The 114,557-nt window shown below is 71.2% G+C and carries 99 protein-coding genes, 1 tRNA gene and 3 pseudogenes (1 of these 103 running past the window's edge); 61 read left to right on the top strand and 42 right to left on the bottom strand.

The features are described 5' to 3' along the window. The 6 genes and pseudogenes from EG812_RS25755 to EG812_RS29780 form a co-directional block, all read left to right on the top strand. On the top strand, window positions 1–858 hold the 3' portion of the coding sequence (locus tag EG812_RS25755) for an acetyl-CoA C-acetyltransferase (protein ID WP_013735603.1). The gene continues 342 nt to the left of window position 1, outside the view; only the last 858 of its 1,200 coding nucleotides appear in the window; its start codon lies beyond the left edge, outside the window; its stop codon occupies window positions 856–858. 62 nt (window positions 859–920) lie between these two features. Next, a complete protein-coding gene (gene meaB / locus EG812_RS25750) occupies window positions 921–1,856 on the top strand; it encodes a methylmalonyl Co-A mutase-associated GTPase MeaB (RefSeq protein WP_013735602.1) in 936 nt (311 codons plus the stop codon). Window positions 1,857–2,116: 260 nt separating this feature from the next. Next, window positions 2,117–2,521 carry an Asp23/Gls24 family envelope stress response protein gene (locus tag EG812_RS25740; RefSeq protein ID WP_126713061.1) on the top strand — a complete coding sequence of 135 codons (405 nt, stop codon included), beginning with the start codon at window positions 2,117–2,119 and terminating at the stop codon, window positions 2,519–2,521. A 99-nt stretch (window positions 2,522–2,620) separates the two neighbouring features. Then, window positions 2,621–4,309: a coenzyme B12-dependent isobutyryl-CoA mutase large subunit gene (gene icmA / locus EG812_RS25735; protein WP_013735600.1), complete on the top strand. Its 1,689-nt coding sequence runs from the start codon at window positions 2,621–2,623 to the stop codon at window positions 4,307–4,309. 100 nt (window positions 4,310–4,409) lie between these two features. Continuing rightward, window positions 4,410–5,315 carry a tetratricopeptide repeat protein gene (locus EG812_RS25730; protein WP_013735599.1) on the top strand — a complete coding sequence of 302 codons (906 nt, stop codon included), beginning with the start codon at window positions 4,410–4,412 and terminating at the stop codon, window positions 5,313–5,315. A gap of 181 nt (window positions 5,316–5,496) precedes the next feature. After that, window positions 5,497–6,487 (top strand): annotated as a pseudogene (locus EG812_RS29780) (arginase family protein); the annotation flags it as partial. 893 nt (window positions 6,488–7,380) lie between these two features. Here the strand turns inward: EG812_RS29780 and EG812_RS25720 are convergent. Continuing rightward, window positions 7,381–9,330 (bottom strand): penicillin-binding transpeptidase domain-containing protein, encoded by a 1,950-nt coding sequence (locus tag EG812_RS25720; protein ID WP_013735597.1) that lies wholly within the window; start codon window positions 9,328–9,330, stop codon window positions 7,381–7,383. Window positions 9,331–9,620: 290 nt separating this feature from the next. Here EG812_RS25720 and EG812_RS25715 point away from each other — a divergent pair, with 290 nt between their 5' ends. Further along, the gene (locus EG812_RS25715; protein ID WP_013735596.1) at window positions 9,621–14,675 is read left to right on the top strand and encodes an NAD-glutamate dehydrogenase; all 5,055 of its coding nucleotides are present in this window, start codon (window positions 9,621–9,623) and stop codon (window positions 14,673–14,675) included. An 86-nt stretch (window positions 14,676–14,761) separates the two neighbouring features. Here the strand turns inward: EG812_RS25715 and EG812_RS25710 are convergent, their stop codons facing one another. Together EG812_RS25710 and EG812_RS25705 are read right to left on the bottom strand one after the other, a co-directional pair. Further along, entirely contained in the window at window positions 14,762–15,445 is a 684-nt protein-coding gene (locus EG812_RS25710; protein WP_126713074.1) for a class F sortase, read from the bottom strand. Window position 15,446: 1 nt separating this feature from the next. Further along, the gene (locus EG812_RS25705) at window positions 15,447–16,490 is read right to left on the bottom strand and encodes a GVDTG sorting domain-containing protein (protein WP_126713059.1); all 1,044 of its coding nucleotides are present in this window, start codon (window positions 16,488–16,490) and stop codon (window positions 15,447–15,449) included. 529 nt (window positions 16,491–17,019) lie between these two features. Here EG812_RS25705 and EG812_RS25700 point away from each other — a divergent pair. After that, window positions 17,020–18,831 carry a glycoside hydrolase family 6 protein gene (locus tag EG812_RS25700; RefSeq protein ID WP_126713058.1) on the top strand — a complete coding sequence of 604 codons (1,812 nt, stop codon included), beginning with the start codon at window positions 17,020–17,022 and terminating at the stop codon, window positions 18,829–18,831. A gap of 135 nt (window positions 18,832–18,966) precedes the next feature. Here EG812_RS25700 and EG812_RS25695 read toward each other — a convergent pair whose 3' ends face one another. From EG812_RS25695 to EG812_RS25685, 3 genes are all read right to left on the bottom strand, one after another. Then, window positions 18,967–19,350, bottom strand: coding sequence for a hypothetical protein (locus EG812_RS25695; protein WP_013735591.1), 384 nt, complete (start codon window positions 19,348–19,350; stop codon window positions 18,967–18,969). A 193-nt stretch (window positions 19,351–19,543) separates the two neighbouring features. Beyond that, window positions 19,544–20,461, bottom strand: coding sequence for a hypothetical protein (locus tag EG812_RS30335; RefSeq protein WP_126713057.1), 918 nt, complete (start codon window positions 20,459–20,461; stop codon window positions 19,544–19,546). Between the two features lie 10 nt (window positions 20,462–20,471). Beyond that, entirely contained in the window at window positions 20,472–21,062 is a 591-nt protein-coding gene (locus EG812_RS25685) for a hypothetical protein (RefSeq protein ID WP_126713056.1), read from the bottom strand. A gap of 347 nt (window positions 21,063–21,409) precedes the next feature. On the opposite strand from EG812_RS25685, the gene EG812_RS25680 reads away from it, so the two are divergent. The 7 genes from EG812_RS25680 (at window position 21,410) to EG812_RS25650 (ending at window position 30,320) form a co-directional block, all read left to right on the top strand. Beyond that, entirely contained in the window at window positions 21,410–24,205 is a 2,796-nt protein-coding gene (locus EG812_RS25680; RefSeq protein ID WP_126713055.1) for a sensor histidine kinase, read from the top strand. Then, window positions 24,205–24,624 (top strand): roadblock/LC7 domain-containing protein, encoded by a 420-nt coding sequence (locus EG812_RS25675; RefSeq protein ID WP_013735587.1) that lies wholly within the window; start codon window positions 24,205–24,207, stop codon window positions 24,622–24,624. The genes EG812_RS25680 and EG812_RS25675 overlap by 1 nt, the downstream gene beginning before the upstream one ends. Further along, a complete protein-coding gene (locus tag EG812_RS25670) occupies window positions 24,614–25,003 on the top strand; it encodes a DUF742 domain-containing protein (protein WP_043725610.1) in 390 nt (129 codons plus the stop codon). Before EG812_RS25675 ends, EG812_RS25670 begins: the two co-directional genes overlap by 11 nt. Further along, window positions 24,984–25,586, top strand: a complete 603-nt coding sequence (locus EG812_RS25665; protein ID WP_013735585.1) for a GTP-binding protein — start codon at window positions 24,984–24,986, stop codon at window positions 25,584–25,586. The genes EG812_RS25670 and EG812_RS25665 overlap by 20 nt, the downstream gene beginning before the upstream one ends. 92 nt (window positions 25,587–25,678) lie before the next feature. Further along, a complete protein-coding gene (locus tag EG812_RS25660; RefSeq protein WP_126713054.1) occupies window positions 25,679–26,716 on the top strand; it encodes a lactonase family protein in 1,038 nt (345 codons plus the stop codon). A 144-nt stretch (window positions 26,717–26,860) separates the two neighbouring features. Beyond that, complete coding sequence (locus EG812_RS25655) at window positions 26,861–28,624, top strand: substrate-binding domain-containing protein (protein WP_043725606.1); 1,764 nt, start codon at window positions 26,861–26,863, stop codon at window positions 28,622–28,624. A gap of 208 nt (window positions 28,625–28,832) precedes the next feature. Next, on the top strand, window positions 28,833–30,320 hold the full coding sequence (locus EG812_RS25650; RefSeq protein ID WP_126713053.1) for a sugar transferase: 1,488 nt from the start codon (window positions 28,833–28,835) through the stop codon (window positions 30,318–30,320). Between the two features lie 9 nt (window positions 30,321–30,329). Here EG812_RS25650 and EG812_RS25645 read toward each other — a convergent pair whose 3' ends face one another. Next, the gene (locus tag EG812_RS25645; protein ID WP_126713052.1) at window positions 30,330–31,457 is read right to left on the bottom strand and encodes a PP2C family protein-serine/threonine phosphatase; all 1,128 of its coding nucleotides are present in this window, start codon (window positions 31,455–31,457) and stop codon (window positions 30,330–30,332) included. A 93-nt stretch (window positions 31,458–31,550) separates the two neighbouring features. Between EG812_RS25645 and EG812_RS25640 the strand changes: the two genes are divergently transcribed. Then, complete coding sequence (locus EG812_RS25640; protein WP_232510855.1) at window positions 31,551–32,102, top strand: MarR family winged helix-turn-helix transcriptional regulator; 552 nt, start codon at window positions 31,551–31,553, stop codon at window positions 32,100–32,102. 3 nt (window positions 32,103–32,105) lie between these two features. Here the strand turns inward: EG812_RS25640 and EG812_RS25635 are convergent, their stop codons facing one another. Further along, on the bottom strand, window positions 32,106–33,749 hold the full coding sequence (locus EG812_RS25635) for a PP2C family protein-serine/threonine phosphatase (RefSeq protein WP_199743953.1): 1,644 nt from the start codon (window positions 33,747–33,749) through the stop codon (window positions 32,106–32,108). A 136-nt stretch (window positions 33,750–33,885) separates the two neighbouring features. Then, the gene (locus EG812_RS25630) at window positions 33,886–35,145 is read right to left on the bottom strand and encodes an ROK family transcriptional regulator (RefSeq protein ID WP_126713051.1); all 1,260 of its coding nucleotides are present in this window, start codon (window positions 35,143–35,145) and stop codon (window positions 33,886–33,888) included. Between the two features lie 49 nt (window positions 35,146–35,194). Here EG812_RS25630 and xylA point away from each other — a divergent pair, with 49 nt between their 5' ends. The 3 genes from xylA to EG812_RS25615 all read left to right on the top strand — a co-directional run bounded on the left by xylA (window position 35,195) and on the right by EG812_RS25615 (window position 39,371). Then, the gene (gene xylA / locus EG812_RS25625; protein WP_013735577.1) at window positions 35,195–36,382 is read left to right on the top strand and encodes a xylose isomerase; all 1,188 of its coding nucleotides are present in this window, start codon (window positions 35,195–35,197) and stop codon (window positions 36,380–36,382) included. 10 nt (window positions 36,383–36,392) lie between these two features. Next, window positions 36,393–37,820 (top strand): xylulokinase, encoded by a 1,428-nt coding sequence (gene xylB, locus EG812_RS25620; RefSeq protein ID WP_013735576.1) that lies wholly within the window; start codon window positions 36,393–36,395, stop codon window positions 37,818–37,820. A gap of 126 nt (window positions 37,821–37,946) precedes the next feature. Next, window positions 37,947–39,371 carry an MFS transporter gene (locus tag EG812_RS25615; protein WP_126713050.1) on the top strand — a complete coding sequence of 475 codons (1,425 nt, stop codon included), beginning with the start codon at window positions 37,947–37,949 and terminating at the stop codon, window positions 39,369–39,371. A gap of 148 nt (window positions 39,372–39,519) precedes the next feature. Here the strand turns inward: EG812_RS25615 and EG812_RS25610 are convergent, their stop codons facing one another. The 5 genes from EG812_RS25610 to EG812_RS25590 all read right to left on the bottom strand — a co-directional run bounded on the left by EG812_RS25610 (window position 39,520) and on the right by EG812_RS25590 (window position 45,764). Beyond that, the gene (locus EG812_RS25610; protein WP_126713049.1) at window positions 39,520–41,148 is read right to left on the bottom strand and encodes a glycoside hydrolase family 13 protein; all 1,629 of its coding nucleotides are present in this window, start codon (window positions 41,146–41,148) and stop codon (window positions 39,520–39,522) included. An 83-nt stretch (window positions 41,149–41,231) separates the two neighbouring features. Next, window positions 41,232–42,266: a LacI family DNA-binding transcriptional regulator gene (locus tag EG812_RS25605; RefSeq protein ID WP_013735573.1), complete on the bottom strand. Its 1,035-nt coding sequence runs from the start codon at window positions 42,264–42,266 to the stop codon at window positions 41,232–41,234. Window positions 42,267–42,323: 57 nt separating this feature from the next. Further along, the gene (locus tag EG812_RS25600) at window positions 42,324–43,286 is read right to left on the bottom strand and encodes a carbohydrate ABC transporter permease (RefSeq protein ID WP_013735572.1); all 963 of its coding nucleotides are present in this window, start codon (window positions 43,284–43,286) and stop codon (window positions 42,324–42,326) included. A gap of 1 nt (window position 43,287) precedes the next feature. Further along, the gene (locus EG812_RS25595; protein ID WP_013735571.1) at window positions 43,288–44,340 is read right to left on the bottom strand and encodes a carbohydrate ABC transporter permease; all 1,053 of its coding nucleotides are present in this window, start codon (window positions 44,338–44,340) and stop codon (window positions 43,288–43,290) included. Window positions 44,341–44,411: 71 nt separating this feature from the next. Next, complete coding sequence (locus tag EG812_RS25590) at window positions 44,412–45,764, bottom strand: ABC transporter substrate-binding protein (RefSeq protein ID WP_013735570.1); 1,353 nt, start codon at window positions 45,762–45,764, stop codon at window positions 44,412–44,414. Window positions 45,765–46,018: 254 nt separating this feature from the next. Here EG812_RS25590 and EG812_RS25585 point away from each other — a divergent pair, with 254 nt between their 5' ends. Further along, on the top strand, window positions 46,019–46,816 hold the full coding sequence (locus EG812_RS25585) for a M23 family metallopeptidase (protein WP_013735569.1): 798 nt from the start codon (window positions 46,019–46,021) through the stop codon (window positions 46,814–46,816). Between the two features lie 54 nt (window positions 46,817–46,870). Here the strand turns inward: EG812_RS25585 and EG812_RS25580 are convergent, their stop codons facing one another. The 5 genes from EG812_RS25580 to EG812_RS25565 all read right to left on the bottom strand — a co-directional run bounded on the left by EG812_RS25580 (window position 46,871) and on the right by EG812_RS25565 (window position 49,383). Continuing rightward, window positions 46,871–47,371 carry a TspO/MBR family protein gene (locus tag EG812_RS25580; RefSeq protein ID WP_013735568.1) on the bottom strand — a complete coding sequence of 167 codons (501 nt, stop codon included), beginning with the start codon at window positions 47,369–47,371 and terminating at the stop codon, window positions 46,871–46,873. Window positions 47,372–47,545: 174 nt separating this feature from the next. Beyond that, window positions 47,546–47,689 carry a GPGG-motif small membrane protein gene (locus tag EG812_RS29365; RefSeq protein WP_007464364.1) on the bottom strand — a complete coding sequence of 48 codons (144 nt, stop codon included), beginning with the start codon at window positions 47,687–47,689 and terminating at the stop codon, window positions 47,546–47,548. Continuing rightward, entirely contained in the window at window positions 47,680–48,456 is a 777-nt protein-coding gene (locus EG812_RS25575) for a metallophosphoesterase family protein (RefSeq protein ID WP_013735567.1), read from the bottom strand. Before EG812_RS25575 ends, EG812_RS29365 begins: the two co-directional genes overlap by 10 nt. A 10-nt stretch (window positions 48,457–48,466) precedes the next feature. Further along, entirely contained in the window at window positions 48,467–48,739 is a 273-nt protein-coding gene (locus tag EG812_RS25570; protein ID WP_013735566.1) for a hypothetical protein, read from the bottom strand. Next, entirely contained in the window at window positions 48,736–49,383 is a 648-nt protein-coding gene (locus EG812_RS25565; protein ID WP_269764269.1) for a nucleotidyltransferase family protein, read from the bottom strand. Before EG812_RS25565 ends, EG812_RS25570 begins: the two co-directional genes overlap by 4 nt. A 101-nt stretch (window positions 49,384–49,484) precedes the next feature. Here EG812_RS25565 and EG812_RS25560 point away from each other — a divergent pair, with 101 nt between their 5' ends. Beyond that, complete coding sequence (locus EG812_RS25560) at window positions 49,485–50,240, top strand: dTMP kinase (RefSeq protein WP_415878006.1); 756 nt, start codon at window positions 49,485–49,487, stop codon at window positions 50,238–50,240. Here the strand turns inward: EG812_RS25560 and EG812_RS25555 are convergent. Beyond that, window positions 50,225–50,920 (bottom strand): SDR family NAD(P)-dependent oxidoreductase, encoded by a 696-nt coding sequence (locus EG812_RS25555; protein WP_013735563.1) that lies wholly within the window; start codon window positions 50,918–50,920, stop codon window positions 50,225–50,227. The two genes, EG812_RS25560 and EG812_RS25555, sit on opposite strands and share 16 nt — an antisense overlap. A gap of 197 nt (window positions 50,921–51,117) precedes the next feature. On the opposite strand from EG812_RS25555, the gene EG812_RS25550 reads away from it, so the two are divergent. Both EG812_RS25550 and EG812_RS25545 read left to right on the top strand, forming a co-directional pair. Continuing rightward, entirely contained in the window at window positions 51,118–52,032 is a 915-nt protein-coding gene (locus EG812_RS25550; protein WP_050814651.1) for a MurR/RpiR family transcriptional regulator, read from the top strand. A 446-nt stretch (window positions 52,033–52,478) separates the two neighbouring features. Beyond that, entirely contained in the window at window positions 52,479–53,468 is a 990-nt protein-coding gene (locus EG812_RS25545) for a sigma-70 family RNA polymerase sigma factor (RefSeq protein ID WP_086011300.1), read from the top strand. Between the two features lie 102 nt (window positions 53,469–53,570). Here EG812_RS25545 and EG812_RS25540 read toward each other — a convergent pair whose 3' ends face one another. Beyond that, a complete protein-coding gene (locus tag EG812_RS25540) occupies window positions 53,571–54,542 on the bottom strand; it encodes a C40 family peptidase (protein ID WP_013735560.1) in 972 nt (323 codons plus the stop codon). Window positions 54,543–54,995: 453 nt separating this feature from the next. Between EG812_RS25540 and EG812_RS25535 the strand changes: the two genes are divergently transcribed. Then, window positions 54,996–55,526: a DUF6232 family protein gene (locus tag EG812_RS25535; RefSeq protein WP_013735559.1), complete on the top strand. Its 531-nt coding sequence runs from the start codon at window positions 54,996–54,998 to the stop codon at window positions 55,524–55,526. A 24-nt stretch (window positions 55,527–55,550) separates the two neighbouring features. On the opposite strand, the gene EG812_RS25530 is transcribed toward EG812_RS25535, so the two are convergent. Then, the gene (locus tag EG812_RS25530) at window positions 55,551–55,880 is read right to left on the bottom strand and encodes a DUF3817 domain-containing protein (RefSeq protein ID WP_013735558.1); all 330 of its coding nucleotides are present in this window, start codon (window positions 55,878–55,880) and stop codon (window positions 55,551–55,553) included. 23 nt (window positions 55,881–55,903) lie between these two features. After that, on the bottom strand, window positions 55,904–56,356 hold the full coding sequence (locus tag EG812_RS25525) for a hypothetical protein (protein WP_199743952.1): 453 nt from the start codon (window positions 56,354–56,356) through the stop codon (window positions 55,904–55,906). A 126-nt stretch (window positions 56,357–56,482) separates the two neighbouring features. Here EG812_RS25525 and EG812_RS25520 point away from each other — a divergent pair, with 126 nt between their 5' ends. Genes EG812_RS25520 through EG812_RS25510 form a run of 3 tightly spaced genes read left to right on the top strand, consistent with a single transcriptional unit; the run spans window position 56,483 to window position 57,685 of the window. Then, entirely contained in the window at window positions 56,483–56,797 is a 315-nt protein-coding gene (locus EG812_RS25520) for a DUF6158 family protein (protein WP_050814650.1), read from the top strand. Further along, entirely contained in the window at window positions 56,797–57,111 is a 315-nt protein-coding gene (locus EG812_RS25515) for an SRPBCC family protein (protein ID WP_013735555.1), read from the top strand. The genes EG812_RS25520 and EG812_RS25515 overlap by 1 nt, the downstream gene beginning before the upstream one ends. Before the next feature lie 37 nt (window positions 57,112–57,148). Then, window positions 57,149–57,685 (top strand): DUF1360 domain-containing protein, encoded by a 537-nt coding sequence (locus EG812_RS25510; RefSeq protein WP_013735554.1) that lies wholly within the window; start codon window positions 57,149–57,151, stop codon window positions 57,683–57,685. Between the two features lie 71 nt (window positions 57,686–57,756). On the opposite strand, the gene EG812_RS25505 is transcribed toward EG812_RS25510, so the two are convergent. The 3 genes from EG812_RS25505 to EG812_RS25495 form a co-directional block, all read right to left on the bottom strand. After that, complete coding sequence (locus tag EG812_RS25505) at window positions 57,757–57,951, bottom strand: hypothetical protein (RefSeq protein WP_013735553.1); 195 nt, start codon at window positions 57,949–57,951, stop codon at window positions 57,757–57,759. 43 nt (window positions 57,952–57,994) lie between these two features. Continuing rightward, window positions 57,995–58,246 carry a hypothetical protein gene (locus tag EG812_RS25500; protein WP_050814790.1) on the bottom strand — a complete coding sequence of 84 codons (252 nt, stop codon included), beginning with the start codon at window positions 58,244–58,246 and terminating at the stop codon, window positions 57,995–57,997. A 247-nt stretch (window positions 58,247–58,493) separates the two neighbouring features. Continuing rightward, window positions 58,494–59,612 (bottom strand): 3-deoxy-7-phosphoheptulonate synthase, encoded by a 1,119-nt coding sequence (locus EG812_RS25495; RefSeq protein WP_050814649.1) that lies wholly within the window; start codon window positions 59,610–59,612, stop codon window positions 58,494–58,496. 304 nt (window positions 59,613–59,916) lie between these two features. Between EG812_RS25495 and EG812_RS25490 the strand changes: the two genes are divergently transcribed. From EG812_RS25490 to EG812_RS25450, 9 genes are all read left to right on the top strand, one after another. Further along, window positions 59,917–61,071 carry an alkaline phosphatase PhoX gene (locus EG812_RS25490; RefSeq protein WP_013735550.1) on the top strand — a complete coding sequence of 385 codons (1,155 nt, stop codon included), beginning with the start codon at window positions 59,917–59,919 and terminating at the stop codon, window positions 61,069–61,071. 112 nt (window positions 61,072–61,183) lie between these two features. Continuing rightward, window positions 61,184–61,399, top strand: a complete 216-nt coding sequence (locus EG812_RS25485; protein WP_013735549.1) for a hypothetical protein — start codon at window positions 61,184–61,186, stop codon at window positions 61,397–61,399. Window positions 61,400–61,497: 98 nt separating this feature from the next. Further along, window positions 61,498–62,790, top strand: a complete 1,293-nt coding sequence (locus EG812_RS25480) for a M16 family metallopeptidase (protein ID WP_013735548.1) — start codon at window positions 61,498–61,500, stop codon at window positions 62,788–62,790. Between the two features lie 174 nt (window positions 62,791–62,964). Then, window positions 62,965–64,323: a M16 family metallopeptidase gene (locus tag EG812_RS25475; protein ID WP_126713047.1), complete on the top strand. Its 1,359-nt coding sequence runs from the start codon at window positions 62,965–62,967 to the stop codon at window positions 64,321–64,323. Window positions 64,324–64,388: 65 nt separating this feature from the next. Continuing rightward, window positions 64,389–65,411, top strand: coding sequence for an aspartate-semialdehyde dehydrogenase (locus EG812_RS25470; protein WP_126713046.1), 1,023 nt, complete (start codon window positions 64,389–64,391; stop codon window positions 65,409–65,411). 79 nt (window positions 65,412–65,490) lie between these two features. Further along, window positions 65,491–65,907, top strand: a complete 417-nt coding sequence (locus EG812_RS25465; protein WP_013735545.1) for a CBS domain-containing protein — start codon at window positions 65,491–65,493, stop codon at window positions 65,905–65,907. 222 nt (window positions 65,908–66,129) lie between these two features. Next, window positions 66,130–66,498, top strand: a complete 369-nt coding sequence (locus EG812_RS25460; RefSeq protein WP_126713045.1) for an SCP2 sterol-binding domain-containing protein — start codon at window positions 66,130–66,132, stop codon at window positions 66,496–66,498. Next, a complete protein-coding gene (locus EG812_RS25455) occupies window positions 66,498–68,558 on the top strand; it encodes an amylo-alpha-1,6-glucosidase (RefSeq protein WP_126713044.1) in 2,061 nt (686 codons plus the stop codon). The genes EG812_RS25460 and EG812_RS25455 overlap by 1 nt, the downstream gene beginning before the upstream one ends. 94 nt (window positions 68,559–68,652) lie before the next feature. Then, window positions 68,653–69,402, top strand: coding sequence for a lysophospholipid acyltransferase family protein (locus EG812_RS25450; RefSeq protein WP_126713043.1), 750 nt, complete (start codon window positions 68,653–68,655; stop codon window positions 69,400–69,402). A gap of 9 nt (window positions 69,403–69,411) precedes the next feature. On the opposite strand, the gene EG812_RS25445 is transcribed toward EG812_RS25450, so the two are convergent. The 4 genes from EG812_RS25445 to EG812_RS25430 form a co-directional block, all read right to left on the bottom strand. Then, on the bottom strand, window positions 69,412–70,104 hold the full coding sequence (locus tag EG812_RS25445; protein WP_126713042.1) for a hypothetical protein: 693 nt from the start codon (window positions 70,102–70,104) through the stop codon (window positions 69,412–69,414). Window positions 70,105–70,179: 75 nt separating this feature from the next. Continuing rightward, the gene (locus EG812_RS25440; RefSeq protein ID WP_013735540.1) at window positions 70,180–70,893 is read right to left on the bottom strand and encodes a response regulator transcription factor; all 714 of its coding nucleotides are present in this window, start codon (window positions 70,891–70,893) and stop codon (window positions 70,180–70,182) included. Further along, a complete protein-coding gene (locus EG812_RS25435; protein ID WP_126713041.1) occupies window positions 70,866–72,074 on the bottom strand; it encodes a hypothetical protein in 1,209 nt (402 codons plus the stop codon). Before EG812_RS25435 ends, EG812_RS25440 begins: the two co-directional genes overlap by 28 nt. Further along, on the bottom strand, window positions 72,064–73,242 hold the full coding sequence (locus tag EG812_RS25430; protein WP_126713040.1) for a sensor histidine kinase: 1,179 nt from the start codon (window positions 73,240–73,242) through the stop codon (window positions 72,064–72,066). The genes EG812_RS25435 and EG812_RS25430 overlap by 11 nt, the downstream gene beginning before the upstream one ends. A 255-nt stretch (window positions 73,243–73,497) precedes the next feature. On the opposite strand from EG812_RS25430, the pseudogene EG812_RS25425 reads away from it, so the two are divergent. The 5 genes and pseudogenes from EG812_RS25425 to EG812_RS25410 all read left to right on the top strand — a co-directional run. Next, window positions 73,498–74,601, top strand: a pseudogene (locus EG812_RS25425) (PQQ-dependent sugar dehydrogenase); the annotation flags it as partial. Window positions 74,602–74,724: 123 nt separating this feature from the next. Beyond that, window positions 74,725–75,027 carry a cellulose binding domain-containing protein gene (locus EG812_RS30330; protein ID WP_415878020.1) on the top strand — a complete coding sequence of 101 codons (303 nt, stop codon included), beginning with the start codon at window positions 74,725–74,727 and terminating at the stop codon, window positions 75,025–75,027. A 230-nt stretch (window positions 75,028–75,257) separates the two neighbouring features. Then, window positions 75,258–76,172: a glycosyltransferase gene (locus EG812_RS25420; protein WP_013735536.1), complete on the top strand. Its 915-nt coding sequence runs from the start codon at window positions 75,258–75,260 to the stop codon at window positions 76,170–76,172. Next, the gene (locus tag EG812_RS25415; RefSeq protein WP_013735535.1) at window positions 76,169–78,019 is read left to right on the top strand and encodes an ABC transporter ATP-binding protein; all 1,851 of its coding nucleotides are present in this window, start codon (window positions 76,169–76,171) and stop codon (window positions 78,017–78,019) included. Before EG812_RS25420 ends, EG812_RS25415 begins: the two co-directional genes overlap by 4 nt. Next, window positions 78,016–79,800, top strand: coding sequence for an ABC transporter ATP-binding protein (locus EG812_RS25410; protein ID WP_126713039.1), 1,785 nt, complete (start codon window positions 78,016–78,018; stop codon window positions 79,798–79,800). Before EG812_RS25415 ends, EG812_RS25410 begins: the two co-directional genes overlap by 4 nt. A gap of 52 nt (window positions 79,801–79,852) precedes the next feature. Here the strand turns inward: EG812_RS25410 and EG812_RS25405 are convergent, their stop codons facing one another. Then, window positions 79,853–81,097, bottom strand: coding sequence for a glycosyltransferase (locus tag EG812_RS25405; RefSeq protein WP_158632538.1), 1,245 nt, complete (start codon window positions 81,095–81,097; stop codon window positions 79,853–79,855). 285 nt (window positions 81,098–81,382) lie between these two features. Between EG812_RS25405 and EG812_RS25400 the strand changes: the two genes are divergently transcribed. Together EG812_RS25400 and EG812_RS25395 are read left to right on the top strand one after the other, a co-directional pair. Next, window positions 81,383–81,766 (top strand): YciI family protein, encoded by a 384-nt coding sequence (locus EG812_RS25400; RefSeq protein ID WP_013735532.1) that lies wholly within the window; start codon window positions 81,383–81,385, stop codon window positions 81,764–81,766. A 200-nt stretch (window positions 81,767–81,966) separates the two neighbouring features. After that, on the top strand, window positions 81,967–83,127 hold the full coding sequence (locus tag EG812_RS25395; RefSeq protein WP_126713037.1) for an epoxide hydrolase family protein: 1,161 nt from the start codon (window positions 81,967–81,969) through the stop codon (window positions 83,125–83,127). Window positions 83,128–83,227: 100 nt separating this feature from the next. On the opposite strand, the gene EG812_RS25390 is transcribed toward EG812_RS25395, so the two are convergent. Continuing rightward, window positions 83,228–84,409: an acyl-CoA dehydrogenase family protein gene (locus EG812_RS25390; RefSeq protein WP_013735530.1), complete on the bottom strand. Its 1,182-nt coding sequence runs from the start codon at window positions 84,407–84,409 to the stop codon at window positions 83,228–83,230. A 254-nt stretch (window positions 84,410–84,663) separates the two neighbouring features. On the opposite strand from EG812_RS25390, the gene EG812_RS25385 reads away from it, so the two are divergent. The 3 genes from EG812_RS25385 to EG812_RS25375 all read left to right on the top strand — a co-directional run bounded on the left by EG812_RS25385 (window position 84,664) and on the right by EG812_RS25375 (window position 88,825). Continuing rightward, window positions 84,664–85,989, top strand: a complete 1,326-nt coding sequence (locus EG812_RS25385; protein ID WP_126713036.1) for an FAD-dependent oxidoreductase — start codon at window positions 84,664–84,666, stop codon at window positions 85,987–85,989. 45 nt (window positions 85,990–86,034) lie between these two features. Continuing rightward, on the top strand, window positions 86,035–87,276 hold the full coding sequence (locus EG812_RS25380) for a cytochrome P450 family protein (RefSeq protein WP_043721757.1): 1,242 nt from the start codon (window positions 86,035–86,037) through the stop codon (window positions 87,274–87,276). A 94-nt stretch (window positions 87,277–87,370) separates the two neighbouring features. Then, window positions 87,371–88,825: an MFS transporter gene (locus EG812_RS25375; RefSeq protein ID WP_126713035.1), complete on the top strand. Its 1,455-nt coding sequence runs from the start codon at window positions 87,371–87,373 to the stop codon at window positions 88,823–88,825. A gap of 74 nt (window positions 88,826–88,899) precedes the next feature. On the opposite strand, the gene EG812_RS25370 is transcribed toward EG812_RS25375, so the two are convergent. Both EG812_RS25370 and EG812_RS25365 read right to left on the bottom strand, forming a co-directional pair. Next, window positions 88,900–90,123 carry an RNA polymerase sigma factor gene (locus EG812_RS25370; protein WP_126713034.1) on the bottom strand — a complete coding sequence of 408 codons (1,224 nt, stop codon included), beginning with the start codon at window positions 90,121–90,123 and terminating at the stop codon, window positions 88,900–88,902. Window positions 90,124–90,125: 2 nt separating this feature from the next. Then, window positions 90,126–90,515, bottom strand: a complete 390-nt coding sequence (locus EG812_RS25365; RefSeq protein WP_013735525.1) for a YciI family protein — start codon at window positions 90,513–90,515, stop codon at window positions 90,126–90,128. A 255-nt stretch (window positions 90,516–90,770) separates the two neighbouring features. On the opposite strand from EG812_RS25365, the gene EG812_RS25360 reads away from it, so the two are divergent. After that, a complete protein-coding gene (locus EG812_RS25360) occupies window positions 90,771–91,484 on the top strand; it encodes a DUF899 domain-containing protein (protein WP_126713033.1) in 714 nt (237 codons plus the stop codon). 59 nt (window positions 91,485–91,543) lie between these two features. Here EG812_RS25360 and EG812_RS25355 read toward each other — a convergent pair whose 3' ends face one another. Next, a complete protein-coding gene (locus tag EG812_RS25355) occupies window positions 91,544–92,437 on the bottom strand; it encodes an NAD-dependent epimerase/dehydratase family protein (RefSeq protein ID WP_126713032.1) in 894 nt (297 codons plus the stop codon). Window positions 92,438–92,736: 299 nt separating this feature from the next. Here EG812_RS25355 and EG812_RS25350 point away from each other — a divergent pair, with 299 nt between their 5' ends. The 3 genes from EG812_RS25350 to EG812_RS25340 all read left to right on the top strand — a co-directional run bounded on the left by EG812_RS25350 (window position 92,737) and on the right by EG812_RS25340 (window position 95,162). Continuing rightward, entirely contained in the window at window positions 92,737–93,897 is a 1,161-nt protein-coding gene (locus EG812_RS25350) for an epoxide hydrolase family protein (RefSeq protein WP_126713031.1), read from the top strand. A gap of 220 nt (window positions 93,898–94,117) precedes the next feature. After that, window positions 94,118–94,558, top strand: a complete 441-nt coding sequence (locus EG812_RS25345) for a hypothetical protein (RefSeq protein WP_126713030.1) — start codon at window positions 94,118–94,120, stop codon at window positions 94,556–94,558. Between the two features lie 22 nt (window positions 94,559–94,580). After that, window positions 94,581–95,162, top strand: coding sequence for a hypothetical protein (locus EG812_RS25340; protein ID WP_126713029.1), 582 nt, complete (start codon window positions 94,581–94,583; stop codon window positions 95,160–95,162). A gap of 217 nt (window positions 95,163–95,379) precedes the next feature. Here EG812_RS25340 and EG812_RS25335 read toward each other — a convergent pair. The 3 genes from EG812_RS25335 to EG812_RS25325 all read right to left on the bottom strand — a co-directional run bounded on the left by EG812_RS25335 (window position 95,380) and on the right by EG812_RS25325 (window position 97,138). Continuing rightward, a tRNA-Arg gene (locus EG812_RS25335) sits at window positions 95,380–95,452 on the bottom strand. A 122-nt stretch (window positions 95,453–95,574) separates the two neighbouring features. Continuing rightward, complete coding sequence (locus EG812_RS25330; protein ID WP_199743951.1) at window positions 95,575–96,618, bottom strand: alpha/beta hydrolase; 1,044 nt, start codon at window positions 96,616–96,618, stop codon at window positions 95,575–95,577. 106 nt (window positions 96,619–96,724) lie between these two features. Then, entirely contained in the window at window positions 96,725–97,138 is a 414-nt protein-coding gene (locus EG812_RS25325; protein ID WP_013735504.1) for an HPF/RaiA family ribosome-associated protein, read from the bottom strand. 324 nt (window positions 97,139–97,462) lie between these two features. On the opposite strand from EG812_RS25325, the gene EG812_RS25320 reads away from it, so the two are divergent. The 3 genes from EG812_RS25320 to EG812_RS25310 all read left to right on the top strand — a co-directional run bounded on the left by EG812_RS25320 (window position 97,463) and on the right by EG812_RS25310 (window position 101,074). Further along, complete coding sequence (locus EG812_RS25320; RefSeq protein WP_126713028.1) at window positions 97,463–98,305, top strand: single-stranded DNA-binding protein; 843 nt, start codon at window positions 97,463–97,465, stop codon at window positions 98,303–98,305. A 124-nt stretch (window positions 98,306–98,429) separates the two neighbouring features. Beyond that, a complete protein-coding gene (locus tag EG812_RS25315) occupies window positions 98,430–99,539 on the top strand; it encodes a cobalamin biosynthesis protein (RefSeq protein WP_233579630.1) in 1,110 nt (369 codons plus the stop codon). Continuing rightward, window positions 99,536–101,074 (top strand): cobyric acid synthase, encoded by a 1,539-nt coding sequence (locus EG812_RS25310; protein WP_126713026.1) that lies wholly within the window; start codon window positions 99,536–99,538, stop codon window positions 101,072–101,074. The genes EG812_RS25315 and EG812_RS25310 overlap by 4 nt, the downstream gene beginning before the upstream one ends. 78 nt (window positions 101,075–101,152) lie before the next feature. Here EG812_RS25310 and EG812_RS25305 read toward each other — a convergent pair whose 3' ends face one another. Further along, window positions 101,153–101,554, bottom strand: a complete 402-nt coding sequence (locus EG812_RS25305; RefSeq protein ID WP_043721742.1) for a rhodanese-like domain-containing protein — start codon at window positions 101,552–101,554, stop codon at window positions 101,153–101,155. Window positions 101,555–101,560: 6 nt separating this feature from the next. Between EG812_RS25305 and EG812_RS25300 the strand changes: the two are divergent. The 4 genes and pseudogenes from EG812_RS25300 to EG812_RS25285 form a co-directional block, all read left to right on the top strand. Then, a pseudogene (locus EG812_RS25300) lies at window positions 101,561–102,367 on the top strand (uridine kinase family protein); the annotation flags it as partial. Beyond that, the gene (locus EG812_RS25295; RefSeq protein WP_169804629.1) at window positions 102,366–103,712 is read left to right on the top strand and encodes a dipeptidase; all 1,347 of its coding nucleotides are present in this window, start codon (window positions 102,366–102,368) and stop codon (window positions 103,710–103,712) included. The pseudogene EG812_RS25300 and the gene EG812_RS25295, both read left to right, overlap by 2 nt. A 70-nt stretch (window positions 103,713–103,782) precedes the next feature. Next, window positions 103,783–103,989: a hypothetical protein gene (locus tag EG812_RS25290; protein WP_043721739.1), complete on the top strand. Its 207-nt coding sequence runs from the start codon at window positions 103,783–103,785 to the stop codon at window positions 103,987–103,989. 50 nt (window positions 103,990–104,039) lie between these two features. Beyond that, window positions 104,040–105,656 (top strand): ATP-dependent DNA ligase, encoded by a 1,617-nt coding sequence (locus EG812_RS25285; protein WP_013735496.1) that lies wholly within the window; start codon window positions 104,040–104,042, stop codon window positions 105,654–105,656. A gap of 25 nt (window positions 105,657–105,681) precedes the next feature. Here the strand turns inward: EG812_RS25285 and EG812_RS25280 are convergent, their stop codons facing one another. After that, complete coding sequence (locus EG812_RS25280) at window positions 105,682–106,491, bottom strand: SURF1 family cytochrome oxidase biogenesis protein (protein WP_013735495.1); 810 nt, start codon at window positions 106,489–106,491, stop codon at window positions 105,682–105,684. A gap of 214 nt (window positions 106,492–106,705) precedes the next feature. Between EG812_RS25280 and EG812_RS25275 the strand changes: the two genes are divergently transcribed. Further along, window positions 106,706–108,220 carry a cobyrinic acid a,c-diamide synthase CobB gene (locus EG812_RS25275; protein WP_013735494.1) on the top strand — a complete coding sequence of 505 codons (1,515 nt, stop codon included), beginning with the start codon at window positions 106,706–106,708 and terminating at the stop codon, window positions 108,218–108,220. Here EG812_RS25275 and EG812_RS25270 read toward each other — a convergent pair. Beyond that, entirely contained in the window at window positions 108,189–110,321 is a 2,133-nt protein-coding gene (locus tag EG812_RS25270; RefSeq protein WP_126713024.1) for a transglycosylase domain-containing protein, read from the bottom strand. The genes EG812_RS25275 and EG812_RS25270 overlap by 32 nt on opposite strands. A gap of 121 nt (window positions 110,322–110,442) precedes the next feature. Here EG812_RS25270 and cobC point away from each other — a divergent pair, with 121 nt between their 5' ends. From cobC to cobA, 3 genes are read left to right on the top strand one after another with little or no spacing between them, the layout of a single operon-like run. Further along, window positions 110,443–111,525 (top strand): Rv2231c family histidinol phosphate aminotransferase CobC, encoded by a 1,083-nt coding sequence (gene cobC, locus EG812_RS25265; protein ID WP_126713023.1) that lies wholly within the window; start codon window positions 110,443–110,445, stop codon window positions 111,523–111,525. Beyond that, on the top strand, window positions 111,525–112,649 hold the full coding sequence (gene cobT, locus EG812_RS25260) for a nicotinate-nucleotide--dimethylbenzimidazole phosphoribosyltransferase (protein ID WP_199743954.1): 1,125 nt from the start codon (window positions 111,525–111,527) through the stop codon (window positions 112,647–112,649). The genes cobC and cobT overlap by 1 nt, the downstream gene beginning before the upstream one ends. Continuing rightward, window positions 112,646–113,887 carry a uroporphyrinogen-III C-methyltransferase gene (gene cobA / locus EG812_RS25255; RefSeq protein ID WP_126713021.1) on the top strand — a complete coding sequence of 414 codons (1,242 nt, stop codon included), beginning with the start codon at window positions 112,646–112,648 and terminating at the stop codon, window positions 113,885–113,887. Before cobT ends, cobA begins: the two co-directional genes overlap by 4 nt. Before the next feature lie 248 nt (window positions 113,888–114,135). Here the strand turns inward: cobA and EG812_RS25250 are convergent. Beyond that, window positions 114,136–114,557 (bottom strand): hypothetical protein (locus tag EG812_RS25250; protein WP_126713020.1); only part of this gene is annotated, 422 nt, incomplete at its 5' end.

Below are 114,557 nucleotides of genomic sequence, written 5' to 3'. Positions count from 1 at the left end.
GAGTCGATGACCAACGCCCCGCACCTGCTGCTCGGCCAGCGCGGTGGTTACAAGTACGGCGACGTGACGCTCAAGGACCACATGGCGCTCGACGGGCTGACCGACGCCTGGGACTGCTGCGCCATGGGGGAGTCCACCGAGCGGCACGGCAGCACGCGCGGCATCACCCGGCAGGAGCAGGACGAGTTCGCTGCGGCCAGCCACCAGCGCGCCGCCGCCGCCCAGAAGAACGGCCACTTCGCCGACGAGATCACTCCGGTGGTCATTCCGCAGCGCAAGGGTGACCCGCTGGTGATCAGCGAGGACGAGGGCATCCGCCCGGACACCACCGCCGAGTCCCTGGCGAAGCTGCGCCCGGCGTTCGCGAAGGACGGCACCATCACCGCGGGCAGCTCGTCGCCGATCTCCGACGGCGCCGCCGCGGTGGTCGTGATGAGCAAGGCGAAGGCCAAGGAACTGGGCCTGACCTGGCTGGCGGAGATCGGGGCGCACGGCAACGTCGCCGGCCCCGACAACTCCCTGCACTCGCAGCCGTCCAACGCGATCCAGCACGCCCTGCGCAAGGGCGGGCTGACCGTCTCCGATCTCGACCTGATCGAGATCAACGAGGCGTTCGCGCAGGTCGGCATCCAGTCCATCCGTGACCTCGGCGTCAGCGCGGACAAGGTCAACGTCAACGGCGGCGCGATCGCGCTGGGCCACCCGATCGGCATGTCCGGCGCCCGCCTGGTGCTCACCCTCGCGCTGGAGCTCAAGCGGCGCGGCGGCGGTACGGGCGCGGCAGCGCTCTGCGGTGGTGGCGGCCAGGGCGACGCGTTGATCATCCACGTCCCCAACCCGGCCGAGACCTCTTCGTGAGTGACGTGAACGGCAATGTTCCTGCTGCGGCCACGCCGGTGCGCCGTAGTCGGGACGTACCGATGCTTGTCGATCGGGCTCGGGCGGGTGACCATCGCGCGGTGGCCCGGTTGATCACGCTTGTCGAGTCGGGCGACGAGACGCTGCCGGCGATCGCGGCGGCGCTTGCGCCGTACGCCGGTCAGGCCCAGGTCGTGGGCCTGACCGGTTCGCCCGGAGTGGGCAAGTCGACCACCACCAACGAGCTGGTACGCGCCCTGCGGGCCCGGGGTCGCCGGGTCGGTGTGCTCGCCATCGACCCGTCCAGCCCGTTCACCGGTGGGGCGATTCTCGGTGACCGGGTACGGATGCAGGATCACGCCACCGACCCGGGCGTCTACATCCGCTCGATGTCCAGCCGTGGGCATCTCGGCGGCCTGTCGGCGGCGACCCCCCAGGCGGTACGCGTGCTGGAGGGCGCCGGCTGCGACGTGGTGCTGGTGGAGACCGTCGGGGTCGGGCAGGCCGAGGTCGAGGTGGCCTCGCTTGCCGACACCACGTTGGTGCTGCTCGCGCCGGGGATGGGTGACGCGATCCAGGCGGTGAAGGCCGGCATCCTGGAGATCGCCGACGTCTTCGTGGTCAACAAGGCCGATCGGGACGGTGCCGACGCGACGGTCCGCGACATCCAGGGCATGATCGCTCTCGGTGAGCGCGGGCCGGGCGAGTGGCGTCCGCAGGTGGTACGTGCGGTGGCCGTCCGGGGCGAGGGCGTCGACGACATCGCCGCGGCGATCGACAAGCACCGGGGCTGGCTGGTCGAGCACGACGAGCTGCGCCGCCGCCGGGAGGCGCGGGCCGCCGCCGAGATCGAGGCCATCGCGCTGGGCGTGCTCCGCGCCCGGATCGGCTCCCTGCGTGACGGTACGCAACTGCCGGCGCTGGCCGCCGAGGTGGCCGCCGGCGCCACCGACCCCTACGCCGCCGCCAACACCCTCCTCACCCAACTCACCCGCTAGCCCTCCACAACCCCACCCCACCCCGCCCCTGGCACCTGGCGCCGTCGATCATGCACTTGTTGTCTCGGCATATGGCGCAAAGGGGACCTTTCGGCGACCAGAAGTGCAAGATCGCGGGTGCGGGTGCGGGTGCGGGTGCGGGTGCGGGTGCGGGTGCGGGTGCGGGGTGTGGGGTGAGGTGTCCAGTGCGGAGGGAGGGGGGCGGTTAGGCTCGCAGCGGCTCGCGGTGGGCGGGTGGTGGATGCGTGCGGGGAGTGAGCGTGGATCACGAGATGACGCAGGAGTTGCCGATGACGCCGGATGCGGTGGCTGGTGGTCGTACGGACATCTCGGACGAGGTGGTGGAGAAGATCGCGGTGGCCGCCGCGAAGGCGGTGCCGGGTGTGGTCGAGTTGGGTGGGGACATCGCCCGGTTCTTCAACGCGGTGCTCGACCGGGTGGGGCTCGACCAGGTGGGTGACGCCCGCCGGGGCTGCTCGGCCCACGTCACAAATGGTGCGGCCGTGGTCAACCTGGTCATCGTGACCGACGCGGGGCATCCGGTGCCCGAGGTGACCACGGCGGTGCGGGCCGCGGTGACCCAGGCGATCGAGGCGTACGGGCTGCGGGTCGACGAGATCAACATCCGGGTGGACGACGTGGCCATCGGGGGTCCGGCGAGCTGAGGGCACCGTTACCGTCCGGTACGAACTTCCTTATCGATCGTTCAGGAAGAGTTCTACACTCGACGTGCAGTCTTCAAGGACTCGAGGAGGAGCCCGGAGATGAACGCCGACGAGATCGCTGCCGGACGGGCCCGCTGGCAGGCCCGCTACGACGCCGCGCGCAAGCGGGACGCGGACTTCACCACACTCTCCGGGATTCCCGTCGAGCCGGTCTACGGCCCGCCGGAGGGTGTCGCGTACCCGGGGTTCGACCGGATCGGTTGGCCGGGCGAGTTCCCGTACACCCGGGGGTTGTATCCGACCGGCTATCGGGGTCGGACCTGGACCATCCGGCAGTTCGCCGGGTTCGGTAACGCCCGGCAGACCAACGAGCGTTACAAGATGATCCTCGGCGCCGGCGGCGGTGGTCTGTCGGTCGCCTTCGACATGCCCACCCTGATGGGCCGCGACTCCGACGACCCGCAGTCGCTCGGCGAGGTCGGCCACTGCGGGGTGGCGGTGGACAGCGCCACCGACATGGAGGTGCTCTTCGACGGCATCGACCTGGCCGCGGTCACCACCAGCATGACGATCTCCGGGCCGGCGGTGCCGGTGTTCTGCATGTACCTGGTCGCCGCCGAGCGGCAGGGCGCCGATCTGTCCACACTCGACGGCACGTTGCAGACCGACATCTTCAAGGAGTACATCGCGCAGAAGGAGTGGCTGTTCGACCCCGAGCCGCACCTGCGCCTGATCGGCGACCTGATGGAGTACTGCGCGACCGAGATCCCGCGCTACAAGCCGCTGTCGGTCTCCGGCTACCACATCCGCGAGGCCGGCTCGACCGCCGCGCAGGAGTTGGCGTACACCCTCGCCGACGGTTTCGGCTACGTCGAACTGGGCCTCTCGCGCGGGCTGGACGTCAACGTCTTCGCCCCCGGGCTGAGCTTCTTCTTCGACTCACACGTCGACTTCTTCGAGGAGATCGCCAAGTTCCGCGCCGCCCGCCGGATCTGGGCCCGCTGGCTGCGCGACGTGTACGGCGCGACCAGCGAGAAGGCCCTCTGGCTGCGATTCCACACGCAGACCGCCGGGGTGTCACTGACCGCCCAACAACCGGTCAACAACGTGGTACGCACTGCCGTGGAAGCCCTTGCCGCGGTGCTCGGCGGCACCAACTCGCTGCACACCAACGCGCTGGACGAGACGCTTGCCCTGCCCACCGACGAATCCGCCGAGATCGCCCTGCGTACCCAGCAGGTGCTGATGGAGGAGACCGGCGTGACGAACGTGGCCGACCCGCTCGGCGGATCGTGGTACGTCGAGGCGCTCACCGACCGGATCGAGGCCGAGGCGGAGGAGATCTTCGCCCGGATCAAGCAGCTCGGTGGCGAGGGTCCGCACGCCATCGGCCCGATGACCTCCGGCATCCTGCGCGGCATCGAGGACGGCTGGTTCACCGGGCACATCGCCGAGTCGGCGTTCGTCTACCAGCAGGCGCTGGAGAAGGGCGACAAGAAGATCGTCGGCGTCAACTGCCACACCGGCACGATCGCCAAGGACCTGGAGATCCTACGCATTTCGCACGAGGTGGAGGTGGAGCAGCGCCGGGCGCTGGCCGAACGCAAGACCGGCCGGGACGACGCGGCGGTGCGCGCCGCGGTGGACAAGATGGTGGCGGTCAGCCGTACCGGGGAGAACATGATCCCCGCGATGCTCGACGCCGTACGCGCCGAAGCCACGCTGGGCGAGATCTGTGACGCGCTGCGGGCGGAATGGGGCGTTTACCGCGAGCCTGCCCGGTTCTGACCCGGGCTCGAAAAGAGCGGCTGGGCAGGGGTGACAGTGGCAACTGTCTCCGGCCACGGTTGATCTGAGTTCCGCGCCTCGCGTGCGAGACTAGGTAACCATGAGCGACCCACGGATCACCTCGTCGATCTTTACCCGCGGCGCGGTCGACCTCAGCGCGCTGCGCACCCCCGCCCCCAGTCCCGCCCCGGCCCAGGCCGGTCCCCCCGCCGCCGCACCCGGCGGTTCCGTCGGTGGGGCCGCCGTCATCGACGTGACCGAGGCGAACATCCAGTCCGCAGTGCTCGAACGTTCGCTCACCACACCCGTCGTGGTCTTCTTCGGGGCCGCCGGCTATCCGGAGAGCGACCAGTTCGCGCCGGTGCTGGAGCGGCTGGCCGCCGAGGGGGGCGGCACGTGGCTCCTGGCCCGGGTCGACGTGCAGCAGCAGCCCCGGCTCGCGCAGATGTTCCAGCTCCAGGCGCTGCCGACCACGTACGCGATCGTCGGTGGCCGGCCGGTCGACGCCTTCCCGGGCGTGGTGCCCGAGCCGCAGCTGCGCCAGTGGCTCCAGGCGGTCCTGAAGGCCGGCGGCGTCTCCGTGGCCGAGCCGGAGGACCCCCGACTCGACGCGGCCGACGACGCCCTGATGGACGGCGACCTGGACGCCGCCGAGCAGGCGTACCGCAAGATCCTGGCCGAGACCCCGAACGACGCTGCGGCGGAGGCGGGCCTGGCCCAGGTCGGTCTCGCCCGCCGGGTGTCCGGCGCCGACCCGCAGACCGCGCTGGCCGCCGCCACGGCCAACCCCGACGACGTCGACGCCCAACTGCTGGCCGCCGACATCGAGGTGCTCAGCGGCCAGGCCGAGCAGGCGTACCAGCGCCTCGTCGGGCTGGTCCGGCGCACCGCCGGTGAAGATCGGGAAAAGGTACGCCAACACCTCGTCGGCCTGTTCACCATCGCCGGCCCGGAAGACCCGACGGTCGCCTCGGCCCGTCGCGCCCTGGCCAGCGCCCTGTTCTGACCCTCCAGCCACCGCCAGCGCGGGCCGGCGTACCGCCGGCCCGCCCCGACACCCACAAGGACGGGAGCCCAGGTGAGCGCGAGGAGTGAGCTTGCGAGCCCCGCAGTCGCGAGCGGGAGGTGGGTTCGGTGAGCGCGAGGAGTGAGCTTGCGAGCCCCGCAGTCGCGGACGACAGCGGCCCATGATGCGCCGGATCGCCGTCCTCGATGCGCCGAGCAACCTCGGCCTGCGCCCACCCACGCTCACCTCGGTCCCGGGCTGCGGCAAGGCACCCGGCGCGCTACGTGACCAGGGTCTGCTGCCCCGGCTGCGGGCCCGCGACGCCGGCTGCCTGACCTCGCCGCGCTACGACGCCGGTGACTGGCGACCGGGCGACGGGGTGTGCCACGCGCGAGAGATCGCCGACTACTCGGCGGCGTTGGCCGATCGGGTCGGCGCGATCATCGATCGGGGCGAGTTCCCACTGGTCCTCGGCGGCGACTGTTCGATCCTGCTCGGTTCGGCACTGGCCATGCACCGCCTCGGCGAGGAGGTCGGCGGCCGGATCGGCCTGATTTACGTGGACGGCCACTCCGACTTCCGGCACCCCGGCAACGCCTCCTATGTCGGGGCGGCGGCCGGTGAGAGCCTCGCCCTGGTCACCGGGCGGGGGCAGGCCGACCTGGCGGCCATCGAAGGGCGACGCCCCTATTTTCGCGACATCGACGTGGTGGTGCTCGGCATCCGGGCTCAGGACGAGTATCGGCTCGACCTGCAGGCCGCGGGGATCGTCACCCGTCCGGTGCCGGCGCTACGTGCCGAGGGGGCGGCGCGGACCGCCCAGTGGGCGCACGAGCAACTGGCCGACTGCGCCGGCTACTGGGTGCACGTCGACGTGGACGTACTCGACCCGGCCGTGATGCCGGCGGTCGACGCCCCCGACGCGGGCGGCATCGCCTTCGCCGAGTTGGAGATCCTGCTCGCCGGTCTGGTCGACACACCGCACTGCCTCGGCGTCGAGCTGACCGTCTTCGACCCGGACTACGACCGGGACGGCGCGTACGCCGCCGAGATCGTCAACACCGTGGTGGCGGGCCTGCGCCCGGTCACCGCGCCCGCGCCGCCGCTGACCCGGCCAGGCATCGGCCGGACGGACCGGACGGCACCCGCTCCCCGTCGGACCACCGAGCGCACGCCGGGCCGTGCCGACCGTGCGGACCTGAGCGCCGTCCCGGACCAGGCTGCTCGTGGCGACCTGAGCACTCGCCCGGACCAGGCCGCTCGTGGGGATCTGGTCGAACACGCGGATCCGAACGACCGTGCGGATCCGGACGATCGCGGGGATCTGGTCGCCCTTGGGGACCTGGATGGGCGCGCCCATCTCGCCGACGGTGCGGATCTGGCCGACGGTGGGGACCTGGGTGACCGTGCGGAGCAGGCCGTACGTGCGGCGGGCACTGTCGCTGTGCCGGATCCACGCGACACCGACTTCTCCGCCGGCCCGGGGTCCCTGCGTCGGCCGGCGGCGGAGGAGGGGTCGGCTGGCCCGGGCTCCTTGCGCCGGTCAGCGGTGGACGACCAGGCCGGGCCGGGTGCGGACGGTCTGCGCCCGGTGGCCGCCGAACCGACTGATGATCCGCGTGGGGCCGGTGGTCTGCGCCTGGTGCCCGCCGATTCGATAGGTGATCTGCGTGCGGCCGGTGGTCTACGCCCGGTCGTCGCTGAGCCGCCTGCCGCCCTCGCCAGCCCGACCGACTCGGATGCCCCGGCCGACGGACCCGCGTGACCCGGTTGCCTGGCCGACTCGGATGCCCCGGCCGACAGGCCCGGCTGACCCGGTTGTCTTGGCTGATCGGGATGCCTCGGCGGATGGGCCCGGCTGACCCGGTCGTCTTGGCTGATCGTCCCGGCCGACGGCCGGGGTGACCCGGCCGAGCCGGATGAGATCGGTGGCGGGGTCGGTCGGGGCGGTGACCCCGATGATCGACTCCGTTACGGCGGAATGGCGGTGATCCGGGTGCTTTGATCACGCCTCTCCGCCGAAACGGAGTCGATCATGGATGCCCGCGCGGAAGGCGGGTGGGGGTCAGGGTAGGGCGCGTAGGAAGCGTTCGGCGATGGGGGCGGCGGTGCCGCTGCCGGAGCCGCCCTTCTCGACGAAGACGGCGAAGGCGATGTCGCCCTGCCAGCCGACGAACCAGGCGTGCGTGTTCTTCGGGTTGTTGTCGTACTCGGCGGTGCCGGTCTTGCCGTGCACCGGCTCGCCCGGTACGTCCTTCAGGGCCGTGCCGGTGCCGTCGGTGATCACTGCCCGCATCATCTCGCGGACGGCCGTGACCGCCTCGGGCTTCAGCTCCGGGCCGGGCTCACCGGCCGGCTCCGGTGCCGGGTCGAGGACCAGCTTCGGTGCAGTGAAGGCCCCCTTGGCCACCGCCGCGGTCGCCGCCGCCATGGCCAGCGGGCTGACCACCGTGGTGCCCTGCCCGATCGCGGCGGCGGCCTGCTCGGTGGCACCCCCGCCGGCCGACACCTTTCCGGTGAACGCGTCGAGGCCCACCTGCCACTGACCTTCCAGGCCGAGACTCCGGCCGGTGGCGGCGAGCCCGTCGGCACCGAGTTGCGGGGCCAGGGCGGCGAAGGCGGTGTTGCAGGACTTGGCGAAGTTGGTGCGGAACGGCACCTCGCCGAGCTCGAAGTTGTTGGAGTTCTTGAACGAGCGGCCGTCGACGACGAGGGTCTTCGGGCAGTCCACGTCGGTGTCCGGGGTGACCGCGTCGCGTTCCACCAGGCCGAGTGCGCTGACCATCTTGAACGTGGAGCCCGGCGGCACCTGCGCGGTGAAGGCCAGGTTCTCCCCGGCGGCGCCGGGGCCGTTGGCGGCGGCGAGGACCGCGCCGTCGCTGATGCGTACGGCGACCAGGGCGGAGCGGCGTCGCTCACCCCGTAGCGCCTGGTCGGCTGCCTTCTGGGTGGCGACGTCGAGGGTCGTCTTGACGGGCTTGCCGGGCTGCGGCTCGCGCTGGAACACCTCGGTGCCGGTCGGCTCCAGCGTCCCGTCCTGCTTCGGCCGCTTGATGATCACGGTGAACCCGGGTGCGCCGCGGAGATGGTCGTCCCAACGGCCCTGCAACCCGCCGTGGCCGACCAGGTCGCCGGGGGCGTACCGGTCGGGGTGCTTGGCCAGGTCCTCGGCGTGCGCGGGGTCGACGGTGCCGAGCACCGCCCGGGCGAATTCCCGGGTCGGCGCGAGGTCGAGCTTGTCGCTCTGGAACTTCGTCCCGGGCAGGTCGTAGATCCGCGACCGGATCTGCCGGTACGCCTCGTCGCGCAGGGTGACCACCTCGACGAACGCGTCCGGTTTCGCCTCGTCCAGGCGTTTGGGCAGATCCGACAGGTCCACCGGTGGGGTGATCGCCGGGCGGATCGCGCGGAAGGCGGCGTCCAGCTCGCGGGTCATGGCCTTGACGTCGGTGACCTCGCTGGGTTGCAGCCCGACCCGGACCACGTCGCGCGGGGCCACGATCGGCTCGCCGGCGGCGTCGAGCACGGTGGCCCGGGGGGCCCGCACCCGTTGGAGTCCCAGCCGGTCACCCCGGGTGAGCTTCTCCTGGACGATCTGCGGCTCCCAGATCACCTGCCAATGGTCGTCGCGGCCCTGGGTGAGTCGCACCGGACGGTCGTACGCCCAGCTCGTCTCGTCCGGCAGGGTCCATTCCAACCGCACCGTCGCGGTGGCGGTGCTCTGCACCACCGTCGGGTCGCCCTGCCGGGTCAGCGTGAGCGGGGCGTCGACCAACTCGCCGGAGAGCTCCCGGATCTCCTGGGCGACGGTGGCGGCGGGCACCTTCGCCCCGGTCGGGTCGACGAAGCCGATCGTGTTCAGCTCACCGGTACGCCACCCCTTGAGGAAGGCGTCGACGGTGCGTTCCGGGCCGTCCTCGCCGGAGCAGGCGACCAGGCCTGCCGAGGCGACGAGACCGGCGACCACGGCGGCGAGACGTGACCAATTGTGGCGATGTCGGTGCGAGCGGTGCATCAGCGCTGGTTCCTCCTGGTCAGGCTGCCCTGCACGGTAGTACGTCCGGGCCGCCCGCACTGACCCGGTCGGCCGGGGTTTGGCGAAAAGACAGGCCGGTGACGATGTGATGAACAACATGAGCTGGGGTACTCCTGACCCGGCCGAACCTCGTACCGCAACGGGTGAAAGGACGACCGTCCGAGATCCGGAAGGCCGGTCATAGGTCCGCCGACGGATGAACCGGTCGGTCGGCCTAGGCTTGGCGGAAGAGTGACCCACAACGCGGTGGGTCGAGGGGAGTGGCACCGATGGACCGGCGTCCGGCGATCAAACCGGGACCCGACCTCCGGCAGGCTGACACCAGCCGGGACGACAGCTTCGACACGGTAACCGACGGAGACGGCTACGGCCGGCTCGATTCAGGAGCGACCGGCATGACCGGTTCGAGCATCGACACCCTCTACGATCTGGGTCTGCCACCAGAGGCGTTGGCAGGCGACGTGGAGGACAACGAGCTCGACGAGCCGGTACCCAACGCCGAGCGACTGGTGGCGCAGGCGGTCGCACTGGCCGGCGACGACCATGACGCGGCGACCCTGGTGGGGCGTTTCTGGCGGTTCGCGCCGGACGAGGAGCTGATCGGCTTCACCGCCGAGGAGATGCTCGAAGCCGCCCGAGACCACCGGGAGTTGGCCGAGCAGCGGGTACCTGGCGAGTTGAAGCTGCGGATCCACTCACCCGACGCAGAGCAGCATCACAGCGTCATCGAGATCGTCACCGACGACATGCCGTTCCTGGTCGACTCGGTGACCGCGCTGCTCAACAGCCATCACCTGGACGTGCACCTGCTGGTGCACCCGCTTGTCGTGGTGCGCCGCGAGCCGCTGGGCCGGCTGATCGAGGTGGCCGCCGACGTGGAACCGGACGACGCGATCGCCGGTGACCTGGTCGAGAGCTGGATGCACATCGAGATCGACCCGGTCCGCGACCCGGCGGAACGGGACAAGCTGCGCCGCGAGTTGCAGCGGGTGCTGACCGATGTGCGGGAGGCCGTCGAGGACTGGCCGAAGATGCGCCAGCAGGCCCTCTCCCTCGCCGACGACCTGGCCGCCGCGCGGACCAGCGACAACCGGCCACCGGTGCCGGAGAAGGACATCACCGACTCGGTGGAGTTGCTGCGCTGGCTGGCGCACGACCACTTCACCTTCCTGGGTTACCGGGAGTACCGGCTGGTGTCGGACTCGGACAAGGGCGGGCCGGCTCTGGAGGCGGTGCTCGGCACCGGGCTGGGCATTCTGCGACAGGATTCGCCGGAGGCGCGGGCGCTGTCGTCGATGACCCCGGAGGCGCACGAGAAGGTCGCCGAGAAGCGCCTGCTGATCATCACGAAGGCGAACTCGCGAGCCACGGTGCACCGCTCGGCGTACCTGGACTACATCGGTTTCAAGGTCTTCGACGACAACGGCGAGGTGGTGGGCGAGCGGCGGTTCCTGGGCCTGTTCTCCACCGCCGCGTACCGGACCAGCGTGCAGGAGCTGCCGGTGGTCCGCCGTAAGGTCGCCGAGGTGCTGGACCGCTCCGGCCTGAGCCAGCGCAGCCACTCCGGCAAGGATCTGCTCCAGATCCTGGAGACGTACCCGCGCGACGAGCTGTTCCAGATCAAGACCGACGACCTGTACCACGCGGTGATCGGCGTGCTGCGGATGGCCGGTCGCCGGCAGCTGCGGGTGTTCCTGCGCCGGGACGCGTACGGGCGGTTCATCTCCTGCCTGATCTACCTGCCCCGGGACCGGTTCACCACGCAGAACCGGCTGCGCATGCAGGACATCCTGCTGCGCGAGCTCAACGGTGTCGGGGTGGACTACACCACCCGGGTCACCGAGTCGATGCTGGCTCGGGTGCACTTCATCGTGCGTACCGATCCGGGCAACCCGCCCGGGGAGATCGACGCCGACCTGCTCGCCGAGGAGTTGGCCGACGCCACCCGGCTGTGGGACGACGACTACCGGCTGGTGCTGGAGCGCAAGCTCGGCGACGAGCAGGCCAAGCAGTTGTTCGTCAGGTACGCCGACGCGTTCCCGGAGGGCTACAAGGACGGGCACACGCCGTACGAGGCGATGAAGGATCTGGCGAAGCTGGAGCTGCTGGAGGAGCCCGGCCAGCTGGAGATGCACCTGTTCCGCAAGCAGCCGTTGCCGCGTGCGGTCGCCCGGGGAGCGGACGTCGACGAGTCGATGGACGTGCGGTTCAAGGTCTACCGGTACGGCGAGCCGATGATGCTCTCGGCGGTGCTGCCGGTGCTGCACTCCCTCGGCGTACGGGTGGTCGACGAGCACCCGTACGAGGTGGAACGCGTCGACGGGCGGATCTGGCTGTACGACTTCGGGCTGCGACTGCCCGAGGGGCACCAGGACCTGGCCGAGGTACGCCCGCACGTGGAGAACGCCTTCGCGGCGGCGTGGCGGGGCGAGGCCGAGGTGGACGGCTTCAACGAGCTGGTGCTGCACGCCGGGCTCACCTGGCGGCAGGTCGTGGTGCTGCGCGCGTACGCGAAGTACCTGCGGCAGACCGGCACCGTCTTCTCCCAGGACTACATGGAGTCGACGTTCATCGCGTACCCGCACCTGGCTCGGCTGCTGGTGCAGCTGTTCGAGACGCGGTTCGAGCCGGGCACGCTCACCACCGAGCAGCGTGAGCAGCGCAGCGCGGAGCTGGTCGCCGAGCTGGGCACCGCCCTGGACGACGTGGCAAGCCTCGACCAGGACCGGATCCTGCGGGCCTATCTGACGCTGATCCAGGCCACCCTGCGGACCAGCTTCTACCAGAAGCCGGGCAGCGGACGCCCGAAGGCGTACGTGGCGTTCAAGCTGGACCCGCAGGCGATCCCGGACCTGCCCGCGCCTCGGCCGAAGTTCGAGGTCTTCGTGTACTCGCCGCGCTTCGAGGGCGTGCACCTGCGGTACGGCCCGGTGGCCCGTGGTGGTCTGCGCTGGTCGGACCGGCGGGAGGACTTCCGTACCGAGGTGCTCGGCCTGGTCAAGGCGCAGATGGTGAAGAACGCCGTGATCGTGCCGGTGGGTGCCAAGGGCGGCTTCGTGCTCAAGCAGAAGCCGGGCGACCGGGACGAGGCGGTGGCCTGTTACAAGGAGTTCGTCGGCGCGCTGCTCGACGTCACCGACAACATCGTGGCCGGTGAGATCGTGCCGCCCGACGACGTGGTCCGGCACGACGGCGACGACCCGTACATGGTGGTGGCGGCCGACAAGGGCACGGCGACCTTCTCCGACATCGCCAACGAGGTCTCCGTCGCGCACAAGTTCTGGCTGGGTGACGCCTTCGCCTCCGGTGGCTCGGCCGGGTACGACCACAAGAAGATGGGCATCACCGCCCGGGGCGCCTGGGAGTCGGTCAAGCGGCACTTCCGCGAGATGGGCCACGACACCCAGAGCCAGGACTTCACAGTGGTCGGTGTCGGCGACATGTCCGGTGACGTGTTCGGCAACGGCATGCTGCTGTCGGAGCACATCCGGCTGGTGGCCGCCTTCGACCACCGGCACATCTTCCTGGACCCGGATCCGGACGCGGCGTCGTCGTACGTCGAGCGCAGGCGGCTGTTCGAGCTGTCCCGTTCGACCTGGGAGGACTACAACGCCGAGCTGATCTCGGCCGGCGGTGGGGTCTACTCGCGTACGGCGAAGTCGGTGCCGATCACGCCGCAGGTGCGCGCGGTGCTCGGGCTGGACGACGACGTCGAGCAGATGAGCCCGCAGGAGCTGATGAAGGCGATCCTCACCGCACCGGTGGATCTGTTCTGGAACGGCGGCATCGGCACCTACGTCAAGGCGTCCACGCAGAGCAACGCCGAGGTGGGCGACAAGTCCAACGACGCCATCCGGGTCAACGGCAAGGACCTGCGCTGCCGGGTGGTCGGCGAGGGCGGCAACCTGGGCTTCACCCAGCACGGCCGGATCGAGTACGCCCAGACGGGCGGTCGGATCTACACCGACTTCATCGACAACGCGGCCGGGGTGGACTGCTCCGACCACGAGGTGAACATCAAGATCCTGCTGAACACCGCGGTCGCCGACGGCGAACTGACCGTCCCCGAGCGGGACGAACTGCTCGCCGCGATGACCGACGAGGTCGCCGAGTTGGTGTTGCGGGACAACTACGACCAGGCCCGGGCGATCAACAACTCGCAGGCGCAGGCTGCCTCGCTGTTGCCGGTGCACCGCCGGATGATCACCGAGCTGGAGCGGTCCGGCACGTTGAACCGGGCCCTGGAGGCGCTGCCGTCGGACGAGGAACTGGCGGTACGCACCGAGTCGGGGTTGACCGCTCCGGAGTTCGCGGTGCTGCTCGCGTACGTGAAGATCGCCTTGGAGAAGGAGACCCTCACCGACGGGTTGGCCGACGAGGAGTGGACCAACGAGGTGTTGGTCAACTACTTCCCGACACCGATGCGTGAGCGGTTCGCCGAGCGGATGGGCCGGCACCGGCTGCGCCGCGACATCGTGACCACCGTACTGGTCAACGAGGCGGTCAACCGGGGTGGCATCTCGTTCATCTTCCGGGTGGTCGAGGAGACCGCGGCCCCGGCCGCGGACGTGATCCGGGCGTACGTGGTGGTCCGTGAGGTCTTCGGGCTGCGTGCGCTCTGGGACGCGGTGGAGGCGCTGGACAACAAGGTCGACCCGGAGTTGCAGACCGACGTCTACCTGGACACCCGACGGCTGCTCGACCGGGCGGTGCGGTGGCTGGTGACCAACCGCCGGTCGCCGATCGACGTACGCGCCGAGATCGATCGGCTGCGTGGCGGTGTGGCCCGGTTGCTGCCGCAGCTGGAGACGCTGTTCTACGGCACCGAGCGGGAGGCGATCGCGGCGCACATCGACGCGATGACCGAGCGAGGCCTGCCACGTGAGCTGGCCGAGCAGAGCACCCGTCTGATGTACAGCTTCGGTCTGCTCGACGTGGTGGAGACCGCCGCCGCCTCCGGGCGCGACGTGGGCGAGGTCGCCTCGGTCTACTTCGTGCTCTCCGACCGGTTCCGGGTCGATTCGCTGTTGTCGAAGATCTCGTTGCTGCCCCGCGAGGACCGGTGGCAGACGTTGGCCCGGATGGCGCTGCGCTACGACCTGTACGCCGCGTTGGCCGCGTTGACCGGCGAGGTGCTCGACTCCACTCCGGCCGACCTGCCGCCGTTGGAGCGGGTGCAGCAGTGGGAGCAGTCGAACGCGACCTCGATCCATCGGGCGGAGCGGGCGATGGGCGAGTTCGACGAGTCCCGGGCCGACCTGGCGGCCCTGTCGGTCCTGCTGCGGCAGATCCGGACGCTCGTCCGTACCTCGGCTGCCACCTGATCCGATCGCGACGGACGAACCGTGGCCCGGCGGGAGAACCGCCGGGCCACGGGCCGTTTCGGGGGTGGGTCAAGGGGGTGGGTCGGTCAGGGGGTCAGGGAGGCGAAGACGATCACGTTGTCGGGGTAGTCGCCGGTGACCTCGTCGAACTGGCCGCCGCAGGTGATCACCCGTAGACCGGGCCGGTCGTTGGGGCCGTACACCTGCTCGGTGGGGAAGGCGTCCTTCGGGTGGGAGACAACCGAGTCCACCTGGAAGCTGGCGGGCTTGCCGTCCGCGCGGGCGACGGTGATGGTGTCGCCGGGTTGCAGCGCGCCGAGGGAGAAGAAGACGGCGGGTCCGATGGCGGCCGAGTCGACGTGGCCGACGATCACCGCGTTGCCCACCTCGCCGGGGCTCGGACCGGGTTCGTACCACCCGGCCAGCAGCGCCTGATCCAGCGGGGGAACCTGCACCGTGCCGTCGGGATTGGTGCCCAGCGACATGATCTCCGCCTGGACCCCGATGCGGGGAATGCTGATCGTGGTGGGCGCGGAGCGGGGCAACGCGGCCGCCACATGTTCGCTGCCGAGGTCGGCGTCGTCGAACCGGGCGTCGGCCGGCGGGGTGGCTCCCGCCCGTGCCACCGGTTGGGGCGGGCGGACGGTCTCGGCACCCTTCAGTGAGGCGCCGATCAGCCCGGACCCCACCATCGCGAGCGCCACGACGACGGCGGCGCCGACGGCGCGCCACGGGTTACCGTGACGGCCGTCGGCCCGCCTCGTCGTCACGTCAGGCCGCGAACTCATCGGTCCGACGGCGACGCAACAGCACCAGGCCACCGAGGGCCGCAGCGCCGACCAGGCCCGCACCGGCGGTGGCCATGCTGCGGTCGGTGCCGGCGGTCAGGCCACCGTCACCACCGTCGACCCCACCGTGCGGCAGGACGACCAGCTCGCCCTCGCCGCAGGAACCCTCCAGCTTGTACGTGCCGGGCTTGGCGTCCTTGGCGATCCGGGCCTCGCCGTAGTAGACGAAGTCCTTCTCGTGCTCCCAGCCGTCACCCTTGCCGTGCTCGCCGCGGTCCTTCCAGTCCGACTCGGACTTCTCGCCGTGCTTGTCGTCCTCGCGGCCCTTCCAGTCGCGTTCGCCCTCCGCGTCCTGGCCGTGCTCGTCGCTCTTCCAGTCGCGCTCTTCGTCGCTGGCCGCGCCTCCGCCGGCACCGGCCTGGGGAGCGTCCTCGCGGCCCTGCCACTCGCCGCCCTCCTCGCCGGACTTCCAGTCGCCGCCGCGGTCTTCGCCGCCCTGCCAGTCCTTGCCGTCCTGGTCGGGCTTCCACTCGCCGCCGTCCTTGCCGCCCTGCCAGTCGCCGCTCTCGTCGCCGGGCTTCCAGTCGCCGCCGCGGTCTTCGCCGCCCTTCCAGTCCTTGCCCTCTTCGCCGCCGTGCCAGTCCTTGCCGTCCTTGTCGGACTTCCAGTCCTTGCCGTCCTTCTCGTGCTCGCGGCCCGGCCAGTCCTTGCCGTCCTTGCCGTGTTCGTAGGAGCCGTCCTCGCCGTTCCAGCCGCCGCGGTCCCATTTGCCGCCGTCGCGGGCCGGTTCGAGCTTGACCTTGCCGGTGACCTTGGACCAGACAAAGGCGTTCTCCTGCGGCTTTTCGCAGATCTCCACCAGCTTGATCTCTTCGCCGGGCTTTGCCGCGTGCGGCTTGGCGAAGACCTTGCCCTCGTTCTCGTGCGGCTGGCCGTCGGCGAACGCGGCCCCCGGCGCGAACACCAGCAGGGAGGCGCCGCCGAGGGCAGCCCCCGCCACGACCTTCCCGAGCATCTTCTTAGCCATGACCTGTGTCACTCCATCCCTGATTTGTCCTGCGGCCGGTTGCAACCGAGCCAGAACCGACGTTAGACCGTTTCATGACTTATGCAGGGAAAGATTCGTGTTTTGGCATTAGTTCCGGTAGTGGGTCCACGCGGATGGTTGATCCCGGCATGCCGGGCCGGCCCGAACTCGTCCCCGGTGTCCCTGTCGACGAGCGGCGTTCGCGCATGCAGGGGAGGTGGGCCGGTCGTCCGCTAGGCTCCGGAAGTATCGAGCCATTGCCATGGAAGCGCTCCCATGCAAGAATCGCTCCACGCGGTCAGCGGAGCCACACCGCGCAGGCAGGGAGTCGAGGGCAACCGGTCACACCGGACGACCACCCGCTGAGGCGACCGGGTCAGCCCCCGGTTGCCGCACCACCACCAACGCCCGTCCGGGTCGGGCGCTTTTACAAGAATCCCGTTGGCACCGGCGGCCGTCCATGCAGGGCGCCCTGGGGCCACGTGCCGGGCCGTACGCGGATCCGGTCTCGCCCAAGGAGATCAGTGGCATGAATCTGTGGAGAAAACTGTCCGGCCCACGCCGGGCCGTCGCGCTGGCCGGCGCGAGCGCGCTGGTCGCGGGCGGTTTGGTGACGCTGCCGGTCTCGGCTGCGTACGCGGCGACGCAGTGCGACGTGGCCTACACGACCAACGACTGGCCGGGCGGATTCACCGCCAACATCACGATCAGGAACATCGGCGACCCGATCAACGGGTGGACGCTGGGCTTCACCTTCCCCGACGGCAACCAGCGGGTGCAGAACGGCTGGTCGGCCCGGTGGTCCCAGTCGGGCCGGAACGTGACCGCGCAGAACGAGTCCTACAACGGGAACCTTTCCACCGGCGGCACCGCCAGCATCGGCTTCAACGGTGCGTGGAGCGGTAGCAACCCGCGTCCGACCTCGTTCACGATCAACGGCGTGGCCTGCAACGGCGGCAACCCGCCGCCGACGAGCCCGCCGCCCACCAGCCCGCCGCCGACCAGCCCGCCGCCGACGAGCCCGCCCCCCACCAGCCCGCCCCCCACGAGCCCGCCGCCCACCAGCCCGCCGCCCCCCGGCACCAAGGTGGACAACCCGTACCTGAACGCCAAGGGCTACGTGAACCCGGAGTGGAAGGCCAGGGCCGAGTCGGTTCCCGGCGGCAACCGGGTGTCCAACATCTCGACCGCCGTCTGGATCGACCGGATCGCGGCCATCGAGGGCACCGAGGACAGCCAGTCCAACGGCCCGATGGGCGTTCGGGACCACCTGGACGAGGCCGTGCGCCAGGGTGCCGACTACATCCAGTTCGTGATCTACAACCTCCCCGGCCGTGACTGCGCGGCGCTCGCCTCCAACGGTGAGCTGGGGCCGAACGAGCTGCCCAAGTACAAGGCCGAGTACATCGACCCGATCGCGGCGATCATGCGCGACACCAAGTACCGCAACCTCCGGATCATCAACGTCATCGAGGTCGACTCGCTGCCGAACCTGGTGACGAACACCTCGAACAACCCGGGTGGCACGGTCATGTGCGACACGGTGAAGGCCAACGGCGCCTACGTGAACGGTGTCGGCTACGCCCTGGCCACCCTGGGCTCGATCCCGAACGTCTACAACTACGTCGACGCCGGACACCACGGCTGGCTGGGCTGGGACAGCAACTTCACCCCGAGCGCCCAGGTCCTGAAGCAGGCCGCCACCGCCTCCGGCAGCACCGTCAACCACGTGCACGGGTTCATCACCAACACCGCGAACTACTCCGCGCTGATCGAGCCGTACGCGAAGGTCGACGCCACGGTGAACGGGCAGACGGTCCGGCAGGCCAAGTGGATCGACTGGAACTGGTACAACGACGAGCAGAGCTTCGCTCAGGCCTTCCGGCAGGAGCTGATCCGCCAGGGCTTCCCGAGCAACATCGGCATGCTGATCGACACCTCCCGCAACGGCTGGGGCGGCCCGAACCGGCCCACCGCCGCGGGTCCGACGACCAGCGTGGACGCCTTCATCGACGGTGGCCGGGTCGACCGTCGTATCCACAAGGGCAACTGGTGCAACCAGGCCGGTGCCGGTATGGGCGAGCGCCCGAAGGCCGCCCCGGCGACCGGTATCGACGCGTACGTCTGGGCCAAGCCCCCGGGCGAGTCGGACGGCTCCAGCCGCGAGATCCCGAACAACGACGGCAAGGGCTTCGACCGGATGTGCGACCCGACCTACACCGGTAACGACCGCAACGGCAACAGCCGCAGCGGCGCCCTGCCGGACGCCCCGATCTCGGGCGCCTGGTTCTCGGCGCAGTTCGCCGAGCTGATGGCGAACGCCTACCCGCCGCTGTCCTGACAGTCAGGCACACCCGCCGCCAGCGGTAGGTGAGGCACTGCGGCGGCAGGTTACCCGGGCCCCTGGTCCGACCGCACCGGTCGGACCAGGGGCCCACCCCTGTGCACGGCGAGGAATCCCCGCCGGGGGGTGAGGTCAGGGCACGGTCTTCTCGACCGCCGCCCGACCGGTCTCGGCCAGCTCCCGCCGCGCCCGCTCGATGTTCTCCGCGGTGGGATCCTGGCCTCGGGCCACCACCAGATCCTCGGGATCCCAGGGCTGTTCCGCGCCGGTGCGGATGTTGTCCGGAGCGGCGCCGGTGCCGGTGCCGGTGGCACCCGTTCCGGCGGCGTACGGATCACCGATGATCTCGTCGGTCGATTCGCCCCGGTCGGCCCGCTCGCCCGGTTCGGTGAACACCGGGGTGTCCGAATCGGGACCGCCCCCGGTCATCAGCTGGGGCACCCCGGAGTCGTCGTCGACCGCCGCGGCCACCTCGGGGCGCTCCTCCAGCGGCCGTTCCCGCCCACGCTCGGTCATCGTTGCCGCCCTCCTGTCCGCAGCCACATCAACCTGGCCCCCATCGGGGTACCCGCCAGGTGGGACGACATGCCTCACCGCCGAGCCGGCTCGGCGCACGGGAATCCCGTGGGCGGCACGAACAGCGTGCCGCTGGGACGGCACAGCAAACGGCGGACGCCTGCTTCCGCAGGACGCCCGCCGCTCGTGGTGGTCAACGACCGAGGACTCGGTCCAGGAAGTCGCGGTACTCGCGTACGGCGACCCGCAACTGCTCGGTGTCGGTGGCACCGGCCTCCTGCCAGCTGCCGAGCTTCTCCTTGTGCTGGGTCAACGCGGTCGACAGCGCCTGCATGGCCTCGTCGACCAGGGTCTGGGCCTCACCGGCCGCGGCCCGGGGATCGTCGACGAACCGCAGCTGTACGTCGCGCCAGCGGTCCCGGAAGCCCTGGGCCGTCGTGTCGTCGAAGAGCGTCGCCGCCCCGGCCGGTACGGCGGCGGTGGACCCGTTGGCGGCGACACCGGTCGCGGACTGCGTGTCCGGGTCGACCATCGCCGGCGTGGCGCTGCCGTAGCCGGCCCCACCGGCCGCCGCGGCCGCGGTGTCGGTTCCCGGCGACCGGTCCTCGTCGACCTCGTCGGAGCGGTCGGCCCGATGCGTCCCCGCGTCACGGGCGACATCGTCGGCCTCCGTCACCTCGGCCGGGTCGATCTCGTCGTGCCGTCCGCCGAACTCGGCCGTGGGGTCGGCGCGCAGCCCTTCACGCTCGCCGTCGACGGCACCGTCGCCGGGCCGGGCGGTGCGCTCCGCACGCGGGTCGGGCTCGTTCTCCGGACGGGGGTTCGCCAGCGCGGAAGCGGCCACCGCACCGCCGACCGAGGTGGCGCCGAAGGCCGTCGGCACCGGCCCCGGGTCGTGGAACTCGGCCCGCTCGTCGTCGTCGCCCGGTCGGCCGTCCCACGGCCGGTTCCGGTCCGCACCGGCCTCCGCGCGGGCGCCCCGCTCGTCGGTGCCGTCGAACTCGTCGGTGCTGTCGAACTCGTCCGTCGCGTGATCGTTGTCGGTGACCGGCACGGGGGTCGACCGTACGGTCTCGGGGTGGTCGTTGTTGAGCTGCTCTTGCTGCCGCATGGTGGTCTCCTCAGCGGTTGGTGGCGTCGTGGGCGGCGTCGGGCTGGCGCTGTTCCGGGGTTCGTGCCGCAGGCTCGGACCCGAGCAGGTCGGCGAAGAGGGCGCGGTAGTGGACGACGGCCTGGCGAAGGTCCTCCGTGCTGGCCTCGCCACGGCTGTTGCGCAGATGGATCTCGTGCGCGTCCCGGTAGTGGCTGAGCGTGCGGGCATGCTCGACGGACAGGTGTGCGATCTGGTCGGAGAAGTCACCGGTGGGGTAGCCACGTTCGGCGATCAGCCGGGTGACCAGTTCGTCGGCCTGCCCGACGGTTTCGGCGGGGGAGTCGACGAAACGGACCTGAAGTTCCTCCCAGGCCTCCGCGTACCGGGCCCGGGCGGCCGGGTCGAGGGGGATCAGTTCGAGTTCGGCGTGCCGGCGCTCGCGTTCGCGCAACTCCCGCTCGGCGGCGCTACGGCTGTCCTGTTCGGCGATGACGTGGTCGTACTCCGGCCCGAAGCGCTGTCGGAGCGCCCGGCGGCGGCCGGCCACCACCAGGGCCGCGGCGACGGCGGCGACGATCAGGATGATGAGGACGGTGACGACTATCTGCGTGGGCGACATGGCTCCTCCTTCGCCTGCAGGTATTCCCTCCGTCCACTGATCGCCAATCCCGTTCCGGAGCACTTTCCTCGCCCGCGTCGCCCCCTGGCGGCCACGGAGCCGCCGCGGTGTCCGCCGATTGCGGCGGCAACGGCCGGTTCGGGGTGGATTCGGGCGGTCTGCGCGTCAACCGAACGTTCGTCAACGTACCGGTAGTCTCGACGGACGGTAGTGCGGCGAGCGCGGATTACGTATCCTGCCCAAGGCGCCCGAGCCGGCGCCCCGGCGGACAACTGGGGCGTTTCCCGGCAACGGTGCTGCCCGGCCGTGCCGGAGCCCCTCCAGCCACCCTTCCGGGCGAGGTCCGATTGAACACCCGCGACTGGCCGATCCGCTCCAAGCTGACCGCCCTGGTCGTCGTGCCGGTGACCGCGCTGCTGGCGCTCTGGATATTCGCGACCACGCTCACCTTCGGCCCGGCGCTCGATCTGCTGGCCGCCCGGACTCTCCTGTACGACCTGGGCCGGCCCGGCGAGACGGTGGTGGCCGAGTTGCAGCGCGAGCGGCGGCTCTCGGTGGTGCAGCTCGCCTCGTCCCGTACCAACCTCCCGGCGCTGCGTGAGCAGCGGGAGCGCACCGACGCGGCAGTGACGCAGCTGCGCCTGCGGGTCTCGGGTGAGAAGTTCCGGGACGCCGCCGGTGAGCTGCTCGAAGCACGGCTGGACCGGCTGCTCGGCAAGCTGGAGGCGTTGCCGACGGGACGGGCGGCGATCGACCGCCGGGATCTGGATCGGATCGGCGCCGTCAATCTCTACAGCGACCTGGTCTCGGCGGCGTTCCACACCTTCGAGGCCCTGGCGAACCTGCCCGACCACGATCTCAACCGGGAGGCGCGGGCGCTGACCGACCTCGGTCGCTCCCGGGAACTTCTCGGGCAGACCGATGCGCTGCTGGCCGGGGCGCTGGCCGCCGGCGGATTCGCCAAGGGCGAGCACACGCTGCTCGTGCAGAGCATCGGTAACCAGCGGTTCCTCCTCGCCTCGGCGGTGGCCGACCTGCCCGCCCCCGAGCAGGCCGCGTACCAGCGCCTGGCCGAGCAGGACGGATTCGCGCGGCTGCGCGCGATGCAGGACGAGTTGATCGCCGCCGGGCCGTCGGGACGGGTCACCGTCGACGCGCGCGCCTGGCAGTCCGGGTACGACACCGTCCAGCAGTCGTTGCGCGACTTCGAGCTGACCCAGGCGGACGGACTGGCCGACCGGTCGGTGCCGATGGCGGTCAGCATCCTGGCCCGGCTGGCCGGCGCCGGGCTGCTCGGCCTGATCGCCGTGGTGGCGTCGTTGGTGGTGGCGTTGCGGATCGGCCGGTCCCTGGCACAGCGGCTCACGCTGATGCGCGGGCGGCTGAAGGAGACCGCGGAGCAGCGCCTGCCCGACGTGGTGGAGCGGCTGCGCCGGGGTGAACAGGTGGACGTCGCCCGGGAGACGCCGGTGGCCGACCAGGGCACCGACGAGATCGGCCAGGTGGCCCAGGCCTTCACCGAGGTGCAGAAGGTCGCCATCCGCGCGGCCCAGGTCGAGGTCACCCTGCGCCGTGGGCTCAACGAGGTCTTCCTGAACATCGCGCGTCGCAGCCAGGGACTGGTGCACCGCCAGCTCGCCCTGCTCGACCGGCTGGAACGCGACGCGGAGGATCCGGACCACCTGGCCGAGCTGTTCCGGGTCGACCACCTCGCGACCCGGCTGCGCCGGCACGCGGAGGACCTGGTCATCCTGGCCGGGGCCACGCCAGGGCGCGGCTGGCGCGAACCGGTCGCCATGGTGGACCTGATCCGGGGGGCGATCTCCGAGGTCGAGTCGTACGACCGGGTCGACATCACGGACCTGCAGCCCGCCGGCACGGTCGGTCGGGCGGTCGGCGACATCATCCACCTGCTCGCCGAGCTGATCGAGAACGCGACCGCCTTCTCACCGCCCGAGTCCCGGGTGCAGGTCTCCGGTGCGCACGTCGCCCACGGGTACGCGCTCTCCGTCTCCGACCACGGCCTGGGCATGACCGCGGAGGCCATCGAGGAGGCCAACCGCAAGCTGGCCCGGGCGCCGGAGTTCGATCCGGCGGAGACCGCCCGGCTCGGACTGTTCGTGGTGGCGCGACTCGCCGGCCGGCACGGCATCCGGGTGCGACTGCGCCGGTCGGACGGGGCGGGGCTGACCGCGGTGGTGCTGATTCCCACCGAGTTGATCACCGCCGAGCCGTCGGCGCTGCCCCCACTCGACGCGATGGAGGGTGGCGACGACGCCAGCATGGAGCAGCGGCGGCTGGTCCGGGCCACCCGACTCACGACCGTCCCCCGACCACGTACCCGTGGCGGGACGTCCGAGCGCCCGCAGTCGTCCCGCCCATCCACGAAGCTGGGCGGCCCGAGCCAGGCCTCGACCGTCGGTGCGGCCGAATCCGACGGTCTGCCCCGACGCATCCGACGGCGTCCGGTCGGCTCCACCGCCGAGCCGACCGCCTCCAGTTCCACCACCGAGGCGGCGGAACCAACCGCTGAGGCCGCCCCCGGACCCACCCCCGCCGAGCCCGCGGGGGCCAGCGCCGCGTCGGCCGGGTCGAGCGCCGAGTCGGCCGGGTCGGGCGTGGGGCCGGGCGGGACGGAGGCTGAGTCGGCCGCCGGGTCGCCGGGGGAGGCCGTGTCTGCGGGCGGCGACGGGGCCTCGGGGCGGACGGTGCCGACCGCGACGGACCGCGGTGCCGTGGTGGACGCCCCGACCATCCCACTGCCCGCGTTGACCCGCCGGTCGCCCGGATCGGGGGCACTCGACGGGCCGACCCTGCGTCAGCCCCTGACGATCCCCGCAGGCAGCGCCGGGCGGCTGGCCGAGCCGACGCCGCGCAGCCCGGAGGAGGCACGTCGGTTCATGTCGGCGCTGCAGTCCGGCACCGCGCAGGGCCGGCTGGCCGCCGCGCGTACGCAGTCGGCCGACGGTCGCCCCGCGGAGGTCGGCTCCACCGGCCGGGAGGGGCAGGGCGACCCGCCCGCCGGGCGTCCGTCGGACGAGACCGCCGCAGCGAACCGGGAAACGAGCACCGACGAGGCTGGACCGCCACCCGGCGGACCGGTCACCGTGGAATCCCTGACCGTTACTGAGAGGGACGCCTGATGCAATCGACGAGGCAGAGTGCCAATCTCGACTGGTTGCTCGACGATCTGGTGGAGCGCCTGCCCGCCGCGCGGCGGGCGGTGGTGCTGTCGGCGGACGGCCTGCTGCTCGGTTCCTCCGCCGAACTGGACCAGGCCGACGCCGAACACCTGTGTGCCCTGGCCTCCGGTCTCGCCAGCCTGGCCCGAGGCGCCAGCCGGCACCTGGCCGGCGGACCGGTCCGGCAGACGGTGGTGGAGATGGAGTCCGCGTACCTGTTCGTGACGGCGGCTGGGCAGGGCGCCTGCCTGGCCGTGGCGAGCGACACGGACGCCGACATCGGGCTGGTCGCGTACGAGATGGCCATGCTGGTGACCCGGGTCGGTGAGAACCTGCAGGCACCGGTCCGGGCGTCGCTGGGTGCCGCCGATGCGGACTGACTTACCGGGGCACCGACACGAGTGGCTTGACGACGACGCCGGGCCGGTGGTGCGGCCGTACACCCTGACCGGTGGCCGGGTGCGCTCCTGCGCGGACGGATTCGACCTGGTCGCGTACGTGTTGGCCAGCCCGAACCCGGATCTCGGCGCGTACCCGGAACTGCATCCCGAGCACCGGCTGCTCGTGGAACTGGCGGGCCGGGGCACGCCTGTGGTGGAACTCGCCGCCGATCTGGATCTGGCGGTGGGTGTGGTCCGGGTGCTACTTGGTGATCTGCTCACCCGGGGACTGGTCGCCGTGCAACAACCGCCGCGCGCCACGTACCTGCCCGACAACGACATCCTCAAGGCGGTGGTGGATGGACTCCGTGCGTTATGACGCCGAGCGTCAGGGTTCTCGGATCCCGATCGCGCTGAAGATCCTCATCGCCGGTGGCTTCGGCGCCGGCAAGACGACTCTGGTGAGCGCGTTGAGTGAGGTGCGGCCGCTGCAGACCGAGGAGATCCTCACCGGGGCAGGCGTCGACACCGACGACATCTCCGGCGTCGAGGGCAAGTCGACGACCACGGTGGCGATGGACTTCGGACGAATCACCATCAACGACGATCTCCAGCTGTACCTGTTCGGTACGCCGGGACAGGACCGTTTCTGGTTCCTCTGGGACGAGTTGGCCTTCGGGGCACTGGGTGCCGTGGTGCTCGCCGACACCCGCCGGCTGGCCGACTGCTTCCCGTCGATCGACTACTTCGAGCAGCGGGGCGTGCCGTTCGTGGTCGGGGTCAACTGCTTCGACGGCTCGCAACGGTTCAGTCTGGAGGCCGTACGCCGGGCCCTGGACCTCGACCCGGACGTGCCGATGGTGCTCTGTGACGCCCGGGACCGGCAGTCCGGCAAGGCGGTGCTGATCTCCCTGGTCGAGCACGTGGCCCGGCAGCGGGGCGAGCCGGTGCCGGCGGCGTGACCACCGCCGGCACCGGGCGGCAGGTCTAACCCGGCGGTGTCGGGGGAAGGTTTCTGATGGCGAGGCAGTGTCCAGCGGAGAGGTGACACCTGGTGGCAGGTCGAGGCGAGATCGTTTACATCGGCGGATACACCGCGCACAGCGGCGGCCGGGGCGCGGGGATCGTCGCCGTCCGACGTGACCGGGACTCCGGCGAGTTGACCTCGCTGGGCACCGTCGCGGTCGCCGCCTCGCCGTCGTTCCTCGCCCGTCATCCCCGCCGGCCCGTGCTCTACGCGGTGAACGAGCTGCCCGACGGGCAGGTAAGTGCCTGGCAGGTGGGGCCCGAGGGCGAACTGACCGAGATCGGCTCGTGGGCGACCGGCGGGGCCGAGCCCTGCCACCTGGCCGTCGCGCCGGACGGCCGGTTCCTGTTCGTGGCCAACTACGGTGGCGGGAGCGTGACCGTCTTCCCGCTCGACGCCGACGGGGTGCCGGGCGAGCGCAGCGACGTGGTGGAGCATTCCGGTCACGGGCCGGATCCGGAGCGTCAGGAGCGGGCCCACGCGCACATGGTCTCGCCCGGGGTCGGTGGTAAGCCGCTGCTCGCGGTCGATCTCGGCACCGACTCGATCTACCGGTACGACCTCGACGACGCCTCCGGACGGCTGGTGCCTCGGCCACCCCGGGTGCGTACGCCCGCGGGGGCCGGCCCCCGCCACCTGGCTTGGCATCCGGACGGACGCCGCTGCTACGTCTCCGGGGAGTTGGACCGGTCGGTGCTGGTCTACGAGGCGGACGAGGACAGCGTGCTGCACCAGCGCGGGCGGGTCGACGCCAGCGACCGGGCCGGGCACGTCCAGCCGTCGGAGATCGCCGTTGACGCGGACGGTCGCCATCTCTACCTGGCCAATCGGGGGGTCGGCACGATCTCCGTCTTCGCGCTCGGGGCGGGTCTACCGGAACTGGTCGATGAAGTGGAGACCGGCGGTGAATGGCCCCGCCATTTCGTGTTGATCGGAGCGCATCTCTACGTCGCGGATGAGCGGGCGGACATGGTGCGCACCTTCCGGGTCGATCGGGAGACCGGGGTGCCGGTGGCGATCGGTGAGCCGTTGCCGATTCCCAGCCCTACTTGCGTTCTGCCCTGATCGTGGTGGTGGACAGCGATCCATCCACATTGCGCCGCTGAGTCGTCACTCAGAGTTACTAAATCGCGGTAAACTGTTTCTCCTCTGTAACTTTCGTCCGAACGGCCATGGCAGTCCCATGGCCGGGTCCGCAAGATGGTCAGCGTGTCAGCAGGCCGCCATCGCATGCGTTCAGGTATTCACGGTGCCGCCGCCGCAGCAGCGGTCGGCGTGCTCGTCGTCACCGCCGGTGGGTGGGTGGGCTATCGCCAGCTCGCCGGCCCGGACTGCTCTGGCAAGATCGAGTTGTCGGTCGCGGTCGCGACCGAACTCGCGCCGGCGGTCGACGCGGCGGCCTCCGAGTGGGAGCAGAAGGGTGCCGCAGTCGACGGCACCTGCATCGATGTGACCGTAGCGGCCGCCGACGCGGTCGAGGTGGCGGCGGTGGTGGCGGCCAAGCACGGTGCCACCCTGGCCGGCGTCGGTCAGGCCAGCGGCACGGCGGTGAGCCCCGACGTCTGGATCCCGGACTCCTCGACCTGGTTGCTGCGGTTGCAGACCGGTGGCGCGGCGGCCTTCGCGCCGGGCAACGGCGCCTCCATCGCCAGCAGCCCGGTGGTGGTCGCCATGCCGGAACCGAGGGCCGAGGTGCTGGGCTGGCCGCAGCAGGAAATCGGCTGGACCGAGCTACTGGCCCGGGTCAACAGCGACCGGCCGCTGAAGACCGGCATCGTCGAGCCGACCCGCGACGCCGCCGGACTGTCCGGACTGCTGTCGCTGATGACGGCGGCCTCCTCCGCCGGCGGTGCCACCGCCGAGCAGGACCGCATCGGCGCGCTGCGGGCGCTGGCCTCGGGCGCCTCGGCGCTGCGCCAGGACCTGCTCGCCAAGTTCCCCACCGCGTCGGACGGCACCACGTTGGCCAGCTCGCTGGGCGCGGCGGCGCTGTCCGAAGAGGACGTCATCCAGTACAACGCGAAGAAGCCGCCGGTACCGCTGGCAGCGCTCTACCTGAAGCCGTCGCCGCTGCCGCTGGACTACCCGTACGCGGTGCTGCCGGGCATCGAGCCGGCCAAGGACTCTGCCGCCCGGGTGCTGTTCGAGGTGCTCACCACACCTTCGTTCAAGGACAAGCTGGCGGCCCAGGCGCTACGCGGGCCGGACGGCAACTGGGGCAGCGGCTTCGAGCCGCCGAAGGGCGCACCGAGCCCGGCCGGTGGTGACCCCTCCGCGGCGCCACCTCCCCAGGGCGGCATCGCCGCCGGTGGCCTGGCGCCGGACGCGGTGGAGCGGGCCGTCTCCAGTTGGTCCATCGCCACCCTCTCCGGTCGGATGCTCTGCATCATCGACGTGTCCGGCTCGATGAAGAAGGCGGTGCCGACCGCCAACGGGGCGACCCGGCAGCAGGTCACCGCGGAAGCGGCCCGGCGGGGTCTGAACCTGTTCGACGATTCCTGGTCGATCGGCCTGTGGGTCTTCTCCACCCGGTTGGACGGCTCGCGTGACTACCGTCAGGTGGTGCCGACCGGCCCGCTGTCGCGGCAGCGCAGCACCCTGGAGCGGAGCCTGGACACGATCACCTCGTCGAGCGGCGACACCGGTCTGTACGACACGCTGCTGGCCGCGTACAAGGACGTGCAGCAGAACTGGGAGCCGGGCAAGGTCAACTCGATCGTGCTCTTCACCGACGGCAAGAACGAGGACGCCGACGGCATCTCGCAGCGGCAGCTGCTCGCCGAGCTGAAGCGGATCAAGGACCCGGATCAGCCGATCCAGGTGATCATCATCGGCATCGGCACCGAGGTCAGCAAGGCGGAGCTGGACACCATCGCACAGAGCGCCGGTGGGGGTGCGTTCGTCGCCGCGGACCCGACTAAGATCGGTGACATCTTCCTGCGAGCGATCGCCCTGCGGAAGGCGCCAGCCTGATCAGCGCCTCAAGAGCGAGCCCTGCGGTATCGGGGAAACCCTTACCACAGGCCAGCTTCCGGCTGGTTACCCGGCACGGAAAGTGACGGCAATACGTCGGAAGCAATTGGCCGTCATTGTTTTCAGGGGAGGATGTCGACGTGCATCGGCAGCTCCGGCTCTCAGTCGAGCCGGACCCGTGCCGTCGGCGAGCGAAGTGGGAGGGCTGGTGACCTCGGCGACGCTGTTGACCCCCGCCAGATCTTCAACAAGACCCGACGGCACGGCGTCATCGAGCAACTCGATACGCGGTGCCCAGCGGGCCTACGTGCGAACCCTGGTGGTGCTGGACGCCACCGTCCTGACCCTGGCGGTGCTCGCCGGCTACGCGGCCCGCTTCGGTGAGGCCGCTCCGCGCGGCACCCACGTGCCGTACGTCCTGGTCGCTCCCGGGCTGGTGCTGGCCTGGCTGCTGTCGCTCAAGGCGATGCGCTGCTACGACGACCGGGTGATCGGCTACGGTGCGGACGAGTACCGGCGGGTCAGCATGGCCAGTCTCCGGCTGGCCGGTGCGGTGGCCATCGCCGGTTACATCGCCGACGTCGGCGTGTCCCGGGGATTCCTGGCGATCTCGTTCGCCGTCGGCCTGGTCGGCCTCGAACTCGCCCGGTTCGCCGCGCGTAAGCGCCTGCACCGGGCCCGCTCGGCGGGGACCGGCTGGTCCCGGCGGGTGCTGGTGGTCGGCGACACCGCGCACGTGCTGGAGCTGGTGCACACCCTGCGCCGCGAGCCGTACGCGGGCTACCAGGTGGTGGGCGCGTGCATCCCGGACGCCCTGCTGGCCCCGGTGGCCCAGCGGCTCGGCGACGTGCCGGTGGTCGGCTCGTTCCGAGGCATCCCGGAGGCCGCCGCCGCCATCGGCGCGGACACCGTCGCCGTCACCGCCAGCGGTGAACTCACCGCCGCCCGTCTGCGCCGGCTCGGTTGGCAACTGGAGGGCACCGGGATCGATCTGGTGCTCGCCCCGGCGCTGACGGATGTCGCCGGCCCGCGCATCCACACCCGCCCGGTGGCCGGCCTGCCGTTGATCCACGTGGAGGCGCCCGAGTTCCGGGGCATCCGCAAGCTGGTGAAGGGCTTCGTCGACCGGTCGATCTCGCTCGTGGCGTTGGCGCTGCTGCTGCCGTTGCTCGTGGTCATCGCGTTGGCCATCAAACTGAACAGCCGCGGCCCGGTGCTGTTCCGGCAGATCCGGGTCGGGCAGGGCGGTCGGGAGTTCGGCGTCTTCAAGTTCCGCACCATGGTGGTCAACGCCGATGCTCTGCTGGCCGAGTTGGCCGCGCGCAACGAGACCGACGGTCTGATGTTCAAGATGCGTGACGATCCGCGGGTGACCCGGGTCGGGCGGCTGCTGCGCAAGTGGTCGCTGGACGAGCTGCCGCAGCTGGCCAACGTGCTGCTGGGGCAGATGAGCCTGGTCGGCCCCCGCCCGCCGCTGCCGTCCGAGGTGGCCCGCTACGACGGCGACGTGGCCCGCCGGCTGCTGGTCAAGCCGGGCATGACCGGCCTCTGGCAGGTCAGCGGCCGGTCGGATCTGAGCTGGGAGGACGGCATCCGGCTGGATCTCTACTACGTGGAGAACTGGTCACTGGCGGCCGACCTGACGATCCTCTGGAAGACCTTCGGCGCGGTGGTCAACAGCCGGGGCGCGTACTGACCCGACCGGTCACGGCTGCGGTCCGTACCAGTCCAGGCAGACCACCACCGCGTCGTCGGTGAGATCGCCGGCGACGAACGCCCGCAGGTCGCCCAGCAGGGAGCGGACCGCGTCCAGGGGGCTCATCGGCGCGGTGCGGCGCAGCATCCGGTCCAACGCGCTCTCTCCGTAGCGAACCTCCTGCCCGGTCGCGTCGAGCACCCCGTCGCTGATCATGAAGAGTCGGTCGGCGGGCCGGAGTTGGATGTGCTGCTCGCGATAGTGCGACCCCTCGAACATGCCGAGGGGGAACTGCGCCTCCAGCGGTTGCACGCTGACCTCGCCGTCGCGAAGCAGGACGAGCCGGGGCGAGCCCGCGTCGACGGCGGTGAGCAGCCCACTGTGCAGGTCGACCTCGACCAGCAGCGTGGCGAGGTGCTGCTCGCCCCGGTGCAGGGCGTAGATCGCCTGGTCGGCCAGGGCGGCCTGGTCGGCCAGCGAGATCCCGGCCCGGCGGGCGTTGCGCAGGGCGCTGGTGGCCAGCGTGGTGAGCATCGACGCGGCGACACCCGTACCCATCCCGTTGATCGTGGCGGTCCATACCCGGTCACCGTCGTCGGACCAGTCGAAGCTGTCACCGCGTACCGCGTACGCCGGTTCCAGCTGCCCGGCCAGGCTGAAGGAGGGCCGGATCCGGCTGCGCCCCGGCAGCAGCTCCCACTGCATCTCGGCGGCGAGCGTGAGCCGCCGGGCCCGCCGAGCGGTGCGGTAGACGTCCGTTCCGGGGTCGACAGCGGTCAGTTCGTGGGCCAGGGCGGTGCCGATCTCGGCGAGGTCGGCCAGCAGGCCCTCGTCCGTGACCGGGTGCACCCGGAGCACCCCGCGTCGTTCGCCGCGCATGCTGACCGGCAGGTAGGCCGTGCTGTCGACGTACACCGGGCTCTGGTGGTCGAAGCACCGCCAGGCCGGGTGTCCCGGTTCGCTCACCGCCTCCCCGGGGGTGAGCGGAAGCAGCGCGGCCAGCCGGTAGTCGACCTGGAGGAGTTCGACGTCCGCGATGCCGTACTCCTGGTCGAGCAGCGCTCTGATCCGGCTCAGCAGGAGATCCGCAGGGGCCGTGGTGAGCACGGTGCGGGCTTGCTCGACCGGCTCGCTCATGGCTATCTCCTTGATCACAAGCCCATTGACCGACAGAATCGGAGTACGCTCAGGCGCACGATGGCGGAACAGCATGGTTTTCCAGGACCCGAGATGAGTATGGCTGCCGAGGTGGATGTCGCGGCGGGTGCCCTGCTGACTGTCTGGGACGGTGCCCGGGAGCGCACAGCGAACCGGATCTCCACCGCCCAGCTTCGTGCCGTCATGCTCGTGGAACGGCAGGACGGGATCAACCTGCGCAGGCTGGCCGCCGGGCTGGACATGCTGCTCTCCTCGGCCAGCCGGCTCTGCGACCGGCTCGTCGCCGCCGGCATGCTCGAGCGTGAACCCGGCCGGGCGGACCGGCGGGAGATCTCCCTGCACCTGACCGCCGAGGCCCGCAGCCTCCTCGACGAGTTGCGCGAGGATCGTCGCCAGCACCTGGCCGCGATCCTGGCCGACATGACGCCGGAGGGCCGTGAGGCACTGCTGCGTGGTCTGCGGGAGTTCGACGAGGCGGCCCGAGCCCGCGTGGTCCGGCCGGTGTCGCCGCTGGTGCCCCAGCCCGACGAACCGGACACCGGTCATCTGTCGGAGGTCCGCGACGTCGTCGACGCCCCGCTGAGCTGGTCGAACGGGGAAACTGCGGTCTTCCGGACGGCCTGACGGTTAGCCGGCCGGGGTCACCGTCAGCATCGCGATGTCGTCGTGCCGCTGCCCGGCGGACCATTCGTCGACCAGGCGCAACACCCGGTCGACCAGAGCTGCGGGAGGCAGACCGGCACCGGAGGAAAGCGCCTGACGGAGCCGTCGCTCGCCGAACATCTCCGCACCGTGTGGGCCGCCCCGAGCCTCGGTGACCCCGTCGGTGTGGGCGAACAGCACCGAACCGGGCGGCAGCCGCAGGTCGACGTCGGTGAACCGGGCGTCGGGCAGGGCACCGACGGGCATCCCGCCCACCCGTACCGAGGTGACCGTGCCGTCGGCGTCGACCACCAGGGGTGCCGGATGCCCGCCGCCGGCGACCCGGATCCGCAGGCCGCCCTCGGGCTCGCGGCGCAGCGTACCGAGCAGCAGGGTGGTGAACTGGCTGCGCCGGGCCGCGTCGGACATGTCGAGCAGCGCCTGGTTGAGCAGCCGCAGCAGCGCCAGCGGTCGCTGTTCGACCAGCCGCAGCGTCTGCAACGACTGCCGTACCCGGCCGGTGAGTACGGCCGCGCCGACCCCCTTGCCGCAGACGTCGCCGAGGGCGAACAACGCGCCGCCGTCGGTGGGCAGGACATCGTAGAAATCGCCACCGATCCGCAGGCTGTCCCCGGCGGCGCGATAGCCCCCGGCGACGTCCATCCCGACGATCCCGGGCAGCTCCGGCGGCAACAGGCTGTTCTGCAGCACCCGCGCCAGGTGGGCCTGTTCGTCGTACAACTCGGCCATGGTGAGGGCGGCGCCGGCGCGGGCGGCGAACTCGCGGGCCAGGTCGATGCCACGCGGGTCGAACCCGCCTTGTCGGGCGTGCCGCAGCAGCACCAGCGCCCCGGCCGTCCGACCGGCCCCGGGCATCGGGCTGACCAGCAGGGTGGCGCCGGGTTCGACGTCGGCCGCGACGATCGGGTCCAGCTGACCGGCCGACCACACCCGGGGTGGCGGGAACCCGCCGTCGAGCGCTTCCTCGATCTCCGGCAGGGCGGTGGTGAGGCTCCAGTCGGCCGTCCCGGCCACCGGACCGGACTGGTGCTCGGCGTGCCGGACCCAGTGCGGCCGTTGCTCGGCGGGCACCGCCGGCAGGTGTACGACCAGGGCCAGGTCGGCCAGGTAGGGCACGGGCAGGGTGGCGGCGGCCCGCAGGGCCTGGTCGCGGTGCAGTGCCAACCCGAGTCGGCGGCCCGCGTCGGCCAGGAAGGCGGTACGGCCGCGTTCGCTCAGCAGGGCCTCGCTGCGGGCCCGCTCCTCGGTGACGTCGCGGACGTACCAGACGGACCGGCCCCCGGCCAGTGCCCGCCGTACGCCGTGCAGCTGCCGGTGGTGGTGCTCGTCCTCGAAGCGGGTGTGCCCGGCGACGGTCGCCGCCGCCAGGGCGGGCACCGCGCAGGTGGCCAGGTCGGCGCCGGGGCGCAGTTCGGGAAGCAGCCGGGCGGCGGCCGCGTTGATCAGCTCGATCGACCCGTGGTCGTCGGTGCTCAGCACCGCGTCGGTGAGTCCGTCGAGGAGCTCACCGGCCAGATCGACGCGCGCGGCCACCCCCGGTCGGGCGGACCTGCCGGGGCCCTTGCTGCGTCCGGGGCCGGCGACCCGGCCCTCGCGGGTGCTGGTCATCGATGCCCGCCGCGCGTCCTGCGCTGTCGAGAGGTGCGCATGCCGGTGGTGTCGCTCCTGCGGTCACGGTGATCGTTGCTGTGGAGCAAGGGTACCGAGTACCCCCGACACGCCGAGACGCGCGGCGCGCTGCCCGCTACAGCCGAGCCAACCAGGCGACGGGTCGGGCGATGATCCGGCGTACCACCGATCCGGCCGCGCCGACGGCGGCGGCGGTCGCCCCGAGGGCCGCCGGGCGGACGGTCACCGGCGACCAGGCCGCGGTCAGCACCCGGCGGTCGATCTCCGCGAGCATCGGTGGCCGCAGCCAGGGCTCCAGTGGCGCGTAGCCGCCGCCGAGCACCACCGTGTCGAGATCCAGCAGGTTGATCACGCTGGAGACGGTCACCCCGAGCGCCACGCCGGCCTCGTGCAGGGCGTGCAGCACGGTCGCGTCGCCGGCCCCGGCAAGCTCGGCCAACCGGTTCGGCGCGGTGTCGGCGGGCAGATCCGCCCCGGCCAGGCCGGCCGCCGAGAGGATCGACTCCTGCCCGGCGTAGCGCTCCAGGCAGCCCCGGCCGCCGCATCGGCAGGGCGGGCCGTCCGGTCGTACCGGGATATGGCCGATCTCCCCGCTCCAGCCTCGGGCGCCCCGGTACAGGGCGCCGTCGAGCACGATGCCGGCACCGATGCCGACCTCGCCGGAGATGTGCAGGAAGCTGCCCGGACCGGCGCCCGCGTGCAACTCGCTCAGCGCGGCGAGGTTGGCCTCGTTGTCCACCACCAGCGCCGGCACGCCGTCGATCACCTCGGTCAGTGGCGGATGTGCGGCCAGCAACTCGGGGACCGGCACGTCGCGCCAGCCGAGGTTCGGCGCGAGCCGGACCTGCCCGACGTCGTCGACCAGGCCGGGCACCCCCAGGGCGGCACCGGCCAGGATGAGGCCCTGCGCGTCGGCGGCGGCGCGGGCCTCGGCGGCCAGCCGCACCAGCCGGCCCAGCGCGTCGGCGGGGGAGACCGGCCGCAGATCGGCACGGTGCACGCAGTGGTGTCGGACCTCACCGGCGAGATCGACGACGCAGGCCGCCAGGTAGTCGACGTTGACCTCCAGGCCCAGCCCGGCCGGGCCGTCACCGGCGAGCACCAGACCACGGGCCGGTCGACCGGCACCGGAGCGTGGTTGCGGCTCCGCCTCGGTGACCAGCCGGCCGGCGACGAGGTCTTCCACCACGGCGGAGACCGTGGCCCGGGTCAGGCCGGTCTCGGCCGCCAGCGCGGCCCGCGACGGTGGGCGGGGCGCGGCGGCGATCCGGCCGAGCACGAGGGCGAGGTTCAGTTCGCGGAGGCTGCCCTGGCGCACCGCGCCGGCCGGGGCTGCGGTTGGGATCACCTCTTGACACTGCCACATCACCGCCATTTAATTCAACCACTGAACAAATAGCGGACGACATCACCGGAGGTCTGCCATGGCACCCCGTCCCACCCCCGCCGACAAGTTCTCCTTCGGGCTCTGGACGGTCGGCTGGCAGGGTCGAGACCCGTTCGGCCACGCCACCCGTACCGCCATCGACCCGGTGGAGTCGGTGCACCGACTCGCCGAACTGGGCGCGTACGGGGTGACCTTCCACGACGACGACCTCATCCCCTTCGGGTCGGACGCCGCCACCCGTGACGCCCAGATCGCCCGGTTCCGCAAGGCGCTCGACGAGACCGGCCTGGTGGTGCCGATGGTCACCACCGACCTGTTCCAGCAGCCCGTCTTCAAGGACGGCGGCTTCACCAGCAACGACCGCGACGTGCGGCGCTTCGCGCTGCGCAAGGTGCTGCGCAACGTCGACCTCGCCGCCGAACTGGGTGCCAAGACGTTCGTCATGTGGGGTGGCCGGGAAGGCGCCGAGTACGACGTCGCCAAGGACGTCCAGGCGGCGCTGGAGCGCTACCGGGAGGCCGTCGACCTGCTCTGCCAGTACGTCATCGACCGCGGCTACGACCTGCGGTTCGCCCTGGAGCCCAAGCCGAACGAGCCGCGCGGCGACATCCTGCTGCCCACCGTCGGGCACGCCCTGGCATTCATCTCCACCCTGGCCCACCCGGAGCGGGTCGGCCTGAACCCGGAGGTCGGCCACGAGCAGATGGCCGGGCTCAACTTCGCCCACGGCATCGCCCAGGCGCTCTGGCAGGGCAAGCTGTTCCACATCGACCTCAACGGCCAGCGCGGCGTCAAGTACGACCAGGACCTGGTCTTCGGTCACGGCGACCTGCTCAACTCCTTCGCCCTGGTCGACCTGCTGGAGCACGGCGGCCCGGCCGGCGCGCCCGCCTACGAGGGGCCGCGGCACTTCGACTACAAGCCCTCCCGCACCGAGGACCTCGACGGCGTGTGGGCCTCCGCTGAGGCGAACATGCGCACGTACCTGCTGCTCAAGGAGCGGGCCGCGGCGTTCCGGGCCGACCCGGAGGTGGCCGAGGCGCTCGCCGCCAGCAAGGTCGCCGAGCTGGGCGTGCCGACGCTGGGCGAGGGCGAGGGCTACGCCGAACTGCTCGCCGACACCAGCGCGTTCGAGGAGTTCGACGTCGACGCCGTCGCCGCCCGTGGCTTCGGCTTCGTCCGGCTCAACCAGCTCGCCGTCGAGCACCTGCTCGGCGCACGCTGAGGCGGACGGCATGCCGCTCGTCGCGGGGGTGGACTCCTCCACCCAGTCCTGCAAGGTGGTCGTCCGGGATGCGGAGACCGGCACCCTGGTACGCGAGGGCCGGGCGCCGCACCCCGACGGCACCGAGGTCGACCCGGAGGCCTGGTGGTCGGCCCTCCAGACGGCGATCGAGGCCGCCGGCGGACTGGCCGACGTCGCCGCGGTCTCCGTCGCCGGTCAGCAGCACGGCATGGTCTGCCTGGACGACGCGGGGCAGGTGATCCGGCCGGCCCTGCTGTGGAACGACACCCGCTCGGCCGACGCCGCCGCCGAACTGGTGGCGGAGGCCGGCGGTGGGCGCTTCTGGGCCGACGCCGTGGGCAGCGTGCCGGTGGCCAGCTTCACCGTCACCAAGCTGCGCTGGTTGGCCCGACACGAGCCGGCCAACGCCGAGCGGGTGGCTGCCGTCTGCCTGCCCCACGACTGGCTGACCTGGCGGCTGGCCGGTGCGCCCGGGCTGGAGGCGTTGCGGACCGACCGCAGCGACGCCAGCGGCACCGGCTACTGGTCGCCGGCGACCGGGGAGTACCGCCCCGACCTGCTGGAACGCGCACTCGGCCGGGAGGTACGGGTGCCTACCGTGCTCGGCCCGGCCGAGTCCGCCGGCCACCTCGACCCGGCAGCCGTGTCCGGTGCCGCGCCGGCGCTGCTCGCTCCCGGTGCCGGCGACAACGCCGCTGCCGGCTTCGGGGTGGGGGCCGGTTCCGGTGACGTGCTGGTCTCGATCGGCACGTCCGGCACCGTCTTCAGCATCGCGGAGACCCCGGCCGCCGACGCCAGCGGCACCGTCGCCGGGTTCGCCGACGTGACCGGCCGGTTCCTGCCCCTGGTCGCCACGCTCAACGCGGCCCGGGTGCTGGACGCCGCCGCCGGGATGCTCCGGGTCGGGCTGGACGAGTTGGCCGACCTCGCGCTCTCCGCCCCGCCCGGGGCGGACGGGCTGGTGCTGGTGCCGTACCTGGAGGGTGAGCGCACCCCGAACCGGCCACTGGCCACCGGGGCGGTGCACGGATTGACCCTGCGGACCTCGACCCCGGCGCACCTGGCGCGGGCGGCCGTGGAGGGCATGCTCTGCGCGCTCGCCGACGGTCTCGACGCGCTGGCCGCCCAGGGCGCGCAGCCCCGCCGGGTGCTCCTGGTCGGTGGTGGGGCCCGTTCCGCCGCCGTACGCCGAATCGCCGCGCAGGTCTTCGGCTGCCCGGTGGTCGTCCCGCCGCCCGGTGAGTACGTCGCCGACGGCGCCGCCCGCCAGGCCGCCTGGTTGGCGCTCGGCACGACGGAGGCGCCCTCCTGGACGCCCGCCGGCACCCGGGAGTACGCCGCCGAACCGGTCCCGGCCATTCGGGAGCGCTACGCGCAGGCCCGCGATCACCACCTGGACCGCCTGGCCCAGGGGTGATCCATCCCTCGACCCCCGGATCGAGTGGCTCCCGACGGGGGTGAAGCCACTCGATCCGGGGATTCGTCCCGCACGACGGGGTGGGCCGGTGATCGGTCCGTCGTCGCGTCCTGGTTGGCTGCCCGCATGACGTCGACCACGGGCCGCGCCCCACGGGTGTGGGGTGGCAACGCGGCGCACCGCTTCTACAGCGTCGTCGTGTTCGTGCTGCTCGCCTCGCTGGACAACGTGGCGATCGGGCTGGTGCCACCGCTGTACGGCGCGATCGCGGAGTCCTTCGCGGTACCGCAGCGCCTGCTCGGCCTGGTCACCGCGGTCAGCTTCCTGGTCAGCGCGGTGGCGGCGGTCGGCTGGGCCTATTTCGGCGACCGCACCAACCGCAAACCGCTGCTGATGATCGGCACCCTGATCTGGGCCGTCGGGACCGGTGGCAGTGGTCTGGCCGGGAGCTATCCGACCTTTCTGGCCGCGCAGCTGCTCGCCGCGGTAGGGCTGGGTGCGGTCGGCTCGGTCGGCTTCTCGGTGGTCACCGACCTGATCTCGCCGCGTCGACGGGGTTTGGTGATGAGCTTCTGGGGGCTGTCCCAGGGGGCCGGCACGCTGGCCGGCACGTTGGTCGGTGGGCTGCTCGGTGCGGCCGACTGGCGTCGCCCGTTCCTGCTGCTCACCGTCGTCGGCCTGGTCGCCACGGTGGCCTACCTGCTCACGTACGACATCCGGCGCGGCCAGAGCGAACCGGAACTGGCCGACGCGCTGGCCGGCGGCGCGGACTACGACTACCGGATCAGCCGCCGCGACCTGCCCGTCATCCTCCACCGCCGGACCAACCGCTGGCTCATCCTGCAGGGCCTCACCGCACAGGCCGCCTTCGGTTCGCTCGTCTGGTTGCCGGTGCTGTTCGCCGAACGGGCCCAGGACCAGGGCTACTCGATGGCGACCGCGATCGTGGTGGGCAGCGTCTTCGCCACCCTGTTCCAACTCGGTGGGGTGCTCTCCATCGTCGGTGGTCTGGTCGGCGACGCGCTGCAACGGCGTACGCCCTCCGGTCGGGCCATGGTCGCCGCGGTCGGCGTGCTCGCCGCGGTGCCGTTCTACCTGGTGCTCTTCTTCGTGCCGATCCGTATCGACGTGCCCGACGGCGCCGGCACCGGCACGGTGGTACGGGCCGTGCTGGCCAGCGTCGTCACCGAGCCCACCGTCGGGCTGAGCCTGCTCACCGCGCTGCTCGCGCTGGCGCTGACCTCGGCGAACTCGCCGAACTGGTTCGCCCTGATCGCCGACGCGAACCCGCCGGAGCACCGGGGCACTGTCTACAGCCTGGGCAACCTGGTCAACGGGGTGGGACGGGCGGCCGGGAACGGGCTGGTCGGGGTGGCCTTCCACGCCCTGCGGGCGGCGTTCCCGCCGCCGTTGAACTACGCGGTCGGGCTGGCCGCCTTCCAGCTCTTCTTCATCCCCACCGGCATCATGTACTGGCTCGCCGCCCGCACCTCACCCAAGGACATCGCCGACGTGGCAGACCTGCTGCACACCCGCGCGGAGAAGCTGTAAGGAAGGGCACCTTCTTAACGTCTGGTGTAGAGGAAGGGCCCCTTTTTAACACGATCCGTCGTGCTGGCCGTACATCCCGCCAGGCTTGCCAGGACAGCGTTAATAAGGTGCCCTTCCTCTACCGGAGGCGTTAATAAGGTGCCCTTCCTTACACCTGCACCCAGACGGTGACGTCGGTGGGGACCGAGCCGTCCTCGTCCAGTGGCGCGCTGCTGTGCAGCAGTTCGCCGGCGGGCAGCGGTACGCCGGTGGCGCCGAAGTTGGTGAGCACCACCACGTCGCCGTTGCGGAAGGTCAGCACCTCGTCGCCGGAGGAGAGCCACTGCACGGTGCCCCGACCCAAGGCGTGGCTACGCCGCAGGCGCAGCGCCGTGCGGTACATCTCGTAGGTCGAGCCGGGCACGTCACGCTGGCGGTCCAGCGCGTACTCGGCCCAGACGCCCGGCTGGGGCAGCCAACTCGCATCCGTCGGCCCGAAGCCGTACGACGGCGCGTCCGCTTCCCACGGGATCGGCACCCGGCAGCCGTCCCGACCGCGCTGGGTGTGCCCGCTGCGTTCCCAGGTCGGGTCCTGGCGGGCCTCGTCGGGCATCAGGGTGTGTTCCGGCAGGCCCAGTTCCTCACCCTGGTAGAGGTAGGCCGAGCCGGGCAGGGCGAGCATCAGCAGGGTGGCCGCGCGGGCCCGGCGCAGACCGACCGCGGTGTCCGGCTGCGGGTCGCCGATGCCGATGCCGTTGGGGCGCGGGGTGCCGATCGGCAGGCCGAGCCGGGAGGCGTGGCGCACCACGTCGTGGTTGGACAGCACCCAGGTGGTGGGGGCGCCGACCGCGTCGGTGGCCTCCAGCGAGCGGGTGATGACCGCGTACTGGGCCGGGGCGGTCCAGGAGGCGAGCAGGTACTCGAAGTTGAACGCCTGGTGCATCTCGTCGGGGCGGACGTAGCGGGCCAGTCGCTCGGCCGGCTCCACCCACGCCTCGGCCACCAGGACCCGTTCGCCGGGGTAGCTGTCCAGCAGCCGCCGCCAGTCGCGGTAGATCTCGTGTACGCCGTCCTGGTCCCACATCGGTGGGCGCGGCTTGTCCACCTCCTGCCCGGAGAGGATCTCCTGCGGCTCGTGCCAGTCGGCCAGGTCGGCCTGCTTGATCAGGCCGTGCGCCACGTCCACCCGGAAGCCGTCCACGCCACGGTCCAGCCAGAACCGCAGCACGTCCAGGAACTCCGCGCGTACCTGCGGGTCGTCCCAGTTCAGGTCGGGCTGGGCGGTGTCGAACAGGTGCAGGTACCACTGGCCGTCGGCGACGCGGGTCCAGGCCGGTCCGCCGAAGACGCTCTGCCAGTCGTTCGGCGGTTCGGCGCCGTCCGGTCCCCGCCCGTCGCGGAAGATGTAGCGCTGCCGCTCGGGGCTGCCCGGCCCGGCGGCCAGGGCCTGCCGGAACCACTCGTGGGCCGACGAGGTGTGGTTGGGCACCAGGTCGACGATGACCCGCAGCCCGCGGGCGTGTGCCTGGGCGATCAGGTCGTCGGCGTCGGCCAGCGTGCCGAACAGCGGCTCGACGTCCCGGTAGTCGGCCACGTCGTACCCGGCGTCGGCCTGCGGCGACGGGTAGAACGGGGAGAGCCAGATCGCGTCGACCCCCAACTGACGCAGGTGATCCAGACGGGCGGTGATACCGGGCAGGTCGCCGATACCGTCGCCGTCGGAGTCACTGAACGAGCGCGGGTAGATCTGGTAGATCACCGCCTCGGTCCACCATCCGGTGGTCGTCACGGCGGGCATGGGCTGGGGGATCGGGTTGTCGTTCAGGGCGTACTCCCATGGTCCGAGCGGGTTGCGGCGGTGGGCGACGGTGACCCGTCGAATCAGTTTGCCCGTGGTGGGGCGGTCGAGTCCCGTACGACCAGCCGAGTGGGCAGGATCACCGGCAGATCGTTCGCGCCGCAGTCGGCGGCACGGGTTCGCCCGCGAAGCGGGTCGATCAACATCTCGGCGGCCAGCCGACCCTGCTCGGCCGCCGGTTGGGCGATGGTGCTCAGGCCGAGCACGCCGGAGAGCGCGTGGTCGTCGATGCCGATCAGGCTGACGTCCTGCGGTACGCGCAGGCCGGCGTCGCGCAGCGCGGTCAACGCGCCCATCGCCATCTCGTCGCAGGCGGCGAAGATGGCGGTCGGGGGGTCACCTCGGCGCAGCAGTTCCTCGGTGGCCCGGGTGCCGCCGGCGATGTCGAACCCGGACTCCACGTCGAGGGTCGGGTCGGGCCGCAGCCCGGCCGCGCGCAGTGCCTCCTGGTAGCCACGCCGCCGGTCCAGGTGCGCGGTGAAGGCCAACTCGTCGTCGGGGTCGCCGGAGATGTGCGCGATCCGCCGGTGACCGAGGTCCAGCAGATGCCGGGTGGCGAGCCGCGCGGCGGCCACGTCGTCGATGCGTACGCAGGGCCAGCCGGGCACGTCGGTGCCGGAGCTGACGGTCACCCCGGGCAGGTCCAGCCTGGTCAGGGCGGTCAGGTCGGCGGGCCGCAACGGGGTGGCGACCAGCATCACGCCGTCGACCCGCTTGTGCAGGTTGGCGGGGTGCAGCAGGCGCTGACGGTTCTGTTCCCGCCCGCCCAGGTTGTGCAGCAACAGGTCGTAGCCGCACTGGTGGAGGAAGTCCTCGACCGCCTCGACGACCACCCCGAAGAACCAGCGGGTGATCCGGGGGACCACCACGGCGATGGCACCGGTACGGCCACCGGCCAGGCGCGATGCGCTCGGCGAGACGGCGTACTGCAACTGCTCGGCGGCGGCCAGCACCCGTCGGCGGGTCGCCGCCGACACGGTGGGCAGTCCCCGCAGGGCCCGGGAGACGGTGGCGGTGGAGACTCCGGCCAACCGGGCGACATCGTCGATCCTCGTCACGGTAACCCCGCTCACGACCTGCGGTGGTGCCGCCGTGGTGGCGGCACCACCGGTGGGTCAGCCCTTGACGCTGCCGGCGAGCAGCCCTCGAACGAAGTAGCGCTGCAACGACAGGAACACGATCAGCGGTACGACGATCGAGACGAACGCCCCGGCGGTCAGCCGTTGCCATTCGTTGCCCCGGGTACCGGCCAGTTCGGCCAGCCGCACGGTCAGCGGTGCGGTGACCTCGCTGCCACCGGCGAAGATCAGCGCGACCAGCAGGTCGTTCCAGACCCAGAGGAACTGGAAGATGGCGAACGCGGCCAGGGCGGGTGCGACCAACGGCAGCACGATGGTGCGGAAGATCTTGGGGTGGGTGGCCCCGTCGACCCGGGCCGCCTCCATCAGATCCTTGGGCAGCTGTGAGATGAAGTTGTGCAGCAGGAACACGGCGAACGGCAGCGCGAAGCAGGTGTGCGCGAACCACACCTGGGCGAAGTTCTGTGCGCCGTCGAGGTTCCAGGCGGGCATCAGGGTGACCCCGCCCAGGCTGACTCCGCGCGAGAAGAAGCTGAGCAGCGGCACCAGGGCCATCTGCAACGGCACGATCTGGAGCGCGAAGATGCCGATGTAGAGCCAGTCCCGGCCGCGGAAGTTGATCCAGGCCAGCGCGTACGCGGCCAGGGCCGCGAAGGCCAGCGGGAACAACACCGACGGCAGGGTGATCACCAGCGAGTTGACGAAGTAGTTGGCGAGCTGCCCCGACGAGGCGGTCTGCCCGAACAACACGTCCTGGTAGTTCTTGAGGGTGAACTGCGGATCGGTGAAGGCCGTCCACCAGCCGGTGGTCTTCAGTTCCGCCTCGGGCCGGAACGAGGAGATGAACAGGCCGAAGGTGGGGATCGTCCAGACCACCGCGATGACGATCGCGACCACTGTCGCCGTACGGCTGTTGAGCCGCTTGCGCACCCGTGAGGCCCGGGTGGAACCGTCGCTCTGCTGGGCGCCGACCGCGGCCGGGGGAGTGGTGGTGGTCATCTCAGCCCTCCCGTCGCTGCTGACGCAGGTTCCGGATCTGGAAGATCACGATCGGCACCACCAGGATGAACAGGAACACCGCGAGCGCGGAGCCCTGCCCGTTCTGGCCGTACCGGAACGCCTGGTTGTACATCTCGTTGGCGATCACGCTGGTGTCGTAGTTGCCGTTGGTCGTGGTCCGCACGATGTCGAAGACCTTCAGCGTGGCGATCGAGATGGTGACGACCACGACGATCAGCGCGGGCCGGATGCTCGGCATGGTGATCTGCCAGAACATCTGCCACGGGTTGACGCCGTCGAGGCGGGCCGCCTCCACGATGTCCGCCGGGATGGACTTGATCGCCGCGGAGAGCACCACCATGGCGAAACCGGCCTGGATCCACACCATGATCACGATGAGCAGCAGGGTGTTCAGCGGCGAGTCGAGCAGCCACTGCCGGGGTTCGCCGCCGAGGCTGACCACGATCTGGTTGAGCAGACCGATCTGGTCCTGGTCCTCGCCCCGGTAGGCGTACACGAACCGCCAGATGATGCTGGCGCCGACGAACGAGATCGCCATCGGCATGAAGATCAGTGACTTGGCGACGGATTCCAGCCGGGCCTTGTCCACCAGCACGGCGTAGATCAGGCCGATGGCGGTGGCGGCCAGCGGCACCAACGTCACCCAGACCAGGGTGTTGAGCAGTACCCGGACGATCGCGTCCTCGGCGAACATCCAGCGGTAGTTGTCCAGGCCGACCCAGTTCTCGCTGCCGCCGTCCATGAACGACAGCAGGGTGGTCCGGATCGCGGGGACCACCAGACCGATCAGCAGTAGCAACACCGTCGGCAGCAGGAAGAACAGCGCGAAGAACCCCTCGCGGGGCTTGGTCCGCCGGGGCAGCGGAGCCCCGCTGGCGGAGGCGGCGACGAGTTGCGCCTCGCGACGCCTGGCGAAGTAGGACGGCACCGCGTCGAGCACGAAGAGCAGGCCGCCGACCACCACTGCGAAGGCGACGAGCCCCCACAGCAACATCATCATCTTCGGCGCCTGGTCGGCGAAGTCGAAGTTCATCAACCCTCCCAGGGGTTACTCCACGGAGCCGGTGGGCCGGCCCGCGAACGCGGACCGGCCCACCACCGGAATTACTTCCAGCTGCTCTCGATGCCCTGGAGGACGCTGGCGGTGTCCTTACCGTTGATCCAGTCGACCATGCCCTTCCAGAAGGTCCCGGCGCCGACGGCGGCGGGCATCAGGTCGGAACCGTCGAACCGGAAGACCGAGCTGTCGTCCTGGAGGATCTCCACGGAGAGCTTGTCGATCGGGTTGCTCACGTTGGCCAGGTCGAGCTTGTTGTTCGCCGACACCCAGTCGCCGATCTTCGCGCGGCTGTTGGCGTGCTCACCGGAGGCCAGGTAGGTCTGCACCGCCTGCACCTCGGGACGGTCGGCGAAGGCGACCACGAACTCGCCGCCACCCAGCACCGGCTTGCCCCGCGACGGGTCGATGGCCGGGAAGTAGAACGCGAACACGTCGCCGTCCTCGGCCACCTTGGTGTTCTCCGGCCACTGGTTGGCGTAGAACGACGCCTGCCGGTGCAGGGCGCACTTGCCGGCCGTGATCGGGATGCCACCCTCCTGGAACGCGGTGGTGGCGATGCTGCGCACCCCGCCGAAGCCGCCGTTGACGTACTTCTCGTTCTTCAGGATGGTGCCGGCGCGGTCGACCGCCTCGACGACCCGCGGGTCGTTGAACGGGATCTCGTGCGTCGTCCACTGGTCGTAGACCTCGGGGGTCTGCGTACGCAGCATGACGTCTTCGATCCAGTCGGTGGCCGGCCAGCCGGTGGCGTCACCGGACTCGATGCCCGCGCACCACGGCTTCGTGCCGCTGTCAGCGATGGTGTCGCTGAGCTTGATCATTTCTTCCCAGGTGGTCGGAACGGTCCAACCCTTCTCCTGGAACATCTTCGGCGAGTACCAGACGAACGACTTGACGTTCGAGCCGAGCGGCGCGCCGTAGAAGGTGCCGCCGACGGTGCTGTACTTCAGCCAGTCGGCCGGGTAGTTCTGCTCGGCCATCGCCTTGGTGTCGGCGCTGGCGGCCTTGATCTGGCCCCGCTCGGCGAACCGCTGGAGCAGACCGGGCTGCGGGATGAACGCGATGTCGGGGGCGTTGCCGCCGTCGGCGCGTACCGGCAGTTGGGCCTCGAAGTCACCGCTGCCCTCGTGGCTGATGTCGATGCCGGTGCAGTCCTCGAATTCCTTCCACGACTGGTCGAGACGGTCGGCCTCGATATCGCGGATGGAGGAGTAGATGTTCACCTTCTTGCCGCTGTGACCCTGGTACTTCTCGTACGGGGCGCACTCGGCGGAATCGGCGTTGTTGTTGCCGCCGCTGTTGTCGCTGCTTCCGGTGCCGCACGCGGTGACGCCGAGCGTCAGCCCGAGCACGCCAGCGATCGCGAGGGCCTGGCGTGGCCTGGCAAAGACCGCCATGCCGTCCTCCTTTCTAGCCGGCGCTGGCCGGGTCGCATCCGGTCATCCTGGCGCCGGTCCGATGGGGCGTTTTCACATGTAAGCGCTTGCATCCGACGGGGTCCACCCCTGGGACGACACGGACGAGTAACAATCCCGAAATCGACTCACCGCTGCTGGGTGCGCTCCCAGCGGTTGTGGCATCTATCGACACTGAAGGATTCCTGTCACGCTGGTTGGCACCCATTGAGCAGTTTCAACGTCGGAGGTGCTAGATGCGTGATCGGTGGCTGAATCCTGTCGCGGCCCGGCTGGTCGCCGCGGGAGCCCTGGTGCTGTTCGTCGTCGGTGTGCTGGTGCCGGCGGCGCCTGCGATGGCCGCGCCGACCTTCAAGGTGCCGTTCCCCTGCGGCCAGTCGTGGTCCGGGCAGACCCGCAGCGGCCACAGCCCGGCCAACGCCATCGATTTCAACCGCACCAACGACGCCGGCGACCCGGTGGTGGCCAGCGCGCCCGGCACCGTCGACCGGGTGACCGACCTGGGCGGCAGCAGCTACGGAAAGTACGTCCGGATCAACCACGGCAACGGCTACCACACCTACTACGCCCACCTGAGCGGCTTCAACGTCTCCGTCGGTCAGTCGGTGGGCTACGGCAAGGTGATCGGCTGGGTCGGCAGCACCGGCAATTCGAGCGGCGCCCACCTGCACTACGAGCAGCGGCTCAACGGGGCCGACATCAAGATCCGGTTCAGCGGCACGCTCGCGTTGTACTGGGGCACCAAGACCTACACCAGCGGCAACGGCTGCTCGTCGAACACCGGCTCCGGCACCGTGCGCACCGCCGGTGCCAACCTGACCGTACGCTCCGGCCCGGGCACCGGCTACTCGGCCGTCGGCTCGCTCGCCAACGGCGCCTCAGTCACGATCCACTGCCAGACCAGGGGCACCACGGTCACCGGCACGTACGGCACCAGCTCGATCTGGAACCGGATCGGCGCGGGCCGGTTCATCGCGGACGCGTACGTCTACACCGGTCACGACGGGTTCATTCCGAACGTCCCGCGCTGCTGACGGCACCTCGACGGCACCCGGGCGCGGCGCCACAAGCGCCGTGTCCGGGGCAGGTCACCCGTTCAGCTGCCAGATCGAGTAGTTGAGCGCAGCGGCGAAGGTGACCCAGGCCCAGTAGGGCAGCAGCAACGCCGTCGCCAGGGTGCTGACCCGCCGGAACAGCAGCACGGTGACGCCGATCGCCAGCCACATCACCACGATCTCGGCGAACGCCAGACCGTACTGGCCGGCGCCGAAGAACAACGGCGTCCAGGCGGCGTTGAGCACGAGCTGCACCACCCAGGCGATCAGGGCCGGGCCGAAGCCCACCCGACGCCAGACCAGCCAGCCGGCCACCGCGATCATCGCGTAGAGCACGGTCCAGACCGGCCCGAACAGCCACGACGGCGGTGCCCAGCCGGGTTGCTCGAGGCTCGCGTACTCGGCCGAGGTGCCGGTGACGGCCAGGCTGCCGAGGGCCGCCGCAGCGAACACGGCCACCGCGAAGCCGGCCAGCGCCCACCACTGTCGGGTGCCGCGGGTGGGCTGTCGGGTACGTGCCGTAGTCATCCGCATGATGGCAGCTTCTCCGCGTCAGGGGGTCGGCAAACCTGCCGCCCCGGTGGACATATCGGACGGTGCAGACAGCACGCCGGGGTCGCCGTACCCGGTGGCTCCGGTCGGGAGGACGGAGTTCCGGTCACGACGACCCCGGCGGGTCCTTCTGTGGGCGACGCCTTCGTCGCCACGTCAATTGAAGATGCTGACACCACCCGGGCCGACCAGCAGCCCGACCACGATGAGGACGATGCCCCAGAGGATCTGCCGGCGGAACAGCGCGAGGATGCCGGCGACGACCAGTACAACTGCGAGAATCCAGAGAATCAGCTCCATGACTGCTGAATACCCCCGGTGCCGACTGAGGAAACCTCTGCCTGATCCAGGTGATCACCCAGATAGAAGATGCTGTACGCCTGCTTGATCACCGGATGGGCGACGTTGCGCACCCGGACCCCACCGGGGGTGACACCCCGCTCCGAGCCGTGGTGCGCGTGGCCGTGCAGGGCCAGCGCGGTCGGCGCGGAGTCGATCGCCTGGCCCAACTGGTAGCAGCCGAGGAAGGGGTAGATCTCCAACGGCTCACCGGCGAGGGTGTCCGGCACCGGCGAGTAGTGGGTCAGCGCCACCAGCACGTCGCAGTCCAGCGACTTCAGTGCCGCTGCCAGCCGGTCGGCGCTCTCGGTCGTGGTGCGTACGAAGGCCTTCATCTCCGGCTCGCCGAAGTCGCTGGCGCAGCGGCCGGCGAATCCGCCACCGAAGCCCTTGACCCCGGCCACGCCCAGTCGCCCGTCCGCACAGTCGAGCACCACCCCGTCGCCCTCCAGCACGGTGATCCCCGCCTCCGTCAGCGCCCCGATCACCTGCGGTACCTGGTCGCACTGGTGGTCGTGGTTGCCGAGCACGGCGATCACCGGTACGCCCAGACCGCCGAACTCCTGGGCCACACAGCGCGCCTCCGCCTCGGTGCCGTGCCGGGTCAGGTCACCGGCGAGCAGCAGGACGTCGGCCCGGTCGGGCAGTTCCTCCAGCGCCGGCCGGAACCGGCCGACCACGTCCTCGTCCAGATGCACGTCACCCACGGCGGCGATCCGGATAACCATCGAACCTCCCTCAGGGCAGTTGCTCGATCTCCGTGGGCGCCTGCGCGCGAGTCACCCCGATGTCGCTGGTGATCGGCACGTCCGGGAAGCGTCCGGCCACCCGGCGCAGGATCTCGTTCCGCCGGTACGCGCTCTCCACCTCGCCGTACAGCACGAGGCCGCGTTCCGTACGGACCACGGTGATTCCCTGTTCGGCCACCGCCGGATCCTCGGTGAGCAGCCGATGGATCTCCGCCTCGACGTACTCGTCGGGTGGCCCGGCGCCGGGGTCGTGCACGGTCACGGTGTTCCCCTCCCGTCGGCCGTGCCGGCGTCCGGCACGACGTCCAGCCTGTCCAGCAGCACCAGGAACGCCTCCGCGTACGGCGAGTGCTGCGTGTCCTTACGTACCCGTTCCCAGTCGATCTGCTCCCGCAGCGACCGCGCCAGCGGGAGACCCCGGGCGAAGTCGCAGTAGTGCTGGGAGAAGCTGAGCAGCTTGTGCACCATCAGCTGGGTCGCCGACAGCACCGGCATGTGGATCGCGTCCACCGGCCGCACCACCGTGTCGGTGAAGGTCTCCTCGGTCACCGGGGTCTCGATCGGGCGGTGGATCAGGTCCACCATCCGGCCGCCGTCGTAGACCTTGACCAGCCAGTCCTCCGGTGGACGCTCGGCGGTGAACCCGGCGGCCACGAGCGCCTCCAGCGCGGCGTCGACGTCGCCCTGACGGATCAGGAAGTCGACGTCGTGCTCGCTGGAGTGCCCACCGTGGGCGTAGACGGCGAAGCTCCCGCCGAGGGCGAACGGAATGTCGGCCTGCTTGAGCACGGCGGCGACCTTCTTCAGGGTGTGGAGAAGAGTTTCGTCGTCGCGCTCGGCCATTTCGACTCTCCCGTCGACTCGTTGGGGGTGCACCCTGGGGGGTTCAGGGTCCGTACCCGGCATTCCGCCCGCCCACACCTGTCCTGCTTGCGGAACACCGTGAACCTGCCCTAACCGGGAGGTAACACGCAGGCCGTGGGCGCCGGTCGGATAATCTGTCGAGAGTGGTGAGTTCGACGCGAGCTTCTCGGCCGGCCTGGTCGGCACCGACGTCCAGCAGCAGACGCGCGGCGCGGCTGCGTGCCGTGGCGCTGGTCGGCATCGACGGGTCCGGCAAAACCACCCAGGCCCAGTTGCTCGCCGACACACTCACCGAAGCCGGTCATGACGCCACCTATCACCGCAATGCAGGCGGTCGGCGGTGGTTGGGTCGGGCGGCCCACCGGCTGGGCCGGCCGGATGCGCAACGGCTCCTCGGGCGCGACGGGATGCTCCTGGTGGAGTCCGTCCTGCGTTGGCTGGCCATCGCGGCGGCCCTGCTCACCTCCTGGGCGACGGGCCGGACGGCGATCATGGACCGCTACGCCGTCTGCCAGTACGCCAGCCTCCGGGCGCACGGCGGGCGACGCTGGGAGCGTCTCGTCCGAGCCGCGTACCGGATCTTCCCGCAACCGCAGGTGACGTTCCTGATGGCGGTCGACCCGGCGGAGGCGTACCGGCGGATCGAGCGACGTGGCACCGACCAGGAGAGCCTGACCTACCTGGCCGCCGCCGACCACGCCTACCGCACCCTGCCGGAGTACCCGACGTTCGTCGTCATCGACGCGGCCCGGCCCGCCCACGAGGTGGCCCGGGAGATCCGGGGACACCTGGCCGGATGGTTGGCGGCGGAGGACTCCCCGTCCGGAACCGACCCGCTGTGGTGTGGCGTACGCGCCGCGAGCACCGCTCCCGTGGTGCCGGTTCAGGCCCGGCCGTAGACCGGCACGGTCGCCCCACTTGTCGGCGCGGACTCGTCGGAGGCCAGGAAATGGATCACCGAGGCGATCTCGGTCGGTGCCACCCACCGGGAATGATCCGCGTCCGGCATGGACGCCCGGTTGCTCGGCGTGTCGATGACGCTCGGCAGCACCGTGTTGCAGCGCACCCCGGCGGTCTTGTACTCCACCGCGACGGCCGAGGCGAAGGCGAGCACCGCGGCCTTGGCGGTCACGTAACCGGCCACGCCGGGGAAGGGAGCGACCGCCGCGCGCGACGCCACGCACACCACCGCGCCGCCGCCCGCCTTGATCAAATGCGGCAGGGCCGCCCGGGTGACCAGATGAGTCGGACGCAGATTGAGGGTGAGCATCCGGTCGAACTCCTCGATCGGAGTCTCGTGCACCAGGCCGGTGCTGGCGTACCCGCCGACGAGGTTGATCACCGCCCGCAGCGGTGCCTCGGGATCCCCGGCGGCCACCTCCGCGACCCGCGCCGCGTCGGCCGCGTCGGTCAGGTCCGCGACCAGCCGTACCGGCGCGTTGGCGTCCGGCTCGGGGCGCGGCGTCGGTTGGCTCCGTTGTGGAGCCACCACCCGCCAGCCCGCGTCGACGAAGATCGCGGTCACCGCGGCGCCGAGCCCGCCGGTGCCTCCGGTGATCAACACGCTGCGTCCCGCCATGGTCCTCACGCTACTGCCGCCGACCGGTCGGCGGGTGCACCGGGCCCACCCGACCGGCCGTGCCCGGCCCTGCGGGGGAAGCGCCGTACGCGCTGCGGATGCCAGGCTGTCCGACGGTCGCCGGCCTTTGCCGGTGCGCCCGTCCCGAGCCCGGCGGTGCGATTGCACTCCCGGCCTACTGAAAGTAAGTTCCATTGGTGGCGAAGGCTCCGAAGATTTCTGCTAGCGGCGAGCCGAGCGGGTTGATCGTCCACATCGGCGGCCTGCTCCCGTCCCTGTCGCCGGCGGAGCAGCGGGTGGCCCGGCTGGTGGTCGCCGACCCCGCCGAGGCGGCCCGACGGACCATCACCGATCTCGCCACCGCCGCTGAGACGTCCGAGGCGACGGTGATCCGGTTCTGCCGGTCGGTGGGCGTCGACGGCTACCCGCAGTTGCGGATCCGGCTCGCCGCCGAGGCGGCCCGGCGCATCGAACCGTCCGACGGGCGAATCGCCGGCGGGGACATCCCACCCGGCGCCGACCTGGCCCGGATCATCGCGACAATCGGCTTCAACGACGCGCGCGCCGTCGAACAGACCGCCGAGCAACTGGACCCGGCGGTCTGCGAGCAGGTGGTGGAGGCGATCGTGGGCGCCGGCCGGATCGTCATCTTCGGCGTGGGCGCCAGCGGCTTCGTGGCGCTGGACCTCCAACAGAAGCTGCACCGCATCGGCCGTGCCGCCTTCTGCTTCCCCGACGTGCACACCGCCCTGACCTCGGCGGCCCTGCTGGCGCGCGGCGACGTCGCCGTCGGTGTGTCGCACACCGGTGCCACCTCCGACGTGATCGAGGTGCTGGCGCAGGCGGGGTCGAGGGCAGCGACGACTGTGGCACTCACCAATTTCCCGCGGTCACCGCTCGCCACGCTCGCCGACCACGTGCTCACCACCGCGGCTCGCGAAACCACCTATCGTTCGGGGGCGATGGCCAGCCGAATTGCTCAGCTCACCGTGGTCGATTGCCTTTACGTCGGCGTCGCCGCCCGTAACCGACCCCGGGCGCGAAAAGCACTGGAGGCCGGCGCCGAGGCGGTCCGCTCTCGCCGGGTCGAATCCGGCCGGCGGCGGGCATGATCATCGGCGCGATGGCATCGGACGAGGCATCAGCGCCAGCAGCGGGGCAAACCCGGGCATAGAACCGGGGTGCGGATTGTTCATCAGGGTGTGGGGTATTACCACCGGCGTGGATGAACCAATCGGTCCGCGTACGCGTGTTTGGCAGTGACCAGGATCGCAGCACGGTGGTGACCCGGGTCGCTGTGTACGACGGCCAGGCGGTGTTGCCATAGGCCGGTACGGTCAGTGACTCGTCGATCCGTCGACCTCAGCAGGTCCCTGTCGACTCAACCACCGACAGGGTGCTGACAGCAAACATGGACCGTGCTCTCAGCTGATTATCAGGCATTCGTGACACTTTCGACCCACGACATGGAATTCCCCGACACGTCTCATCTGTTGTGTAGATGTCAGCACCGATGGGCACAGCGGAGGTTACGGGGGAGGGGCTGATGGGCGTGGGGATGGCAAGCAACCGGGTAACCGGCGCGATTGAGGGGACCGTGGGCAACGTGGACAAGAACATCGGGATGCGAACCGACGAGGTTGCCGAGGAGCGCGACCTGGTTGGAGTCTACCTGCACGAGATCTCCCGGACGCCACTGCTGGACGCCGCCAAGGAGGTCGATCTCTCCAAGGCCATCGAGGCAGGCCTGTACGCCGAGCACCTGCTCGGCGAGGACCGCGTACCCGAGGGCGTCACCCGGGATGAGCTGACGCGGCTGGTCGCCGAGGGTGAGCGGGCCAAGGACCTGTTCATCCGCGCCAACCTGCGCCTGGTCGTGTCGATCGCCCGACGTTACGTCCGTTCCGGGATGCCCATGCTGGATCTGATCCAGGAGGGCAACACCGGTCTGGTCCGGGCGGTCGAGAAGTTCGACTACGAACGTGGCTACAAGTTCTCCACCTACGCGACGTGGTGGATCCGCCAGGCGATCAGCCGGGCGATCGCCCAGCAGGAGCGCACCGTGCGGCTGCCGGTGCACCTGGTGGAGGACGTCAACCGGATGCGCAACGTGGCCCGGCAGCTCACCCGTGAGCTGGGCAGCGACCCGGAGCCGGAGCAGATCGCGGCGGCGCTGGGCGTGACCGTCGAGCGGGTCAACGAGCTGGTCCGCTGGTCGCAGGACACCGTGTCGTTGGACACGCCGGTCGGTGACGACGGCGACACCAACCTCGGTGATCTGGTCGCCGACAGCGACGCGCCCTCGCCGGAGGAGATCGTGCTCACCGGCCTGGAGCGGCAGCGCATCGAGGGTCTGCTCAACCACCTGGACGACCGCTCCGCCGGCATCATGCGGGCTCGCTACGGGCTCGAGGACGGCCGGGAGCACTCGTTGACGGAGGTGGCCTCGCGGTTCTCGTTGTCGCGGGAGCGGATCCGGCAGCTGGAGATCCAGGCGCTCGGCCGGCTCCGTGAGCTGGCTCGCGCGGAGGGTCTGCAAGCGGCCTGAGCTGGTAGTAATGACGACGAAGGGCCGGCGTCCGATAGGGGGACGCCGGCCCTTCGTCGTGCCTGCGGCCGGTCGCCCGGCCGCCTCGTCGCGCGGTGGAACTCAGCGCACCCGGCCGTAACCGTACGGCGTCATCAGGTCGACGGCACGCTTCTCCACGTTCCGCCCGAAGGTGGGTGCGTGGATGACCTGCCCGCCGCCCACGTAGATCGCCACGTGCCCGAGGCTGCGGTAGAAGACCAGGTCACCTGGGCGCAGTTCGCTGCGGCTGATGTGGGCTACCACCCCCCACTGCATCCGGGTGTTGTGCGGCAGTGACCGGCCCGCCGCCCGCCAGGCGGCAGAGGTCAGGCCCGAGCAGTCGTAGCCGTTCGGCCCGTCCTGGCCCCAGGCGTACGGCTTGCCGAGCGCGCCGTAGGCGTACCGGACGGCCACGCCGGCCTGACCGGAGACGGCCGGCGCGTCGTTGGCGCTGTCCGGCCGGTTGTTCGGACGCTCGGCGGCTCGGCCGTACGCCTGCCGGCGCAGTTCGTACAGCTTGGCCAGATCCCGTTCGATCCGTCGCTTCGCGGTGCTCAGCTCCCGCGAGCGGGCCGCCTGCTGGGTCAGCGTCACGTCCAGCCGGGTCTTCTCGTCGAGCAGTCGCCGCTGGTCGGCGGTGTAGCCGGCGATGGTCGCCTGGCGCTGCCGGGTCAGGTGGTCCAGCGTGCCGAGCCGGTCCAGCACCGACGCCGAGTCACCGCCGTGCAGCAACGCGTCGACCGCGCCGAGGTTGCCGGTCTTGTACGCGGTGGCGGCCAACTCGCTGACATCCGCGCGGCTCTGCGCGGCCTGCCGCTCCAGTGGACCGATCCGTTCCTGGAGCCGGGCCACGGCGGCCTGATTCTTCTTGATCTTCTCGCGTAACTCGTTGTGCGCCTCCACCACGTTCTCCAACTCGGTGGACGCCTTGTCGATCCGCCGGGTCAGTTCGGCGGGGGACGGTTCGGCCCGGGCCACCGTCGCGGGTGCGATAAGCACCAGTGCGAACGCGGTGACGGTCAGGGCGCGCAGCGTGTGTAACAGGGGCGACAAGAGCTCGATGCTCCTCTCCCATGGCCGGCGCGGGCCTGCTGACGCTCCGCGGCGGCATCAGCCCGGTGCCGTCCGGCTGGACGGCGGCCGACCGGACCGACTCGCCCAACGTAGTACGCGACAGGAGTCGGTGGCAGTGAAAGCCGAGACCAATGGGGATGCTGAGCTTGAATCACGTTCTTGTTCCGTAGCAATAGTCCGGTATACCGGAGATGCGCAAGGGGTCGGTCTCGGCACATGACGTCGGATGACTCCGCGGTATGTCCGACAAGCCGGACTCGGGGTGGTGTTTCCGGCGTCGCCGGTCCGTCCGAACCCCGCTGAGCACCGCAAACCGGCAGGCCAGGGTGGCGAGGCGGGCACACAATGAAGCCACAGCCGGGATTCCCGCACATCTGCATCGATGGGGCCGGCAAGCGGGCCGCCCCCCACACCAGCAGTGGAGGAGGGGCCGTGGAGCGTGAAGGTGCGACGACACGACCGCCCTGGTCGCCGGGCGGTACCGCAGGTGGCAGACCGACCCTGCTCTACGCCCGACCCGGGATCATCGTCACGGCCGACCGGTTCACCGTCGGCAGCACCAGTTGGCGGGTCGCCGAACTGACCCACCTGCACACCACCCGGGGGCCACACGACCGGGTGGCCATGCGGGCCGCCCTGGTCTCCGCCGCCGTGATCGGTGGGATCGGGCTGGCGCTCGGCTTCACCGGAGGGCTGCACCGGCTCACCGCCGGGGCGTACCTCCTGCTCGGGGTGGTGTTCCTGGTGCCGATCCTGGTCGCGGCGGCCGGCGACCGGTGGCGGCCGCCGGCGTACGAGCTGTGGGGGCAGCGCGGCGGAGTGCCGGAGTTGCTGTTCAGCAGCGACGACGAGCACCAGTTCGGGCAGGTGAGCCGCGCGCTGCGGCGGGCCTTCGAGATCCACCGCCACGGCGGCTGGGAGGACCCGCTCGCGAACGCCGACCTGTGGCGTCCCCGGCGCTGAGACCGCTGGCGACGAAGGGTCGGATCAGCCGGCGACCGGCTGCGGCGCCGGCTCAGCGTGCTGGGCGAGGACGAGGGTGCTCACCCGGCGCTCGGCCCAGAAGGAGAGGAACGGCACCGTCCCGGCCAGCATCACCAGGATCATCCGCTTGAGCGGCCAGTCGACCCGGCGGGACAGGTCGAAGGTGGCGACCAGGTAGAGCATGTAGAGGAAGCCGTGCGCCTGGCCGACGGTCTCCACCACGATCGGCTCGTCGAAGCCGTACTTCAACGGCATGCCGATGACGACCAGCAGGATCAGCACCACACCGACGATCCAGGCGATCACGCGGTAACGGGTGAGAGCAGCGCGCACTTCTCGTGTCCTTCCGGGCCGGCTCAGCCGGGATAGTCGCCGGGCTTCGCGCCCGGATTGGCGTTCAACCATGACAGGTAGCGGTTGTACGCGGCCAGTTCCGCGTCCTCCTCGCCGTGACCGCCGACGGTACGGGTGACCCGTACCGGCCGGCCGATGCCGGGCCGCGGCCGTACGCCCGCCGCCTCGACGGCCTCGGCCCTCTCGACGACCGTGGGATCGCCGGCGTCGGGTGCCTCGCCGACGGCTGCGGTCGGGCCTGCCTCGGCGCCCCGCAGCGCGTGGCGGACCTCACGCCACCAGACGAAGACCACGAACCCGGCGAAGATCGGCCACTCCACCGCGTAGCCCCAGCTGATGGCGTTGCCGGCGGCGGCGCGGCTGACCTGCCACCAGCCCAGCGCCAGGAAGGCCGTCACCAGTACGACCATGGCCACGTGGCGGGCGATCCACGCCGGGGTCCAGAGCCGCTTCATGGCACCGAGGGTACCGGGACCGGCGCTGCTCTCCGACACCGTGTCGTAGTGGCGGCGGTGGTTTGGCCGTCCGGGCGGTGGGCAACCGTACAGACGCCAGGCCCACGACCGACTAGGGGGCGCGAGATGAGGGCACAGGACGGATTTCCTCCCGGCGGCACCGAGGTGAGCCCCGAGCAGCGGATCCCGGAATGGGGTGACGACCGGGTGGCCGCGCCGATCCTCGACGCCGACCTGCCCGGCATCGACCCGGCGGAGTTGGCCGAGGAGGACCTCATCCGCGAGATGGAGAGTCTGCACCGGACCCGGCTGGACACGTTGCGGCACGCGACCGACTCGGCGCTCGCCACCCACCTGCGGCGTACCGCCGAACTGGAGACCGAGTACCTGGCCCGCCACCCCGGTCGGGAGGTCGACCCGAGCCGGCTGCGGGACGCGTGATGGCGTACGCGGAACGGGGCATCTCCGCGCCGCCCGAGGTCGTCTTCAACACCGCGACCGACCCCGACCGGAGCTCCGCCTGGCTGCCCGAGCCGCTGCTGTCCGCCGTCCCCGACGGGGACCCGGACGGCCTGTGGGCCCGCTGGCGCGCGCGGGACACGGACTGGACGGCCGAGCTGCGGGTGGCAGCGGAGGACTCGGGTGGCACCCGGGCTCGGCTCGACCTGGTCGGCGACGGTCGACCCGACCGGCTGGCCGACCAGGCGCTGACCAACCTGGCCCGCGAAGTGGCCGACAACCTCCAGGCCGGCTGACCGCCCGCCTGGGAAGCGTGATCAGAAGGAGTCCCGGGTGAGCTTGCTGAAGCAGAAGGTGACCAGGCTGCGCCAGGCGTACGCCCCGCACGAGCACCGCCCCCTCGGCGGTTACCTGGTGGCCATGGGCACCTACGCCGGGGTGGCGGGTGCCATCGCCGCCCTGGTCAAGGCGACCGGGCGTACCGTGCCGCAGCGGCCGGCCACCGCCGACGTGGTGCTCCTGTCGATCGCGACCCACAAGCTCAGCCGGCTGCTGTCGAAGGACGCTGTGACCAGCCCGCTGCGCGCGCCGTTCACCCGCTACGACCGGCCGATCGGCAGTGGCGAGGTGATGGAACAGGTACGCGACTCCGGCAGCCCCACCCGGCACGCGATAGGTGAACTGCTCAGCTGCCCGTTCTGCCTGGCGGTCTGGGTGGCCACCGGCATGACCGGGGGTCTGGTGCTGGCGCCACGGCTGACCCGGCTGGTCGCCACCGCCCTGACCGCGGTGGCCGCCTCCGACTTCCTCCAGATGGCGTACGCGATGGCCCAGCAGGGTGCGGAAGGCCACCACCGCTCCGCGGACTGAGCGATCCTACGAGCAGGCAGAACCGCCGGCCCGGTGTTCCGGGCCGGCGGTTTCGGCGTACGGATGCGGGTTCAGCGCTGCATGCCCGACCAGCCGCGTGGTGACTCCGGCTCCCGCTCGTCCTGGTCGGCGCCGGTCAGGATGTCGTCGTCGACGGCGGTGGTCTCGTGTTCGTTTGCGAAATCCGGCTCGGGCAGGGTGTCCCTGCCCTCCGGGGGTTGCGCGAGCGCGGGCGTCTGGTCGTGGTCCTCGGTGGGCTGCGACATCACGGTCCTCTCCTGGTCGCCGCCGGATCGGCTGGTGAGGGGGTCAGCCCACTGAGCCGCCCAGCAGGTCGGTCACCTCGTCGACCGCGTACTCGCCCTGGGGCAGCGCGTTCAGCCGGGCGAGCAGCTGCGCGGGCAGCTCCGCCGCGACCGCGCGGCGGTAGATGTCGACCTGGCTGATCCGCTCCTGGCCGCGGTAGAGGTCGTCGAGCAGCTCGTCCAACGGCCGGGTGTCCACCGCCTCGACCTCGATCTCGTCCGGTACGGCGGCGAGCGTGCCGGGCAGGTCGGTCACGGGTGGGTCGATCGCGGCGGTGTCGACCACCGGCACGTCGGCCAGCACGGCTTCCGGCAGGCGGGCCTGCGTCGTCGGCGCGGGTGCCCCGGTCACGGGTACGTCGTCGGTCACGCCCGTCAGCTACCCGCGCCCTCTGCACCCAAACACCCACCCCGTCCGGCCCCGCCCCAGCTCCGTCGGTCAGGAAGTTGTCGTGAGCGGACAACTTCCTGACCGACCCGAGCGGGGACGGGCCGGTCGTCGCTCAGGCGGGGGCGGGCAGCGAGTGCGGGTCGGCGCTGGAGCGGGTGGCCCGGCGGGCGCGTACGGCGGCGGCCAGTTCGGTGAGCACCTCGTCGGTGGTGTCCCAGCCGATGCAGGCGTCGGTGATCGACTGGCCGTAGGTCAGCTCCCGGGTCGGGTCGAGGTCCTGCCGACCGGGGACGAGGAAGCTCTCCAGCATGATCCCGACGATGCCCCGCTGACCGGCGGCGATCTGCCCGGCCACGTCGGCGACCACGGCGGGCTGGTTGCGGTGGTCCTTGCCGCTGTTGGCGTGGCTGGCGTCCACCACCAGCCGCTCGGGCAGCCCGGCGGCGCGCAGCAGTTCCAGCGCACCGGCCACCGAGGCGGCGTCGTAGTTCGGCCGGCCCCCGCCACCACGCAGCACCAGGTGGCCGTCGGCGTTACCCCGGGTGTGCATGATCGCCGGGGTGCCGGAGACGTCGATGCCGGGGAAGACGTGCGGTACGCCGGCTGCCCGGATCGCGTCCACGGCGGTGGCGATGCTGCCGTCCGGGCGGTTCTTCATGCCGATCGGCATGGACAGGCCGGAGGCGAGCTGCCGGTGCACCTGGCTCTCCACCGTACGGGCGCCGATGGCCCCCCAGGCCACCGTGTCCGCGATGTACTGCGGGGTGATCGGGTCGAGGAACTCGCAGCCGACCGGCAGGCCGAGGCGTAACACGTCGAGCAGGAGCGCCCGGGCCAGCCGGAGACCGGCGTTGACGTCACCGGAACCGTCCAGCCCGGGATCGTTGATCAGTCCCTTCCACCCGACGGTGGAGCGCGGCTTCTCGAAGTAGACCCGCATCACCACCAGCAGGTCGTCGGCGACCCGGTCGGCCGCCTCGCGCAGCCGGTGGGCGTACTCCAGGGCGGCGGCGGGATCGTGCACCGAGCACGGGCCGACCACCACCAGCAGGCGGTCGTCGATGCGGTCGAGGACCTGGGCGGCGGTGCGCCGCCCGGCGACCACGGCCGAGGCCAGGTCGTCTTCCAGAGGTAGCTCGTGGTGCAGCAGCGCCGGGGTGGTCAGCGGTACGACACGGTCGATCCGCTGATCGATGACGCGACGGTTGTCCGGGGTCGTCACGGTGGGCATCCTTTCGCCGACCGCACCCCGGGGCCGGTGCCCGGGACGAGCCGGCTGCTCGTAGGCAAAAGGGCAGGAAATTGATTCCTGCCCGGCCGGCTCGAAAACGGTGACGTCAGATCATGGTGAGGTCACCGGCTTACGAGCCGGCTGCCTAAACCATCGATACGACCGCGTCACGGCGCCAAGAGTACCCGACGGTGGGCAACTGCTCACCCCATGGTCGGCAAAGCCTCCCCTCGCGTTCACCCTCATCGATGAATCGGTCGGTAATTTCAGCGACACCGAACGCTGCGAGTACCGGAGGTATTCGATGGATCGTCGTACCGTCCTGCGCGCCACCGTCGCCGGCGGCGCTGCCGCCTTCTCCGGCAGCCTGTGGGCGCAAGCCGCGGTGGCCGCACCGGCGCAACCCGGTCCCAGCCCGTACGGGGCGCTGCGCAGCGCCGACGCCAACGGGATCCAGCTGCCCGCCGGCTTCACCAGCCGGGTGATCGCCCGGTCCCGCCGGACGGTCGCCGGCACCTCGTACGTCTGGCACGACGCGCCCGACGGCGGTGCCTGCTTCACCGCCGGAACCGGATGGATCTATGTCTCGAACTCCGAGATCACCCCGGGCGGTGGTGCCTCGGCGATCCGGTTCGACGCCGACGGCAGCATCGCCTCGGCGTACCGGATCCTCTCCGGCACCAACCAGAACTGCGCCGGCGGCGCCACCCCGTGGGGCACCTGGCTCTCCTGCGAGGAGGTCAGCCGCGGGTACGTCTACGAGACGTACCCGCAGGGCGGCACCGCCGCAGTGCGCCGGGACGCGATGGGGCGGTTCAAGCACGAGGCCGCCGCCTGCGATCCGGACCGCCGGGTCATCTACCTCACCGAGGACGAGAGCAACGGCTGCCTGTACCGGTTCCGCCCGACGAGCTGGGGCAGCCTGGCCGGCGGCACGCTGGAGGTCCTGGTCGCCGGCAGCGCCACCAGCGGCCCGGTGACCTGGGCGCGGGTGCCCGACCCGTCGGGGGCGAGCACGCTGACCCGCAACCAGGTCTCCGGGGCCAAGCGCTTCAACGGTGGCGAGGGCTGCTGGTACGCCGACGGCACCTGCTGGTTCACCACCAAGGGCGACAACCGGGTCTGGGCGTACGACGCGGTCAACCAGCGCATCGACCTGGCGTACGACGCCGCCCGAGTCTCCGGCAGCGCGCCGCTGACCGGCGTGGACAACATCACCGGCGCCCGCTCCGGCGACCTGTTCGTGGCCGAGGACGGCGGCAACATGGAGATCTGCGTGATCACACCGGACGAGATCGTGGCGCCGTTCCTGCGGATCACCGGTCAGTCGTCCTCGGAGATCTGCGGGCCGGCCTTCTCGCCGGACGGCACCCGCTTCTACTTCTCCTCGCAGCGCGGCACCTCGGGATCGCCCTCGGGCGGCATCACCTACGAGGTACGCGGCCCGTTCCGCTTCTGACCGGGTCGCCGCATGAAACTGTTAATAGGGGGCCCGGCTACTACCTGAGGCGTTAAGAAGGGGCCCTTCCTTTCACGCGTGCGGGGTGGGGCTGGGGGGTATGGGGGCAGTCATGAGTGACGCGAAGAGCGACCAGGAGCGGGTCGAGTCCCGAGCCCACCTGCTGCCCGAGGAGGCCGCGGCCGGCAGCGAGGATCCCGAGGCCCAGGCCGACGCGATCCTGACCGAGTCCGATATCCGGGAGGACAACCCCAATGCCGCGCCGGACACGATCCTGGAGCGGCGTACCTCGGAACAGACGGTGACCCCGATCGAGCCGCCTGACTGAGCGACGGGTGCGGCGGGCCGCGTCCCCCGGCGGGGTGGGGCGCGGCACGCCCGCGTCCCGACCGCATCGGGCAGCGGAGATCGGATAGCGTCGGAGTCATGCCCGACAGCGGTTACCCCTGGCCCATCTCCACGACTCGACTCGACAACGGACTGCGCGTGGTGGTCAGCGAGGACCGCACCGCCCCGGCGGTCGCGGTCAACCTCTGGTACGACGTCGGCTCCCGCCACGAGCCGGCCGGACAGACCGGCTTCGCGCACCTGTTCGAGCACCTGATGTTCGAAGGCTCGGTGAACGTCGCGAAGACCGAGCACATGAAACTGGTGCAGGGGGCGGGCGGGTCGCTCAACGCCACCACCAATCCGGATCGGACGAACTACTTCGAGACGGTCCCGGCCGAGCATCTGGAGTTGGCGCTCTGGCTGGAGGCCGACCGGATGGGCGGCCTGGTGCCGGCGCTGACCCAGGAGACGCTTGACAACCAGCGCGACGTGGTGAAGAACGAGCGGCGGCAACGCTACGAGAACGTGCCGTACGGCGACGCGTGGCTGCGGCTGCTGCCGCTGCTCTACCCGCCGGGGCATCCGTACCACCACGCCACCATCGGCTCGATGGCTGACCTGAACGCCGCCGACCTGGCCACCTTCCAGGCGTTCCACCAGACCTACTACGCACCGAACAACGCGGTGCTCACCGTGGTCGGTGACACCACAGTCGACGAGGTCGTCACGCTTGCCGAGAAGTACTTCGGGGCCATCGAGCCCCGCGCGGAGATCCCACCGGCACCCGACGGGCGCACCGTGCCGGCCACCGGCGTACCGGCCGTGGAGACGGTGGTCACCGACGTGCCGGCACCCCGGGTGTACGTGGCACACCGGACCTACCCGTTCGGCACCCCGGGCTACGACGTGGTGACCGTGCTGGCCACCGTGCTCGGCAGCGGCCGCGGCAGCCGGCTCTACCAGCGCCTCGCCGACGGCGAACGGATCGCCCAGCCCGACCTCGTCGGGGCGTACGGGGTGGATCTGGCGCACGCCCCCGCGCCGCTTATCGCCACCGCCACCGCCCGGCCCGGGGTCAGTGGCGAGCGGCTGGCCGAAGGTCTGGCCGAGGTGGTCGACGAGGTGGCCACGGTGCCGGTGACCCCGAGCGAGCTGGACCGCGCCAAGGCCCTGCTGACCACCGCCTGGTGGCGGCAGATGTCCACGGTGGACGGACGGGCGGACGCGCTGGGTCGCTACGCCACCCAGTTCGGCGACCCGGCCACCGTGGCCGAGCGGCTGCCGGCCTGGCAGGCGGTGACCGCCGAGCAGATCGCCGAGGTGGCCGCCGAGGTGCTCGCCGCCGACGACCGGGTGACCCTGACCTACCGCCCCGAGGAGAAGCTGTGAGCGCGAGGAGTGAGCGGCGCGGCCCGGTGGGGCGCCGCGACCTGGCAGCAGCGAGCCCCGCAGTCGCGAACGAAAGGTTGGCACTGTGAGCGCGAGGAGTGAGCGGCGCGGCCCGGTGGGGCGCCGCGACCTGGCAGCAGCGAGCCCCGCAGTCGCGAACGAAAGGTTGGCCCAGTGACTTTGATCGCCGAGCGTCCGGGGCCGGGTGCGGCTCGTCCGTACCGGTTCCCGCAGGTGGTGCGCCGGGCGGTGGCGGGCGGCCAGGTGGTCGCCGCGCATCTGCCCGGGCAGAACCTCGCCGTGGCGCTGCTGCTGCTCGACGCCGGTGCCGGCCGGGAGCCGGTGGGCAAGGAGGGGCTCGGCGGGGTACTGGCCAAGGCCCTGGAGGAGGGCACCAGCCAGCGGGACGGCACCGCGTACGCGCTGGCCATCGAGGCGCTCGGCACCGAGCTGGTGACCGGGCTGGACTGGGACACCTTCCAGGCCAGCGTGCAGGTGCCGGTGGAGCGGTTGGGTGCGGCCGTGGAACTGCTCGCCGAGGCGGTGCGTACCCCGAAGTTGGACCCGGACGACGTGCGCCGGGTACGCGACGACGAGGCGACGGCGTTGCGGATGGACTGGGCCAACCCCGGTCCGCGCGCCGACGCGGTGCTGCGTGCCGACCTGTTCGGCGCCGACAACCGGTGGGGCCGGCCGTTGTACGGCGACCCGGACTCGGTGGCCGCCCTGGACGCCGAGGACGTCACCGTCTTCCACTCCGAGTGGTTCATCCGGCCGGGCACCCTGGTGGTCGCCGGTGACCTGGACCGGATCGACCTGGACGCGTTCGCCGCAACGGCCTTCGCCGGTACGGGCGGTGGGCCGGTGGACCGCGGTGGGCCGATCGACGTCCCGCTGCGTACCGGTCGCCGGATCATCCTGGTGGACCGGCCCGGCTCGGTGCAGTCGACGCTGCGTTTCGGTCACGTCGCGCCGCACCGGGCCCACCCGGACCATGTGCCGCTGGCGCTGGCCGGCACGGTGCTCGGCGGCGCCTTCACCTCTCGGTTGAACCACCTGATCCGCGAGGTGCGCGGCTACACGTACGGCATCCGGGGCGACTTCGCCTCGTCCCGCCGCTTCGGCCGGTTCGCGGTCAGCTCCGGGGTGCAGACGGCGGTGACCGCACCGGCCCTGGTCGAGTCGGTCGGGGAGATCGCCCGTACCCAGGCCGGTGGGGTGACCGAGGACGAGCTGGCGGTGGCCCGGTCCTGGCGGGCCGGGCAGCTCTCGGTGGAGCTGCAGAGCCCCCGGGCGATCGCTGCGGCCCTGACCACGCTCGTGGTGCACGACCTGCCCGACGACTACCACGCCCAGCTGCGGGAGGCGCTGCTCGCCGCCGACGTGGCCCAGGTGTCGGCCGCCGCCGCCACCCACCTCCACCCGGATTCGCTGACCCTGGTGGTGGAGGGGGATGCCGCGCTCATCCGCGACGAACTGGTCGCCGCCGGTCTGGGGGAGGTGATCGACCACGCACCGGCCGAGACGGTGTGATGTCGGTCGCCGAGGGGTGGGAAAGCGTTCCCGGTCGACCGGCCGGCCTGGGTAGCCTCGCGGGCATGAGGATCGGCATTGTGGGGGCCACCGGCCAGGTCGGTGGCGTCATGCGGCAGGTGTTGGCGGACCGGGAGTTCCCGGCGGAGCAGGTACGGCTTTTCGCCTCGGCGCGTTCGGCGGGGCGTACCCTGCCGTGGCGCGGCGAGGAGGTCGCCATCGAGGACGCGGCCACCGCCGACTACTCGGGGCTGGACATCGTGCTCTTCTCCGCCGGTAAGGGCACCGCCAAGGAGTTGGCTCCCCGGGTCGCCGCCGCCGGTGCCGTGGTCATCGACAACTCGTCGGCCTTCCGGACGGACCCGCAGGTGCCGCTGGTCGTCGCCGAGGTCAACCCGCACGCTGCCGCCGTACGCCCCAAGGGCATCATCGCCAACCCGAACTGCACCACGATGGCCGCGATGCCGGTGCTGCGGCCGCTGCACGAGGAGGCGGAGCTGGTCAGCCTGGTCGTCTCGACGTACCAGGCGGTTTCCGGCGCCGGTCTGGCCGGCGTCGCCGAGCTCGACGAGCAGGTCCGCAAGGTGGCCGAGGGCGCTACCGGTCTGACCTACGACGGTGCGGCGGTGGAGTTCCCGGCGCCCCGCTCGTTCGCCCGGCCGATCGCGTTCAACGTGCTGCCGCTCGCCGGTTCGATCGTCGACGACGGGTCGGCGGAGACCGACGAGGAACAGAAGCTGCGCAACGAGAGCCGCCGGATCCTGGAGATCCCCGGCCTGAAGGTCTCCGGCACCTGCGTCCGGGTGCCGGTCTTCACCGGGCACTCGCTGCAGATCAACGCCCGCTTCGCCCGGCCGATCAGCCCGCAGCGCGCCACCGAGCTGCTCGACGGCGCGCCCGGTGTGACGCTCAGCGAGGTGCCCACCCCGTTGCAGGCGGCCGGCCAGGATCCGACCTTCGTGGGCCGGATCCGGGCCGACGAGACCGTCGAGCACGGGTTGGCGCTGTTCTGCTCCAACGACAACCTGCGCAAGGGTGCCGCACTCAACGCCGTACAGATCGCCGAACTGGTGGCCGCCGAACGCTGACCTCTCGGCCCCGACCAGGCGTTACTGGTCGGGGCCCTCGGGTAGACCCATGGTTGGCCGACACCGAGAGGGAGGCGCCATGACTACCGTCGGAGAGTTCATGACGACCCGGTTGGTGACCATGGACGGCAACGACACGCTCGTCGCGGCAGCCCAGGAGATGCGGGACTCCGCGATCGGCGACGTGGTGGTGACCGATGGCGACAACGTGGTCGGCATCATCACGGACCGGGACATCACGGTCCGCGGGGTGGCCGAGAGCCTGGACCCGAACACCACCCGGCTCAACCAGCTCACCACCAAGGACGTGATCACGGTCAGCCAGTACGACGACGCGGTCTCCGCCGCCGACCTGATGCGCACGTACGCCGTACGGCGGCTGCCGGTGGTCGAGGACGGCCGGCTGATCGGTCTCGTGTCGATGGGTGACCTGGCTGTCGAGCGGGAGCCGCAGTCGGTGCTCGCCGACATCAGCGCCGACGACCCCAACAACTGACCCGTACGCCCCGCCTGCCGGCTTCCCGACCACCGGGAAGTCGGCTTTCGGCTGTCCTGTGTGCCGGTCTTCCGGTCTGCGCCGGTCTTCCGGTGGCCTCACCCGATTCGGGCGAGGTTGACCGCGTACCGGCCGGGGACCCTGCTCTGCACGCCGAGGCGGGATCGGACCGTGGAGGGACACCGATCCGGCCGGGACCGACCGACGGGGGGAGAGGCGGCGATGGCGGAAGCGACCGTGCGGTTCTTCGAGGATCTCGACCAGCAGGGGTACGAACCGCTGCTGGCGAAGCTCTCCGGAACTCTGCGCTTCGACCTGCACGAGGGGCCGCAGACCATGCACTGGCTGGTCCGGATCGACCGGGGGCAGATCCGAATCAGCCGGGAGGACATGGAGGCGGACGCGGTCGTGGGCACCAGCCCGGGGCTGTTCGAGGACCTGGTCACCGGCCGGGAGAACGGGCTGGCCGCGCTGCTGCGGGGCGACATGACCATCACCGGTGACGCGCGCCTGGTCGTGCAACTGGACCGGATCTTCCCTGGACCGCCGCACAGCGTCGGACCGCATCGCTACCGCAAGGGGGTGCGCTGATGGCACCGAGCCACACCGTACGGATCCTGGATGGCAACACCTTCGTCGTCTCGGAGGCGACCGGGGACATCGAGGCGACGCCGACCGAGCCGACGGGGCTGTTCTCCATCGACACCCGCTTCCTGTCGAAGTGGGTGCTCACCATCAACGGCGAGCGGCTCAACGCCCTCTCCTACGACGACCTCCAGTACTTCGAGTCGCGTTTCTTCCTGGTGCCGGGGCTGGCCACGCACTACGTCGACGCGAAGTTGTCGATCATCAGGGAGCGGGCCGTCGGGGGCAGCTTCCGGGAGAGCATCACCATCCTCAACCACGACGAGAAGGCGGTGGATCTGGAGATCCGGATGGACGCCGCCGCCGACTTCGCCGACCTGTTCGAGGTCAAGGACGAGATCCTGAACAAGAAGGGCGAGTCGTACGCCGAGGCGGAGCCGGACCAGCTGCGGCTGGGCTACCGGCGGGGCAACTTCCGGCGGGAGACGCTCATCTCGTCCTCCGAGCCGGCGAGCTATGACCGCAACGGCTTCTCGTACCGCGTCCACCTGGAACCGAACGAGCAGTGGGACACCGACATCCACGTACGCACCCACGCGCTCGGCCCCGGCGGCCGGGACCTGCGCATCGGGCTGCGGGTGCACGGCACCGAACGGCTCGCCCTCCAGCACGACCTGGAAGAGTGGATCGCGAAGGCACCCAAGGTGAACAGCGAGCACGGCGAGCTCTGCTCGACGTATCGGCGTTGCCTGGTGGACCTGGCTGCGTTGCGGTTCGCGCCGCTGTCGCTCGGCGGTCAGACGCTGCCCGCCGCGGGCCTGCCCTGGTTCATGACCATGTTCGGCCGGGACAGCATCCTGACCTGCCTGCAGACGCTGCCGTTCACGCCGCAGCTGAGCGCGACCACCCTGCGCATCCTGGGCGCGCTGCAGGGCACCCGGTTCGACGACTTCCGCGAGGAGGACCCGGGTCGGATCCTGCACGAGATGCGCTACGGCGAGAGCGCGGCGTTCGAGGAGCAGCCGCACTCGCCCTACTACGGCTCGGTGGACGCCACCCCGCTGTTCGTGATCCTGCTCGACGAGTACGAGCGGTGGAGTGGTGACGTCGCGCTGGTCAAGGAGTTGGAGCAGGAGTGCCGTCGGGCGTTGCACTGGATCGACGACTGTGCCGACCTGGTCGGTAACGGCTACATCTGGTACGAACGGCGCAACACCGACACCGGTCTGGAGAACCAGTGCTGGAAGGACTCCTGGGACTCCATCTCGTACGCCGACGGCAGCCTGCCACCGTTTCCCCGGGCCACCTGCGAGGTGCAGGGGTACGCGTACGACGCGAAGATCCGCGCGGCCCGGTTGGCCCGCGAGTTCTGGGACGACCCGGCGTACGCGGAGCAGTTGGAGCGGGAGGCGGCGCAGCTGAAGGAGCGGTTCAACCGGGACTGGTGGGTGGCCGACGGCGGTTACTACGCTCTCGCCCTCGACCCGGACGGGCGGCAGTGCGACGTGCTCAGCTCCAACATCGGCCACCTGCTGTGGAGCGGCATCGTCGCCGAGGACCGGGCCGAGCAGGTCGCCGCGCACCTGGTCGGCGACCGGCTCTTCTCCGGCTGGGGAGTGCGGACCCTGGCCGAGGGGGAGGTGCGCTACAACCCCATCGGCTACCACAACGGCACGGTCTGGCCCTTCGACACCTCGTTCTGCGCCTGGGGTCTGCGTCGCTACGGGTTCGCCGAGGAGGCCGCCACCATCGCCAGCGGGATCCTGGACGCCGCGCGCTACTTCGACGGTCGGTTGCCGGAGGCGTTCGGTGGTTACCGGCGCGAGCAGACGAAGTTCCCGGTGGAGTACCCGACGGCGTGCAGCCCGCAGGCCTGGTCGACCGGGGCGCCGCTGCTGCTGCTGCGGACGATGCTCGGCCTGGAGCCGCACGAGGGGCATCTGGCGGTGGAGCCGCGTCTGCCGGTGGGCATGGGCCGGATCGAGGTGCTGGACATCCCGGGGCGCTGGGGACGGGTGGACGCCTTCGCCCGTGGCCGTCTCGACCTGCACAAACTGGCCAGCTGACCCGTTGTCGACCGGCGGTGCCGGTGGCCGGGCGCGGCGTGCGCCCGGCCACGGTCCCTACCAGCGCGTAACCTACTCACGGTAAAGTTGGCGAATGCCGGAACTCGTGTACCCGCCCGTGATCGCCGCCGCCAAGACCATGTTCCGGGTGCTCGACCTGCGGCTCACCGTGCAGGGCTCACACCACGTGCCGCGTACCGGTGGGGCGGTCATGGCCAGCAACCACGTCAGCTACCTGGACTTCATCTTCTGCGGCCTCGGTGCGCTGGAGTCCAGGCGGCTGGTCCGGTTCATGGCGAAGGAGTCGGTGTTCCGGCACCGGGTGTCGGGCCCGCTGATGCGTGGCATGCGGCACATCCCGGTGGACCGGGGGGCGGGCGCCGAGTCGTACGCCGCCGCGCTCGCCGCCCTGCGCGCGGGCGAGGTCGTCGGCGTCTTCCCGGAAGCGACGATCAGCCGGTCCTTCACCGTCAAGGAACTCAAGAGCGGTGCCACCCGGATGGCCTGCGAAGCGGCCGTCCCGGTGCTGCCGGTGGCGCTCTGGGGCACCCAGCGGCTCTGGACCAAGGGGCGCCCCCGCACGCTGACCCGCCGACACACCCCGATCACCATCCTGGTCGGCGAGCCCCTGCACCCGGCCGCCTTTCCGGACGCGAACGCGATGAGCGCCGAGCTGAAGACGCGGTTGCAGGACCTGGTCGACCGGGCCCAGCGGGAGTACTCGGACCAGCCCGCCGACGACGCCGACCGGTGGTGGCTGCCGGCGCACCTCGGCGGCACCGCGCCGACCCCGGAAGAGGCCGCTGCGCTGGACACCGCCGACCGGCGGCCCAGCCGGGGCTGACCCGGCGCCCTACCGTTGGCCCGAGGCCTCGCCGTACGGCAGTTGCACGGCGGTGCGCGGGCGGTAGTAGTCGTCCCGGGAGCGGAACTCGACCGGCAGCGACCCGGGCAGGATCACCCGCGTCGGACCGGGGACGGGCGAGACGAGGGCGAGCCGGGACAGGGCGTCGCGTTCCGGTGGGGACAGGTCCATCAACTCGGGCCGGGTCAGCCGGAAGGTGGCCACCGCGCGACGGATCTCCTGGCTCACCTGCGCGATCTGCGCGTCCGGCCCGATCAGGGCGAGCGCCGGCTGCTGGATCGTACGCAGTGCGTCGCAGACCACCAGCAGGCGCGCAGGGGAGTCCAGGCCGCACGGCGAAAGCTCCAGTCGGGACGGCCACTGCCAGCGGATCTGCCCGCTGACCGGGCCCGAGCTGGCCCGCCGGTGCCGGCCGCCGACCACGGCGAGTTGCGGGCCGGTGCCGACGTACACCAGCCGGTGGTCGGTGACGGTCACCGTGACCGCGTGCGGCAGCGCCCAGGTACGCCGGGACTCGGTGGGACCGAGCAGGTGGCCGGCCACGTCCACCTGCCACCGGCCGAGAATCCATTCGTCGCTGGCCGGCACCAGTTCGTGGCGCCGATCGAGGGTCGGGCCGGTGTCGTCCATCGCGTCGAACCGATGCGGCGCGATGAAGAATGGGGACGCGTCATCGTGCATCCTGACGAACCTCCGGTGCAGACGGCATCTGTGCACGAGCCTCGCCCAATTCGGCCCGCGGTGTCATGACGCCTGTTAGGGGGTCGGCCACTCGGCCGACGCCTGCGACCGGTAGATGCCGATCTCCTCCGGTCGGACGAGGCCGTCCTCGATCGCCCGGGCCAGCAGGGCCGCCTTCGTGGCAGCCGGCCTGCCCACCCGGCTGTACTTGATCCGCGCTCGGTCGACGTACTGCTTGACGGTGTGCTCGCTGATCCGCATCCGGCGCGCGACCGACGCCTTGGACATCGACTGGAACCACAGCAGCAGCGCCTCGCGTTCCTTGTCCGACAGCATCGGGCGGTCCGGCCGCGAGTCGCCGACCATCGCACCGGCCAACGCGGGTGCCACGTACGGGCGGTCACTCGCCGCGTCCAGTACGGTCGCCACGCAGTGTTCCCGCCCCTCGTGCTTGGCGAGGAAGGCCACCGCCCCGGCGTCCAGCGCGGCGAGGATCGTCGGCGGATCCGAGTGCTCCGAGTAGACCACCACGCGTCTGCCGGCCGCGCTCAACTCGGCCAGCTTGTCCAGCACGAGCCGGCCGTGCAGCCGCAGGTCGAGCAGGACGACGTCGGCCTCGGGCGCGGCCCGCAGCACCTCGTCGGGATCGTCACCGGTGGCCAGCACTGTCAACCGTGGCTCGGTCGCCAGCCAGGCGCGCACCCCGTCGACGACCACCGGGTGATCGTCCACGATCGCCACCCCGACAGGCCGCCCCGGCGTCATCGACGCCAGCGCGTCTGCGTCCATCTGATCTCACCGTCCCGCTCGTAGAGGTACTCCACCTGTCCGTCGCCCTGCTCGGGCTGCCCACCGGTGGCGTCCGGGCCGGCCCGGTCCGGGACGACCAGGCTGACCACCACCTCGTCCGGATTGGCGACGATGGTCAGCCGCGCCCAGTCCCGCTCGTCGGCGAGCGTGGCGGTGAGCGGTTCGACCAGCCGGCGACGGACCTGCACCGACAGTGGTGGTGGTGTACCTATTGTGACAAGGTCGATGGACAGGCCGTCCCGCTCGGCGAGATCGGCGGCCGCCCGCAACTCGTGCAGCAGTGGATGGGGCACGTCGTCGGATTCGGCGATCAGCCGCCGCAGCCGGGCCGCAGCGCGTACGCACCGGCGCTGCACGTCCGGATCGGACGGATCGGCCCGACCCTGCGCCAACTCGGTCAACACCTCGGTCGCGGCGTCGCTGACCACGGCCAGCCGGTCGCGCCGCTCGCCACGGGCCCGTTCGGCGGCCTCGCGTTCGGCGAGCATCACGTTGCTGGCAGCGGCGCTGGCCGCCCGGTCGCGCAGGAGCAACCCGAGCATCAGCGCCCCGGCGAAGACCGCCACCGGCAGCGACGACGTGCCGTAGAGGGCCATCGCGGCGCGGGCCAGGTCGGCCGCCCCGGTGGCCTCGTAGAGCACGACGGCGGTCAGCGCGGTGGCCGCGTGTGCGGCCAGCAGGGCGAGCAGCCACCGGACCGGCCGCCCCCAGAGCACCACCAGGAAGAACCAGGCGAGGGTGCCCCAGACCCAGTTGGCCGGGCTGAACAACTGCGCGCGTCCCACCGTGGCGAACACCGCCACGTCGACCGCGAGCAGCAGCCCGACCAACGGAGGTGTGGGCAGCGGAGTGTCCCGCAGCAGCCGGACCCCGGCGAGCAGCCCGACGGCCGCCACCAGCAGCCAGGCACCGAGCACCACCTGCGGCACGGCCAGTTGGGTACGGGCGCCGAGCACGGCGGGTAGCGCGATCGCGAGGTGCCAGACCAGCGCGATGGTGACCGCCACGATCCGGGCACCCCGGTCGGAGACCCGGGCCACCGCAGCCGCCGCCTGCCCGACGCCGACCTTCACCGCTGTCGTCGCTGCCCGGCCGTCGTACCCGCCGGTCACGGGGATGACCGCCGGGGTCAGGCGGATCGCCTCCGGGTCAGCTGACATCCGACCACTCCAGCCGGATCCGGGTGCCCTGACCGGGCGCGGAGTCCACCTCGGCCCGGCCGCCGATGGTCGTCATCCGTCCCACGACGGACTCGCGTAGCCCGTACCGGTGGGCGGGGACGGTGGCCGGGTCGAAGCCGGGGCCCTCGTCGCGTACCTCGACCGTGACGCGGCCGGCACGGGTGCGCAGGCGCAGCATGGTGGCGGCGCCGGGCGCGTGCCGGGCCACGTTGGACAGCGCCGCGTGTGCGCTCTCCGCGATCACCTCGGCCACCGCGGCCGGGAGCGTGCACGGCGGCAGGTCCGCGTTGACCGGCAGGCCGGGCAGGCGGGCGAGCATCTCCCGCAGACGTTCGTCCAGCCGCCGGGTCGCGTCCGCCGGCACCGACCGGGCCTCGGCCAGGGTGGCGAGGGTACGCAGATCAGCGGCGCACCGTTCCCGCAGCGCCGCCGACGAGCCGGTGACCACGCCCTGCCCGACCATGGTCAACGTGGCCAGGACGGTGTCGTGCAGGTCGCGGTTCTGCTGGCGCTCCGCCTCCCGGGCGGTGCGGGCGACAAGCGCCGCCCGGGAGGCGCGCTGGTTGGCCACGAAGTCGGCGTCGGCCCGCGCTACCCGGCGGCGCATCACCGCGGTCAGGATCGACGTGCAGGCGACCTGGGTCAGCAGGGTGACCGCGTGGGCGCGCGCCTCGGCGGTGTTGCCGGCCGCGTGCGCGCCGGTCGCGTAGGCGGCGGCGACCAGCAGCCCCGTCGGGATGGACCAGCGGGCCGGGGCGGTGGCCTGCGTGTTGATCACTGTGGTGCTGGCCAGGACGGCGATCCAGCTCGCCTCGCCGGGCAGCACCTCCGGTGCGACAAGCACCGGGATCGCCAGACAGGCGGCGATGGTGAGCGTCAGGTCGCCGACGACCAGGGGTGCGTCGATGCCGTGGTGCCAGGCCCGCGTCGCGTACCAGATCGACCAGACGGTCAGCACGGCCACGGCGGGCACGAGCAGGTCGGTGCGGACCGGCGGGGTGCGCACGGCGAGCGCCACCGCCGCGCAGACCAGGCCGCAGGAGAGCCGCAGCAGCGCCGGCAGGCGGGTGAAGGTGAACGCGAAGGCCCCGGTCGCCGGTGAGTCGACTGTGGTGGGTGGCGCGGTCAGGGTGGCCAGGGCCGGCATCGGGTAAGAGCGTCCTTCGCGACAAACGACCCGATCCGGGTACGCGCTGAGAAATCGAAGCCGGAGAATAGCATAATGCGAGGTCGATGGGTGACGTTCAGTGTCGGGCGAGTTGTCGGACCTGGGCTCTTGTCCGATGAACGGCAGCGGGGTCGCCGCGCCGACCCGCAAATCGATGATCATGCCGCCCCGGTCGCCGGGCACCTGCACGTCACGTAATATGCATTGATCAATGCCGATATCAGAGGGGGTGGCATGAGAATCCGACTCGCAGTCGGAACCGCACTCACCGCCGGCCTGGTCGCCGGCAGCGTCGGCCTCGGCGGGCTGGCCGGCGCGGTCCCGAGCGCTGAACGTCCGTCCGGTGCCGGGGCGGACCCGGCACCCGCAGCGCTCGCCGTCGGTGACTTCGACTTCACCCGGCCGGAGACGGTCGCCACCGGGCTCCAGGTGCCCTGGGGGATGGATTTCCTTCCCGACGGCAGTGCGCTGGTCGCCCAGCGCCCCACCGGGCAGGTCGTCCGGGTCCGGCCCGGCCAGCCATCCGAGTCGATCGTGCAGATCTCCGGCGTGAGCGCCACCAGTGAGGGCGGCCTGCTCGGCCTCGCGGTTTCCCCGACCTACGCGCAGGACGGCTGGATCTACGTCTACTTCACGACCGCCACCGACAACCGCATCTCCCGCTTCCGGCTCACCGCCCCGCAGACCCAGCAGACGATCCTCACCGGACTGGCCCGAGCGTCGATCCACAACGGCGGCCGGATCGCCTTCGGCCCCGACGGCATGCTCTACGTCGGAGTCGGTGACGCGGGACAGACGGCCACCGCACAGAACCCACAGAGCCGCAACGGCAAGATCCTGCGGATCCGACCGGACGGCTCGGTGCCGCCGGACAACCCGATCGCGGGCTCGCCCGTCTACAGCCTCGGCCACCGACACGTGCAGGGGTTGGCCTGGGACGCCCAGGGCCGACTGTATGCCACCGAGTTCGGCCAGAACACCTGGGACGAGGTCAACCTGATCGTGGCGGGCGGCAACTACGGCTGGCCCACCGTCGAGGGCCGGGCCGGCGACCCCCGCTTCCGGGACCCGCTGATCACCTGGACGCCCGCCGAGGCGTCACCGAGCGGCGCCACCATCGCCGGGGACCGGCTCTTCGTGGCCGCCCTGCGCGGCAACCGCCTGTGGAACGTGCCGCTGACCGGCACCGGCTCGGTGGGCACCCCGACCGCGGAACTGGTCGGCACGTACGGCCGGCTGCGCACCGTCGAGTACGGCCCGGACGGCTGGCTCTGGGTCACCACCAGCAACCGCGACGGCCGGGGCACCCCGGCGGGCAGCGACGACCGGATCCTGCGCTTCCCACCCCGGGACACCACTCCGCCACCGACCACGCCCCCGCCCACCACGCCGCCGCCGACCACCCCACCGCCCACCACGCCGCCCCCGACCACGCCGCCGCCCGGGCCGGCGGAGTGCACGGTGAGTTGGACGGTCAACCAGTGGAACACCGGCTTCACCGCCGAGGTGCGGGTCACCAACCGGGGCGCGGCGCTCAACGGTTGGACCCTGACGTGGTCGTTCAGCGGCAACCAGCAGGTGACCGGCGGTTGGAACGCCCAGGTCACCCAGTCGGGGCAGACCGTGACCGCACGCAACGCCGCGTGGAACGCCGCACTGCCCACCAACGGCACGGCGAGCTTCGGCTTCCAGGCCACCTACTCCGGCACCAACAACCGTCCGAGCGAGTTCCGCCTCAACGGCACGACCTGTCAGATCAGCTGACCGCGTACCGGCCCGGTCCGTACCGCACGGTCTGCGGTGCGGGCCGGGCGGCCTGCGGGCGGGGCGCGGGCCGCATCGACAGCGCGCCACTTCGGGAGTGCGCACTCGGGTCTGTCGAAATCCGCCACCGCGGCAACGACTCACCTGTGACGGCGCGCCAGGCGTCGCCGTGACAACCAATGAGCCCGCAGACCGGCCGTAGGCCGATCCGTTGCCCGCAGGAGTCAGCCGTGCCGAAATGCAGCGTCGTGATCTCGACCTACAACCGCAGAGAACTGCTGCGCCGAACCCTCGACTCGCTCACCCGGCAGACGTTGCCGCGTACCGATTTCGAGGTGCTCGTGTGCGACGACGGATCCTCCGACGGCACCGGCGACATGGTCGTCGGCTACGCCGACCGGATCGACGTCCACCACCTCTACCAGGAGGATCTCGGAGCGCGGGTCTCCGCCGCCCGCAACATGGGGATCACCGCCGCCCGCGGCGAGGTGTGCGTGTTCCTCGACGACGGCGTCGTGGCCGCCCCCGACTGCCTGCGTGCGCACGTCGAGGCCCACGAGGCGGCCGACGGCCCGCTCGCGCTGATCGGGTACGTCTGGGCCTACACCCCGCACCACGACGTCTCGGCCGAGGACGCCGCCCGGATGGAGCAGATCCTCGACCGCTCCGACGCCGACGAACTCATCGCCTGGTTGCGTGCCGACGGGCGACTGCCGGACTTCCGCGAAGAGTACTACGCCAAGTACGGCGACGACTTCGGCACCGAGCCCGCCCCGTGGTCGATCTTCTGGACCTGCAACGTGTCCGCCCCCACCGAGATGATCCGCGAGGTCGGCATGTTCGACCAGGGGTTCCGCGGTTGGGGCGGGGAGGACTGCGACCTCGGCTACCGGCTGCACCGCGCTGGCGCGTACGTCGCCCTCAGCCGTGCCGCGGCGGCGGTGCACATGCCGCACCCGGGCGCCAGCAAGAGCGAGGAGGCGTACAACTACGCCTACATGGCCGACAAGTACGACACCCCGATCACCCGGCTGCTGCACCGGTACACCAGCCTGGAGGTCAACCCGTTCAACATCAACGACGTGATCAAGGCCGAAGGGCTGCCCAGCTGCGCCGAGTACGAAGCGCAGGCGGCCGCCCGATGAGCTGGCTCGCCCGACGAGCCGCCGAGCGGTGGGAGATCGTCAAGCTGTTCCGGCACGCCGGGGCCGGCCTGATCGCCGCGCTGGCCGCGGTCAACCTGGTCCTCGGCGTACTGCCGGTGGTGTTCGTCATCGCCACCAGCATCATGCTCGGCAAGGTTCCCGGTGCCGTCGAGGCGGGCCTCGACTCGCCCGAGTGGGCGTCGCTGGTGCAGACGTTCCTGATCGGCGCGGCGGCTTTCGTGGGCCAGCAACTGCTGGCCCCGGTGGTCGCGCTGCTGCGCGAACTGGCCGCCCGCCGCGTCGACGGCGCACTCTTCCGCACCCTGATGGAGGCGTCGCTGCGCAGCCCCGGCATCGGCCCGCTGGAGGACCGGGACACGCTCGACGATCTGCGCAACGCCGCACGCGAGCTGGAGTTCGGCTTCCAGAGCCCGGGACAGGCCGTGCCGGGCCTGCTGGCGCTGCTGGCCCGGTACACCTCACTGGCCGGCTACGCGGTGGTGGTGGGGGTCGTCTTCTCCTGGCTCGCCGCGGCCGGGCTGGTCACGGTCGTGCTGCTGTTCCGCCATGGGCAGCGCGGCGGCCTGCGCAGATACGCCAAGGTGCGGTTCGCCGCGGCGGGCGCGTCCCGTCGGCTCGACTACGTGCGCGGCTTGGCCGTCGACAGCACGGCCGGCAAGGAGATCCGGGTGTTCGGGCTGATCGGCTGGCTGCGCGAGCAGCTCGCCGACGCGTACGCCCAACTGCTGGGGCCGGTGCGGGCCGCGCGCCGCCGGGTGTACCTGTGGCCGTTCGTGTGGTTCGCGGTGTGGGGTGTGCTCGTGACCGGCGCATTGTTCGCCGGCCTGGGCGCGTCCGCCGCCGACGGGATCACCCTCACCGCGTTCGTGCTGGTGGTGCAGTCCTCCCTCGGGGCGCTGCGGCTGTCGGAGTACTACGGCGAGGCCGACTCCCAGACCTGCATCGGCATCTACGGCTACCGGGCGCTGCAGAAGTTCACCGCCCGCATCGACGCCACCGCCCCGGTCGACGCCCAGCCCACTGCGGCGCCACCCGCCCCGGAACCGGTCTCGGAGATCCGTTTCCAGGACGTCACCTTCCGCTACCCGGGTCAGGACCGACCGACCCTGTCCGGTCTGAACCTGACCATCCCGGTCGGCCGGTGCACCGCGCTGGTGGGGGTCAACGGCGCCGGCAAGACCACAATCGTCAAGCTGCTGGCCCGGCTCTACGAACCGGACAGCGGCGCGATCCTGGTCGACGGCGTCGACATCCGGACCTACACCGTGGACCAGTGGCGGGCCCGGCTCGGCATCATCTTCCAGGACTTCGCCCGGTTCGAGGCGTCGGCCGCCGACAACATCGCCTTCGGTGCCGTCGCGGCCCAGTCCGACCGTGACGGCGTGCGACGTGCCGCCGCAGCGGTCGGCCTGGGTGAGCTGCTCGCCGAGCTGCCGCAGGGCGAGGACACGCCGCTGGCCCGGCACCTCACCGGCGGCGTCGACCTGTCCGGCGGGCAGTGGCAGCGCGTGGCGCTGGCCCGGGCGCTGTTCGCGCTGCACCACGGCGCACCCGTGGTGATCCTCGACGAACCGACCGCCAGCCTTGACGTACGGGCCGAGGCGCAGTTCTTCGACGAGTTCGCGGACCTCACCCAGGGAGCGACCACCTTGCTGATCTCACACCGGTTCTCCAGCGTGCGCCGCGCCGACAACATCGTCGTGCTGGCCGACGGCGACGTGGTGGAACAGGGCACCCACGAGGAGCTGATGGCCGCGGGTGGCCGCTACCACCAGCTGTTCAGCCTCCAGGCCGACCGGTTCGCGACCGCGGAGGTGGACGCATGATCGAGGCGATCCGCGGTTCCGGGCGGCTGCTGGCCACGGCGTGGCGGTTGGACCGTCGCCGTGCCGCGCTCTCCGTCGTCCTGGTGCTGGCCGGTGCGGCCGCGGCCCCGCTGATGGCGTACGTGCTGGGTCAGATGACCGGCCAGGTCGTCACCGGTCAGGCCGCCGCCGCGACCCGCAGCGGCCTGCTCGTGGCGGCGCTGGCAATCGCGATGCTCACCTTCTCCCACTTCGCCCACATCGCGTACTTCGAGCTGGCGGAGATGGCCGAGGAGGACTTCGACGAGCAGCTGATGACCGTGTCGAACGGCTCGCCGGGCATCGAGCATCACGACCGGCCGGAGCTGGCCGACGAGATCACCGTGCTGCGCCGGGAGGGTCGGCAGTTGGAGGGCGCGATGGACGCCCTGATGAACGGGCTCGGCCTGGTGCTGGCCATGGCCGTCACCGGCGTGCTGCTGGCCGGCGTCAACCCGCTGCTGCTGCTGTTGCCGCTGGCGGCGCTGCCGCCGCTGGTGGCAGGCCGGGTGGCCGAGCGGATCCGGGACCGGGCCCGTACGGCGACCGCCGAGCCGACCCGTGTCGCGCTGAACCTGTTCCACCAGTCCACATCGGCCAAGGTCGCCGGCGAGCTGCGCGTGTTCCAACTCGGCGACGAACTGACCGCCCGGCACGAGCAGCAGTGGGAACGGGCCACCCGCGGCCTGACCCGGGGACACTTCCTGGCCACCGGGGTCCACGCGGTGGGGCAGGTCGTGTTCGCGCTGGCCTACGTCGCGGCGGTGCTGCTTGTCGTACGCGACGCGATGACCGGCCGGGGTGGTGTCGGCGACGTGGTGCTGGTGATCGTCCTCGCGGTGCAGGTGAACCAGCAGGTAACCACGGCGGTGACCCTGCTGCAGACGCTGCAGCGCATCTCCGCCGCGTTCATCCGGCTGCGGCGGTTGAGCGCCGACGTCGCCGCGGCGGACCTGGGCGCGGCCGAGCAGGATCTGCCCGAGCGGCTGCGTACCGGAATCTCACTGCGTGACGTGTCCTTCGCCTATCACGGCACCGGCCGGGAGGTGCTGCGCGACGTCAACCTGGACATCCCGGCCGGGACCCGGGTGGCTGTGGTGGGGGAGAACGGCGCGGGCAAGTCCACACTTGTCAAGCTGCTGTGCGGCTTCTACCAGCCCACCAGCGGGCAGGTGCTGGTCGACGGCGTCGATCTGACGGCGGTGTCGCCGCAACGGTGGCGGGAACGCATCTCGGCCGGCTTCCAGGACTTCGCCCGGTACGAGTTCACCCTGCGCCAGAGCGTCGGCCTCGGCGACCTGCCGCACGCCGACTCGGTGCCGCACGTACGCGACGCCCTGGACCGGGCCCAGGCCACGCCGGTGGTCGACGCGTTGCCCGACGGACTCGACACGCAACTGGGCCGCAGCTGGACCGACGGCCAGGAGCTGTCCGGCGGTCAGTGGCAGCGCCTCGCGCTGGGTCGGGCGATGATGCGCGGTGAACCGCTGCTGCTGGTGCTGGACGAACCGGCCTCGGCCCTGGACCCGGCCGCCGAGCACGCACTGTTCGAACGGTTCACCGAGCAGGCGGGACGGGTGTCGCGCGCCTCCGGCGCCATCACCCTGTTCGTCTCGCACCGGTTCTCGACGGTGCGGATGGCCGATCTGATCATCGTGCTGCGCGACGGCACGGTGGCCGAGGTGGGCGACCACGCGTCGCTCGTCGCCGCCAACGGTCTGTACGCGGAGCTGTTCGAGCTGCAGGCACGCGCGTACCGCTGAGGCGACAAAGACGAGGGGCCGTCCGGTGGGCGGCCCCTCGTTCTGGTCTGTGTCAGCCGGCCGTCATGCCGGGGCCGAGCAGTTCCACCTTGCGCCCGATGCGCTGCGCCTCGGCCAGGACGTGTCCGCGCCAGGTGTCCCAGAGCCCGGCCAGCCGCGACGTGATCAGCACCGTGTCGACCGACTGGTCCTCCAGCAGGGTCCGCACCCCCAGCGCGTGCAGCGGGGTGTGCGGAGTGTCTGCGGTGGCCTGCCGCACCAGCGCGGCGTCGAAGTCGGCCACGAACGACGGCGGCAGCTGCGGGGGCAGCACGCCACCGGCACCGAACACGGCGATCCGCTCACCGGGACCGATCCGGGTCGCGGCCTGCGCGAGCTCGGCGGCGACGTCGACCTCGGCCACCTGCTGCGACCAGCGCTCCAGATCCAGCCAGCACTGTTCCCAACGCCAGTACTCGTTGGCGACACACAGCACGTAGCCGATCTCGATGACCGGCTCGGGGTACTTGCGCAGGAACTTGAAGGTGTTGGCCACCATCTCCGGCCACCGCTTGGTCATGTCCCGCTCGTGCGGCCACTCGATGATCCAGTTGTCCTTGTCGAAGTGCGGGGCGACCCCGGCGCGGAGCAGCTTGAACCCCATTTCCAGGTCCTCGCCGCCCCAGCCGGTCATCGACTCGTCGAAGCCACCCACGGCGTGGAAGTCCTCGGCCCGCATGGACACGTTGAGGGCGAAGAACAGCTGCCAGGGCAGGGGCATCGCTTCGAGTTCGAAGTCGTACGCGGCCAACGCGTCGTGCCGTACGTCGCGGAAGGCAGGCAGGTCGCGGTACTTGGCGAGCACCTCTTCCGGGCGCATCGTGGCCAGGTCCCGGTCCAGCCCCTCCAGCGCGGGATAGCGCGGGTCGTAGCCCCAGCCGTAGCCCAGGACGCTGCGCCGTGGGGCGCCGACGTGCGCCGAGATGTGCCGCTCGACCAGGTCCGGCGCGAGCATCCCGCCGCCGTCCAGGAAGATCAGGATTTCCGCCTCGGCGACGGCGGCGCCGCGGTTGCGGGCGAGGCTGACCCGGTCGCCCAGGTCCTCCTGGAAGCAGTACTTCAGGCGCAGGCGTTCGCTGAACGAGGCCACCACGTCGGCCGTGTCGTCGGCGGAGCCGTCGTCGGAGACGATCACCTCGAAGTCCGACAGCGGCTGAGTCTGTCGGGTGAGCTGCTCCAGCATGAGACGCAGCAGGTCGGCGCGGTTGTAGGTGGGAATGATGACCGAGGCGTGCGGCGTCGTCGTGCTGTCGATCATATCGTCGCCTCTCATTGTCTGGCCGTCTCGACCGCCACATCATCACTGGCCGGCCCGGGGGTGTGCATTTCGCAGAATGCGCAGTTCGGAGCGGCTGGTGAGGCGCTGCGTGAGCGGCCGTCGGGAGGCTCACGACGGCGGTGTGCGGCAGTCCCGATGATCGGCGGTGAATCGCCGCGACAGCGGCACCACGGGGCCGGTGAGCCCGCCGTGATGTCGAACCAGGGGCCGCTGATCCGACCCTCTTGAGAGGGGGCCGCAACGGTGCCCGGGCGGAGGAGTGGCGTGAGATATGTCCTGCTGATCCACAGTGATCCCGACAGCTGGGTGCATCCGATGTTCCTGCCCAGCGGCACCGACGTCGACCTGTGCGACGCCCGGGCCGCGGCTTTCGCCAAGCTGCTGCGGGAGATCACGGAGTCGGGCGAACTGATCGCCGCGTCCGCGCTGGCCGACCCGATCACCAGCACGACAGTACGCCGCAGCGGCGGAGCCCTGTTGGCGACCGACGGGCCCGTGGTGCCGGCCCGTAGCCACCTGGCGGGCTTCCTGGTCGTGGACGTCGACAGTCCGCAGCGCGCCGTCGAGGTGGCCGCTCGACTGCCCGCGGCCGGTGACGGCCGGGTCGAGATACGCCCGGTGATGGGATTGTCCGGTATGGAAATGTGATGCCTTGCGATGCATTTCCTCCGTAGTGCGCTATTCCAGGTGGTTGGGAGGGTTATCGACGGTCTGGTCCGGAACTAGAGTGGGGATACGAGTGCCGTTGACCGTGAGGTCCGGCGTCGCCGTCTATCGCCTTCACGCTGATCCCTCGAGTGTTCCGGTTGGTGACGTGCGGCGCTGCTCCGTCCTGTGAGGAGTGTTGAATGGTTCCGTACCGCATCGAAGTTCCGCAGGAAGCCCTCGACGACCTGGACCGGCGATTAGCCGAGACGCGCTGGCCGGGGGAGATGCCCGGTGCAGGGTGGGATCGTGGTGCGCCGGTCGGCTATCTGCGCACGTTGGCCGAGTACTGGCGCACCGGCTACGACTGGCGGGCCGCCGAGGCCGAGTTGAACCGGTTGCCGCAGTTCACCACCGAGATCGACGGCGCGAACATCCATTACGTGCATGTGCGTTCGCCGGAGCCGGATGCGACGCCGATGATCATTACGCATGGTTGGCCGGGTTCGTTCGTGGAGTATCTGGATGTGATTGGTCCGTTGACTGATCCGCGGGCGCATGGTGGTAGTCCGGAGGATGCGTTTCATTTGGTGATTCCGACGTTGCCGGGGTTCGGGTTGTCGGGTCCGTTGCGTGAGCCGGGGTGGAGCATGCCGCGGGTGGCCGGGGCGTGGGCGCAGTTGATGGCCCGGTTGGGTTATGACCGGTACGTGGCTCAGGGTGGGGATTTCGGGTCGTGGGTCACCGTGATGCTGGCGGGCATGGACCACGAGCATGTGCTCGGCGGGCATCTCAACTTCCTGCCCACCCCGGCGGTGACCGAGTCCGAGCTGGCCCAGCTGACCGAGGCGGAGCAGGAGCGGCTCTACCAGTTCTGGCGTACCAGCGGGCAGCTGGCCGGACACCTCTACATCCAGTCGACCCGGCCGCAGACGTTGGGGTACGGCCTGACGGATTCGCCGGTGGGGCAGTTGGCCTGGATCGTGGAGAAGTTCAAGGACTGGACCGACTCGGCGAAGGTGCCCGAGGACGCTGTCGACCGGGACCGGATGCTGACAAACGTGATGCTGTACTGGCTGACCTCGACCGGGGCGTCCTCGGCGCACTTCTACTACGAGAACGCGGCACTGCTGCCCATCGCCACCACGCCGCCGCCCGAGCTGCCACCGCCGCCGTTACCGTTCGGCGTCGCGGTGTTTCCGTACGACGTGGGCCAGCCGATCCGGCGCTTCGCCGAGCGTGGGCTGCCGAACATCGTGCAGTGGAGCGAGTACGACCGCGGCGGCCACTTCCCGGCGATGGAGGTGCCGGATCTGTTCGTCGGCGACCTGCGCGCCTTCGCCGCCAAGATCCGCCAGGGCTGAGCCCGACGGCCGGGGCGCGGGGGCGCGGCCCGTCCAGGAGCACCGAGCCTGAACCGCTGGCCACCGTCCGTGCAGGGTGGCCAGCGGTTTCGGGTGACGCTCAGACGAAGAAGGTGTTGGGTTCCTGGCCGCACAGGATCCGGCCGTACAACTCCAGGTTGGTGCTGGGCAGGTTCAGCGCGTGCAGGTTGATCGTCTGCATGTCGCGCTGGATGCGCTGGATCGGGATGGTCGAGTAGATCGAGGACGCGCCGCTGGCCATGGCGTAGATGTTCACCGCGTCCATGCCCAACTGGCAGACACGGCCCACCGCCATCCGGGCGTACGCGCGCTCCTTCAGGCTCCATGGCTCGGCCCGCAGGCCCTTCCCGTCGACCATCTCGGCGAGCCGCCGGGCGTGGTACTCCGCCTCGTCGATCTTCAGGTCGGCGTCGGCGACCTGAAGGTGCGTGACCGGTGCCTCGATCTGGCTGGCGTACCCGGTGTTGGTGATCGGGCGGCCGGGTACCCGTTCGAAGAACGCCTCCCGCGCCGCCTGGGCCAGGCCGACGATCTTGCCGGTGGTGGCGGCGGAGACGGCACCGACCATCGGACCGCGATAGATCGGCAGGTCGCGGTTGAGGACGGACGCGTACTGCTGCTGCATCAACGCGCTGATCTTGATGTACTTCGCGGTGGGGATGAACAGATCCTGCGTCCGCAGGGTGACGCTGCCGGTGCCCCGCAGACCGGAGACCTCCCAGTCGTCCTCGACCTCGAAGGCGCTCATCGGCGCGATCGCCAGGACCGGCTCCGCACCGCCCTCACCGTCGGGCAGGATCGCCGACAGCAGCTTCCACTGGCTGTGCGCGGCGCCGCTGTTGAAGTTCCACTGCCCGGACACCACGATGCCGCCGTCCTTGGGCACCGCCATCGCGGTCGGGGCCAGCGTGCCGCAGACGCGTACGTCCGGAGAGGTGAAGACCTCCTCCTGCACCTCGTCGGGGAACATGCCGACGTTCCACGACATGATCCACCAGGCGGCCGTGTTGAAGGCAGCCGATCCGTCACCACGACCGAGTTCGATGCCGACGTCGACGAGGGTCCGGGTGTCGCAGGCGTAGCCGCCGAACCGTTCCGGAATGCGTAGCCGGAAGATCCCGGCTTCGGTCATCGCCTGCACGGTCTCGTCGGTCAGCCCGCGATTGCGCTCCGACGCCAGGGCGTTGGCCCGCAGCACGGGCACCAGGTCGGCTGCGCGCCGGCGGAGTTCGTCACGGGTGGGTTTCTGGCTGACGTCCACGGGTTCTCCTTTGTCGGGCCGCACGGACCGGCACATTAATGCGCAATCCCGAAGCTGCCGAAAATGGTTGCGGCGTGCTTCATCTGTGAGTCGCATGAGCGTTTCGCACGCCGATGCTAGCGATCCGAGTCGGACGCCGAGAAGGCCCACTGGCTGCGAATGTCGCAGCAATATGCGAGATGTACGTCGATGAGAAGTTGACAAGAATGGCTTCCGACAATCGAGAACATCAATTCCGGATGGGGGCCACGCGGATGGCTGACTATCTCGGTGACCACGCCGTCGTCCTGGGGGGCAGTGTTGCGGGATCGCTCGCGGCCCGCCTGCTCTCGGACCACTACCGGCAGGTGACACTGATTGATCGCGACACCCTCATCGGGCCGGAGGACGACTCGCGTCGCGCCGTGCCCCAGGGCCACCACATCCACGCTCTGCTGGCCCGGGGACAGCAGATCCTGGACGAGCTGTTCACCGGCTTCACCGACGAACTCGCCTCGATCGGCGTACCGATCGGCGACTTCGGCACGAGCCTGAGCTGGTACTTCAACGGCAGGATGATCCAGAAGGCGGAGACCGGCCTGATCTGTGTCGCCGCCGGGAGGCCGCTGCTGGAGTCCCGCCTGCGCGGCCGGGTCAGGGCGCTGCCCAACGTGACCTACCGCGAGCGCACCGACATCATCGACCTGGTCGCCGCACCCGGCCGCGACCGGATCACCGGCGTCCGCGTCCAGGCGCACGACGCCGCCGAACCGGAGGTGCTCGACGCCGACCTGGTCGTCGACGCCACCGGCCGCGGCACCCGGACGCCCAGGTGGCTGGAGCAACTCGGCTACCCGAGCGTGCCCGAGGAACGGGTCAAGATGGAGTTGACCTACACCACCTGCCACTTCCACGGCCCGCTGAACTTCGACCCGATCGGCGACGACATCGCCCTGCTGCCGGTGGCCACACCGGGAATGCCCCGAGGCGCGATCTTCGCCCGGCTGCCCGACCGGTACGCCCTGTCGCTGACCGGCATCCTCGGCGAGAAGCCGCCGACAGACATGCACGGCTACCTGGAGTACGCCAAGTCCCTGCCGGTGCCCGAGATCTACAAGGCGCTCCGCGACGCGGAGCCGATGGGCGCCCCGGCGATGTTCCACTTCCCGGCCAGCATCCGGCGCCGCTACGAGCGGATGAGCCGGCTGCCCGACGGCCTGCTCGCCATCGGCGACGCGGCAGCGGTCTTCAACCCGGTGTACGGCCAGGGCATGACCGTCGCCGCGATCGGCGCGACAGTGCTGGGCAAACACCTCGCCAAGGGGGTGCCGCAGCCCCGGGCGTACTTCCGGGATCTGTCCGCGATCGTCGACGCGCCGTGGGACATGGCCGCCGGCGCCGACCTGGGCTTCCCCGGTGTGGTGGGCAAACGGACGCTGAAGACCCGCCTGGGCAACAGCTACATACCCCGGGTTCAGGCGGCCGCCGCCTCCGACGGCGTGCTCTCGGCGGCCTTCCTGCGTACGGCCGGTCTCGTCGATCCACCCACGGCGCTGATGAAGCCGAGCGTGATGTCCCGGGTCTTCTTCGGAAAACGGTGACCCGTCCCTCCCCACCCCATCGAACGTGTCTGTAGGAGGCATCCCATGCAGAGGCGCTGCCCGCACCTCATGGACCGCAACGGCGAGGACATCCACGCCGAGACCGAGGAGATCCGCAAGCAGGGGCCGGTGGCCCAGGTCGAGCTGCCCGGTGGGGTGCTCGCCTGGTCGGTCACCAGCCATGACCTGGTCAAGCGGGTGCTCAGCGACGACCGGTTCGCCAAGGACCCGCGCCAGCACTGGCCCGCGTTCATCAACGGCGAGATCCCGCCCGACTGGCCCATGATCACCTGGGTGGTGATGGACAACATGACCACCCGCGACGACCCCGACCACGAGCGGCTGCGGCGGGTCATCTCGCAGGGCTTCTCGGCGCGCCGGGTCGAGGCGGCCCGCCCCCTGATCGAAGGCATCGCCAAGCGGCTGCTGGACAACCTGGAGCAGGTCCCCGCGGGCACGGTGGTCGACCTGAAGAAGGCGTACTGCTACCCGCTGCCCGCCTCGGTCGTCTGCGACCTGTTCGGCGTGCCCGAGGAGGCGCGGGCCGACGCCCTCAAGGGCGGCGAGGTCAACGTCAGCACCAACATCAGCGGCGAGGAGGCGGAAGCCAACGTCGAGCAGTGGCACAAGGCGATGGAGGACCTGGTCGCCGAGAAGCACGCCCGACCCGGCGACGACCTCACCAGCCTGCTGATCGCCCGCAGGAGCGTCGACGACGAGATCCTCACCGACGAGGAGATGGTCGGCACCCTGCACCTGATGCTGGGCGCCGGCTCCGAGACGTTGATGAACCTGCTGAGCCACGCGATCCTCAACCTGCTCACCCACCCCGACCAGCTCGAACTGGTCCGCAGCGGGCAGGTCGGCTGGGACGCGGTCATCGAGGAGACGCTGCGGGTGCAGTCGCCGGTGGCGCAGCTGCCGTTCCGGTTCGCCACCGAGGACATCCAGCTCGGCGACGTGCTCATCGAGACCGGCGACCCGGTGATGATCGGCTTCGCCGGGGTCGGCCGCGACCCGGCCGTGCACGGCGAGACCCGCGCCGAGTTCGACATCACCCGTGCCGACAAGACCCACCTGTCCTTCGGCCACGGCGTGCACTTCTGCCTCGGTGCGCCGCTGGCCCGGCTGGAGGCGGCGATCGCCCTGCCGGCGGTCTTCGAGCGCTTCCCCGACATGCGGCTCGCCGTAGCGCCCGAGGAGCTCAAGCCGCAGGGCACCTTCATCATGAACGGCCACGCGGCGCTCCCGGTGTACCTCAAGGCACCCGTCCCGGCGGCGGCCTGATTCCTGAAGACGCAGGGCTCTTCCACATCGCGCGGGAAGGGCCCTGCCCCCTGCGGCGCCAGCGCCGCCCGCCCACCCCCCAGAAGGACCTGCCATGGCCAACCCCTTGACCTCGGCCGCCCCGGCACACGCCGAGCAACCCGACACGCGCCGCTGGCTGGCGCTCATCCTGCTGTGCACCGCGAACTTCATGGTCATCCTCGATTCGCAGATCGTGATCATGGCGCTGCCGCCGATATCGGAGGCGCTGCACCTGACGCCCGAGGCGGCGCAGTGGGTGATCAACGCCAACCTGCTGACCTTCGGTGGTCTGCTGCTGCTCGGCGGTCGGTTGGCTGACCTGCTCGGCCGGCGGCGCATCTTCATTCTGGGTACGGTGCTGTTCCTGCTGGTCTCGGTCGCGTCCGGACTCGCCCCGAACGCGGAGGTCCTCATCGCCGCGCGGGCGCTGCACGGTGTGTCGGCCGCGTTGATGGCACCGACCGCGCTGTCCATCCTCAGCACGACGTTCGCCGAGGGTGCCCCGCGCAACAAGGCGCTGTCCCTGTGGGCCGGCATCGCCGGCATCGGCGCGGTCACCGCGCTGCTGATCGGTGGTGCGCTGGCGAGCATCGGCTGGCAGTGGATCTTCTTCGTCAACGTGCCGGTCGCGCTGATCATGCTCGTGATCAGCCCGCTGCTGCTGCGGGAGAGCCGGGATGCGGGTATCCCGCGCACCTACGACGTGGCAGGGGCGCTCACCAGCACCACCGGCCTGGTGCTGCTGGTCTACGCGGTGGTGGTCGCGCCCGTGCAGGGTTGGCTGAGCCCGGTCACGCTGGGCCTGATCGCCGCCTCCGGCGTGCTGTTCGCGCTCTTCGTCGTCATCGAGCGCCGGTCCAGCGCTCCGCTGGTGCCACTGAGCATCTTCCGCAAGCCGAACCTCACCGGCGGCAACCTCGCGATGGTGACGATGGGCATGCTGGCGTTCGGCTTCTCGGTGACGATCTCGCAGTACTCGCAGATCGTCCTCGGGCTGTCGCCGCTGGAGTTCGGCCTGCGCCAGGCGATCATGCCGGCCATGGCGTTCATCGGCGCGTACGTCGGGCAGCGCTTCGTCACCCGGCTCGGTTTCCGGCCGGTCGCCGCGGTCTGCCTGGTCCTGCTGGGCGCGGGCAGCCTGATCATGGCGTTGACCGCGACCGGGTCGATGTCCTACGGCGCGACCTTCCTGGCGCTGGTGCCGTTCGGGGTGGGGCTCGGGCTGGGCACCACGGCCGCCTCCGCGGCGGCGCTGTCCGGGGTCGCGTACTCCGAGTCCGGCCTTGCGTCCGGCTTCAACACCGCGGCCCAGCAGGTCGGCGGCGGCCTCGGCGTCGCGGTCGTGCTGACCGTCATCGCCTCGTACGCCCCGGCCGTGGCATCGCCGACGGCGGGCTTCCAGGCCGCGTTCGCCGCCTGCGTGGTGTTCGCCATCGTGGGCCTGGTCATCACACTGACGATGATGCGCAGCAAGCGGGCCACCGACGCCGCCCTTGCCGCGCCCACACCCGCCCTCAACCACCTCTGACAGTCGGAACGGTTTCCGGGCCCCGGCCGGCACCTGCCGTCCGGGGCTCAGCCGTGCGGTGAGGGCTCAGGCGCTCATTCGTGCAGCCGGGTGGCGCGTGCCTCCAGGTAGCGGCGTTCCGGCAGGTTCGTCGCGCGCCGCGCCGCCGCTTCGTACGCCTCAAGGGCCGCTCGACGGTCGCCCGCCAGTTCCAGCAGATGCGCGCGTACCGCCAGCAGGCGATGGCTGCCCGCGAGACGCTCGTCGGAGTCCAGCGTGGCCAGCAACTCCAAGCCGCGGCGCGGGCCGTGCGCCATGGCCAGCGCCACCGCCTTGTTGAGCCGCACCACCGGATTGGGCCAGACCTGCTCCAGCAGGTCGTAGAGGACGAGGATCTGCGGCCAGTCGGTGTCCTCGGCGCGCTCTGCCTCGTCGTGCAGCGCCGCAATCGCCGCCTGCAACTGGTACGGCCCGATGGGTGCGTTGCTCAGCGTCCCGGTCACCAGGTGGACGCCCTCGGCGATCTGGTCCTGATTCCACCTGGACCGGTCCTGGTCGGCCAGCGCGATCAGGGCTCCGTCCGGGCCGGTACGCGCCGGACTGCGCGCGTCGGTCAGCAGCATGAGCGCGAGCAGCCCGGCCACCTCGCCGTCGTCGGGCAGCAGCCGGTGGATCTCCCGGGTGAGCCGGATCGCCTCGCGGGTCAGGTCGGGTCGCCGCAGATCGGGACCGGAGGTGGCCGTGTAACCCTCGTTGAAGATCAGGTAGAGCACGTGACGGACCACCCGCAGCCGCTCGTGCAGGTCCGGGCCGGTCGGCATCTGGAAGGTCGCGCCGGCCGCCTTGATCTGCCGCTTGGCCCGGCTGATCCGCTGGCTCATGGTCGCGTCCGGCACCATGAACGCGCTGGCGATCTGGGCCGTCGTGAGACCGCCGACAGCCCGCAGCGTCAGCGCCATCTGCGCGGGCCGCGACAGCGCCGGATGGCAGCACAGCAGCAGCAGGATGAGCGTGTCGTCGCCGTGCGGCAGGTCGTCACCCGGACCGGCGGCGACGAACTCGTCCCGGGGCGTCAACGCGGCCGAGTTGACCTCCCGCTTCTGGCGGGCGGCCTCACTGCGGCGCAGATCGGTCAGCCGGCGACTGGCCACTGTGATCAACCACGCCAACGGGAAGTCGGGCATGCCCTGCTCCGGCCATTGCACCACGGCCGCGAGCAGCGCCTCCTGCACCGCGTCCTCGCAGGCATCGAAGTCGCCGTACCGCCGGACGAGAACGCTGAGGACCTGCGGCACGAGACCGCGCAGCAGATCCTGCACAGTTAACTCTCCATACCCGACAGATCCGCCAGCGGCCGCAGTTCCACCGTGCCGTAGCGCGAGTCGGGCAGCCGGGAGGCGATCTCGATCGCCCGCTCCTCGCTCGCGACGTCGATCAGGAAGAACCCGGCCAGGTGCTCCTTGGCGTCGGCGAACGGGCCATCGGTCACCGTCAGCTGCTCGTCGCGTACGCGCAGCGCCTTGCTCGTGGACGGCGCGTCGAGCGCGGCCGACTCGATCAGCTCACCCGACTGCTCGATCTCCGTCAGCAGCGCGCCGAACTCCTTGAGCCGGGTCGCCTGCGCCTCGGGCTCCAACTGCTCACGTTGGTGGAGGAACATCGGGTGCGCCCACTTGGTCGGGTTGCTGTGGATCAGGACGACATACTTCATGGTTCACCCTCGGGGTCCGGCGCCCGCACGGCGCCTCTCGTAAGGTAAGTCGAAGTGAAGAGGCCGATGTCGACATCCCGGCAGCTCGCACTCCAGGCGGGCCGGCAACTGAGCCAGGCTAGAACATCGCCCCGGAGCGGACAACGACGCCACGCGGGTCGATGGATGCCGGCGTACGGCACCGGTCACGTCGAAATCCCGCGTCCGGCACCGACTCACTTGTGAGACGGGAATTCGGATGGAAGGGAAGGGCATATGGGTCTGCCTACAGTTGTCGACCGGGAGGAGTGGCTGGTCGCCCGCAAGGCGCTGCTGGCCACCGAGGCCGCGGCGAACGAGGCGCGGCGCGCCGCCACCGCCGAGCGGCAGCGACTGCCCATGGTCCGCGTGGACAAGAAGTACGTCTTCGAGGGGCCGCAGGGCACCGTGAGCCTGGCCGACATGTTCGAAGGTCGACGCCAGCTGATCGTCTACCACATGATGTTCGACCCGGCCTGGGAAGAAGGCTGCCGGTTCTGCTCGCTGCTGATGGACAACGTCGGCCACCCCGCCCACCTGCACGCACGCAACACGACCTTCGCCATCGTGTCCCGGGCGCCGCTGGCCAAGCTGCTGCGGCACCGCGAGCGCATGGGCTGGCCGCTGCCGTGGTACTCGTCGTTCGACTCGGACTTCAACTACGACTTCCACGTCACCCTCGACGAGGCGGTCGCCCCGGTCGAATACAACTACAAGGACAAGGCCACCCTGCTCGCCGAGGGAATGGACTTCTTCACCGAGGGCGAACAGGGCGCGGTCAGCGTCTTCCTGCGCGACGGCGAGGACGTCTTCCACACCTACTCGTCCTACGGGTGGGAGAACGACATCCTGCACAACACGTTCAACTACCTGGACCTCACGCCGCTGGGCCGGCAGATGGAGGGGCCCGGCAGCGTGGCGATCCGCCTGCACGACCGGTACCCGAGCTGATCCGCCGACAGCGTCCGGTGGCCGACCGTACGGCCGGCCACCGGACGCGGCGGACGTGCTCAACCCCGGTCGCGCCAGTCGGTCTTCGGCTCGCGGCGCAACTCGTGGCGCAGCGCCGTGACGATCGACGGGTACGCCGGACTCCAGCCCAGCAGGTGCCGGGTCTTCACCGCGGATACCTCCTGATCCAGACGGAACAGGCCGGCGAGGACGGCTATCTCCGCCGGCGGCTCCTCGTCGAGCGGCCAGGAGATGGTCTTGCCGCCGCCGATCACGTCGGCGATGGCGTCGACCTCGATGCTCTCGGCGACCCCGTGCCAGTAGGTGCCCGGTGCGGCCTTCGCGGCCATCGCCACGTACAACCAGGCAAGATCTTCGACGTGTACGGCGGCCCAGCGCACACCCGGCTCGCCGATGTACACCCCCGCACCGACCCGGTCACGCAACGGGATCCACATGTCGCCCACCACACCGCCGCCGTTGCCGTAGATGAGACCGGGCCGTACGACGATGCCACCGCCCTCGACGGCGCGCCGTTCCACCGTGTCCCGCCAGCAGACGAACGGGTGCGGCGTCGGGAGGGTGTCCTCGGCGCGGTAGCCCTCGCCGGAGACGTCCGATCCGGAGGTGTGGATCAGCGGTACGCCCGAGGCGAGCAACGCGTCGATCGCGGCCAGATCCCGGTCCTCGTCCAGCGGAGGGCCGAGGTTGACGACCAGGTCGAAGCCCTGGGCCGCCCGGGTCAGTGACGCCGGATCGGTCAGGTCGCCCGGCACGGTGGGGTAGCGGGCCGGGACCTTCGTGCCGCCGGGCCGCTGCAGGCCGGTGACCTGGTATCCGGACTGCACGAAAGCGCGGGCGGTGTGGGTGCCGACATACCCGGCGGCACCGATGATCAGCACTTTCGCCGGCGGATGGATGCCCGCCCCGACCTGGACCTCGAATTCCGACATGTCGTCCCCCTCTTCTCGGGAATGATTTCCATGGCTCGATGTCGGCCGATACCGCCCAGGCGAGTGTGGACAGTTGTCTCCAGAGATCAATGCTCTAGCGGAAAGCGCCGCCGAAGCTTCCTTCATCGTGCTCGATATTCCCTGGTCACAAGGCTTTTCTGAGCGGCGGCGTGGCTACAGTGAGGTGGCGAGCGTCGTTGACCGCGTGGTCCGGCGCCGCCCGTCGATTGCCTCGCGTGGACCTCCTAACGTTCCGGGGCGCGGCGTGCGGCACTGATCCGTCCGTTAAGGAGTGTTGAATGGTTCCGTACCGCATCGAAATCCCGCAGGAAGCCCTCGACGACCTGGACCGACGGCTGGCCGCTACGCGCTGGCCGGCGGAGATGCCAGGCGTGGGGTGGGAGCGCGGCGTGCCCGCCGACTACCTGCGTGAGCTGGTCGAATACTGGCGCACCAGCTACGACTGGCGGGCCGCCGAAGCCGAGTTGAACCAGGTACCGCAGTTCACCACCGAGATCGACGGCGCCAACATCCACTACGTGCACGTGCGCTCCCCGGAGCCGGACGCGACGCCGATGATCATCACGCACGGTTGGCCCGGGTCGTTCGTGGAGTATCTCGACGTGATCGGTCCGCTGACCGATCCGCGGGCGCACGGCGGCAACCCCGAGGACGCGTTTCACCTGGTGATCCCGACGTTGCCAGGGTTCGGGTTGTCGGGTCCGTTGCGTGAGCCGGGGTGGAGCATGCCGCGAGTGGCCGGAGCGTGGGCGCAGTTGATGGCCCGGTTGGGTTATGACCGGTACGTGGCTCAGGGTGGGGACTTCGGGTCCTGGGTCACCGTCATGCTGGCGGGCATGGACCACGAGCATGTGCTCGGCGGCCACCTGAACTTCCTCCCCACCCCGCCCAGCGACGACCCGGCAGACATGGCGGCGCTCACCGAGGTGGAACTGGGCCGGCTGAGCAAGCTCGGGCGCTTCGCCACCGAGCAGGCCGGCTACATGCACATCCAGTCGACCCGGCCGCAGACGTTGGGGTACGGCCTGACGGATTCGCCGGTGGGGCAGTTGGCCTGGATCGTGGAGAAGTTCAAGGACTGGACCGACTCGGCCAAGGTCCCCGAGGACGCTGTCGACCGGGACCGGATGCTGACAAACGTGATGCTGTACTGGTTGACCTCGACCGGGGCCTCGTCGGCGCACTTCTACTACGAGAACGCGGCACTGCTGCCCATCGCCACCACCCCGCCGCCCCCGCCCCCGCCGCTGCCCACGCCGTTCGGCATCGCAGTGTTCCAGCACGACCCGGGCCAGCCGATCCGGCGCTTCGCCGAGCGCGGGCTGCCGAACATCGTGCAGTGGAGCGAGTACGACCGCGGCGGCCACTTCCCGGCGATGGAGGTCCCGGATCTGTTCGTCGGCGACCTACGCGCCTTCGCCGCCACAATCCGCCGCTGAGGTCGCAGACGCGGGCGGGAGCCGGCCCGGCATTGTCCCGCCCGCAGTGCGTCCAGCAGTTCGCTCGTCGGCAGTCCCTGGGCGGCTCGGCCCTGCACCGAGCCGCCCAGCACCGCAGCCACCGGGAGAGCGCGGTGCCCACTCCCGACCCTGGTGATCGAGTCCACAGTGGCCAGCGAACGCCTGTGTCAGCGGGCGGGCTCGGCGGTACCGTCGGGGCGTGGAGCGCAAGGAGTTGATCTCCCTACTTGCCGACGAGAGCCCAGTCAACAAGGCGTGCCGTGAAGCCCTTGAGCGAGGGGCGCCCTTCCACATCCGGGACGAAGCGATGGGATTGGTTCCCGCAAACAACCTTGCGTCCACGTATCGGGCGCGGGAGGCAATCACCAGGGATCGGGGCATCCCGACCCTCGGTTTCGCGGCAGCCGTCGAGGCACTGCACGCGCTCGGTGAACAGCCAGTACGACTTGGCGGCGTGACACAGCTCGACCCTCCCTACTACTTCCAGCTCTTTCTGACAGCCGACGCGACGTCAGTGCTCACCTGCATCGGCGTGAACCAGAAACATCAACAGCCGATACGCCAGCAGCACGAAGGGAGCGAAGGTGGCCGGGTCGTCAAGCATCCACCTGATGCTAGGCGTGGGCAGACCCTAGGCTGACGCCTATGTCGCGGAGCATGCTGTGATCGACCTGGGCGGGCAGAATCACCAGCCGGCCGAGTCGGGAACCGGCACCTCTGACCGGCCGATGGCCAGGCGGAAGATGACCCTGCGCCTAGTCGCTGCGTTGGTGGTCGGCGTCGTGCTTGGCGGTTTCGGTGTCAGCGAGCTGCGCGACTCGCGTGATCTGCGGGAGCGGAACGCAGTGGTCGCGCTCGTGGCCCTACCTCAGTCGGCCAACTACGGAGGCTCGGCCGCCCAGGGATCGGTCCAACTGTCTGGGCAGTTGTTGTTGATCAATGCTGGCCCCGCGCCGATCACGGTTCGGGGGGTTCAGGCAGAGGGGCCGGGCGTCGCGGTACGCAGCACAGGACAACCCCGGCTGTTGCCCCCTGGCGGCACAGGTCAACTCCTGGTCGAGCTGCGGTTCGAGTGCGCGGTCGCATTCCAGCCGGAGCCGTTGTCGCTACGGTTTTCGGTGGAGACCGATGACAGGCAAGTCAGAGAGGCCACCCACCCCGTCGCTCTCGTAGGAAGCGCCTGGGAACGTGATGCTCAGCGCATGTGTGAGCTGCACACAGCCAGGGCGGGCCTGGTCTCGTAGCGGCGAACAACGAAGCGGATCTCGGGGTACGGGCCGCCTCCGTACTCAGGGGTGCCGCCACCAAGATGCCGCCGTCTTCCAGCAACCCCGTACAGCGTCGACCTCCTCGCCGGTCGGAATCGTCTCGGCCTCGGCGATCGACGGGTGGGTCGTGACCTCATGTTGAGGTCTGCGACCTGGCTGGGCGGACCAAGCTGTTGACCTGTGGTGGTGAGGGTGCGCCCGGCAGGATTCGAACCTGCGGCCTTGGGATTAGAAGTCCCCTGCTCTATCCGCTGAGCTACGGGCGCGCCGTGGTAGTGCGCGAGAAGGGTACCGCCGCCGGGGCCTCGCGCGGCGGAATGGGTGGCCGGGTCAGCGTTGCACGCGTCGTGGCGGCGTGCACCCGGTTACTCGTGGCTGCCGGCGGGGTTCAGGCGGTCGCGTCGGCCTGCTCGGGGTCGTCCGCCTTGCGGTTGCCCGACGGTGCGGGGCGTGGGTCGGGCACGGGCGGGTCGGTCGGCGTCGGTCCGGCGCCGAGGAAGGCGTCGGCCCAGCGTCCGACCTCGGCGAATACCTTTTCGCGTACGGCGGGGCCGGAGAGCGTCAGGTCGTGCAGGCCGCCGTCGAAGCGGGCCAGGGTGATGTGCGGGCCGAGGCGGGGTGCCCAGCGGACCATGTGTTCGACGTCGAGTACGGCGTCGGCGAGGGTGGCCGACTCGTGCCATTTGGTGCTGCGGAACGAACGGGTCGAGCAGGCGAGCAGCACCGGCACCTGGATGTCGAGTCCGGCCCGCAGGCGGCGTTGGCCGGTGCGGATGGCGTCGAGCCAGCCGGCCCGCACGGGGAACCCGGCGAGCGGCTTCCAGGCCAGGTCGTACGTCCATTCGCCGCGATGGTCGGCGTGGAGGCTCTCGCCGTACACGGTGCCCAGGCTGAACGGAAGGATCCGCTGCGGCGCCCGGCGGCCCAGGCGCGCGACGGCGGCCGCGAGGGGCCGACGCACCAGCCAGGGGGCGTTGAGGTCGAAGAAGGGGCTGTTGAGGACGATGCCGTCGACCAGGCCGGCGTCGCGGCGGTCGTGTGCCCAGAGCGAGACGATCAGGCCGCCGGTGGAGTGGCCCATGGCCAGCACGGTGTCGTGCCCGTCCTCGGTGCGGATGATCTCGGCGGCGGCGTCCAGTTCGGGGAAGTAGTCGCCGAGGTCGCAGCAGAAGTTGGGGGTCTGGTGCGGTAGCAGGCTGCGGCCGTACTTGCGCAGGTCGAGGGCGTAGAAGTCCCACCCTCGGGCGGCGAAGAAGTCCGCCACGTGGGTCTGGAAGAAGTAGTCGACGAAGCCGTGCACGTACAGCACGGCCCGCCGGCTCGGGCGCTCGGCCCGGCGGCGGACCAGGGTCGCGACCACCGGGCCTTCGTCGTCGCTGCCCAGGTCGATGGTGTGCCGTTCGTACGGCGGTCCCAGCAGGTCCGGTTCCACGGTGCCGACGGTACGCCGACCACCTACCGGGTGGTAGCCCCGCCCCGCCCGCACCTGGCGGGCGGGGCTCACCTCGGGCTGTCCGGACGCACCGGCGAGACTTCGCTCACCTGTCGTCGCTGGTGGCCCCCGCGCCGGTCAACTCCTCGGCCGGCACGCCCGGTGCGGGCGGCGGGGCGACCCGCAGGTGCTTGTTGTTGCGCGGCTCCTGCCGGGTCTTCGCGTCGTTGAGTTTGCGGCGCAGGTCGTCGCGGACGTCGTTGAGCGCGGCGCGCAGATCCTGCTCGGACGAGGTGGTGACGATCTTCTCCCAGCCCGCGATCCGGCACTCCAGGGTGACCCGCTGACCCTTGGCTTCCCGGTCCTTGATCGAAAGTTCGAGGTCGGTCGCGTCGGCGTCGAAGGTGGCCAGGCGGGCGTCGAGGGTGGCGAACTGCTCGACGATCCAGTTCCGGTCGGCCTGCGAGAAGCCGGCGTTGAGCCGGAGGCACTTCGCCACGGTAGCCGGGTTGGTGCTCATCGCCGCACCTCACCGGGGACGTGGGCGGAACGGCTGACGGTCATCCTCATGATCGCTGACCTTTCGTCGACGGCGCGGTCGGGGAGATCACTACCCCGCCGGGAGTCATCCGGAACGTTGTCGTTGTCTCGATCATTGCCCGGTCGGGCGGGTGGGTGACAGGGCCGACCGGCCTACCACACCGGGACCTTGATCAGGCACTTTTCCACAGGCGCTCGCCTTGTCCACAGATCCGTCGCGCGGGGCTGCCGGAGAACGGGCACCGGGCGCAGGCTCGGTGGCGAGTCGGCTCACAGTGAGCCCCCGACCCCCGCTGGAGGGGCGATGTTCGATACCTATGTCACGATCGTCGGCAACGTGCTGACCGCGCCGGAGTGGCGACGTACGACCCAGAGCAACACCCTGGTGGCCAACTTCAAGGTCGCCTCCACCGCTCGCCGCCTCGACCGGGACAGCGGCCGGTGGGTCGACGGCAACAGCCTGCGCGTACGGGTGAACTGCTGGCGCAAGCTCGCCGAGGGGGTGGCCGCCTCGGTGATGGTCGGCGATCCGGTGGTCGTCTGCGGGCGGCTCTACACCCGCGACTGGACCGACGAGGCGGGCAACCACCGCACCCTGTACGAGTTGGAGGCGGTCGCCGTCGGTCACGACCTGTCCCGGGGGCGCGGCCGCTTCCTGCGTAACCGGCCGAGCCTGAGCACAAGTGCCGTCTCCGACGCCGAGGCCGAGCAGCGGGTGCACGGCGAGCCGACCGAGCCGGTGCCGGACTCCGAGGCGCCGGCCCGACCCGACCTCGGCGGGCTCGACGACGAGTTCGAGCTGCCCGACCTGGGGTCCGACGAGTACGCCGCCAGCCCGGGCACGAGGCCCGGCAGCGGGGCGTACCGGCAGGTGGGCGGGGACGAGCCCTTCCCGTCCGACCCGTTCGACGGCGCGGAGCCGGCGGAGACCTCCGACGAGCTGGCCCCGCTCGCCGCCGAGGCCGTCGGGTCGAACGCTGGCGGGTCGGACGTGGGCGGGTCGGACGCCGGCGGATCGGCGGCGGGCCGGTTCGAGGGTGGCGAGGCCGCGGTCGAGTCGCTGGGGCGTCCGGAGGAATCGGGGGCGGGCGCCGAGGTGACCGGACGCGGACGACGCGGCCGTGGGCGGCAGCCGCAGCCGGTGTGACCGACTGCCCGGGGACGGCGGCCGGCTGGTCCTCGCGAGCCCTGCCGGGAGGCCGGCAGGGCCGAGCTGGATCGAGCCGGTCGACGTGCCGGGCTCGGCTAGGCTGCCGGCCGGAGGTGGTGTGGTGCAGCACGCGGGTGCGGTGGCGAACGCGGCAGGACTGGTCGCCGGATATGCGCTCGACGCGCTGTTCGGCGACCCCCGACGCGGGCATCCGGTCGCCGGCTTCGGCCGGGCCGCCGCCGCCCTGGAACGCCGCCTCTACCGGCCCGACCGGCTGGCCGGGGCTGCCTTCACCGCGCTCGCCGTGAGCGCGCCGGTGCTCGTCGGGGCGGCGGCCGCGTTCGCCACCCGACGCCGGCCGGTGGCCCGCGCGACGCTTGTCGCCGCCGGCACGTGGGCGGTGCTCGGCGGCCGCAGCCTGCGCCACGAGGCGAAGGCGATGGGTCGCGAACTGCGCTCCGGTGACGTGCCGGCCGCCCGGCACCGGCTCGGCAACCTCTGCGGGCGCGATCCGTCGACGCTTGACGAGCCGGAGCTGGCGCGGGCCACCGTCGAGTCCGTCGCGGAGAACACCTCGGATGCCGTGGTGGCCCCACTGGTCTGGGGCGCGGTGGCCGGGCTGCCGGGGCTGCTCGGCTACCGGGCGGCGAACACCCTGGACGCGATGGTCGGGCACCGTAACGCCCGCTATGACCGGTTCGGCACGCCGGCCGCGCGCCTGGACGACCTGCTCAACCTGGTGCCGGCGCGACTGACCGGCCTGCTGACCGTCGCCCTCGCCCCGGTCGGGCACGGTGACCGGGAGCAGGCCTGGCGGGTGTGGCGGCGGGACCGCGCCGACCACCCGAGCCCCAACGCCGGGCAGTGCGAGGCGGCGATGGCCGGGGCGCTGGGCGTACGGCTGGGCGGACGCAACGTCTACTTCGGCCGCTCGGAGGCGCGTCCTTTCCTCGGTGACGGGCCACGCCCTGAGGCACGCCACCTGTCCCGGGCCGCCCGGATCTCCGGCGCGGTCGGGCTGGCGGCACTCGGGCTCGCCGCCGTCTACCCGCTGACCGTCGGCCGCTTGACCACAGCCGTCACCCGCCGGGCCATCGGGACCGGTGCCCTCATTGCCATCCGGTCGACATCCGCCCGATCGATTGCCGCGCGATTGACGCGTGACCGCTCCGGGGCGGCGGGAGCGGGTGTCGTCGGGTCGGGTGCTGTCGCGGCCGGGCGCGGGCGATGAGCGGGGGTCTGCTGGTCGCCGGGACGACCTCGGATGCCGGCAAGAGCGTGCTGACCGCCGGCATCTGCCGGTGGCTGCACCGCGAGGGCGTCAAGGTCGCGCCGTTCAAGGCACAGAACATGTCAAACAACTCGGCCGTCGTCGTCGGTCCGGACGGCCGGGGCGGCGAGATCGGGCGGGCGCAGGCGATGCAGGCCGCGGCCTGCGGAATCGCCCCGGATCTGCGGTTCAACCCGGTGCTGCTCAAGCCGGGCAGCGATCTGTCCAGCCAGGTGGTGCTCTTGGGCGAGGCGGTCGACACGCTGACCGCCGACACGTTCACGTCGCTGCGTCCCCGGCTGGCCGAGACCGCCTACGCCGCGCTGAGCGAGCTGCGGTCGGCGTACGACGTGGTGGTCTGCGAGGGGGCCGGCAGTCCCGCGGAGATCAACCTGCGCGACGGCGACTACGTCAACATGGGCCTGGCCCGGCAGGCCGGGCTGCCGACGATCGTGGTCGGCGACATCGACCGGGGTGGGGTGTTCGCCGCCATGTTCGGCACCCTCGCCCTGCTCGACCCCGCGGACCAGGCACTGATCGCCGGTTTCGTGGTCAACAAGTTCCGCGGTGACCGTGGGCTGCTCGAACCAGGGCTGGCGATGCTGAGCCAGGTCACCGGGCGCCCGACGTACGGGGTCCTGCCCTGGGCGGTGGACCTGTGGTTGGACGCGGAGGATTCGCTCGCCTACGGCCGGGTGCTCGGCCGACCCGCCGCCCCGCACGGCACCGAATGGCTCGACGTCGCAGTGGTGCGGTTGCCCCGGGTCTCCAACGCCACCGACGTCGAAGCGCTCGCTACCGAACCCGGGGTACGGGTGCGGTTGACCGTCGAGCCGGCCGAACTTGCCGCCGCCGACCTGGTCGTGCTGCCCGGCTCCAAGTCGACAGTGGCGGACCTGGCCTGGCTGCGGGAGACCGGCCTCGCCGACGTGATCACCGCGCACGTCGCTGCGGGCCGCCCGCTGCTGGGCATCTGCGGCGGCTTCCAGATGCTCGCCCGAGCCATCCACGACCCGGTGGAGAGCCGGCGCGGCAGCGTGTCCGGCCTCGGTCTGCTGCCCATCGAGATCACCTTCGATCCGCGCAAGACGGTCCGGGCGGCGACCGGCACGTTCTCCGATGACCTGCCGGTAGGCGGGTACGAGATCCACCACGGGTACGTCTCGGCCGCCGATCCGACGCTGACCCCGCTGCTGCGCTACCTCGACGGCGTCGGCGAAGGAGCCGTCCACGGGGTCGTGCACGGCACCCACTGGCACGGTGCCTTCGAGTCCGACGAGTTCCGCCGCTGGTTCCTCACAAGGGTGTCCCGCCTCGCCGGGCGTACCGGATTCCGGGTCGCCCCGGACACGTCCTTCGCCGCCGCCCGGAACCGCACCCTCGATCTGCTCGGCGACCTGGTCGAGGAGCATCTGGACACGGCCGCCCTGCGGCGGCTGATCGAGTCCGGCCCACCCATCGACCTGCCGTTCGTGCCGCCCGGCGCCCCGCGCTGACGGGTTGCCGGCGACGCAGGACGCGGGCGACGGCCGGAGCCGGCCACCGACCGCGTCGGCGTCCGGATGCCGGACCGATCAGAGGCGTACGTCGGCCGGGCGATCGGAGAAGGGGAGGCCCGCGGCACGCCAGGCGTCCACGCCGCCGATCATGTCGGTCGCCCGGTGCAGGCCGAGGGCGCGCAGGCTGGCTGCGGCGAGGCTGGAGCTGTAGCCCTGGCGGCACACCACGACGACCTCGATGTCGTACCCGGTGGCTTCGGGGATGCGCCAGTCGCTGGCCGGATCGAGCCGCCACTCCAGCACCGTCCGGTCGATCACCAGGACGCCGGGCAGGTCACCCTGCTCCCGTCGCTGCATGTCGGTACGGGTGTCGATCACGAGCGCGCCGCGGGCGGCGGCCTGCACCGTTTCCTGCGGGGTCAACCGGTTCATGCCCGCGCGGGCCTGCTCCAGCAACGCCTCGACGCCGGGACTCATCACGGAATGGGACACGACCCGATCGTGCCTTCTGGCCTGCCGATTCACGGCCGGAAGCGGTGTGGGACAACACGAACGGTAACGTCCGTGCCCGTGGTTGCGGTCTTTGCGGCGTACGCCGAACTGGCGCGCCGGGTGCTGCGGCGGCCGGCGCGGTTGGGGCGTACCCGGTTGGTGGCGGTCGACGGTCCCAGCGGTGCGGGCAAGACGGCCTTCGCGGCGCGGCTGGCCGACGCCTTCGCCGCCACCGACGTGGGCCGCCCGCCGGTGGTGCACACCGACGACCTGCTCGACGGATGGGACGATCAGCTCACCTTCTGGCGCCGCCTGGAGGCCTCGGTGCTGGCGCCGGTGCGTGCCGGCCAGGCCGGTGCCTGCCAGCGGTACAGCTGGGTGCGGCGGGCGTTCCTGCCCAACCCGGTGCCGGTGCCGGCGGCGCCGGTGCTGATCGTGGAGGGGGTCAGCGCGGCCCGCGCCGAGGCGGCGGCCGACCTGAGCCTGGCGGTCTTCGTCACCGCGCCGCAGTCGCTGCGGCTGACCAGGGCGGTGACCCGCGACGGCCCGGGAATCCTGCCCGAGCTGCGCCGGTGGCACCTCGGCGAGCAGGAGCACTTCCGCGCCGACGGCACGCAGGCCCGAGCCGACCTCATCGTCGACGGTGCACCCACGCTGCCGCACGACGTCGACCGCTACTACCTGCGAATGGCGGCGGGCTGAGCTGCGATTCAGGTCGCACGGCACCGGATGCGGCGATGTGGCCGCCGGCGTCGGGTAAGGCCGGAATACGATGCCGGTCATGACCACACCGATCATGACGGAGGCCGAGCTGCGGGCCGCTGTGCAGCGGGAACTGCCTGGTGTACGGGCGGACCTGGAGCGCCTGGTCCGGATCCCCGGCATCGCCTTCGAGGGCTTCGACCACACGCACGTGGAACGCTCCGCCGAAGCGGTGGCCGAACTGTTGCGCGGCTGCGGACTCGACGTGGAGATCGTGCGGGCCGGTGGGCAGCCGGCGGTGATCGGGCGCAGGGCAGCGCCACCCGGCGCGCCCACGGTCATGCTCTACGCCCACCACGACGTGCAGCCCGTCGGCGATCGGGCGCTGTGGCAGTCCGACCCGTTCGAGCCGGTCGAGCGCGACGGCCGGCTGTACGGGCGGGGTGCCGCCGACGACAAGGCCGGCATCATGGCGCACATCGCCGCGCTGCGCGCCTTCGGCGATCGGCTTCCGGTCGGGGTGGTGCTGTTCATCGAGGGCGAGGAGGAGTACGGCTCCGAGTCGCTGGAGCGGTTGCTCGCCGCGCACCGCGACACGATCGCCTCGGACGTGATCGTGGTCGCCGACTCCACGAACTGGGACATCGGCGTGCCGGGGCTGACCACCTCGCTGCGCGGCCTGGTCAACTGCTTCGTCGAGGTACGCACCCTGGAGCAGGCCGTGCACAGCGGTATGTTCGGCGGGCCGGTGCCGGACGCCTTGACCACTCTGGTCCGACTGCTGGCCACCCTGCACGACGACGCGGGCAACGTCGCGGTCGACGGGTTGACCCAGGGCGTAGGCGCCACCGTCGACTACCCCGAGGAGCGGTTCCGTGCCGAGGCGGGCGTGCTGGAGGGGGTGCAGTTGATCGGTACCGGTCGGATCACCGACCGGATCTGGACCAAGCCGGCGCTCGCCGTGCTCGGCATCGACTCCCCGGCCACCGGCGAGGCGCCCAACGCGTTGGTGCCGACCGCCAAGGCCAAGTTGAGCGTACGGCTGGCGCCGGGCGACGACCCGACCAAGGCGTACGCGGCGCTGCGCGAACACCTGCACCGGCATGCCCCCTGGGGTGCGCAGGTCGAGGTCAGCTTCGAGCACGACGGGGCGCCGTGTGTCATCGACTCGACCGGCCCGATGTTCGACGCCGCCCGGTCGGCCTTCCGGGCTGCCTGGGACGGCACCGACGCGGTGGACATCGGCCTCGGTGGCTCGATCCCGTTCATCGCCACCCTGCGGGAGATGTTCCCGCAGGCGGCGATCCTGGTGACCGGTGTGGAGGATCCGCACGCCCGGGCGCACGGGCCGAACGAGAGCCTGCACCTGGGCGAGTTCGCCCGGGTCTGCCTTGCCGAGGCGTTGCTGCTGGCCAAGGTGGCCGAGGTGGGTCGCGGCTGAACCCGTAACTTCGCACGAATGGTGGCCGTTTCCGGTGTGTCGGACGCGGGGCTGTTGTAGCCTCTCGAACATGCGTACGAACGAGGAGATGGCCCGCCTGGGGGCCGCCGTCAGCGCTCTGGGAGACATCGACGTCTCCGCGTGGCCCGAGGACACGCTCAAGGAACAGCTCGCGGAGCTTTCCGCCGCCCTGGTCGCCCTGGACGCGTCGCTGTCCCGCATCGCCGAGGGGGTCCGTGCCCGCGGCCTGCGCGTGGAGGAACCGGTCCCGGCCTGACACCAGCGCTCCTGGCGTGCGTTGTCGGAGGTGGCTGGCAGGATTGGGGCGTGCGATTCCTCGACCTGGCTGCCACCTCCGCAGCCGTCGCCGCGACCAGCGGCCGGCGGGCGAAGGTCGAGTTGCTCGCCGAGGCGTTGCGCCGGCTCGATCCGGTCGAGATCGCGGCGGGAGCCGGCTGGCTCGCCGGTGAGCTGCGCCAGCGGCAGACCGGTGTCGGCTGGGCCGGCTTGCGTGACCTGCCGCCACCGGCGGCGGAGCCGACCCTGACCGTCGGTGCGGTCGACGCGGCCATCGACGCGATCGCCGCGGTGCACGGCAGCGGATCACAGGCCCGTCGCCGTGCCCTGGTGCACAGTCTTTACGCGGCGGCCACCGCCGACGAGCAGCGGCTGCTCACCGGGCTGTTCCTCGGCGAGCTGCGTCACGGCGCTCAGGCGGGGCTGCTCGCCGACGCGATCGCCCGCGCCGCCGGGGTGCCGGTCGCCGCCGTACGCCGCGCGTTGCTGCTCGCCGGTGACCTGCGTGAGGTGGCGGTGGCCGCGCTCGCCGGTGGCGCTGCCGCCCTGGCCGGGTTCGGGCTGCGGGTCGGGCGGCCACTCGCGCCGATGCTGGCCCAGAGCGCGTCCTCGGTCGACGAGGCGTTGGCCGCCACGGGCACCCCCGCCGTGGTCGACGTCAAGCTCGACGGCATCCGCATCCAGGTGCACCGCAGCGGGTCGGACATCGCCGTGTTCACCCGCAGCCTGGACGACATCACCGCCCGGGTGCCCGAGGTGGTCGCCGCGGTGCGGGCCCTGCCGGCCCGGGAGCTGGTCCTCGACGGCGAGGCCATCGGCCTGGACGAGACGGGCCGACCCCTGCCCTTCCAGCAGACCTCCAGCGCCGCCGCCCGACGCGGCGGGTCAGCCGGTGCCCGGTCCACAGGCGGGCCGACCGCTGCCGCGCCGGTCGCCCCGGCGGTGCGCGCCGCCGCCGCGAGCACCGGCACGACGGTGCTCACGCCCTACTTCTTCGACCTGCTGCATCTGGACGGCACGGATCTGATCGACGCGCCGGGCCGCGAGCGGTGGGCGGTGCTGCGCGGCACGGTCGACGCCGGGTTGCTGGTGGGGCGGATGGAGGTGGACGAGCCGCAGCGGGCCGGCGAGGCCTTCGCCGCCGCGCTCGACGCCGGCCAGGAAGGTGTCGTGGTCAAGGCACCCGACGCGCCGTACGAAGCGGGCCGGCGCGGCGCGGCGTGGATTAAGGTCAAGCCTCGGCACACCCTGGATCTGGTCGTGCTCGCCGTCGAGTGGGGCAGTGGCCGTCGCACCGGCTGGCTGTCCAACCTGCACCTGGGGGCGCGTGATCCGCGCACCGGCGAGTTCGTGATGCTGGGCAAGACCTTCAAGGGGCTCACCGACGACCTGCTGCGCTGGCAGACCGAACGCTTCCTAGGCCTGGCGGTGGAGCGGGGCGACTGGGTGGTGCGGGTCCGCCCCGAGCAGGTGGTGGAGATCGCCTTCGACGGCGTGCAGACCAGTTCGCGCTATCCCGGTGGGGTGGCGCTGCGCTTCGCGCGGGTGGTGCGGTACCGCGAGGACAAGTCCGCCGCCGAGGCCGACACGATCGACACCGTTCGCGCCATCCACGCCGGCCGCCCACCGGCCGCGCCATCGCCGTAGCGGCGGGCCGTCGGGTCCGCGGCGGTCAGGCGGGGGAGGGGTCGGCGGCGCGGTCGCGGGGTCGGTCGTCGGTCACCCCGGCCAGGCGGCGGGCCTCCCGGCGGGCGATCCAGCCGAAGCCGACCACGGTCATCGCCCCGAAGATCCACCACTGTACGACGTAGCCCAGGTTCTGCCAGTTGTTGGCGTGCCCCACCGGCACCGCCTTGAACACCGGATCGGCGGCCGGGGTCTGCTCGTCGAGCAGCACGTACCCCCCGTGCAGCGGGTACGGCAGTTGAGGGGCGAGCTGGGGCAGCGAGATCCGACGGCTTTCCAGCTGGCCGTCGCGGCGGGACACCTTGGCGTCGCCGCTCTCGCTCGCGCGTATCCGGCCCTCGACTGTCACGTCGCCGGCCGGGGTGGCCGGCATCTCCGGCTGGGCCAGCGCGCCACCCGGGGCCGGCGGGATCCAACCCCGGTCCACAAGTACGGCCGTGCCGTCGGTCAGCACCAGCGGGGTGAGCACCTCGAAGCCGACCTTGCTGTCGACCGTACGACCCCGGACCAGCACGATGTTGTCGGTGTCGTACCGCCCGGTCAGGGTGACCCGGGTGTAGGTCCGTTCCTCGGCCGGTGGTGGTCCGATCGTGCCGGGACCGCCGGTCGGCGCGGCCAGCGCCTCACGCAGCGGCACCGCCGCCATCTGCAGGCCGGCGTCGATCTGTTCGTTGATCGCGGTGCGGCCCCGGTAGCGGTCCAGCTGCCAGTTGCCCAGCAGCACCATCACCGTGGCGGCGACCAGAGTCAGCGCGAGGATGCCCAGCCAGCGCGGCGTCAGCAGGAACCGGTACACGCCACGAGGCTACCCGGTGGGTCATCGCCACCGTGCCGCGCCGCCGGCTGTGGTGGCGCAGCGTACCCGGGCGGTGGGCGGGGCGTGGGCCGGCCGGGACGCCGGAATGGGAGGGGTACCGGTCGGTGCGTGCCAGTAGTCCGGTTCGGCTATCGTCACGCGGGCGGAGCGCGCCGACCCCTCGGCACGCCCGTCCGTTCGCGAGGAGTCGATGATGACCGTCGTGCCGCGTCTGGTGTTCAGCGCCCCCTCGTCCGGGCACGGCAAGAACGCAGTGGCGATCGGCCTGCTCGCTGCGTTCGCCGAACAGGGGCTCGACGTGGCCGGCTTCAAGATCGGCCCGGATCAGGTCGACGCGGCGTACCTCGGTCTGGCCTGCGGCCGTCCCGGGCGCAGTCTGGACGCGCGGCTGGTCGGCTCCGAACGGCTCGCCCCGTTGCTGCTGCACGGTGCCGCCGACGCCGACCTCGCGGTCGTGCAGGGCAGCATGGGCCTCTACGACAGTCTCAGTGGCCGGGGCGACACCGAGTCCACGGCCGCGGTGGCCACCGCGTTGCGCAGCCCGGTCGTCCTGGTGGTCGACGTCGCCGCGATGGGGCAGTCGGTGGCGGCGCTGGTGCACGGGTTCCGGGCGTACGACGAGCAGCTGTGGATCGGTGGGGTGATCCTCAACCGGGTCGCCTCCTCGCGGCACGAGGCGCTGCTGCGCGAGGCGCTCGACGACATCGGCGTACCTGTCTACGGCGCGCTGCGCCGGCAGGACCTGCCACCGGTGCTGCCGTCCCGACGGCACGCAGTGGTGCCGGTGGTCACCGGTGCCGGCGAGGCCACCCGGGCGGTCCGGCGACTCGGCGAGGCGGTGGCCGCCACCGTCGACCTGGAACGACTGCTCGGCCTGGCCCGCTCCGCCCCGGCGCTGGGCATGCCGGCCTGGTCACCGCAGCCGGCGGCGGCCGACGACACGGCGGCCGTGGATCGGGCACGCCCGGTCATCGCGGTGGCCGGCGGACCTGGTGGCACCTTCAGCCACGTCGAGACCGTCGAGTTGCTGCGAGCGGCGGGGGCGGACGTGGTGACGGTCAACCCGTTCACCGACGAGGCACTGCCGGCCGGTACCCGGGCGCTTGTGGTCGGTGGTGCCCTGCCCGAGTCGTACGTCGAGCAGCTCTCCGCCAACCGGCGGCTCTGCATCGCGGTCGCCGAGCTGGCCCGTACCGGCCGACCGGTGGTGGCCGAGGGGGCCGGTCTGCTCTGGCTGGCCCGGGAGGTGGACGGGCTGCCCATGTGTGGCGTGCTCGACGCCATCGGCAGCCTCCGCGACGGACTGGTGGTCGGTTACCGGGAGGCGACCGCCCAGAGCGACAGCGTGATCGCGGTTCGCGGTGAGGTGGTCGTCGGGCACAAGGAGCACCAGGGTGTGCTCTCCCCGCGAGGTGGCCAACGTCCGGCCTGGAGTTGGGCCGGTGGTGCCCCGGAGGGGTTCGTCTGGCGTGGCGTGCACGCCTCGCAACTGGTCCCGCACTGGGCGGCGTACCCGCACCTGGCGACCCGGTTGGTGGCCGCCGCGACCGCCGACCCCGACGCCGCCCCGAACGCTGCGCCGGCCGTTGTGCTCGGCCCGCCCGCCGCGAGCGGGTCATCCGGCGTCCCGAGCGGCTCGGACGGCCCGGCGCCCGCCTCGGACGCCGGGCCGGTGGTCAGCCGACTATCCGGTCCGACGGTGGAGTGAAGTCCCGCACCGGTTTGCCCTTGAGCGCGTCGCGGAGCGTGTTCGCGACCGCCGCGATCGGGATCTGCGACTGGCCGTCACCCACCGCGTTGAACGGGTTGTCCGGGTCGGAGATGAAGCTCGCCGCCGCCAGTTCCGGGGTGTAGCCGACGAACCAGGCCGACCGGGTGCTGTCCGTGGTACCGGTCTTGCCGGCCACCGGGCGACCCACCGTGCCCCGTACGCTGTCCGCGGTCGACCAGCCGCCGCAGCCACCCTTGGCCGGGGTGTCACCGGTCGGGCAGCGGGCGGCGTCGGTGGCGGCCCGGGCGGCATCCGCGCTGACCACCTGGCGGCAGCGGGGCTTGGCGACCTCCCGTTCGATGCCGCCGGGAGTCTTGAAGGTCGCCGGGGTGCCATCCCGGTTGTAGATCGCGGACACCGGCATCGCCTCGCAGTACCGCCCGTCGGCGGCGACGGCGGCGTACGCGTTGGCCATCTCCAGCGGGGTGGCGTCGGAGACACCCAGGGTGAACGCACCCCACTTGTTGGCCTTCGACGGCGAGGCGTGGTCCCGGTCCACGTCGGTACGCCAGCGCAGCCCCAACTGCTCGGCGAGCCGGACCGCCCGCTCCGCGCCGACCTGTTCCTCCAGCCAGACGAAGTAGGTGTTCACCGACTTGCCGAAACCGGACCACATGGTCTGCATGCCGCTCATCGCGCCGCTGGCGTTCGACGGCTGCCACCCGTCGTAGATCTCCGACCGGTACGAGTGTGGTGCGTTGAAGGTGGTGTTCAGGGTCATGCCGGCGTCCAACGCGGCCAGCATGGGGAACATCTTGAACGTCGATCCGGCCTGGTAGCCGGGCAGGTCGCCGCCGCCCATCAGGGGTGCCACCGTGTTGGGGTAGTTGGCCCGCACGTTCGGACCCGCCTCCGGGTTGGAGCTGAGCGGGTTCTCGTTGACCTGCAGCGAGTAGGTGCGGTTCACCGCCATCGCCTTGACCCGCCCGGTGCCCGGCTCGGCGACCACGATGCCGTTGGCGAACGGGCTGCCGGTGTTGCCCTTGGTGCCCACGTTCTCCTCGGCCGCCGCCTGGATCTTCGGGTCCATGCTGAGCACGATCCGGTAGCCGCCGCGCCGCAGCTTGTCCAACCGGTCCAGCCGGTTGTCGCCGAAGGCCGGCTGCGCGCTCCACCAGTTCTTCAGGTAGTCGCAGAGGAAGCCCCAGCTGTTCCACTCCTCCGGCACCGAGGCGCAGTCGTTCGGCGGGTAGGTCAGCCGCAGCCGGATCGGCTCGGTCTTCGCCGCCGCGACCGAGTCCGGGGACAGGTAACCGAGCCGGGCCATGTTGTCCAGCACGTAGTTGCGTCGTGCGGTGGCCTCCTTCTGGTCCGAGCTTGCCGGGTCGTACTGCGAGGGCGACTTCACCAGGCCGGCGAGGGTGGCCGCCTCGACGGGCGTGAGTTCCTTCGGCGTCTTGGAGAAGAAGATCTCGCTGGCGGCGTAGATGCCGTACGCCCGGTGCCCGAAGTACGCCGAGTTGAGGTAGCGCTCGAGGATGTCCTCCTTGCTCAACTCCTTCTCCAGGTCGACCGCCATCCGCATCTCCTTGACCTTGCGGATCGGGGTCTGCGCGGTGGCCTCCTGCACCTCCTTCGGGGTGCTCGCGCTGTCCCGCAGCGCCATCCGCACGTACTGCATGGTCAGGGTCGAGGCGCCCTGGGAGACGCCACTGGACTTGGCGTTGGCCACGAAGGCCCGGGCGACGCCCTTCGGGTCGACGCCGTGGTGCCGGTAGAAGCGGTTGTCCTCGGCAGCCACGATCGCCTGCTGCATGTGCGGCGAGATGTCCGACAGCTTGGTGTACTGCCGGTACTCCTCGAAGAACATGGTCAGCACGGTCTTGCCGTCGGGCGCGTAGAGGTAGGAGGTCTCGGCGGGCAGGGCGGTGGCCAGCAGTCGGGTCTTGCTCTCCACGGCGTGCGCGGTGGCCTTGGCGCCGACGCCGGTCAGGGCGACCACGGGGTACGCCACGGCGGCGACGACGATGCCGGCGATCAGCCCGGCACGGAGGAGAGGAACGAAACGACCAGCGGCAGCAAGGGGTCGGTTGCTCACACCGATAAGTTATGACATTTCCGAATCATCCATGAGAAATACTCATGAAGTGATCGGTGGTGATGCGGCCCACCCCTCGCGCTGCTGTCACCCGTGCCTCCTTCCCGGCAGGATCGCGGACATGCACGCACCGCTGACCCCGGCGACCCGGTCGACCGCCGAGCCGGACCTCACCCATCACGGTGACGCGGAGGTGGGCGCGGGGCTGGTCGACCTCGCCGTCAACGTACGGCGCGCGCCGATGCCGGACTGGCTGGCCGAACCGATCACGGCGTCGCTCGCCGACCTGGCCGGGTACCCGGACCCGGAACCCGCGCGAGCCGCCGTCGCCGCCCGACACGGTCGGCCACCGGCCGAGGTGCTGCTGACCGCCGGTGCCGCCGAAGGGTTCGTGCTGCTCGCCCAGGCGCTGCGCGGCATCCGCCGACCGGTGGTGGTCCACCCGCAGTTCACCGAGCCGGAGGCCGCGCTGCGGGCGGCCGGGCACCAGGTGCAGCGGGTGCTGCTCGACCCGGCGGACGACTTCCGCCTGCACCCGGATGCGATCCCCGCCGACGCCGACCTGGTCATGATCGGCAACCCGACCAACCCCACCTCCGTGCTGCATCCCGCCGCCGACCTGGCCACTCTGGCCCGGCCGGGACGCGTGCTCGTGGTCGACGAGGCGTTCGCCGACGCCACCGCCGCCCCCGGACACCCCGGCGAGCCCGAATCCCTGGCGGCCCGTCGGGACCTGCCCGGACTGGTGGTCGTCCGCAGCCTCACCAAGACCTGGGGGCTGGCCGGACTGCGGATCGGCTACCTGCTCGGTGAGGCGGAGCTGCTGCACCGGCTGGCGGCCGTACAGCCCCTCTGGGCGGTATCCACGCCGGCCCTGGCCGCCGCGACCGCCTGCGCCGGCCCCACCGCGGTCCAGGCCGAGCGCGCCATCGCCGCGCAACTCGCCGCCGACCGCGACCACCTGGTCACCCGCCTGTCGGCCCTGCCCGGGGTACGCGTCGTCGGGCGTCCGGCCAGCGCGTTCGTCCTGATCCACCGGCCGGGCGCGGACCGGATCCGCGCCGCGCTACGCGAGCATGGTTGGGCGGTACGCCGCGGCGACACCTTCCCCGGCCTCGGCCCGGACTGGCTGCGGATCGCGGTGCGGGACCGGGCCTGCACCGACGTGTTCATCAAGGTGTTGGCGGAGATTCTGGAGGCATGATGCTGGAGACCACGATCGCGGCGATCGGCCCGCTCGACGGGGCGGCGATGAGCACGGCGCGGCAGTTGCAGACCCGGCTGACCAAGCCCGCCGGCTCGCTCGGCCTCCTGGAGGAGCTGTCCGTACGCCTCGCCGGCCTGGCCGGCACCTGCCCGCCACCGCTGCCGAGCCCGGCGGCCGTGGCCATCTTCGCCGGTGACCACGGCGTACACGCCCAGCGGGTGACCCCCTGGCCGCAGGAGGTCACCGTCCAGATGGTCGGCAACTTCCTGGCCGGCGGCGCGGTGGTCAACGCCTTCGCCCGGCAGGCAGGCGCCACGGTGACCGTGGTCGACGTCGGCGTGGCCACCCCCCTGTCCACCTCCGACGACCACCCGCCGACGGGCGACGCTCCCGTCGCTGCACCGGGTGGGGTCAGGGGTCACGGCCGCGTCGACGTGCCCCGGCTGGTCGACGCCAACGTCCGGCGGGGTACCCGGGACATGACCGTCACCGCCGCGCTCACCCGTGACGAGGCGAGGTCCGCCGTGGAGGTCGGCATCCGCATCGCCGGGGAACTGATCGACGGCGGGGCGGCCCTGCTGGTCACCGGCGACATGGGGATCGCCAACACCACCCCGGCCGCCGCGCTGATCGCCGCGTTCACCGGAGTCGACGCCGCCGAGGCGACCGGCCGGGGCACCGGCGTGGACGACCCGACCTACCAGCACAAGATCGAGGTTGTCCGAGCCGCGCTGCTGCGCCACACACCCGACCCGACAGATCCGCTCGGGGTGCTGGCCGCCGTGGGCGGACTGGAACACGCCGCGCTGACCGGGCTGCTGCTCGGTGCCGCCGCTCGTCGCGTACCGGTGCTGTTGGACGGGGTGATCGCGGTCTCCGCCGCGCTGGCCGCCGCGGCCCTCGCCCCCGACGCGGTCGGCGCGATGATCGCCGGTCACCGCTCCGCCGAGCCGGGTGCCACCGTGGCGCTGCGGCAACTCGGCCTCACCCCGCTGATCGACCTGGGCCTGCGGCTCGGCGAAGGCACCGGCGCGCTGCTCGCCCTGCCCGTGGTCACCGGCGCCGTCCGGGTGCTGCACGAGGTGGCCACCTTCGACTCCGCCGGGGTGGCGGAGAAGTGACAAGCCCGTACCCTCTCGGACTCCGACTGGCCGGCCGACGGGTCGTCGTGGTGGGCGGGGGAGCCGTGGCCACCCGGCGGGTACCGGCGTTGCTCGACGCGGGCGCGGACGTGCTGCTGGTGGCCCCGGAGATCAGTCCGGCGATGCAGGCCCACGCCGACGCCGACCGACTGCGCTGGATACCCCGCCGGTTCCACCCCGACGACCTGGACGACGCCTGGCTCGTCCACGTCGCGATCGACGACCCGGACGCCGCCGCCGCCGTCAGCGCCGCCGCCGCACAGCGCCGCATCTTCTGCGTACGCGCCGACGACCGCGAGGCAGCGACCGCCTGGACCCCGGCGGTGACCCGGCACGGCCCGGTCACCGTGGCCGTCCTCGGCGGCGGCGACCCCCGCCGCGCGATGACCGTCCGCGACGCCATCCGCACCCTCCTGCGTGAAAGGAAGGGCACCCTGTTAACGCCTGCGGTAGAGCAGGGGACCCCTGTTAACACTCCGACCGGTGCACCCGGCCGAGTAGCTCTGGTGGGTGCCGGGCCGGGCGACCCGGAACTGGTCACAGTCCGTGGTTGGCGGCTGCTCACCGAAGCTGACGTGGTGGTCGCCGACCGGCTGGTGCCCGGCCTGCTCCTCGACGAACTGCGTACCGGCGTGGAACTGGTGGACGCCTCGAAGATCCCGTACGGCCCGGCCCGCACCCAGGAGGAGATCAACCGGATCCTGGTCGACCGGGCGCTGGCCGGTGCCTTCGTGGTCCGCCTCAAGGGCGGTGACCCGTACGTCTTCGGACGCGGCGGCGAAGAGCTGCTGGCCTGCGCGGCAGCCGGCGTGCCGGTGACCGTGGTGCCCGGCGTGACCAGCTCCATCGCCGCCCCGGCAGCAGCCGGTATCCCGGTCACCCATCGAGCGGTGGCGCACGAGTTCACCGTGGTCTCCGGCCACGTCGCACCCGACTCGGCGGCCTCGCTGGTGCGCTGGGACGCGCTGGCCGCCCTGCGCGGCACCCTGGTGATCCTGATGGGGCTGAAGAACCTGCCGGCGATCACCGCCACCCTGCTGCGGCACGGTCGCCCGGCGGACACTCCTGCGGCTGTGGTCCAGGAGGCCACCACCGGGGCACAGCGAACCCTCCGCTCCACGCTGGGTGAGGTGGCCGGGGATGTGGCGGCTGCGGGGGTACGTCCGCCGGCGGTTGTGGTGGTGGGGGATGTGGTCGGGGTTCTTCCCAGCCTTTGATCGTGCCCGGTTCGTGTCCGGCTCTGTGGGGGTGGTTGCGGTGGAGGGCTGGGGCGACCGTGCCCGGCTTCGGGCGGTCAGGCTTGATCCCTACGCCGGGCACGGTCGCCCCAGCCCGACCCGGTCGACCTTCGCTCGAACCCCGTGGGTGTTGTCGGGGTAGGTGGGTAGACGCCGTTTGGCCGGCACCCAGGTTCGGGTGCCGGCCATACGGTTCTTGCTCCCCCTGTGGAGGAATGTCTTTGGGGTCAGCTGTTCCAGTACTTGGCGACCAGGTCAGCGGCCTGCTGCTCCCACTGGGCGTAGTGATCCGGGTACGCCGACACCTGCACCGTCTGCGCGGCCTTGGTCAGCGGCATGTCCTGCCAACCGTCAACCTGCTTGAGGCCCTTCAGGAACGCGGTGGTCGAGTACTCGGGATCGGTGATCTGCTCCACCGTGCCCCAACCACTGGACGGACGCTGCTGGAACAAGCCCTGCGAGTCATGGTCGTTACGGTCACCCAGGTGGCCGAGGTTCTCCAACTTCGACTCCTGCAACGCGGTGGCGATGGAGACGACCGCGGCACGCTCGTCCATGCCGGCCTTCTTCGTGGCGGCGATGATCGCCTTCGTGTTCGCCACCTGCTCATCGTTCAGATCGATACGCGACTGCGCACCCTGCACACCAT

Source organism: Verrucosispora sp. FIM060022 (assembly GCF_003977705.1).
In the GTDB taxonomy this organism is placed as follows: domain Bacteria; phylum Actinomycetota; class Actinomycetes; order Mycobacteriales; family Micromonosporaceae; genus Micromonospora; species Micromonospora gifhornensis.
The sequence above is the reverse complement of the archived record's forward strand: the minus strand, read 5'-3'. Positions and strand labels throughout refer to the sequence as shown.

Excerpts from the sequence above, each read along its gene's own strand:
- meaB (WP_013735602.1), top strand. The coding sequence starts at position 921 with ATGCTTGTCGATCGGGCTCGGGCGGGTGACCATCGCGCGGTGGCCCGG.
- icmA (WP_013735600.1), top strand. The coding sequence starts at position 2,621 with ATGAACGCCGACGAGATCGCTGCCGGACGGGCCCGCTGGCAGGCCCGC.
- EG812_RS25730 (WP_013735599.1), top strand. The coding sequence starts at position 4,410 with ATGAGCGACCCACGGATCACCTCGTCGATCTTTACCCGCGGCGCGGTC.
- EG812_RS25720 (WP_013735597.1), bottom strand. The coding sequence starts at position 9,330 with ATGCACCGCTCGCACCGACATCGCCACAATTGGTCACGTCTCGCCGCC.
- EG812_RS25715 (WP_013735596.1), top strand. The coding sequence starts at position 9,621 with ATGGACCGGCGTCCGGCGATCAAACCGGGACCCGACCTCCGGCAGGCT.
- EG812_RS25705 (WP_126713059.1), bottom strand. The coding sequence starts at position 16,490 with ATGGCTAAGAAGATGCTCGGGAAGGTCGTGGCGGGGGCTGCCCTCGGC.
- EG812_RS25700 (WP_126713058.1), top strand. The coding sequence starts at position 17,020 with ATGAATCTGTGGAGAAAACTGTCCGGCCCACGCCGGGCCGTCGCGCTG.
- EG812_RS25695 (WP_013735591.1), bottom strand. The coding sequence starts at position 19,350 with ATGACCGAGCGTGGGCGGGAACGGCCGCTGGAGGAGCGCCCCGAGGTG.
- EG812_RS30335 (WP_126713057.1), bottom strand. The coding sequence starts at position 20,461 with ATGCGGCAGCAAGAGCAGCTCAACAACGACCACCCCGAGACCGTACGG.
- EG812_RS25685 (WP_126713056.1), bottom strand. The coding sequence starts at position 21,062 with ATGTCGCCCACGCAGATAGTCGTCACCGTCCTCATCATCCTGATCGTC.
- EG812_RS25675 (WP_013735587.1), top strand. The coding sequence starts at position 24,205 with ATGCAATCGACGAGGCAGAGTGCCAATCTCGACTGGTTGCTCGACGAT.
- EG812_RS25670 (WP_043725610.1), top strand. The coding sequence starts at position 24,614 with ATGCGGACTGACTTACCGGGGCACCGACACGAGTGGCTTGACGACGAC.
- EG812_RS25665 (WP_013735585.1), top strand. The coding sequence starts at position 24,984 with ATGGACTCCGTGCGTTATGACGCCGAGCGTCAGGGTTCTCGGATCCCG.
- EG812_RS25645 (WP_126713052.1), bottom strand. The coding sequence starts at position 31,457 with ATGAGCGAGCCGGTCGAGCAAGCCCGCACCGTGCTCACCACGGCCCCT.
- EG812_RS25640 (WP_232510855.1), top strand. The coding sequence starts at position 31,551 with ATGAGTATGGCTGCCGAGGTGGATGTCGCGGCGGGTGCCCTGCTGACT.
- EG812_RS25635 (WP_199743953.1), bottom strand. The coding sequence starts at position 33,749 with ATGACCAGCACCCGCGAGGGCCGGGTCGCCGGCCCCGGACGCAGCAAG.
- EG812_RS25630 (WP_126713051.1), bottom strand. The coding sequence starts at position 35,145 with ATGGCGGTGATGTGGCAGTGTCAAGAGGTGATCCCAACCGCAGCCCCG.
- xylA (WP_013735577.1), top strand. The coding sequence starts at position 35,195 with ATGGCACCCCGTCCCACCCCCGCCGACAAGTTCTCCTTCGGGCTCTGG.
- xylB (WP_013735576.1), top strand. The coding sequence starts at position 36,393 with ATGCCGCTCGTCGCGGGGGTGGACTCCTCCACCCAGTCCTGCAAGGTG.
- EG812_RS25615 (WP_126713050.1), top strand. The coding sequence starts at position 37,947 with ATGACGTCGACCACGGGCCGCGCCCCACGGGTGTGGGGTGGCAACGCG.
- EG812_RS25610 (WP_126713049.1), bottom strand. The coding sequence starts at position 41,148 with ATGCCCGCCGTGACGACCACCGGATGGTGGACCGAGGCGGTGATCTAC.
- EG812_RS25600 (WP_013735572.1), bottom strand. The coding sequence starts at position 43,286 with ATGACCACCACCACTCCCCCGGCCGCGGTCGGCGCCCAGCAGAGCGAC.
- EG812_RS25595 (WP_013735571.1), bottom strand. The coding sequence starts at position 44,340 with ATGAACTTCGACTTCGCCGACCAGGCGCCGAAGATGATGATGTTGCTG.
- EG812_RS25590 (WP_013735570.1), bottom strand. The coding sequence starts at position 45,764 with ATGGCGGTCTTTGCCAGGCCACGCCAGGCCCTCGCGATCGCTGGCGTG.
- EG812_RS25585 (WP_013735569.1), top strand. The coding sequence starts at position 46,019 with ATGCGTGATCGGTGGCTGAATCCTGTCGCGGCCCGGCTGGTCGCCGCG.
- EG812_RS25580 (WP_013735568.1), bottom strand. The coding sequence starts at position 47,371 with ATGCGGATGACTACGGCACGTACCCGACAGCCCACCCGCGGCACCCGA.
- EG812_RS29365 (WP_007464364.1), bottom strand. The coding sequence starts at position 47,689 with ATGGAGCTGATTCTCTGGATTCTCGCAGTTGTACTGGTCGTCGCCGGC.
- EG812_RS25575 (WP_013735567.1), bottom strand. The coding sequence starts at position 48,456 with ATGGTTATCCGGATCGCCGCCGTGGGTGACGTGCATCTGGACGAGGAC.
- EG812_RS25565 (WP_269764269.1), bottom strand. The coding sequence starts at position 49,383 with ATGCCGGGTACGGACCCTGAACCCCCCAGGGTGCACCCCCAACGAGTC.
- EG812_RS25555 (WP_013735563.1), bottom strand. The coding sequence starts at position 50,920 with ATGGCGGGACGCAGCGTGTTGATCACCGGAGGCACCGGCGGGCTCGGC.
- EG812_RS25545 (WP_086011300.1), top strand. The coding sequence starts at position 52,479 with ATGGCAAGCAACCGGGTAACCGGCGCGATTGAGGGGACCGTGGGCAAC.
- EG812_RS25525 (WP_199743952.1), bottom strand. The coding sequence starts at position 56,356 with ATGAAGCGGCTCTGGACCCCGGCGTGGATCGCCCGCCACGTGGCCATG.
- EG812_RS25520 (WP_050814650.1), top strand. The coding sequence starts at position 56,483 with ATGAGGGCACAGGACGGATTTCCTCCCGGCGGCACCGAGGTGAGCCCC.
- EG812_RS25515 (WP_013735555.1), top strand. The coding sequence starts at position 56,797 with ATGGCGTACGCGGAACGGGGCATCTCCGCGCCGCCCGAGGTCGTCTTC.
- EG812_RS25505 (WP_013735553.1), bottom strand. The coding sequence starts at position 57,951 with ATGTCGCAGCCCACCGAGGACCACGACCAGACGCCCGCGCTCGCGCAA.
- EG812_RS25495 (WP_050814649.1), bottom strand. The coding sequence starts at position 59,612 with ATGCCCACCGTGACGACCCCGGACAACCGTCGCGTCATCGATCAGCGG.
- EG812_RS25490 (WP_013735550.1), top strand. The coding sequence starts at position 59,917 with ATGGATCGTCGTACCGTCCTGCGCGCCACCGTCGCCGGCGGCGCTGCC.
- EG812_RS25485 (WP_013735549.1), top strand. The coding sequence starts at position 61,184 with ATGAGTGACGCGAAGAGCGACCAGGAGCGGGTCGAGTCCCGAGCCCAC.
- EG812_RS25480 (WP_013735548.1), top strand. The coding sequence starts at position 61,498 with ATGCCCGACAGCGGTTACCCCTGGCCCATCTCCACGACTCGACTCGAC.
- EG812_RS25470 (WP_126713046.1), top strand. The coding sequence starts at position 64,389 with ATGAGGATCGGCATTGTGGGGGCCACCGGCCAGGTCGGTGGCGTCATG.
- EG812_RS25465 (WP_013735545.1), top strand. The coding sequence starts at position 65,491 with ATGACTACCGTCGGAGAGTTCATGACGACCCGGTTGGTGACCATGGAC.
- EG812_RS25460 (WP_126713045.1), top strand. The coding sequence starts at position 66,130 with ATGGCGGAAGCGACCGTGCGGTTCTTCGAGGATCTCGACCAGCAGGGG.
- EG812_RS25455 (WP_126713044.1), top strand. The coding sequence starts at position 66,498 with ATGGCACCGAGCCACACCGTACGGATCCTGGATGGCAACACCTTCGTC.
- EG812_RS25450 (WP_126713043.1), top strand. The coding sequence starts at position 68,653 with ATGCCGGAACTCGTGTACCCGCCCGTGATCGCCGCCGCCAAGACCATG.
- EG812_RS25445 (WP_126713042.1), bottom strand. The coding sequence starts at position 70,104 with ATGCACGATGACGCGTCCCCATTCTTCATCGCGCCGCATCGGTTCGAC.
- EG812_RS25440 (WP_013735540.1), bottom strand. The coding sequence starts at position 70,893 with ATGGACGCAGACGCGCTGGCGTCGATGACGCCGGGGCGGCCTGTCGGG.
- EG812_RS25435 (WP_126713041.1), bottom strand. The coding sequence starts at position 72,074 with ATGTCAGCTGACCCGGAGGCGATCCGCCTGACCCCGGCGGTCATCCCC.
- EG812_RS25430 (WP_126713040.1), bottom strand. The coding sequence starts at position 73,242 with ATGCCGGCCCTGGCCACCCTGACCGCGCCACCCACCACAGTCGACTCA.
- EG812_RS25415 (WP_013735535.1), top strand. The coding sequence starts at position 76,169 with ATGAGCTGGCTCGCCCGACGAGCCGCCGAGCGGTGGGAGATCGTCAAG.
- EG812_RS25410 (WP_126713039.1), top strand. The coding sequence starts at position 78,016 with ATGATCGAGGCGATCCGCGGTTCCGGGCGGCTGCTGGCCACGGCGTGG.
- EG812_RS25405 (WP_158632538.1), bottom strand. The coding sequence starts at position 81,097 with ATGATCGACAGCACGACGACGCCGCACGCCTCGGTCATCATTCCCACC.
- EG812_RS25395 (WP_126713037.1), top strand. The coding sequence starts at position 81,967 with ATGGTTCCGTACCGCATCGAAGTTCCGCAGGAAGCCCTCGACGACCTG.
- EG812_RS25385 (WP_126713036.1), top strand. The coding sequence starts at position 84,664 with ATGGCTGACTATCTCGGTGACCACGCCGTCGTCCTGGGGGGCAGTGTT.
- EG812_RS25380 (WP_043721757.1), top strand. The coding sequence starts at position 86,035 with ATGCAGAGGCGCTGCCCGCACCTCATGGACCGCAACGGCGAGGACATC.
- EG812_RS25375 (WP_126713035.1), top strand. The coding sequence starts at position 87,371 with ATGGCCAACCCCTTGACCTCGGCCGCCCCGGCACACGCCGAGCAACCC.
- EG812_RS25365 (WP_013735525.1), bottom strand. The coding sequence starts at position 90,515 with ATGAAGTATGTCGTCCTGATCCACAGCAACCCGACCAAGTGGGCGCAC.
- EG812_RS25360 (WP_126713033.1), top strand. The coding sequence starts at position 90,771 with ATGGGTCTGCCTACAGTTGTCGACCGGGAGGAGTGGCTGGTCGCCCGC.
- EG812_RS25355 (WP_126713032.1), bottom strand. The coding sequence starts at position 92,437 with ATGTCGGAATTCGAGGTCCAGGTCGGGGCGGGCATCCATCCGCCGGCG.
- EG812_RS25350 (WP_126713031.1), top strand. The coding sequence starts at position 92,737 with ATGGTTCCGTACCGCATCGAAATCCCGCAGGAAGCCCTCGACGACCTG.
- EG812_RS25325 (WP_013735504.1), bottom strand. The coding sequence starts at position 97,138 with ATGAGCACCAACCCGGCTACCGTGGCGAAGTGCCTCCGGCTCAACGCC.
- EG812_RS25320 (WP_126713028.1), top strand. The coding sequence starts at position 97,463 with ATGTTCGATACCTATGTCACGATCGTCGGCAACGTGCTGACCGCGCCG.
- EG812_RS25310 (WP_126713026.1), top strand. The coding sequence starts at position 99,536 with ATGAGCGGGGGTCTGCTGGTCGCCGGGACGACCTCGGATGCCGGCAAG.
- EG812_RS25305 (WP_043721742.1), bottom strand. The coding sequence starts at position 101,554 with ATGAGTCCCGGCGTCGAGGCGTTGCTGGAGCAGGCCCGCGCGGGCATG.
- EG812_RS25295 (WP_169804629.1), top strand. The coding sequence starts at position 102,366 with ATGACGGAGGCCGAGCTGCGGGCCGCTGTGCAGCGGGAACTGCCTGGT.
- EG812_RS25290 (WP_043721739.1), top strand. The coding sequence starts at position 103,783 with ATGCGTACGAACGAGGAGATGGCCCGCCTGGGGGCCGCCGTCAGCGCT.
- EG812_RS25275 (WP_013735494.1), top strand. The coding sequence starts at position 106,706 with ATGACCGTCGTGCCGCGTCTGGTGTTCAGCGCCCCCTCGTCCGGGCAC.
- cobC (WP_126713023.1), top strand. The coding sequence starts at position 110,443 with ATGCACGCACCGCTGACCCCGGCGACCCGGTCGACCGCCGAGCCGGAC.
- cobT (WP_199743954.1), top strand. The coding sequence starts at position 111,525 with ATGCTGGAGACCACGATCGCGGCGATCGGCCCGCTCGACGGGGCGGCG.